Annotated in this window: 103 protein-coding genes, 1 tRNA gene and 1 pseudogene (2 of these 105 cut by a window edge); 33 read left to right on the top strand and 72 right to left on the bottom strand. The window is 42.4% G+C overall.

The window, feature by feature from the left end; translation table 11 throughout:
- The 8 genes from B6N13_RS13790 to B6N13_RS13825 all read right to left on the bottom strand — a co-directional run.
- Positions 1-125 carry the 5' portion of an MSMEG_0569 family flavin-dependent oxidoreductase gene (locus B6N13_RS13790; protein ID WP_169459669.1) on the bottom strand. 1162 nt of this gene lie to the left of the window's left edge, so 125 of the gene's 1287 nt are visible here — the first part of the coding sequence; the start codon lies at positions 123-125; its stop codon lies beyond the left edge, outside the window.
- Between the two features lie 11 nt (positions 126-136).
- Complete coding sequence (locus tag B6N13_RS13795; protein WP_100188210.1) at positions 137-424, bottom strand: MSMEG_0570 family nitrogen starvation response protein; 288 nt, start codon at positions 422-424, stop codon at positions 137-139.
- On the bottom strand, positions 415-1407 hold the full coding sequence (locus B6N13_RS13800) for a sll0787 family AIR synthase-like protein (protein WP_169459670.1): 993 nt from the start codon (positions 1405-1407) through the stop codon (positions 415-417). Before B6N13_RS13800 ends, B6N13_RS13795 begins: the two co-directional genes overlap by 10 nt.
- The gene (locus tag B6N13_RS13805; RefSeq protein WP_169459671.1) at positions 1388-2020 is read right to left on the bottom strand and encodes an MSMEG_0567/Sll0786 family nitrogen starvation N-acetyltransferase; all 633 of its coding nucleotides are present in this window, start codon (positions 2018-2020) and stop codon (positions 1388-1390) included. The genes B6N13_RS13800 and B6N13_RS13805 overlap by 20 nt, the downstream gene beginning before the upstream one ends.
- Positions 2007-3176 (bottom strand): MSMEG_0568 family radical SAM protein, encoded by a 1170-nt coding sequence (locus B6N13_RS13810; protein WP_169459672.1) that lies wholly within the window; start codon positions 3174-3176, stop codon positions 2007-2009. Before B6N13_RS13810 ends, B6N13_RS13805 begins: the two co-directional genes overlap by 14 nt.
- Positions 3133-4173 carry a Nit6803 family nitrilase gene (locus B6N13_RS13815; RefSeq protein WP_169459673.1) on the bottom strand — a complete coding sequence of 347 codons (1041 nt, stop codon included), beginning with the start codon at positions 4171-4173 and terminating at the stop codon, positions 3133-3135. The genes B6N13_RS13810 and B6N13_RS13815 overlap by 44 nt, the downstream gene beginning before the upstream one ends.
- Before the next feature lie 14 nt (positions 4174-4187).
- A complete protein-coding gene (locus B6N13_RS13820; protein WP_100188205.1) occupies positions 4188-4670 on the bottom strand; it encodes an MSMEG_0572/Sll0783 family nitrogen starvation response protein in 483 nt (160 codons plus the stop codon).
- A gap of 438 nt (positions 4671-5108) precedes the next feature.
- On the bottom strand, positions 5109-6032 hold the full coding sequence (locus tag B6N13_RS13825) for a carbon-nitrogen hydrolase family protein (RefSeq protein WP_169459674.1): 924 nt from the start codon (positions 6030-6032) through the stop codon (positions 5109-5111).
- 111 nt (positions 6033-6143) lie between these two features.
- Here B6N13_RS13825 and B6N13_RS13830 point away from each other — a divergent pair, with 111 nt between their 5' ends.
- Entirely contained in the window at positions 6144-7061 is a 918-nt protein-coding gene (locus tag B6N13_RS13830) for a LysR substrate-binding domain-containing protein (protein ID WP_169459675.1), read from the top strand.
- An 86-nt stretch (positions 7062-7147) separates the two neighbouring features.
- A complete protein-coding gene (locus B6N13_RS13835) occupies positions 7148-8548 on the top strand; it encodes a PLP-dependent aminotransferase family protein (RefSeq protein WP_169459676.1) in 1401 nt (466 codons plus the stop codon).
- Positions 8549-8609: 61 nt separating this feature from the next.
- On the opposite strand, the gene B6N13_RS13840 is transcribed toward B6N13_RS13835, so the two are convergent.
- The 3 genes from B6N13_RS13840 to B6N13_RS13850 all read right to left on the bottom strand — a co-directional run bounded on the left by B6N13_RS13840 (position 8610) and on the right by B6N13_RS13850 (position 11232).
- Complete coding sequence (locus B6N13_RS13840) at positions 8610-8735, bottom strand: DUF2474 family protein (protein WP_169459677.1); 126 nt, start codon at positions 8733-8735, stop codon at positions 8610-8612.
- A gap of 77 nt (positions 8736-8812) precedes the next feature.
- On the bottom strand, positions 8813-9820 hold the full coding sequence (gene cydB / locus B6N13_RS13845) for a cytochrome d ubiquinol oxidase subunit II (RefSeq protein WP_169459678.1): 1008 nt from the start codon (positions 9818-9820) through the stop codon (positions 8813-8815).
- 11 nt (positions 9821-9831) lie between these two features.
- Entirely contained in the window at positions 9832-11232 is a 1401-nt protein-coding gene (locus B6N13_RS13850; protein ID WP_169459679.1) for a cytochrome ubiquinol oxidase subunit I, read from the bottom strand.
- Between the two features lie 135 nt (positions 11233-11367).
- Here B6N13_RS13850 and B6N13_RS13855 point away from each other — a divergent pair, with 135 nt between their 5' ends.
- On the top strand, positions 11368-12777 hold the full coding sequence (locus B6N13_RS13855) for a PLP-dependent aminotransferase family protein (protein WP_169459680.1): 1410 nt from the start codon (positions 11368-11370) through the stop codon (positions 12775-12777).
- Between the two features lie 19 nt (positions 12778-12796).
- Here the strand turns inward: B6N13_RS13855 and B6N13_RS13860 are convergent, their stop codons facing one another.
- Entirely contained in the window at positions 12797-13294 is a 498-nt protein-coding gene (locus tag B6N13_RS13860; RefSeq protein WP_169459681.1) for a DUF934 domain-containing protein, read from the bottom strand.
- Between the two features lies 1 nt (position 13295).
- Entirely contained in the window at positions 13296-14954 is a 1659-nt protein-coding gene (locus tag B6N13_RS13865) for a nitrite/sulfite reductase (RefSeq protein ID WP_169459682.1), read from the bottom strand.
- Between the two features lie 686 nt (positions 14955-15640).
- On the opposite strand from B6N13_RS13865, the gene B6N13_RS13870 reads away from it, so the two are divergent.
- A complete protein-coding gene (locus B6N13_RS13870) occupies positions 15641-16555 on the top strand; it encodes a LysR substrate-binding domain-containing protein (protein ID WP_169459683.1) in 915 nt (304 codons plus the stop codon).
- 27 nt (positions 16556-16582) lie between these two features.
- Here B6N13_RS13870 and B6N13_RS23410 read toward each other — a convergent pair.
- From B6N13_RS23410 to B6N13_RS13900, 7 genes and pseudogenes are all read right to left on the bottom strand, one after another.
- Positions 16583-16819, bottom strand: a pseudogene (locus B6N13_RS23410) (electron transfer flavoprotein-ubiquinone oxidoreductase); the annotation flags it as partial.
- A gap of 42 nt (positions 16820-16861) precedes the next feature.
- Positions 16862-17791 (bottom strand): FAD-binding protein, encoded by a 930-nt coding sequence (locus B6N13_RS13875; protein WP_169459684.1) that lies wholly within the window; start codon positions 17789-17791, stop codon positions 16862-16864.
- Between the two features lie 10 nt (positions 17792-17801).
- Entirely contained in the window at positions 17802-18551 is a 750-nt protein-coding gene (locus B6N13_RS13880) for an electron transfer flavoprotein subunit beta/FixA family protein (RefSeq protein ID WP_169459685.1), read from the bottom strand.
- A gap of 31 nt (positions 18552-18582) precedes the next feature.
- Positions 18583-19974: an FAD-binding oxidoreductase gene (locus B6N13_RS13885; protein ID WP_169459686.1), complete on the bottom strand. Its 1392-nt coding sequence runs from the start codon at positions 19972-19974 to the stop codon at positions 18583-18585.
- Between the two features lie 132 nt (positions 19975-20106).
- Positions 20107-21579 carry a tripartite tricarboxylate transporter permease gene (locus B6N13_RS13890; protein ID WP_012070841.1) on the bottom strand — a complete coding sequence of 491 codons (1473 nt, stop codon included), beginning with the start codon at positions 21577-21579 and terminating at the stop codon, positions 20107-20109.
- 32 nt (positions 21580-21611) lie between these two features.
- Positions 21612-22103 carry a tripartite tricarboxylate transporter TctB family protein gene (locus tag B6N13_RS13895; RefSeq protein WP_169459687.1) on the bottom strand — a complete coding sequence of 164 codons (492 nt, stop codon included), beginning with the start codon at positions 22101-22103 and terminating at the stop codon, positions 21612-21614.
- 74 nt (positions 22104-22177) lie between these two features.
- A complete protein-coding gene (locus B6N13_RS13900; RefSeq protein ID WP_169459688.1) occupies positions 22178-23164 on the bottom strand; it encodes a tripartite tricarboxylate transporter substrate binding protein in 987 nt (328 codons plus the stop codon).
- Positions 23165-23607: 443 nt separating this feature from the next.
- On the opposite strand from B6N13_RS13900, the gene B6N13_RS13905 reads away from it, so the two are divergent.
- Complete coding sequence (locus B6N13_RS13905) at positions 23608-25014, top strand: VOC family protein (RefSeq protein WP_169459689.1); 1407 nt, start codon at positions 23608-23610, stop codon at positions 25012-25014.
- Between the two features lie 179 nt (positions 25015-25193).
- Here the strand turns inward: B6N13_RS13905 and B6N13_RS13910 are convergent, their stop codons facing one another.
- The 9 genes from B6N13_RS13910 to hpaE form a co-directional block, all read right to left on the bottom strand.
- Positions 25194-26486: an FAD-binding oxidoreductase gene (locus B6N13_RS13910; RefSeq protein ID WP_169459690.1), complete on the bottom strand. Its 1293-nt coding sequence runs from the start codon at positions 26484-26486 to the stop codon at positions 25194-25196.
- A gap of 59 nt (positions 26487-26545) precedes the next feature.
- The gene (locus B6N13_RS13915; protein ID WP_169459691.1) at positions 26546-26968 is read right to left on the bottom strand and encodes a RidA family protein; all 423 of its coding nucleotides are present in this window, start codon (positions 26966-26968) and stop codon (positions 26546-26548) included.
- 95 nt (positions 26969-27063) lie between these two features.
- A complete protein-coding gene (locus B6N13_RS13920) occupies positions 27064-28203 on the bottom strand; it encodes a tyramine oxidase subunit B (RefSeq protein ID WP_169459692.1) in 1140 nt (379 codons plus the stop codon).
- A 416-nt stretch (positions 28204-28619) separates the two neighbouring features.
- On the bottom strand, positions 28620-29549 hold the full coding sequence (gene hpaD / locus B6N13_RS13925) for a 3,4-dihydroxyphenylacetate 2,3-dioxygenase (protein WP_169459693.1): 930 nt from the start codon (positions 29547-29549) through the stop codon (positions 28620-28622).
- Between the two features lie 21 nt (positions 29550-29570).
- Positions 29571-30899, bottom strand: a complete 1329-nt coding sequence (locus B6N13_RS13930; protein WP_169459694.1) for a TRAP transporter large permease — start codon at positions 30897-30899, stop codon at positions 29571-29573.
- Positions 30896-31417, bottom strand: coding sequence for a TRAP transporter small permease (locus tag B6N13_RS13935; protein WP_169459695.1), 522 nt, complete (start codon positions 31415-31417; stop codon positions 30896-30898). The genes B6N13_RS13930 and B6N13_RS13935 overlap by 4 nt, the downstream gene beginning before the upstream one ends.
- Before the next feature lie 2 nt (positions 31418-31419).
- A complete protein-coding gene (locus tag B6N13_RS13940) occupies positions 31420-32442 on the bottom strand; it encodes a TRAP transporter substrate-binding protein (RefSeq protein WP_169459696.1) in 1023 nt (340 codons plus the stop codon).
- Between the two features lie 54 nt (positions 32443-32496).
- On the bottom strand, positions 32497-32877 hold the full coding sequence (locus B6N13_RS13945) for a 5-carboxymethyl-2-hydroxymuconate Delta-isomerase (RefSeq protein ID WP_169459697.1): 381 nt from the start codon (positions 32875-32877) through the stop codon (positions 32497-32499).
- A gap of 50 nt (positions 32878-32927) precedes the next feature.
- A complete protein-coding gene (hpaE, locus tag B6N13_RS13950) occupies positions 32928-34391 on the bottom strand; it encodes a 5-carboxymethyl-2-hydroxymuconate semialdehyde dehydrogenase (RefSeq protein WP_012070853.1) in 1464 nt (487 codons plus the stop codon).
- A 250-nt stretch (positions 34392-34641) separates the two neighbouring features.
- Between hpaE and B6N13_RS13955 the strand changes: the two genes are divergently transcribed.
- The 8 genes from B6N13_RS13955 (at position 34642) to B6N13_RS13990 (ending at position 41441) form a co-directional block, all read left to right on the top strand.
- Positions 34642-35403, top strand: a complete 762-nt coding sequence (locus B6N13_RS13955) for a helix-turn-helix transcriptional regulator (protein WP_169459698.1) — start codon at positions 34642-34644, stop codon at positions 35401-35403.
- Between the two features lie 75 nt (positions 35404-35478).
- The gene (locus B6N13_RS13960) at positions 35479-36216 is read left to right on the top strand and encodes a fumarylacetoacetate hydrolase family protein (protein ID WP_169459699.1); all 738 of its coding nucleotides are present in this window, start codon (positions 35479-35481) and stop codon (positions 36214-36216) included.
- A gap of 9 nt (positions 36217-36225) precedes the next feature.
- Positions 36226-36987 (top strand): fumarylacetoacetate hydrolase family protein, encoded by a 762-nt coding sequence (locus B6N13_RS13965; RefSeq protein WP_169459700.1) that lies wholly within the window; start codon positions 36226-36228, stop codon positions 36985-36987.
- 18 nt (positions 36988-37005) lie between these two features.
- Entirely contained in the window at positions 37006-37809 is an 804-nt protein-coding gene (hpaH, locus tag B6N13_RS13970; RefSeq protein ID WP_169459701.1) for a 2-oxo-hept-4-ene-1,7-dioate hydratase, read from the top strand.
- Between the two features lie 9 nt (positions 37810-37818).
- Positions 37819-38625, top strand: a complete 807-nt coding sequence (hpaI, locus tag B6N13_RS13975; RefSeq protein WP_012070858.1) for a 4-hydroxy-2-oxoheptanedioate aldolase — start codon at positions 37819-37821, stop codon at positions 38623-38625.
- 216 nt (positions 38626-38841) lie between these two features.
- Complete coding sequence (locus tag B6N13_RS13980) at positions 38842-39744, top strand: helix-turn-helix domain-containing protein (protein ID WP_169459702.1); 903 nt, start codon at positions 38842-38844, stop codon at positions 39742-39744.
- 63 nt (positions 39745-39807) lie between these two features.
- Positions 39808-40227, top strand: a complete 420-nt coding sequence (locus B6N13_RS13985; RefSeq protein ID WP_169459703.1) for a heme-binding protein — start codon at positions 39808-39810, stop codon at positions 40225-40227.
- A 26-nt stretch (positions 40228-40253) separates the two neighbouring features.
- Complete coding sequence (locus B6N13_RS13990; RefSeq protein WP_169459704.1) at positions 40254-41441, top strand: multidrug effflux MFS transporter; 1188 nt, start codon at positions 40254-40256, stop codon at positions 41439-41441.
- Between the two features lie 183 nt (positions 41442-41624).
- Here B6N13_RS13990 and B6N13_RS13995 read toward each other — a convergent pair whose 3' ends face one another.
- The 5 genes from B6N13_RS13995 to B6N13_RS14015 form a co-directional block, all read right to left on the bottom strand.
- A complete protein-coding gene (locus B6N13_RS13995; protein WP_169459705.1) occupies positions 41625-43109 on the bottom strand; it encodes a tripartite tricarboxylate transporter permease in 1485 nt (494 codons plus the stop codon).
- 9 nt (positions 43110-43118) lie between these two features.
- Positions 43119-43646, bottom strand: coding sequence for a hypothetical protein (locus B6N13_RS14000; RefSeq protein WP_169459706.1), 528 nt, complete (start codon positions 43644-43646; stop codon positions 43119-43121).
- A complete protein-coding gene (locus tag B6N13_RS14005) occupies positions 43636-44148 on the bottom strand; it encodes a universal stress protein (RefSeq protein WP_169459707.1) in 513 nt (170 codons plus the stop codon). Before B6N13_RS14005 ends, B6N13_RS14000 begins: the two co-directional genes overlap by 11 nt.
- Positions 44149-44210: 62 nt before the next feature.
- Entirely contained in the window at positions 44211-45569 is a 1359-nt protein-coding gene (locus tag B6N13_RS14010) for an aldehyde dehydrogenase family protein (protein ID WP_169459708.1), read from the bottom strand.
- Positions 45570-45620: 51 nt separating this feature from the next.
- Positions 45621-46577: a tripartite tricarboxylate transporter substrate binding protein gene (locus tag B6N13_RS14015; RefSeq protein ID WP_012070866.1), complete on the bottom strand. Its 957-nt coding sequence runs from the start codon at positions 46575-46577 to the stop codon at positions 45621-45623.
- A 261-nt stretch (positions 46578-46838) separates the two neighbouring features.
- Here B6N13_RS14015 and B6N13_RS14020 point away from each other — a divergent pair, with 261 nt between their 5' ends.
- The 4 genes from B6N13_RS14020 to hpaR all read left to right on the top strand — a co-directional run bounded on the left by B6N13_RS14020 (position 46839) and on the right by hpaR (position 50766).
- Complete coding sequence (locus B6N13_RS14020) at positions 46839-48008, top strand: p-hydroxyphenylacetate 3-hydroxylase oxygenase component (RefSeq protein ID WP_169459709.1); 1170 nt, start codon at positions 46839-46841, stop codon at positions 48006-48008.
- Between the two features lie 73 nt (positions 48009-48081).
- On the top strand, positions 48082-48996 hold the full coding sequence (locus B6N13_RS14025; protein WP_169459710.1) for a p-hydroxyphenylacetate 3-hydroxylase reductase component: 915 nt from the start codon (positions 48082-48084) through the stop codon (positions 48994-48996).
- A 114-nt stretch (positions 48997-49110) separates the two neighbouring features.
- On the top strand, positions 49111-50265 hold the full coding sequence (locus B6N13_RS14030) for an MFS transporter (RefSeq protein ID WP_169459711.1): 1155 nt from the start codon (positions 49111-49113) through the stop codon (positions 50263-50265).
- Positions 50266-50343: 78 nt separating this feature from the next.
- Complete coding sequence (hpaR, locus tag B6N13_RS14035) at positions 50344-50766, top strand: homoprotocatechuate degradation operon regulator HpaR (protein WP_169459712.1); 423 nt, start codon at positions 50344-50346, stop codon at positions 50764-50766.
- Between the two features lie 23 nt (positions 50767-50789).
- Here hpaR and B6N13_RS14040 read toward each other — a convergent pair whose 3' ends face one another.
- Both B6N13_RS14040 and B6N13_RS14045 read right to left on the bottom strand, forming a co-directional pair.
- Positions 50790-51428 carry a helix-turn-helix domain-containing protein gene (locus tag B6N13_RS14040; RefSeq protein ID WP_169459713.1) on the bottom strand — a complete coding sequence of 213 codons (639 nt, stop codon included), beginning with the start codon at positions 51426-51428 and terminating at the stop codon, positions 50790-50792.
- A gap of 21 nt (positions 51429-51449) precedes the next feature.
- Entirely contained in the window at positions 51450-51740 is a 291-nt protein-coding gene (locus B6N13_RS14045) for a hypothetical protein (RefSeq protein WP_169459714.1), read from the bottom strand.
- Positions 51741-51978: 238 nt separating this feature from the next.
- On the opposite strand from B6N13_RS14045, the gene B6N13_RS14050 reads away from it, so the two are divergent.
- Positions 51979-53568, top strand: coding sequence for a GMC family oxidoreductase N-terminal domain-containing protein (locus B6N13_RS14050; RefSeq protein ID WP_169459715.1), 1590 nt, complete (start codon positions 51979-51981; stop codon positions 53566-53568).
- A 79-nt stretch (positions 53569-53647) separates the two neighbouring features.
- On the opposite strand, the gene B6N13_RS14055 is transcribed toward B6N13_RS14050, so the two are convergent.
- Entirely contained in the window at positions 53648-54655 is a 1008-nt protein-coding gene (locus B6N13_RS14055) for an MsnO8 family LLM class oxidoreductase (RefSeq protein WP_169459716.1), read from the bottom strand.
- Positions 54656-54825: 170 nt separating this feature from the next.
- Here B6N13_RS14055 and B6N13_RS14060 point away from each other — a divergent pair, with 170 nt between their 5' ends.
- On the top strand, positions 54826-56754 hold the full coding sequence (locus B6N13_RS14060; RefSeq protein ID WP_169459717.1) for an FAD-dependent monooxygenase: 1929 nt from the start codon (positions 54826-54828) through the stop codon (positions 56752-56754).
- A 90-nt stretch (positions 56755-56844) separates the two neighbouring features.
- Positions 56845-57597 carry a helix-turn-helix transcriptional regulator gene (locus B6N13_RS14065; protein WP_072838342.1) on the top strand — a complete coding sequence of 251 codons (753 nt, stop codon included), beginning with the start codon at positions 56845-56847 and terminating at the stop codon, positions 57595-57597.
- Positions 57598-57772: 175 nt separating this feature from the next.
- Here the strand turns inward: B6N13_RS14065 and B6N13_RS14070 are convergent, their stop codons facing one another.
- From B6N13_RS14070 to B6N13_RS14080, 3 genes are all read right to left on the bottom strand, one after another.
- Positions 57773-59119 carry an aminotransferase class I/II-fold pyridoxal phosphate-dependent enzyme gene (locus B6N13_RS14070; RefSeq protein ID WP_169459718.1) on the bottom strand — a complete coding sequence of 449 codons (1347 nt, stop codon included), beginning with the start codon at positions 59117-59119 and terminating at the stop codon, positions 57773-57775.
- A gap of 361 nt (positions 59120-59480) precedes the next feature.
- The gene (locus B6N13_RS14075) at positions 59481-60404 is read right to left on the bottom strand and encodes a LysR family transcriptional regulator (protein ID WP_072838344.1); all 924 of its coding nucleotides are present in this window, start codon (positions 60402-60404) and stop codon (positions 59481-59483) included.
- A 327-nt stretch (positions 60405-60731) separates the two neighbouring features.
- A complete protein-coding gene (locus tag B6N13_RS14080) occupies positions 60732-60962 on the bottom strand; it encodes a hypothetical protein (RefSeq protein WP_169459719.1) in 231 nt (76 codons plus the stop codon).
- A 617-nt stretch (positions 60963-61579) separates the two neighbouring features.
- Here B6N13_RS14080 and B6N13_RS14085 point away from each other — a divergent pair.
- From B6N13_RS14085 to B6N13_RS14105, 5 genes are all read left to right on the top strand, one after another.
- Positions 61580-63022 carry an NAD-dependent succinate-semialdehyde dehydrogenase gene (locus B6N13_RS14085; protein ID WP_211172874.1) on the top strand — a complete coding sequence of 481 codons (1443 nt, stop codon included), beginning with the start codon at positions 61580-61582 and terminating at the stop codon, positions 63020-63022.
- 238 nt (positions 63023-63260) lie between these two features.
- Complete coding sequence (locus tag B6N13_RS14090; RefSeq protein WP_012070873.1) at positions 63261-64229, top strand: helix-turn-helix domain-containing protein; 969 nt, start codon at positions 63261-63263, stop codon at positions 64227-64229.
- A gap of 84 nt (positions 64230-64313) precedes the next feature.
- Complete coding sequence (locus tag B6N13_RS14095) at positions 64314-65255, top strand: transporter (protein WP_169459720.1); 942 nt, start codon at positions 64314-64316, stop codon at positions 65253-65255.
- A gap of 13 nt (positions 65256-65268) precedes the next feature.
- Positions 65269-66513 (top strand): MFS transporter, encoded by a 1245-nt coding sequence (locus B6N13_RS14100; protein ID WP_169459721.1) that lies wholly within the window; start codon positions 65269-65271, stop codon positions 66511-66513.
- 73 nt (positions 66514-66586) lie between these two features.
- A complete protein-coding gene (locus B6N13_RS14105; protein WP_169459722.1) occupies positions 66587-68023 on the top strand; it encodes an amidase family protein in 1437 nt (478 codons plus the stop codon).
- A 412-nt stretch (positions 68024-68435) separates the two neighbouring features.
- Here B6N13_RS14105 and B6N13_RS14110 read toward each other — a convergent pair whose 3' ends face one another.
- From B6N13_RS14110 to B6N13_RS14125, 4 genes are all read right to left on the bottom strand, one after another.
- On the bottom strand, positions 68436-69113 hold the full coding sequence (locus B6N13_RS14110; RefSeq protein ID WP_169459723.1) for an HAD family phosphatase: 678 nt from the start codon (positions 69111-69113) through the stop codon (positions 68436-68438).
- Positions 69106-70164: an ABC transporter ATP-binding protein gene (locus B6N13_RS14115; protein WP_169459724.1), complete on the bottom strand. Its 1059-nt coding sequence runs from the start codon at positions 70162-70164 to the stop codon at positions 69106-69108. The genes B6N13_RS14110 and B6N13_RS14115 overlap by 8 nt, the downstream gene beginning before the upstream one ends.
- A gap of 14 nt (positions 70165-70178) precedes the next feature.
- Entirely contained in the window at positions 70179-72368 is a 2190-nt protein-coding gene (locus B6N13_RS14120; protein ID WP_211172875.1) for an iron ABC transporter permease, read from the bottom strand.
- A 96-nt stretch (positions 72369-72464) separates the two neighbouring features.
- Positions 72465-73634, bottom strand: coding sequence for an extracellular solute-binding protein (locus B6N13_RS14125; RefSeq protein ID WP_169459725.1), 1170 nt, complete (start codon positions 73632-73634; stop codon positions 72465-72467).
- Between the two features lie 236 nt (positions 73635-73870).
- Here B6N13_RS14125 and B6N13_RS14130 point away from each other — a divergent pair, with 236 nt between their 5' ends.
- From B6N13_RS14130 to B6N13_RS14140, 3 genes are read left to right on the top strand one after another with little or no spacing between them, the layout of a single operon-like run.
- Positions 73871-74623, top strand: a complete 753-nt coding sequence (locus B6N13_RS14130; RefSeq protein ID WP_169459726.1) for a response regulator transcription factor — start codon at positions 73871-73873, stop codon at positions 74621-74623.
- Positions 74607-76541 (top strand): ATP-binding protein, encoded by a 1935-nt coding sequence (locus tag B6N13_RS14135; protein ID WP_169459727.1) that lies wholly within the window; start codon positions 74607-74609, stop codon positions 76539-76541. The genes B6N13_RS14130 and B6N13_RS14135 overlap by 17 nt, the downstream gene beginning before the upstream one ends.
- An 8-nt stretch (positions 76542-76549) precedes the next feature.
- Complete coding sequence (locus tag B6N13_RS14140; RefSeq protein WP_169459728.1) at positions 76550-77539, top strand: extracellular solute-binding protein; 990 nt, start codon at positions 76550-76552, stop codon at positions 77537-77539.
- Between the two features lie 293 nt (positions 77540-77832).
- Here B6N13_RS14140 and B6N13_RS14145 read toward each other — a convergent pair whose 3' ends face one another.
- The 5 genes from B6N13_RS14145 to atzF are packed head-to-tail and all read right to left on the bottom strand — an operon-like array spanning position 77833 to position 84878.
- A complete protein-coding gene (locus B6N13_RS14145) occupies positions 77833-79539 on the bottom strand; it encodes an ABC transporter ATP-binding protein (protein ID WP_169459729.1) in 1707 nt (568 codons plus the stop codon).
- Between the two features lie 2 nt (positions 79540-79541).
- Complete coding sequence (locus B6N13_RS14150; RefSeq protein ID WP_169459730.1) at positions 79542-80408, bottom strand: ABC transporter permease; 867 nt, start codon at positions 80406-80408, stop codon at positions 79542-79544.
- Positions 80401-81426 (bottom strand): ABC transporter permease, encoded by a 1026-nt coding sequence (locus B6N13_RS14155; protein WP_169459731.1) that lies wholly within the window; start codon positions 81424-81426, stop codon positions 80401-80403. The genes B6N13_RS14150 and B6N13_RS14155 overlap by 8 nt, the downstream gene beginning before the upstream one ends.
- Before the next feature lie 5 nt (positions 81427-81431).
- Positions 81432-83060, bottom strand: coding sequence for an ABC transporter substrate-binding protein (locus B6N13_RS14160; RefSeq protein ID WP_248280341.1), 1629 nt, complete (start codon positions 83058-83060; stop codon positions 81432-81434).
- Positions 83061-83090: 30 nt separating this feature from the next.
- Positions 83091-84878, bottom strand: a complete 1788-nt coding sequence (gene atzF / locus B6N13_RS14165; RefSeq protein ID WP_169459732.1) for an allophanate hydrolase — start codon at positions 84876-84878, stop codon at positions 83091-83093.
- Between the two features lie 125 nt (positions 84879-85003).
- Here atzF and B6N13_RS14170 point away from each other — a divergent pair, with 125 nt between their 5' ends.
- Positions 85004-85897, top strand: a complete 894-nt coding sequence (locus B6N13_RS14170) for a LysR family transcriptional regulator (RefSeq protein WP_169459733.1) — start codon at positions 85004-85006, stop codon at positions 85895-85897.
- 169 nt (positions 85898-86066) lie between these two features.
- Positions 86067-86414, top strand: coding sequence for a helix-turn-helix transcriptional regulator (locus B6N13_RS14175; protein ID WP_169459734.1), 348 nt, complete (start codon positions 86067-86069; stop codon positions 86412-86414).
- A 323-nt stretch (positions 86415-86737) separates the two neighbouring features.
- Here the strand turns inward: B6N13_RS14175 and B6N13_RS23585 are convergent, their stop codons facing one another.
- From B6N13_RS23585 to uvrB, 11 genes are all read right to left on the bottom strand, one after another.
- Positions 86738-86872, bottom strand: coding sequence for a hypothetical protein (locus tag B6N13_RS23585; RefSeq protein WP_282434083.1), 135 nt, complete (start codon positions 86870-86872; stop codon positions 86738-86740).
- Between the two features lie 61 nt (positions 86873-86933).
- Positions 86934-87818 (bottom strand): hypothetical protein, encoded by an 885-nt coding sequence (locus tag B6N13_RS14180; protein ID WP_169459735.1) that lies wholly within the window; start codon positions 87816-87818, stop codon positions 86934-86936.
- Complete coding sequence (locus B6N13_RS14185) at positions 87818-89275, bottom strand: DUF3696 domain-containing protein (RefSeq protein ID WP_169459736.1); 1458 nt, start codon at positions 89273-89275, stop codon at positions 87818-87820. Before B6N13_RS14185 ends, B6N13_RS14180 begins: the two co-directional genes overlap by 1 nt.
- 119 nt (positions 89276-89394) lie before the next feature.
- Positions 89395-90579 (bottom strand): restriction endonuclease subunit S, encoded by a 1185-nt coding sequence (locus tag B6N13_RS14190; protein ID WP_169459737.1) that lies wholly within the window; start codon positions 90577-90579, stop codon positions 89395-89397.
- Positions 90576-92174 (bottom strand): class I SAM-dependent DNA methyltransferase, encoded by a 1599-nt coding sequence (locus B6N13_RS14195; RefSeq protein WP_169459738.1) that lies wholly within the window; start codon positions 92172-92174, stop codon positions 90576-90578. The genes B6N13_RS14190 and B6N13_RS14195 overlap by 4 nt, the downstream gene beginning before the upstream one ends.
- Before the next feature lie 24 nt (positions 92175-92198).
- Complete coding sequence (locus tag B6N13_RS14200; RefSeq protein ID WP_169459739.1) at positions 92199-93251, bottom strand: PDDEXK nuclease domain-containing protein; 1053 nt, start codon at positions 93249-93251, stop codon at positions 92199-92201.
- Positions 93235-96618: a DEAD/DEAH box helicase family protein gene (locus B6N13_RS14205; RefSeq protein ID WP_169459740.1), complete on the bottom strand. Its 3384-nt coding sequence runs from the start codon at positions 96616-96618 to the stop codon at positions 93235-93237. Before B6N13_RS14205 ends, B6N13_RS14200 begins: the two co-directional genes overlap by 17 nt.
- A gap of 49 nt (positions 96619-96667) precedes the next feature.
- A complete protein-coding gene (locus tag B6N13_RS23415; RefSeq protein ID WP_169459741.1) occupies positions 96668-98149 on the bottom strand; it encodes a sigma-54 dependent transcriptional regulator in 1482 nt (493 codons plus the stop codon).
- 191 nt (positions 98150-98340) lie between these two features.
- Positions 98341-98417: transfer RNA gene (locus B6N13_RS14215), tRNA-Val, on the bottom strand.
- An 82-nt stretch (positions 98418-98499) separates the two neighbouring features.
- Positions 98500-98688, bottom strand: coding sequence for a hypothetical protein (locus B6N13_RS14220; protein ID WP_048814087.1), 189 nt, complete (start codon positions 98686-98688; stop codon positions 98500-98502).
- Positions 98689-98707: 19 nt separating this feature from the next.
- The gene (uvrB, locus tag B6N13_RS14225) at positions 98708-100735 is read right to left on the bottom strand and encodes an excinuclease ABC subunit UvrB (RefSeq protein ID WP_169459742.1); all 2028 of its coding nucleotides are present in this window, start codon (positions 100733-100735) and stop codon (positions 98708-98710) included.
- A gap of 211 nt (positions 100736-100946) precedes the next feature.
- On the opposite strand from uvrB, the gene sulP reads away from it, so the two are divergent.
- Positions 100947-102671: a sulfate permease gene (gene sulP / locus B6N13_RS14230; RefSeq protein ID WP_169459743.1), complete on the top strand. Its 1725-nt coding sequence runs from the start codon at positions 100947-100949 to the stop codon at positions 102669-102671.
- A gap of 29 nt (positions 102672-102700) precedes the next feature.
- Here sulP and B6N13_RS14235 read toward each other — a convergent pair whose 3' ends face one another.
- From B6N13_RS14235 to ihfB, 5 genes are all read right to left on the bottom strand, one after another.
- Entirely contained in the window at positions 102701-103015 is a 315-nt protein-coding gene (locus B6N13_RS14235; RefSeq protein ID WP_012070896.1) for a ComEA family DNA-binding protein, read from the bottom strand.
- A 149-nt stretch (positions 103016-103164) separates the two neighbouring features.
- Positions 103165-103872 carry an orotidine-5'-phosphate decarboxylase gene (pyrF, locus tag B6N13_RS14240; protein ID WP_169459744.1) on the bottom strand — a complete coding sequence of 236 codons (708 nt, stop codon included), beginning with the start codon at positions 103870-103872 and terminating at the stop codon, positions 103165-103167.
- 59 nt (positions 103873-103931) lie between these two features.
- Complete coding sequence (gene lapB, locus B6N13_RS14245) at positions 103932-105110, bottom strand: lipopolysaccharide assembly protein LapB (protein WP_012070898.1); 1179 nt, start codon at positions 105108-105110, stop codon at positions 103932-103934.
- A gap of 5 nt (positions 105111-105115) precedes the next feature.
- Entirely contained in the window at positions 105116-105439 is a 324-nt protein-coding gene (locus B6N13_RS14250; protein WP_012070899.1) for a LapA family protein, read from the bottom strand.
- A 74-nt stretch (positions 105440-105513) separates the two neighbouring features.
- The gene (ihfB, locus tag B6N13_RS14255; RefSeq protein WP_012070900.1) at positions 105514-105822 is read right to left on the bottom strand and encodes an integration host factor subunit beta; all 309 of its coding nucleotides are present in this window, start codon (positions 105820-105822) and stop codon (positions 105514-105516) included.
- Positions 105823-106030: 208 nt separating this feature from the next.
- On the opposite strand from ihfB, the gene ppa reads away from it, so the two are divergent.
- Positions 106031-106561, top strand: coding sequence for an inorganic diphosphatase (gene ppa, locus B6N13_RS14260; protein WP_012070901.1), 531 nt, complete (start codon positions 106031-106033; stop codon positions 106559-106561).
- Positions 106562-106635: 74 nt separating this feature from the next.
- Here ppa and trxB read toward each other — a convergent pair whose 3' ends face one another.
- Entirely contained in the window at positions 106636-107595 is a 960-nt protein-coding gene (gene trxB / locus B6N13_RS14265; RefSeq protein ID WP_012070902.1) for a thioredoxin-disulfide reductase, read from the bottom strand.
- Between the two features lie 175 nt (positions 107596-107770).
- A complete protein-coding gene (moeB, locus tag B6N13_RS14270) occupies positions 107771-108511 on the bottom strand; it encodes a molybdopterin-synthase adenylyltransferase MoeB (RefSeq protein WP_169459806.1) in 741 nt (246 codons plus the stop codon).
- 87 nt (positions 108512-108598) lie between these two features.
- Here moeB and B6N13_RS14275 point away from each other — a divergent pair, with 87 nt between their 5' ends.
- A complete protein-coding gene (locus B6N13_RS14275; RefSeq protein WP_169459745.1) occupies positions 108599-109897 on the top strand; it encodes an inosine/guanosine kinase in 1299 nt (432 codons plus the stop codon).
- 116 nt (positions 109898-110013) lie between these two features.
- Here the strand turns inward: B6N13_RS14275 and B6N13_RS14280 are convergent, their stop codons facing one another.
- From B6N13_RS14280 to recB, 5 genes are all read right to left on the bottom strand, one after another.
- Positions 110014-110523 carry a chemotaxis protein CheW gene (locus B6N13_RS14280; RefSeq protein WP_012070905.1) on the bottom strand — a complete coding sequence of 170 codons (510 nt, stop codon included), beginning with the start codon at positions 110521-110523 and terminating at the stop codon, positions 110014-110016.
- Positions 110524-110628: 105 nt separating this feature from the next.
- Positions 110629-111498 carry a Tim44-like domain-containing protein gene (locus tag B6N13_RS14285; protein WP_012070906.1) on the bottom strand — a complete coding sequence of 290 codons (870 nt, stop codon included), beginning with the start codon at positions 111496-111498 and terminating at the stop codon, positions 110629-110631.
- 11 nt (positions 111499-111509) lie between these two features.
- A complete protein-coding gene (locus B6N13_RS14290; protein WP_169459746.1) occupies positions 111510-112517 on the bottom strand; it encodes a tryptophan--tRNA ligase in 1008 nt (335 codons plus the stop codon).
- A 175-nt stretch (positions 112518-112692) separates the two neighbouring features.
- Entirely contained in the window at positions 112693-114612 is a 1920-nt protein-coding gene (recD, locus tag B6N13_RS14295; protein WP_169459747.1) for an exodeoxyribonuclease V subunit alpha, read from the bottom strand.
- Positions 114599-115343 carry the 3' end of an exodeoxyribonuclease V subunit beta gene (recB, locus tag B6N13_RS14300; protein ID WP_169459748.1) on the bottom strand. It continues 2978 nt past the right edge of the window, so only the last 745 of its 3723 coding nucleotides appear in the window; its start codon lies off the right edge, out of view — the gene reads right to left on this strand; its stop codon occupies positions 114599-114601. The genes recD and recB overlap by 14 nt, the downstream gene beginning before the upstream one ends.

The raw sequence follows: 115343 nt of genomic DNA on the forward strand, positions 1-115343 counted from the left end.
TTTTCAAAAATAAGATGGTCAATGTCTTGCTCTTGCAAGCAAGCACTCATGGACAAACCGGCTTGACCACCGCCGACAATTAATACGGAATAATGAGTTGGTTGGCTGTTTTGTGCAGTTGGCATAATGGTTTCCTCTAATCGATAAATCGTGTGACTTTCACAGATGCATTAGGTGTTGTTTCATAGCTGGCGCAGCGTGTCTTGATGACACCCAGCTGATCCATGGCGCTGGAACAGGCATAGCCGAAACGCTCACGAACACGATTGCTCGCCGCGTTAAGTGCCGTTTCACTGGTCGCCAAAAATTCGTTTAAGGGATACTCTTTTCCCGCACTAAAGTGCTCTTTAATGACACTGGATGGGGAATAACAGGCTTCGGTTTTACCATCAGGCCAAACCACTTCAAATTGCACTACAGGCATAACATCCTCTCTTCTTCGCGCGAGTCTTGCTTATCTTGTCGAAAGCCCAAAAAGGCCGCTTGTTCAAAGTCCCAAAAGGTGACGTTTTGACCTTCGTCTATCACCTCAATGGAAGGTCGTTCTGTCACATGCCCCATCGCGGCGGCATGAATGTCTCGGCTTTGAAAAAGCGCCACCACGTCATCCACCTTGTCGACGGGACAAGTCATCACAAAACCAAAACTTGGGAAAGCGCACAGCCAATCTGACCAACTCACTTGATCGGGTTTTGGGATCTGCTGCAAAAACACATCCGCACCTTTTTGTGAGCAATCCATAAACATGCCTAAGGTGCCCAACAGCCCTGCTTGGCTGATGTCTTTACAGCCTGTCAGCCAGCCTTTTTCAGCCAATAACGGCAGCAACTCTAGGTCGCCTCGCAACCGTTCAGCGGGGGCGTTCGTCGTGGCATTCCAATTAAGATACGGCGGACGAAACGCGCCTCGCTGATCCATGGCAACCACAATGGCGTCGCCAGTATTGGCATCGAAACTGGTTAACACTTCATTGGCATGACCCAAAATTGAAACAGCTAACTGTGTGGTCTTGCTGTTATGGCTGGTATGACCACCGACAACAGGCACGCCATAAGTCGAAGAAGCCGCTTTCATACCGGCAAAAATTTGCGCACTGACGTCGTCCTGTGCACTCCACAAAGCATTTACCACGGCTTTTGCTCGACCGCCCATGGCGGCAATATCACTGAGGTTGACCATGACGCCACACCAACCTGCAAACCAAGGATCCTGTGCGACAAAATCGGGCAGAAAACCTTCTATCGCAAACAAGTCATAGCCGTTGGCGTTTTTCAGCACCGCGGTATCATCGCCATTTGAAAAACCCGACTGATTACGTTTTTCAAATGAAGATATAACCGGCGCTAACGCCACTTTTGATGCCACTCCGGGGTAATGGCGAACGGTCTCAATGAGTTGTTGAAGCATAGGACACCTCCCCAACACCATGCGCGAAATCGGATTTGATCAGATTGGGTTCCAAACCCAACAAATATGGGCTGATTTCTGTGTCTTTCACCGGACGACCAGAAACCCAAAAGCCTAAAGATGGCTGGCTCAATGGTGGATAATGCTCAAGATCGGCCTGCATTTTGGCGTGCTTCATGCCATGAATATCTTGATACCCTGTCGTTGCCCAATGCAGCCGCTTAAACAGCACTTCGTTCTGCTCTTGCACCGTGGCTAAAAAGGTATGACAACCTAAGGTATTGGCGCTGGACACGGCGAGGCGAATCAAACTCGCGCCCAATACGCCTTGGCGACGAAAGGCCTTTTTCACCGCCAAACGAGAGCCCCACCATAAACCAGGCTCAGGTTGGTGAATTCGCACTGTGCCGACCACTTCTTCTGGCATCCCTAAGATGGACGTGGTGACAATTAATGACTGCGCGATCAGATCAATGTCGTCTCTATCATGTTCTTGGAACAAGCCTTGCTCTTCGCAGAACACTTCACGGCGAATGCGATTGGCTTGCTCAATTTCCCATGCATTCGTCGCCCATTTCACTTGGAATACACGACCTTGTTTAGACAGTGACATCGGCAGCTTCCTTTTCAAATCGAGACAGAGACGAGCAAGCACCACAGCGTGCGCAACCAGCTTTCACTTTGTCGGAAGTCATATGGAGATTCACCAATTCTTGCGCCAAAGGACGCAATACCGCCTCCATAAAAGACGCCGTTGGCGCAGGACGATCTTCTAACGGGGTACCAGAAATCGGCACAAAAGGCACCACGAAGGGATAAACGCCCATGGCAACCAGCTTGCGACAGGTGTCGATAATGATTTCTTCTGTGTCACCAAGGCCTACCAGAATATATGTGCTCACTTGGCCTCGCCCAAACACCGCTACGGCGTCTTCAAAGGCTTGAAAATACTCATCCAAAGACACTTCCGATTTGCCCGGTGTAATAGTTTTGCGTAATTCGGACGTAATCACTTCTAAATGCATGCCTAAGGAATCAATACCCGCGTCTTTCATGCGTTGATACCAAATAGGATCTTTCGGTGGCTCGCACTGACCTTGAATGGGCACATCAACTACAGCTTTGATGCCTTTGGCACTTTCACACATGACTTTCGCCCCGCGATCAGCACCAGCGGGAGTGCCTGTGGTCATGACAATATGCTTGATGCCGTCCAATTCCACCGCGGCTTTTGCCACTTCAGCTAATTGTTCCGGTGTTTTGTGAGCAATGGTGCGCCCTGCTCGCAACGATTGGCCAATGGAACAAAACTGACACGCTTTACGACGGCTTTCATAACGAATGCAGGTTTGTAATACCGTGGTAGCAAGCACATCGGTACTGTGCAAGGTGGCGATGTGTGAATAGGGAATGCCATCTGCGGTGGTTAATTTGTAAAATTCAGGGTCTTTGGCAAAAGTCACATCCGCCAGTGGAATGCTGTTCGATAACAATTGAGAGACTGGCTTATTTTGTGCCGTATCGTCTGTATTATGAATACCTTCATCTGACATCTCTTCATTCGAAAGCGTAAACGGCGATGCCCATGCGGTTTGGGTATAAATCGGCACCATTAACGTAGTGCCATCCACTGTGATCGCTTGATGATCGGATGGACCCGCGCCACCACGGCGGCTAACGTGCTCCTGATCCAACGAGGTCAGACGCAAGCCTTTGGTTTGTAACTCAGTTAGGAATTGAGATGCTTTCATTTTGAGTTGTGTCGTCATGTGACTCTCCTCCATTGAATGATTCAGGAAACACTGAGGTACGAAAAGTGTCTGGTTCAGACTCGGGTAAGCCTGCAACGTATTGGGATACTTGAGCATTCATTTGTAAGCTCAACAGTTCAGGACGTGCGTAATGTCCAACGGAATCCATCATACGTTTGCGCTTATCGATCAAACGGAAATCCAAATCCGCGTAGATAAAACCTTCGCCTTCAGTCATAGGTGGAACAAGGTGTTTACCCTCTGGCGAAATGATCGCGGTATTGCAGCCATCTCTTAGGGCTTTTTGCATGGCTGGATCGGGCGTGATGCTTTGAATTTGAGCCTCGGTGAGCCAGCCTGTGGAATTAATCACAAAGCAACCCGACTCTAAAGCATGATGACGGATGGTGACGTCCATTTGCTCGCCAAAAATAGGACCCACTAACGACCCCGGAAATTGCGCGCAATGAATTTGCTCGTGTTGTGCCATTAAGGAATAACGAGCCAATGGGTTGTAATGCTCCCAACAAGCTAAGGCACCAATTCGTCCAACCGCAGAATCAACCACTTTTAAGCCAGAGGCATCACCTTGACCCCAAATCATGCGTTCGTGATAAGTTGGGGTGATTTTGCGACGCTTCAAAATCAGCTCGCCGGTTTTATCGAACACCAATTGGGTGTTGTATAAGCTGCCGTTGTCACGCTCATTCACACCAACCACGACCACCATTTGACGCTCTTTGGCTTTGTGGCCAATAGCTTCTGTCGTGGCACTCGGCACAACAACCGCTTCTTGGTACAAACGAAGATGCTCAGGGCCTTGACTAACAGGTGGCAGCACAAACGAAAAATAAGGGTAATAAGGCATGAAGGTTTCAGGAAAAACGATGAGCTCTACACCGCTCTCAGCCGCTTCATCAATCATATTCAGTACTTTGCGCAGCGTACCGGCCAAACTCTCCAAATCCGGAGCAATCTGGACGGCCGCGGCGCGAACGATTGGGTAATCACTCATCGCCGCGGCTCCTATTACATTGTCCAGGTATCAATAATCAACGCATTATCACGACGATGTAGAAGTTTAAGATCCAATACATCCAATGGATTAATCGGTCTGATTCCTTCGATCAAAGAACGTTCGCCATGGCCATAAAGCGCTTGTAGGGCAAAACGACACGCGTAAACTTTCCCGCCTTCTGCCATGAATTTTTTCAACTGATTGTTGAAGTTCATGTGGCCTGGAAATGCTTCATCACCCAAAGTAGGAAAACCACGTTGTACCCCCAAATTCACCCCAGGGCCGTAAAGTAGAATACTGGTTTCGTAGCCTTTACGAAGAAGACGAGTGGCTTGCAGCATGTTCACAAAGCCAATGGAACCTTCAAAGGCAACCGTGTGAAAAGTCACTAAGGCTTTTTCTCCGGCTTCTGCTTTTACGTCTTCAAAGACTTTTTCTTCGTAATCAACTAGGAAATCACCATCTTTGTTCAGTGTGTGTGTTACTTCTGGCATGTTTTATCTCCGATCATGTTGTTGTGTAAGAAACCGATGTGTTCAATTTCAACTTAAGTATTGCAACAGGAGTGCCAATGATCGTATGAAAAAAAGCAATCAATATGCGATAAAGCAAAACATGATTGAAAAAATTCACGAGAAATTTTTTAAAAAATAGATAAAACAGGTTTTAACCTAGATCTAGCCTAACTTCTGCTTCGCACTATAAAGTTTCATTATGTTTAGACAATCACCAATTGAGTGCAAAAAAAGCCATAAACAACAATCAATTCATAAAAAAGCGAAGCACTCGTAGAGGCACTTATAGAGGCCTTTGCAAAAAAGATGGCTTTTAAAAGAAGTCATAAAGACTTGGAAAGGAGAATTAGAAAGACCTGAAAAGAAAAAGAGGCAGATTAACAGAACCTGCCTTTAAATAAGCCATTGTTGATTAGACTATTTCTGAAACACCACGCCAGACTTTGGGCGCTCATCTACCTTAAGTTCGAAAATATCGGGGCGTGAATAATGACCGGACACATCCAAGTCATAACGTGCCTTTGGAATATCCGCAAGATCAATCGACGCGCTAAGTAAACCTTCTCTATCTTGCAATGGTCCAGCAAGCACATTGCCCATAGGATCGACAATAATACTGCCTCCACGGATCAAACGGCGTTGATTATCCCAATGAGGAATATCAATACCAAGTACTTCTGGCGAAGGCTGAATCTGACACGCGCTCACCACAAAGCAGCGGCCTTCGTGACCAATATGACGCATGGTGCTTTGCCAAATATCTCGCTCATCCACCGTTGGCGCGCACCAAATATCCACGCCTTTGGCATACATGGCGGCACGTAATAACGGCATATGGTTTTCCCAACAGATAGCGCCGCCCAATCGCCCTGCTTGGCTTTCTACCACAGGTAAGGTCGAACCATCACCCAGCCCCCAAATAAGACGCTCCGTTCCGGTGGGCATGAGTTTACGATGTTTCGCTTCAAGGCCATTCTCTGGGGTAAAGTACAAAGACGTACAGTAGAGCGTGCTACCACTGCGTTCAATCACACCAATAACAATCGCCGCTTTGGTTCTTACTGATAACTCAGCCAAAGCATCGGTTTCCTCGCCCGGCACGGTCACGGCGCTATCGAAATAAGCGGCAAATGTCTCGCGGCCTTCATCGATTCGATAACCTAGGTAAGTACCAAAGGTTTCTCCTTTAGGATAACCACCCAACAAGGCTTCCGGCATCACCACCAGCTTGGATTGAGAGGCAATGATTTGCTCTTCAAAAGATAAAATATGTTCTAAAGTGCGAGCTTTGCCCTCAGGGTGAGAGCCAATTTGTAATGCACAGACGATAAACGCTGACATAAATACTACCTCGTTAACGATGTTTTCTTGATGAAAGTATTGGTCACAAAACCTCTATTCAGAGTAAAGTCTTTTGATAAACTCCAACATCCCAATCCATGACTAAGCATTATGAATGACATCAATATTTCATCGACTGACATGAACTTGTTAAAAGTATTTGAAGCCCTTTACATAGAAGGCAGCGCCAGTCGGGCAGCGCAGACTCTTGGCCTCACTCAATCAACGGTGAGTGCCTCTTTGCGTCGACTGAGAACACTTTATAACGATCGTTTGTTTGTAAGAGAAGGCAAGGGATTAGCTCCAACGACCACAGCACATCAGCTAAAACCACTGATTTTTGATGCTCTCGATAAAATTCGTGAAACCCTACAATTGGTCAATCACAACACCACCAACTATCAAAACCGTACCATAGTAATCGGCTTATCTGATGATTTTGAAATTGCGCTAGCCGGTAAATTGATTGAAAAATTAGCCTTAGATGCGCCGCATTTACGTCCTATTTTTCGCCAAGCCTATAGCGTCATTGTGCCGGACTTATTACAAGACAACGTTATTGATGTTGCCATCACTTCTGGCACAGGAAATAGTCGCTTTATTCGCCGCCAATTATTGGGAAAAAGCCATTACAGTTGCATTATTAACCGTCGTTACACCCAAAAACTTCCATTACTGACCTTAGAAGAATTCATTAGCTTTGATCATGTTTTGGTGTCGTCCGCGGGTTATGTAGGCATTGTCGATAATGCCCTAGCAAGAAATCATTTGAAACGCCATGTTATTGCTTCAACCACACATTTCGCTGCTTTGCCCTTTTTTTTGCAACAAGAAAATCGTATCGCAACTATTCCAGCCCACGCTGCAAACGCCCTAGCACAACTAGATGATCTTACAGTTCTGCCATGTCCTCTTGAGCTAGAAAGTTATCCCGTTGAAGCGGCTTGGCGAGCAAAAGACGACCAAAGTCCGCTCATTCAAACAGTTGTGGCTTCGATCAAAAATGTACTTGAAAGCACTTTGTCTTAACAAAGAAAGTAGTAACTACTTGCGACATTTATAAAATTGATTGCATAATAAAATCCAATCAATCTATCTACCTGAAAGAGCCAACTATGTCGACATCACTTCTGGCCACTTGGAAAAAAGAACTCGATAACAAAGGCAAATATCCTGCCTACAAACGTATTGCCGAACTGATTAACGAAAACATCGAATCAGGAAAACTGCAGCCGCAAGATAAGCTGCCGCCGATGCGTGATCTTGCGGAAGCCTTAGGAATTAATTACTCAACCGCTTCTCGTGCCTATAGCGAAGCGAAAAAGCGTGGACTCATCGATACTACAACAGGTGCAGGCAGTTTCATTAAAGGTAAAGTGCCCTCAGTAAAACCAAGTCTAGCACCCTATGAAATGACCATGAATTTGGTAATCGAACCATCGATTCCAACGCTATTAGAAGAGCTAAAAGACGGTGCGTTAAGTAGTATTGCCTCGGCAGACTTATTAAGCAGTATTCGTTACCAAGATTTTGGTGGTAGCCCAGAAACCAAACAATGCTTTTTAGGATTAATAAAACGACGCGTGATGAATGCCACCATAGATAGAGTGGTTTCTTGCCCCGGCATCCACAGTGGCTTAGTCGCTTTGGTCACTCAGTTATGCAGTAATCAGCAAATTATCTGTGTCGATAGCCTTACTTATCCGGGCATTAAAACCATTGCCGCTCAACTTGGCAAAACCCTTTTCTCTTTGGAAAGAGACAGTGACGGCCCATTGGTGAATGCCTTTGAAGACGCGTGTAAAACCCACGATGTCGCCGCGCTGTACATCAACCCAACCATGCAAAATCCAACCTCAGCCAGTATTTCAAAAAGTCGTCGAGAAGCGTTAGCAGACGTCGCATTGCGCTTTAGTATTCCAATAATCGAAGACGATGCCTATGGTTTAATCAGCCATGATTCGGCTCCCACCTTTGCGACGCTTGCACCAGAATTAACTTATTACATCAATGGCTTATCTAAGTGCTTTGGCCCCGGAATGCGCACCGGTTTTATATTGTGCCCAACGCATCGTAAAGCCGAATACACAGCCGGCGCATTACGCTCCTTGAATGTGATGGAAAACCCGATTATGCATGCCATTGTCTGTCGCTGGATAAACGAAGGGACGTTAGATCACATGATCCAAGCGATTAAAAGAGAAGCCAATGCGCGGCAAGCGATGATCAAAGAGACGTTAAAAACACACAGTGTGTCGATGGAAGAAAACGCCTTTCATTTTTGGATAAAACTGCCTAAACACCTAGGTTGGAATCCATCAGATTTGGCTACAAAGCTGCGTTCATTAGGGGTTAATGCGGTTTCTAGCGCGGCATTTGCCACGGACAATAATCCGCCACAAGCATTAAGAATTTGCTTTGGTGGTCCATCGTCAAGGCAACATTGCCAAGAGCAAATGACCATTTTATCTGAACTACTCAACCAGCCTGCACACTTAACCAGAGTCATGTATTAAAAAAGGGAGCGCTTTAGCGTTCCCCTTCTTCAATACAAAGGCATTTATTTAAATGAGGCTTTTATTTAGCTTCCATCCCAGCCAAGCTCATACCAAAGCGTATAATCGTCGCGACCACTAAAAGTGAACCAACGCCAAGCGCCCAAAAAATCAGTAACCATTTAAATTGATGAAGACTTTTTTTCATCGTATTTTCCTCCAAACTGACTTACTCACAGAACAGGCTGGCTCGCTGTAAACACCAGCCTTTTTGTTATCTGCTTTCTAGTGATAACCGTCGGTATCTACTACTTTTCCACGAAACACTCGATAAGACCAAAAGGTATAAATCAAGATGACAGGCACAATAAACACCACACCGACTAAGGTGAATTTGAGGCTAGACGTTGGTGCTGCGGCCTGATGAACCGTAATACTCGGTGGAATAATGTTTGGCCATAGACTGACACATAATCCCAAATACCCCAGAAACAGCATGCATAAAGCGCAAATGAAAGCGCGATATTCTTCTTTGGTATGCGCCGCCCCCATCAGCAAAAACGCAAAAGTCGCAGTGAAAATCGGCAAAGGCGCCAAATAGATAATATTCGACAAGTTAAACCATAAATCACGCACACTTTCGTTAATCATTGGCGTGTAAATGCTGATGATAAACATACAAGCCGCCAGTAACAGAGTTAATGGTTTAATAAGTGCACGCATTTTTTTCTGTAAACTGTGCTCTGTTTTAATGACCAACCAGGTTACACCGAGCAACCCATAAGCAAACAGCAAACTAAAACCGGTAAACAGGCTAAATGGACTCAACCAATCCAATCCACCGCCAGCGAACTCACCATTATCTACTTGAAAACCAAGGATCACAGCGCCCATTGCCACACCCTGAGCAAAGGTGGCCATTAAGGAACCAACAAAGAATAGCTTGTCCCACATTGGGCGATGAGACTCCGTGGCTTTAAAACGAAACTCAAAGGCAACACCGCGTAAAATCAAACCAAATAGCATCAGTAAAATCGGCCCGTACAAGGCAGACAAAATCACCGAATACGCCATAGGAAACGCAGCCAATAAGCCTGCGCCACCCAATACAAGCCAAGTTTCGTTGCCATCCCAAACGGGCGCAACCGAGTTCACCATAATATCTCGTTCATGTTTGTCTTTAATAAAAGGAAACAACAAGCCAATCCCTAAATCAAAGCCATCTAAGAACACATACATCATCAAGCCAAAGCCGATGACAAAGGCCCAAATAGTCGGTAAATCAAAATGCATGACACTGTCTCCTAAATTTCTACGCCATCAGCGGCGGATAGCGGACGGGCTGGGCGTTTATTTAAATGCTCATCGTCTTCAAGTGAATAATCATCTGCTGGGCCTTTGGTAATCAGCGCTAACATATAACGCACGCCTACACCAAAAACACAAATATACACCAACACAAAAATCAGCAACGACAAACTCATGGCAGTAACGCTGTTGGGAGAAGCGGCATCCACAGTGCGTTGCAAACCATAAACGACCCAAGGCTGACGGCCAACTTCCGTAACAAACCACCCTGTCAGCATAGCAATTAGGCCGCTTGGCCCCATAAGAACACAAAAACGCAAGAACCATTTTTTCTCGTAAATGTTGCCCTTTTTGCGAAGAGTCAATGCAGTTACTGCCAGCACAATCATCAACACACCAAGCCCCACCATGATACGGAAGCTAAAAAAGACCACTGGGACATAGGGACGATCTTCCGCTGCAACAGAAGTCAAAGGCGGAATATCTCCATCCAAAGAGTGGGTCAAAATCAAACTGGCAAGATTCGGAATTTCAATCGCAAAATCATTTCTTTCCTTTTCCATATTCGGCCAACCAAACAAGACCAGCGGAACGCCTTCACCTTTTTCAGTTTGATGCCAATGCCCTTCCATGGCTGCGACTTTAATGGGTTGGTGCTCTAAAGTATTTAAGCCATGTTGATCACCGACCATCACTTGCAAAGGTGCCGAAATAAGTAGCATCCACATTGCCATAGACAACATTTTTTTCGCTGCTTGCATGTGGCTTCCTTTAAGCAAATGCCAAGCACCTGAAGCACCGACCATCAATGCCGTTGCCAGAAATGCAGCCAAGCCCATATGTACTAAACGATATGGAAAAGAAGGATTAAAAATGATCTCGAACCAATCGACAGGCACCACGCGACCATCAACGATGTCGTAACCTTGGGGAGTTTGCATCCAACTGTTAGATGCCAAAATCCAAGTCATCGAGATTAAGGTCCCAATAGCGACCAAAATAGTTGAAGCAAAATGTAGCTTTTCGCCGACTTTTTTCCAGCCAAACAACATAACACCCAAAAAGCCAGCTTCAAGGAAGAAAGCTGTCATCACTTCATAACTCAGTAGTGGACCGGTAATCGCCCCTGCGAAGTTAGAAAATTGGCTCCAGTTGGTGCCAAATTGATACGCCATCACAATTCCGGAAACTACGCCCATAGCGAAGTTAACCGCGAATATTTTCATCCAAAATCGGCATAAGGTCATGTAAATAGGTTTTCTGGTGTACAACCACAAACCTTCTAATACCGCCAAATAACTGGCAAGACCAATCGTTATAGCGGGAAAAATAATATGGAACGAAACGGTGAACGCGAATTGTATTCGCGCCAAATCAATAGCGTTTAAATCAATCATTGTGCCCTGCCTACCCTCTACACTGTCAGAAAGCAAAAAATAATTACTTTGTTGAGTGTAAGACTTAAAAAAATACAGAACAGGCACAATAAATTAATTTAGAATAGGCACAGATTCATTATTAGGGGTGCAACCATGAGTCAGTTTAAATACCTAGAACTGGAACATTTGTTACGCAAAGACATAAAAGCCAATCATTTTTTACCAAGTGGAAAGCTTCCTTCTGTCCGAGAAATGTGCAAGAGTTTGGGCTTTTCTAAAGCCACGGTGTTACATGCCTTGCATCGACTCGAAGCTGAGGGACTGATCTTTTCTAAACCCAAATCAGGTTACTTTGTCAAAGCAGCTACACTAGGCGACCGCCTATCACCAAAGCGCATTGACCCACCTGCCGCTCCTAGAGATGTAACCGTTCCAGCCATCTTAAAAGACATCATGACGCGCAGTGCTGCCTTTGATATTTTACCAACAGCTGGCGCTACTAATGATACGAATCACCTCATTACATTGAACCGACACTTAAGCAAAGCACTGCGCTCCAGACCCACTCAAAAAGCTCTATACTACAGCGACTCAAGCGGCGATATACGTTTAAAAGACGCCATTGTGGCTCACTATCGCCATCGTAGTTTGAATCAAGATCCATCACAGGTTTGCATTACTGGTGGCTGCCAACACGCCTTATTCATTTCTCTCATGGCGACGTGTTCACCCGGTGATACTGTGGCAGTGGAATCGCCTGCATTTTATGGCGTACTGCAAATCATGGAACAACTCAAACTGAAAATCATCGAGGTCGCTGCTGACCCTGAAGAAGGTTTGAGCGTTGAAGATTTGACCGAGAAAATAACAGAGTGGCCAATTAAAGCCTGTATTGTGTCCCCAAATTACGCCACGCCCACGGGGGCATTTATGCCAGAAAAAGCCCGCCGAGCGCTCATCAATTTAGCGGTCGAAAAAGATTTTTGCATCATAGAGGACGATATTTATGGGGATTTGGCTTTTCCACCTTTTACTGCAGAACCATTGAAAAAATTCGATTCTAATGGACAAGTTATTCTGTGCAGCTCTTTCTCGAAAAGCCTATCACGAGATTTAAGGATTGGTTGGGTGTTTGGTGGCAAATGGCACGACAAGATTACTCAATTGAAGCTAGTTACCCAGCTATCCTCTAGCGAATCCACTCAGCAAGGGCTGGCGACATTTTTAGAAGAAGGTCATTATCGTCGCTACCTAGCTCAACAGGTCAATACGCTAAAGCAACAACAAAGGGAACTGATGATTTTATTAGATACCCATTGGCGTGACAAGATTCGCTATACCCACGCCCAAGGCGGCATTTCTATGTGGGTAGAATTAGACGGATCCATTAATACACAACGCAGTTATAACAAAGTATTAGAGCAAGGCGTGATCATGACACCCGGCTCACTTTTCTCGGCATCGGGTCAATATAAAAACTTTTTACGTTTAAGCTATATCCATCCGTTAACCGAACAAAGGCAAGCCGCTGTCAAAAAGCTGTTTAGCGTACTACTTGAATAAGCTGTTTAACACGTTAAACCTATCGACGAACCCTTTTATATAGCGGGTTCGGTTGCGATACGCTACCACTATAAGTGACTGACAAGCCTTTGATGCCTTTCGCCGCATCATGGGGGTCCTTACCTTCTTTAATTGCAAAACTGTCAAAACCGCATTGGCGCATTAGGCTCAACTGATCTCTTAGTACATCACCAAAGGCACGTAACTCCCCTTGATAATTTAACCGCTTACGCAGTAAATACGCCGTCGAGTAGCCACGTCCATCTTTGAAATCAGCAAAGAAAATACAGATAAACGATAACTTATCGATATCGCCTTTTAATTCCATTGGATCATCGTCTACATCAACCCAAACAGCCGTTGGCGTGTTGTCGCCTCGCTCAACTCGCGCTAACCAAGCCTTCATAGGTAAGATTTGATGGGACTCAAGTGAGTCACAATCCTTTTCTAAAATAGCCCAATCATCGGCTTTACTGATCGTCATATCATTAGACTGAATATGGATAATATTCTTCATACTAAGCTCCTACCGACTCATAAGCAGCCAACTTGAATGGTTCCAAACCTATGCGTAAAAAGGTTTCATGAAACGTTTCGCTGTCATCTCGATTCGCTAGATACGCATTGGTAATGTTTTTAACCACTCTTGGCAGCGCGTCTTCACTCACCGCAGGGCCAATCACTTTGCCGATTTGACTGTCTTTGCCTTGAGCTCCGCCAATGGTAATTTGGTAATAATCTTCGCCTGATTTATTCAGCCCTAGAATACCGATATTGCCAATATGGTGATGAGCACAAGCATTAATACAACCAGATAAGTTAATACTGATGTCACCGACTTCTAGCTGCTCTTCAATGCTGTAAGCCTCAGCTACTTTTTTGGCGACAGGAAATGAATGTGCTGTTGCCAAACTACAATAGCTTGCTCCGGGACAAACAATCATATCACTCACTAAGCCCACATTCGGTAAGGCCAAACCCACTTCGCATAAACTTGACCAGACATTGAAAAGGTACTTTTTCGGAATGTCAGGCAACACCACGTTTTGTTCGTGAGCAATGCGAATCACACCAAACCCATAAAGATCAGCAAGATCGGCTATACGCTGCATTTGCTCAGCATTTAAGTCACCCGGCGTGTTGGTAGGAAACTTGGTAGAAATCGCCACCGACGCATAACCACTGACTTTATGAGGTTTCACGCTGCGTGATACCCACGAAGCAAACTCGTCGTTACTTGCTATATGATTGCCATATCTAAGATCAGTATCATCTAAGGTTTTGTAGAGTGGCGACAAGAACTGAGAAGCCACGCGGCTTAATTCATCATCGGTAAGTGTAGAAAAGCCCTCACGAATTTGCAGCCATTCGGCTTCCACTTCTTCACGAAAAGCGTCTACACCTAATGAATTCACAAGAATTTTAATACGCGCTTTGTACTTATTGTCGCGTCGCCCATAGCGGTTAAAGACGCGAAGAACTGCTTCAATATATGACAATACTTCCGACCAATGTAGATCTTCTTTCACGGCTTTATTCAAGAAAGGCGTACGACCTAATCCACCGCCAACCATAACCTGAAAGCGCAATATTTCTTCTTCGTCACGATACAAATACAAACCGATATCGTGCATACGCACTGCCGCTCTGTCTTCTTTGCTAGAACTAACCGCAATTTTGAATTTACGAGGCAAGAACAAAAACTCAGGATTCACTGTTGCCCATTGACGAATAATCTCGGCAAAAATACGCGGATCATATTCTTCATCGGGAGCTACGCCCGCGTAAGCTTCGGTAGTAACATTACGCACACAATTGCCTGATGTTTGAATTGCATGCATATCAATAGATGCCAAATGCGCCAAAATATCTGGCGTATCTGCCAATTCAATCCAGTTGAACTGGATATTTTGACGAGTGGTAAAGTGCCCATAACCACGATCAAATTCATTGGCAATGACTGCCAAACCACGCATTTGATCACTGGATAACGCACCATAAGGAATAGCGACCCGCATCATATAAGCGTGTTTTTGCAAATACAGCCCATTTTGCAAACGCAACGGTAAAAATTCGTCTTCCGTTAATTCACCACTCATCCGACGCGCCACTTGATCGCGAAACTCTTCTACTCGCTCATTAACCAACGCCCTGTCATATTCATCATATCGATACATTTTTGTCATTCTCCCCTAAACCTGAAATATGCGGAGAAAATATCAATAAGACAGTGTCTCTAATAGGACAAGAAAAAATAAAAATGATAGGTACAGATAATAAAAAAACAGCCTTAACGGCGGTCAAAAAAACGTAATTACTATTTGCTTTCTTACATTGCAATTCGAAAATGAGTAAATACCACTCTTTTTTAGGCTTTAATATATGCTAAGAATCTATATTGCGACGTTGAAAGAAAAACAGATGCTTCCTGTCAGGTGTATGTACTTGATTCAAAAGAAACACCAAATTCTACCTGTAACAACAGCACTATTTTCGGAGCAATTAATTAATATTTTTTCTGAGTAAAAGAATTTATAGCTATGGAGAATACTAGGGTACGTTTAAACTTTATAAAAACAAAAGCATGATACGATGTCTCACAGAAACACTTTGAGTATTGGATAACTAAAACTAACGTTTCATGGCAAGCAATAAAGCCGTATCTGGGTGATGTTATGAACAAAGCCAAAGGTTTTTCGACCTGATACCTTTGCTCTCTATCCAATGCATGAAAAGTATAAGCTCCAACTGAGAGAACATTAACAAAGGCTTAGAAGTGTCTAGAAAAGTCCCGTTAAGTCACTACATTCGAACTTACCCAAAATTCGATACAAAATAGAATAGAGGTCTGTAGAGTAAATATATGACTAATAAATCAACAAATCCACGCCGACTTACTCCATCTATGCCTTGGCTATTAGCTTTTGAATCTGCAGCAAGAAATCTTAGCTTTACATTAGCAGCCAAAGAGCTTTCTCTCACACAAAGCGTTATAAGCAGACACATACAATCTTTGGAGGACTTACTGGAGGTTGAACTCTTTCACCGAAATGGTAAGCAGTTACAGTTGAACGAAGCTGGCGCGATGTACATGAGAGAAGTAAGCAGCGGACTTCAACGAATACGTAATGCATCACAAAATTTAAACACATATAAATCCGCGGCAACATCAATTAACCTTGCTTGCTTGCCAACTTTCGCCGCAAAATGGTTAATGCCGCGTTTGGCCGATTTCTATGTTAAACACCCCAACATTCTTGTACACATACATGCAAAAATCCGCCAATTTAATATGGAATTAGAGGGAATGGATTGCGCTATAAGTGGTGGTGGGCGAGCTTGGCCTGGAATGGCATCCTATCCTCTAGTCAAGGGCTATCTAGTTCCAGTAATTAGCCCAGCATTGCATGAAAGAGTGCCTTTCAACACGCCATCTGATGCCGGATTACATACGCTTTTACAAGTATCTACAAGGCCTGACGATTGGTTCCAATGGTTTTCTGTCCATGATCTTTCAACAACTAATATACGTCTTGGCCCTCAATTCGAAATGACTTCTCATGTACTCCAAGCCGCTATCGCTGGAATTGGAATTGCATTGGTGCCTTCTTGTCTCGTTGAAGATGAACTTACAAACGGATCATTAATTATGCCTTTCAGTCCGTCAAAAGTAGATACGCTAAAATATGACTACTCTCTACACATCACTCCTCATCAAGACCAATCTCCTACTGTTTCGGCTTTACGGGAGTGGCTTCTAGAACTGTCGACCCAATAATTAATCCCATCAGCTGTATGGCTCAAAAAAATTAAAAGCGCCTCCGAGAGCCAGCCCAAATTTAGATATCGATACTCCAAAATTGCGAGAGTAAAACAGCTCATCACAAGATCAACATGCCCTATCTCATGACTGTATGAGCACCTTTAATCTTACTGAAATTGAAAGTACCGACATTGCAACCGATCAATAAGCCACCAGGAAATATCATCTTTGGTAGAGAATTAAACCGACCTTAATTATAGCTCGAGCACCATAGGCCAAATTTGATTCTAAATCATGTGATTAGAAATTCTGATAGCAGTTTTAGAGCTTTGTTTCCAATTCAGGTAGAACCTCAAACAGATCACCTACCAAGCCATAATCAGCCACCTGGAAAATTGGCGCTTCGCCATCCTTATTAATAGCCACAATTACCTTAGATTCTTTCATCCCAGCTAAATGCTGAATCGCACCAGAAATCCCCACTGCAATATATAACTCTGGTGCCACAATTTTTCCGGTCTGACCAACTTGCAGATCATTGCTTACAAAACCTGCATCCACCGCTGCACGGGACGCACCGACCGCGGCTCCTAGTTTGTCAGCAACCTTTTCAAGCAAGCTAAAGTTCTCAGCAGAGCCCAGCCCCCTTCCACCGGAAATTACTGTACTTGCTGCGGTCAACTCTGGGCGGCCTGACTTAACCAACTCTTCACTAACGAAACGCGAGCCCCCTATATCGAAGACAACATCTACAACCTCAGTATTTGCATTTCCACCCTCCGCCTTAGCCTTCTCAAAAGCTGAAGCCCGAACGGTTATAACCTTGACCGTATCTAAAGATTGCACTGTTGCAATAGCATTACCCGCATAAATCGGGCGCTTAAATGTATCTGCTGATTCCACAGCAACAATCTCTGAGAGCTGACCAACATCAAGTAGGGCTGCAACGCGTGGCATCGTATCCTTAATAGTACTGCTCGCTGCTGCAATAATATGGTTATAGTCAGCCGCCAGCTCAACAATCAAGACACTTAGATTTTCAGCCAGCCCCTTCTCATAACAAGCATTATCAGCCAACAAAACCTTACTAATACCCATAACTTGTGCAGCTTCATCAGCAACACTCTGGCAACCGCTACCTGCGACCAGTATTGAAATATCACCGCCAAGCTGACTCGCGGCCGTCACAGCACTAAGAGTCGCTGGATTGAGTGTGCTATTATCATGTTCAGCAATCAGTAAAATACTCATTCCATTCTCCTTAAATAACTTTGGCTTCGTTTTTCAACTTGTCGATCAACGCATCTACACTGTCCAGCTTAATACCTGCTTGTCGCTGAGCTGGTGTTTCCACTTTTAATTGTGAAATATGCTGCTTGAACTCCACACCAAAATCAGCTGGAGTCTTCACTTCTAGAGGCTTTCGCTTAGCTTTCATAATGTCTGGTAATTTGGCATAACGTGGTTCATTCAGACGAAGGTCTGTCGTAACAATCGCTGGTAGTGTCAATGATAAGGTACGTAGACCACCATCAACTTCTCGAGTAACCAGAACATCGCCTCCTTCAACCGTTACTTTCGAGGCAAAAGTGCCCTGAGGACGACGAGTTAAAGCGGCAAGCATCTGGCCAACTTGATTATTATCGGAATCGATCGATTGCTTGCCTAGTATCACCAATTCTGGCGCCTCAACTTCCATTACTTTGGCAAGCAGCTTAGCGACATTTAATGGCTCAGGTTGGCTGTCAGTTTCGATATGAATAGCGCGATCCGCACCAAGCGCCATGGCAGTACGTAGCTGTTCCTGAACGGCATTAGGACCAATTGAAACCACCACTATTTCAGAAGCTATGCCAGCTTCTTTTAGACGTATTGCCTCTTCAACGGCAATTTCACAAAAGGGATTAAGAGCCATTTTTACATTGCTCAAATCTACGTCTGAATTATCAGACTTCACGCGCACTTTTACGTTGTAATCAATAACGCGCTTGACGCTAACAATTATTTTCATAAATAGGTCTCGATATTATTTATTAAGTGATTTAGTTTTTATTCGGCAAAACTTTTCCACGATTCAATAAACCTTTTGGGTCCATCGCTTCCTTTAGCCTCATCATCAGTGCTATTTCACCAGGGTTTCTAGATATGCTTAGGTGATCTTTTTTCTTTAATCCTATTCCATGTTCAGCTGAAATGGATCCACCTATTTCCTTCAGTGGCTTATAAACTAAACTCTCAATTTTAATACGCGTTTCTTCATTGGAATCCCCTGTCGAAATTGAGACATGCAAATTACCATCACCTAAATGCCCAAATACAACGACTTTGGCATCTGGCCAGATTTCTCTTACTGACGCCTCTAGTTCATTAACATAAGTATCCATGCTTATAATCGGTAAGCTAATATCAAAAACAAAGCGTGGAGCAATTAATTCAGAAAGCCCTTCGATATCCTCTCGAATAGCCCAAAGACGGTCACTTTGTGTATCGGAATTTGCAACCACGGCGTCGCTTAAAAGCTCTTTTTCAAAAGCCAATGTAATAGCCTGCTCAAATCGTTGTGCTGTCTCCGCTTGGTCATTCCCCAACCCCTCTATCAATACATAAAAAGGCGCATCCGTATCTAGAGGGGCATTATGACGACCACTTTCTTTCGTCAATAATGCATAATAACTGCGCCACATCACCTCAAATGCGCCGAGCTCTCCTCCCAATGTTTGTCTCATGTGCTGCAGTAATCCAACAAGACTTTCAAAGCTATCGCATGCAACTAGGGCCGTTTGTGACGCAGACTGCTGTGGTTGCAACTTGAGAACTGCACGGGTAACTATTCCAAGTGTTCCTTCACTTCCGATGAACATATGTTTTAAATCATAACCAGCATTATTCTTCAGCATATTGTTCATTGAACTGACCACTGAACCGTCAGCCAGTACTACTTCGAGGCCTAGCACTTGATCACGCATCATGCCGTAACGGATAACTCTTATACCACCTGCATTCGTCGCAATATTGCCACCGATAGTACAAGACCCTCGTGCCCCTAAATCCAAAGCAAATTGCATCCCGATTTGCTCCGCAGCCTCTTGAACGATTTGAAGTGGCACCCCAGCCTGAACGGTCAAAGTGCCGCCCACAGGATCGACCGATTCAATTTCAGTCATACGCTCAAGCGAGATAACTAACTCATTCGATGCTGCTACAGCACCGCGCACCAACCCAGTCAAACCACCATGTGTTACGACTGGCTGGTCCGCTTCGTAACACAAAGCCATTACTTGCGATAACTGTTCAGCATTAGCGGGTCTAACAAGCGCTAACGCCAAACACGGCTCTTTTGTAATCCAATCTGCAGGTCGAGCACGGACATCCTCACCACGAAGGATATTTTTTGCTCCCACCACTTTTTCTATGAAATCCAACAAAGTATCCATGCGAACCCTCAACCTTATAATAAGTTTGAATATAAAAATCTTTATAAACAGGCAGGGTTAACCCTTACCTTAAAAAGGAAATAAATAATTTTTTAATTTAGAATTAAGTCTTTAAATAAGAATAATGGCTTTCTATTTATTCCTATAAGCAAGCCATCGTTTAAAAGAAAAGAAAATTGACCCAAGTGTCAGCACGATAAAGAACCATGTAATCGGTCCTCTAAAGAAAATAGACATATCATAGTTACCAATTAACAATGATCTCCTAAGGTTATCTTCGAACATGGGGCCTAATATGAATCCAATTAAAAAAGGTGCAGAAGCAATCCCTGTTTTATTGAATATATAACCTAGAACACCAAAGCCCATCATTAACCAAATATCAAATGTATTGTTATTGACGGCATAGGCTCCATAGACACAAAACATCACGATGATTGGGAATAATATTTCCTTTGGAACATCTGCGATTTTTGAGAAATATTTTATAGCGCCAAGCCCAACTACTAATAAAAACAAGGAGCTGACCATGATTCCTATAAAGAGCGCGTAGATGAGTGATAGATTATCTTGGAACATTAAAGGACCCGGCGTCAGTCCATGAATCATGAATGCCCCCAGAATAATCGCCGTCACCACATCGCCAGGGATTCCAAGAGAAAGCAAAGGAATCATAGTCGCCCCTGCTACACCATTGTTTCCAGCTTCGGCTGCTGCAACGCCCTCTATTTCACCTTTACCAAAATTTTCTCTATTAGGAGATTTTCTTCTCGCCTCACTATAAGAAATAAAGGCGGCTGCGGTCGCACCACTACCTGGAATAGCGCCAATGATGACACCAATGAAACTGCCTCGAACAATCGTTTTAAAACATTTTTTGAATTCACTCCAAGATACCTCTGTACCATTTGCGCTAATAACGATTTTTGATGCAACTTTTCGTTGGTAAAAATCAATCACCTCAGGGATAGCGAAAAGGCCAATTAGCAAGGGAATAAACGAAATCCCATCCATCAAATTATAGTCGTCAAAAGTGAGTCTTTGAGATCCATAAACAGGGTCTAAACCTACTAAGGAAATCATAAGACCTAATGCAGCCGCTAAAAAGCCTTTGAGAACAGCCCCACCAGATAAAGACACAATAATGGTCAGGGAGAAGCAAATAAGCCAAAAAAATTCTGGAGCACCAAAATTTAAAGCGATTTTCGCAAGATACGCCGCAAAAAATATCAGTGAAATATTAGATATGATATCGGCTATCACTGAAGAATATAGGGACATTTTTAGCGCTTTCTTCGCCTCGCCATTTTTCGCCATAGGATAGCCATCCAGTAGCGTACAAGCTGATGCAGGTGTACCTGGTGTACGGATCAATATTGCGGTTATTGATCCACCGTACATACCTCCTTTATATATCCCAACTAATAGCAGTATCGCTGAGACAGGTTCCATAGAGAATGTAAAAGGCAAAGCTAACGCCACAGCCATGGTTGTTGTAAGTCCAGGGATAGCACCAATTACAACACCTAAAAAGACACCAATAGCAATTGCAATGAAGTTATCCCACACAAAAAAGAGCGATAATACTTCTGAAAAATTTTCCATAAAACAATCCTAAATATACTCAAAAATCTTATTTAATAAGGCATTACAGGTAATGGCACACCTAGAACTTTGGTAAACAATAAAGTGATAACTACAGGAATAATAAATGCGAGGCTATATACCCATTTTTTTTCAATTGGGTGAGCAACAAAGAGTATAAGAGTGGCAAGAATCCCACTAAATATGGCGCCAATTAACTCAAACAAAGACAAATAGACTACCAACGCCAGAGCCATTAACAAAAAACGTAAAACGGAACCTCGTTCAGAACCAACGTATTCCTTATTGTCTTTATAATTACGGAATAAACCTTGAATAATGAGCAAAATCGCTATTAGAAAAATCAACCACCCTATATAACGAGGTAGCCAGCTTGGAGACATCATAGGATTCTGAACCAGTGCAGGCTCAATCACATATTGAGGGATAAGATAAAACAATAACAGGCAAGCGAAGGCCAGCATCACACCGCCAACCAAGACTGTCGAAATATCAGCAGATGATTGCTTAAAACCTTTGAACATTTTAGGTACCTTATTAAGCTTACTAGTATTGAGAGAGGTAAGAAAAAACCTACCTCTCTCGCTCGGTAGCCACATTAGTTCTGACGAACACCAGCTTCTTCAGCAACCATTTTCCAACGCTCAACTTCTGAGGCAATAAACGACTTAAAGTCCTCACCAGAAACAGAGCTCTTCTCAGCGCCCATTTTGTCGATGAATTCAGTAAACTCTTTTCTTTCTTTCACACGTTGCAATGCTGCTTGTAATACCTCAACGCCTTCATCCGGGAAGCCATTTCCTGCAATTACGCCATTCCACACGGTTGTCACAAATCCACCCAAATCATAACCTTCAGTTTCTATAACCGTTGGCACATCAGGTAATGCCTTGAAACGAGTTTTTGAAGTGACGGCAAGAGCTTTCAACCCACCAGACTGAATATGAGGAAGAACGGTAGAAGCATTTTCAAATGAAACATCAACATCACCACTTAAAAGAGCAGGAAGTGCTGCACCACTGCCAGGGAATGGAACAGCAGTGAGTTTTGTTTTAGTCAGTGTTTTAAATAACTCCCCAGACATATGTATGGAGCTGCCAACGCCTGGATGACTGAAGGTCATAGGCTTAGATTTAGCCGCTGTAATAAATTCAGCAACGGTGTTGTATGGACTACTAGAAGGCACAACCATAATATTTGGAGCATCAAGCAGCTTTTCTATAAATTTAAAATCGTTTACAGCGTCATAAGGAAGGTTAGGATAGATGGAGGCTCCAATTACATGCCCAGGTGATGCCATCAAAATAGTGTGATCAGCATCGCGACCACCACGAGCAAGTCGCCCCGTCGCTACTGTTGAACCGGCACCAGGTCGGTTCTCTACTATAATGTTTACGTCTAGTTCTTTTTGCAGTAAATCCGCCACCTGACGCGACAGTACATCCGTATTGCCGCCCGCAGAATACGGCACTACTAAGTGGATGTCCTTGGTTGGCCAATCAGCATAAGCAGAACTTGCCCCCAATCCCATCACAACACTTGAAGTAACAAGGGAAATCGCGATAACTGCATTTTTAATCTTCATTTTTTGCCTCTTTTATTTTTATTTCGGCTTTGGGTTTTTATTTGTATGTTCAATACGCATACACATACTCTTAAAAAGAAAAGCACAAGACAACATCAAAATATGAACACCTTTCATTCATTTTATGAATGCATAATTTTTTATGCTTTACTCTCCTCTAAAAAAATACATTTAGAAAAATTAAAAAAAACCAACCAAAACAAAAACCTCATCAAAAAAGCCCCTTCCCAAACCTTAAACAACTTCAGGATCAATGCCCTTATCGTGCTAAAAAATTTTGAACTCCAAGCCTTCCATTCAAATTTGGAATGATGTTATGCATATAAATCGCTTTATGTTTTAAGCTAACCTAAACCAAACTGATTCGTGTTAAAGGTATAAATGAGCGTACTAGTCCGCAGATTAAAAAAATCCAATTAAATAATTCCAAAAGGTTTTTAACCATGCAGCCAAAGAATGAGAATTTTGTTAACCCATCTGAAATCCGCGCGCAGTTTTCTAAGCACATGTCTGATATGTATCGAGAAGAAGTACCTCTTTATGGTGACCTGCTCTCTTTGGTGGAGGACATCAATCAAGAAGTACTAGAAAAATCACCAAATACTAAAGCTCATTTAGAACGAACTGGCGAGTTGAAACGCCTATCCATGGAACGTCATGGAGCTATTCGTGTAGGCACACCATCTGAGCTTTCCACGATTCGTCGTCTTTTTGCCGTCATGGGAATGGAACCAGTTGGATACTACGATTTAACACCAGCGGGTGTACCAGTGCACTCCACAGCGTTTCGCGCAATACATGAGGAAGACTTACAAATCAGTCCTTTTCGAGTGTTCACATCGTTACTTAGACTAGAATTGATAGATAACGCAGAGACACAAAAATTCGCAGCAAACACGTTGGCTAAACGACAAATATTCACTCCGAGAGTATTAGAACTAATCGAACAGTGTGAACTCAACGGTGGACTGAGCCAAGTTGATTCTGAGACTTTCATTAATGAAGCGTTAGAAACGTTTCGCTGGCACAAGACTGCAACCGTCACAAGTGATGAATATATAAAACTGCATGATCAGCACAGATTAATTGCGGATGTGGTTGCCTTCAAGGGACCTCACATCAACCACCTGACTCCCCGCACACTAGATATCGACCAAGTTCAAACTCAAATGCCAACTCGAAACATTACGCCAAAAGCCGTTGTTGAAGGCCCACCACGTCGTAATTGTCCTATTTTACTACGTCAAACTAGCTTCAAAGCCTTACAAGAAAAAGTGGCGTTCAGCGATCAAGACAGTGAAGCAGGCAGTCACACTGCTCGTTTCGGTGAGATTGAACAACGCGGTGCGGCTTTAACTCCAAAGGGTAGAACGCTATATGATGAATTGCTGAATGCTAGTCGGTCTGAATTGAAAGAGTTTCCTAATGAGGAAAACGCACAACGCTACACAGAAATACTAGAAAAACACTTCTCTCAGTTCCCCGATAATCATAAGGAAATGCACGATCAGAACCTCGCCTACTTCCGCTATTTTGTAACGGATAAAGGCTATGAAGCATTAAACAATACGACTATTCCAACAAACTTAAAGGACTTAATTGATGCAGGCTACATCGAGTATGAACCGTTAGTATATGAAGACTTCTTACCAGTTAGTGCTGCCGGAATCTTCCAGTCAAATCTCGGAGATAACGCTCAAACAGACTACAAAATTTCATCCAATCAGACAGAATTTCAAAATTTTCTTGGAGCAGAAGTACTTAACGAGCTAGCTCTTTACGCTAATACGCAAAAGCGATCAATAATCAAATGTGGCGAAGCACTCAATATTGCACAGCTTAAAGCTTAATATCAAATAGTGAAGCCAACTCCAAACAAGCTGTTTGCAATGCGCTTGTGAACATTGCAAACAGTCTAACTGCATGTAAGTACACCGCTGAATAAGTACTATAATGCACTAAATTTATCAGGGAATTTTGCCCCCTTTCAATAGACTGTGTTTGTTATTTAACAAATCATTATTGAATATTATAGTCGTTCAAACCTATATGGAGTTGGATCAATAATAGGCCCCATGTTGGAGACTAGATCGGCCGCTAATTGCCCAGCTGCGGGGCCGGTGCCAAAGCCATGCCCAGAGAACCCAGTAGCCACGGTCAAACCAGGAATAGATTTAACATGATCTATTACTGGGTTAGAGTCAGGTGTCACATCAATGATTCCTGCCCATGCTTCCGCAATTTCAGCCTTCTCGAAAATTGGCCAAGCCTGTCTAAGATTGTTTAAAGCCTGTTGATTCAAATCGGGATTGTATTGCGGATCATTCGTTCTGACTTTTTCGAACGGTGTGTGGCTCTTTGCATTCCAACGACGTGCTAGTCCTAGGTCTTTAAAGAAGTAACTTCCCATCGAAATATTTAAAAAACTCCGTTGAGTACGAAGTTGATCCAAATATTTATGACCAATAAGTAAGTGGTCAAAAGTAATTGGAGCATCCAACTTGCCACGTTGCGTTATGATATAGCCGCCATCTTGATGTTTACGAAAAGAAAAATCTGGCCCACCAACCGCAATATTGGTTGGACCTTCCATGGGTTTCGTTCGCAAAACTGAACAAATTAACGGCAAGGTTGGAAAAGAAATGCCTAGATTTCCCAAAAAACGTCGTGACCAAGCACCGCCCGCTAATAAGACTTGCTCACAGCGAATTTCCCCTTTCTCGGTGACCACACCACTGATTTTTCCACCTTCCATAGACAGGGTTCGAACAGCACACTGCTGAACGATAATTGCCCCCTTTTTAATGGCACCATTGGCTATAGCTGTGGCAGCAATGGCAGGTTCGGCATTACCATCTGAAGGCGTATAAATACCACCCAGCCACTTTCCTTTTCCGCCAGGCACTAACTCATCAATTTCTTCAGGGGTTACTATTCTTGAATCCAAAGAAAGAGATTCTACAGACTTCAACCAGTCCTTATGCATAGCAAGCTGTGCTTCTGTTTTCGCTAGAAACATAATACCAGCTTGTTTATAACCGACATCGCATCCGACTCGATCTGGCATTTCAGCCCATAGTTTATCTGCCGCTTGCGCCAAAGGAACGTCATGTAAATGACGGTTAGTTTTGCGAATCCAACCTAAGTTTCGGGAAGATTGTTCACCAGCAATATGCCCTTTCTCCAGAAGCACGACAGAGATATTTCGTTCGGCTAAAGCAAGAGCGGCGGTCACCCCAACAATGCCACCACCTATGATGACAACGCTTGCTGATTGAGGAAGTTGATCTTGAGTCTCAACCTTTTCGAGTGTTTTTGTCATAACTTTTTCCTAAAGGCATAGGGAGATTACACTAGTATTTAACCTCCCCTGATGAGCGATTATTGGCTGATAAGGATTTCTTCAACATCAGCAGTAGAAGCGCCACGATAGGCTGTCACTTCAATCTCCACCTTGTAGACAGTTGAACCTAATGGCGGACATGTCGCTGTGGAGGCTGGATTCACCCCTTTAAATTTCTTACCAATATAGCCCATCACATCATGAATATGGGCTGGATCTTGAATAAAAACACGCGACATCACTACATCAGCCAAAGTAGCGTTCACTGAGGCCAATGCGCGTTCGATGTTATTAAAAACTTGTTCTGTTTGTTCTATCACATCATCTGGTATTTCTTGTGTTTCTGGATTACGACCTGCGGTATTGGAAACATAAATCCAATTATCTACGGCGACCAAACGTGAGTAACTTGCAATTTCTTCGAATTTTGAACCGGTTTTCACTTTTACAATTTTTGTCATGGGATTTACCTAATCTAAAATACATCTTGTTTTAAAATCAGGACATCTGGCAGCTAAGAATTGCTTACCACATGCCCTGAAAAATATCGTGGGACTTAACGCAATACCGGCACATCCCATAAGTTAAGTGATACCCCAATGCCTTTTTCAATTGCATTGCGATAGACCACTGTTGCCCAAGCCACATCTTCTACTGGCATACCACCAACAGATAAAATAATGATTTCTTCATCATTCTGACGTGCAGGAGAGTCGCCATAAACAATCTTGCCGAGGTCCTCCAATTCATCAAGCGTTAACTTGCCCTCTGCAATCATGTCCATACAGCGAACACCGACCAAAGGAATCACATGATGAGCCGGTTTTGGTACTTCTTCATACCAAGCTTCATACAAGCCTGTGTTATCTAGTACCTTACGTACGTCTGATTTTTCCATGCCTTCATCTAAACTACAGCTCGCTGGCATCGCCAAGAATGCACCAGGTTTCACCCATTCCCGCTTAACAATTGGGTATGTCGTTGGGTCGCCAACCTCGCCTGAATTACAGTAAGTCACAAGATCCGAATCACGTACTACGGCTTCAATGCTGTCGACAACCTCAATCGTTGTCACTTGTGGATAGGTCTCTTTAACCCAAAGAATAAAGCTGTCTAAGCTCTTCTGCCCACGACCTTTTAATTTTATCGTATCGACTTGAGGGCAAGCCGCAATGAAAGCCGCCACCGTGGTTTTCCCCATAACGCCAGGACCCAACAGACCAATGACTTTCGAATCTTTACGGGCCAGATAACGCGCTCCCACCCCAGGAATTGCCCCTGTTCGATAGGCGGAAAGCAAATTAGCAGACATACAAGCCAAAGGTGCTCCAGTATCGATATCATTCAAAATCATCATCAGTATGGAACGAGGCAAACCTTTTTCTCGGTTTTCAATATTAGACCCGTACCACTTCACGCCAGAGGTTTGGAAGTTCCCACCTAAATAAGCTGGCATCGCCATTAAACGACGATCTGCTGTCGGTTTAGGCATGGTTGGAAAAGGAGATTCATCAGGGAAGGTAATCATCGCACCGTGAGAGTCACTGTTAGGCCCAGCCATACGGTAGTCTCCCGTATACAAAAGCTTAAACATCTCTTCCATGGTGTCTACGCAACTTGGCATATCCGTTACACCAGCTTTGATCATGTCTGGTTCAGAAAGATAAATAAAATCGATTTTTGTATTCTCGGTCATGGTGCAGCCTATTTTAAAAATGTTTATTTTTATATTAATAATGACGTCTTCTAGGAGCTTATAACGCGAGCGGTTAAACCAAATTAATACGAACATGCATTCTTAAAAATAAGGTCTTAACGTATTTCAGCATTTATTATTGATCCGGCGCGCTCCCCTTATGAGTAACACTAAAGCTAACTTAGTCTTCTCAAAATCGAATAACTTAAACGCCTTCTCCTAAAAGAAGATAAAACGAAACATTTTTAATCGTATCGACAAAAAAACATGGTTTATATATCCCTTTAGGGACATTTGAGCTTGTTTTATAGAGAGTCAGAATGAGGAGCTGATGACGAATAAAGGAAGGTATTATTTACTCATAAATAATGGCTGCTCGACGGTTCGAAGCAGCCATTAGGAGCGGATTTTTGAAGTTACAAACGGCTTTTGCCGTACACAAAGCTACCATTTTCCACTGAAGCCTGAGGGCCAGGAACCGCATCACCGGTTTGAGGGGATACTGGGAAAATAGCATTAATTTGTCCCGTACCAGAGCTGCCAAAATACGGGGTAACCACTTCGACTTTTTGATCGTAATCAGACCAACCTAACGCACCAAGTAGCATGGCTGTATCATGCATAAAACCTTCACCATGACCTTTCGCTGCATATTCAGGAAGCATGTCGCAAAATGTTTTCCACTCTGCGTTTTGCCACATCTCAACCACGCTATGATCTAATGTTTCAAGGAATGGGCTCCAGACTTTTGTCGAGAAATTTGGCGCCTGACCATTTTGTGCAAAGCGATGGGATAAAGACCCACTCGCTAAAATAGCCACAGTACCATCGTAGTGCTTTTCAATTGCCTCACGAATGGCCCAACCTAAACGAGCTGAGTCATTCAGGTAATGAACCGTTAACAAGGCAGACACCGAAATACACTTAAAATGCTGATCAGGATTCATATAACGCATGGGAACTAATGCGCCGTATTCTGGCGCTAACGTAGTGGCATCGTGTGCCATGGTTTCCACACCCTGCTCATTGCACACCTGCGCAATAATTCGTCCCAACTCTGGGTTCCCATCAAGGCTGTATGGCATATTATTTATAAAATGCGGCAGCTCGTTACTGGTATACACGCCTTCCCAGTGTGGCGCACAGTTAATGTGGTAATTTGCGTTCACTAACCAATGAGTATCAAACACCACAATGGTATCGACACCCAGTTCGCGACAGCGTTTCGATATTTCCAGATGGCCATCTATCGCTGCCTGACGAAAACCTTTTTGAGGGCCATCCAGCTCAGAAAGATACATAGAAGGTACGTGTGTTATTTTTGCGGCTAGAGCAAGCTTACCCATACAAAATCTCCGAAATAATAGTTATCTATATAATAATTCTGGTAAGAAAAGAGCAACGGATGAAAAGAACACAATTAAAGCCAGCCGAACCATATCCGCACACCAAAATGGCGTAATGCCTTTAAAGATAGTTCCAGCTTTTACATCTTTCAGCACAGCACTCAAAACAAATACATTCATCCCCACTGGCGGCGTAATAAGACTAATTTCAGTCACCACAACCACCACGATACCAAACCAGACCAAATCAAAACCAAGGCTCTGTACCAAGGGGTAAAAAATAGGAACCGTCAAAAGAATCATAGATAGACTTTCAAACACCATTCCTAGCACAAGATAAATAGCGATAATGATTAAAATGACACCAAAGGCCGACAGATTAAAGCTTTGTACAAACGCCAATAACTCTGCGGGCAAACCAGCAATGGTAATAAAGTCAGAAAATATTAAGGCGCCAATTAATACCGAAAACAACATCGCCGTGGTTCTGCCCGTATCAATCAAGGCATGAAAAACGGCTTCTACTGTCAGTGATTTACGCATTAGGGCAATTAAGAAAGCACCACCAGCGCCGACCCCAGCCGCTTCTGAAGGTGTGAAAACACCAAGGTAAATGCCTCCCATCACAATCAGGAATAAAGCCAAAACACCCCAGACATTTTTAAGCGCCACCATGCGTTCTGCAAAATTCGTCCGCTCTGCGCTTGGCCCTTTTTCAGGATGACGCCAAACAACGTATCTGACCGCAACCAAATACAACAGAATGCCCAACAAACCAGGTAGAAAACCAGCGGCAAACAGCTCGCGGATACTGGTCTCAGTCAACAATCCATACATCAACAGAATAACACTAGGTGGAATCAAAATACCGAGTGTCGATCCCGCCGCGATAGAAGCACTGGCTAAACCATCACTGTAACCATATTTCCTCATCGGTGGCATGGCGACTTTCGCCATGGTCGCAGAGGTCGCCAAACTCGATCCACAAATCGCCGAGAAACCACCACAGGCCACAATCGTTGCCATAGCTAAGCAACCTTTTCGATGTCCCATAAAGGCATTGGAAGCTTTGTAGAGTTCTCCTGATAAATTGGCTTTGGTGACAAAGTTTCCCATCAAAATGAACAGAGGTATTACCGACAGACCGTACTCTTGCGAGGTATCGATAATGCGATTGGCTGCCAGAGACAAAGGCCCAGTCCAGCGGAAATCCAATACATTATCAAAACTCAAACCTTGCAGATAACCGAATCCAACAATACCAACCGTGCCCATAGCAAAGGCAATCGGCATTCTAAAAATCAAGATCAATACCAACAGAATGGCAAAACCAAAAGCAGAAACTATCATTCAGACACCTCCGCTCTTGCAAGCAAGCTATGGAAAGCCTTAAGCACAAGAATAATGCCAGTTACCAACATCATGATGGCAATAAACTGGATAAAATAAGCCACTGGGATGTGTAAAAACTCAGTCTCAACACCGCGGCGTAGCGATCTTGCCGCCTGAAACCAAATTCGCTCTGACAAAAAGAAAAAACCAGCTGCAATCCCTAAATTAATCACCAAACCACTTACTTTCATAAACATGGCGGGCAATACACGATCTAGAATATCGACCACCACATGAGCACTAGTCAAAGTCACGATAGGCAACTGACAAAACACCACAATACAAAGCGCCAGCTCAGTAAGTTCAGTAGTGCCATTGACCGAATTATTGAAAACATAGCGACCAATCACGTCAGAACAAGTCAATAACATCAAGGCCAATAACACCAATGACGACACCATTTCGAGAACAAAGGCTAGCCACTTAGCTAGCCCAAATTCTCCATGATGTTTATTAACCATCGCAGATAACCACATTGTTATTCTCCATGCTTATCTGCGTACTGATGGGCGGTGTCGCGAAGAAATGTCAGCGCTTTCTTGCCGTCATAGCCTTTGTCATCAGCGGCTTTAATCCAGCTGGCACTGGCATCAGACAAGGTCGCTTCAACCTCTTTAACAAGCGCATCGTCGGCAGACAAAGTGGTGACAGTGACGCCATTTTCACGTGCCGATTCTATCCCTGCTGCATCACTTTCATCCCACGCTTTACCCGCTAAAATAGATAGCACTTCACCAGAGGCGTCATTAATCGCTTTTTGATCATCCTTATCGAGGTCTTCAAAAACATCAGGGTTCATGAACATAGAGAAACTGCCCATGTAAAGGCCATCAGGGAAAATGGTCAAATACTTAGTGACTTCGGAAAGACGCAAGACTTTCTGCTCTACCGCGGGTAAAAACGCCCCATCAATAACGCCTTGTTGCATCATTTCATAGACTTTTGGGGCGGGAGCCCCCACGGTTGTCACGTGAAATTTCTCCGCAATAATGCTTTGTACACCGCCGCCAATGCGGATCTTTTTATCTTTAAGATCCGCAAGAGAATTAACCGGGAAATTAGAATGGATTTGGCCTGGGCCGTGGGTAAATAACGCCAGCAGTTTTAAGCCATCGAATTCGTGAGAGTCAGAAAAAAACTTTTCGTAAGTCGTCCACAAGGCATAAGACGCGGCTTCTGCATTCGTTCCCAGTCCTGGTTGTTCCACCACTTGTGGTAACTCAAAGCGACCTGGAGCATAACCATGGTAGCTATAGCTGGCATCAACAATGCCGTCTTCTACCAGATTCCACATGGTTTTCGGATGACCTAAACCATAAACGATCTCGACATTGATTCGTCCATCAGTGGCATCAGAAATGGCTTTACCCCACGCAGGGATAACAACTTGGTTCATAGGATTCGTTGGCGGCAGCCAACTTGCAACGCGGATTGTTTCTGCAAATGTCATACTAGACAAAGTGGTTGCTACAGCAATAGAAAAAATCTTTTTAAGACTCATCACGATTACCCTCTATTTATAATTATTTGAAATCGTTATTTACGCAATTACGCCCTACTTAAAGAGAGCGTGAATATTGTTCTTATTAAATTTAAGAACGGGATCCAGTTCCGTCAGTTCAAAAGAGATCTGGCAATAACTGTTATCCGTGATCGGTTTCATCCATTCGCAGAAAATAGCAAAGACCTTTTCCGCCACTTCTTGACGAATTTCCATACTACGTCCATGACCTATTTTTAAATTTAAATTAATCAGGGCGAAGTCCTCACGGCCATCCGCGACACGAAAATGGTCGCAACAAATTGCCCGACTACGCACACCACCAAGCGGAAAGTGCCCAGTAGACACTATGTATTCATGCAGGGCTTTAAACACTGGCTGAAAATCTAAACGACCTTCAAGGTTGGCAGAATATTCAAAAACAAAATGTGGCATAAGAATGCTCCGACAAGCGCGAGGGCATGATGCCCTCGCCAAGATTTAAACTAAACGCCCCATTTAGGGATATGATGAGAACCCATGCTGATACAGACATTCTTTGGTTCACAGAACACTTCGAAGCTGTAATCACCGCCTTCACGGCCAGTACCAGATGCTTTCATGCCACCGAATGGGGTACGAAGATCACGTACGTTTTGTGAGTTAACAAACATCATGCCGGCGTCTACTTTTTGCGCAATACGATGTACTTTGCTGACATCTTGAGTCCATAAGTAAGACGCCAAGCCATATTCGTTGTCATTAGCCATGGCAACCACATCGGCTTCATCTTCAAAAGGAATCAACACCGCCACAGGGCCAAAGATTTCTTCTCGGGCTATACGCATATCGTTGGTGACATCACGGAATACGGTTGGGCGAACAAAATGGCCGCCTTTTAGGTGATCTGGCAATTCATCAACCGGCTTATCAGGACCACCAGCAATTAAAGTTGCCCCTTCTTCAATACCAATACGAATGTAACCGGTCACTTTGTCGAAGTGCTGCTGGCTGATCAATGAGCCCACTTGCGTATTTAGATCGTTAGGATCGCCCACTCTGATTTTGCTAGCACGCTCAGCAAATTCCGTAGCAAATTTATCGTAAATGCCTTTTTGCACGAAGATACGAGAACCGGCAGTACAGCGTTCACCATTGATTGAAAAGATACCGAACACAGCCGCATCCATGGCACGCTCGTAGTCACAATCTTCAAAGATCATCACGGGAGATTTACCGCCCAGCTCCATAGAGAACTTTTTAAGACCTGCATTGGCAATAATGTGTTTACCTGTTGATGTACCACCCGTAAACGAAATGGCATCGACATCCTCATTGGTGATGATGGCGTTACCGGTAGTCGCACCAAAACCATGAACTATATTAAACACGCCTGGTGGTACGCCTGCTTCAATCGTTAAACGGCCTAAAAAGTCGGTCGTTAACGGAGACAGCTCAGACTGTTTCATCACCACGGTATTGCCCAAGGCTAATGCAGGAGCCGTTTTCCACGTACCTGTCATGAAAGGTACGTTCCATGGAGAAATTAACGCGCACACACCCGTTGGTTGATACAAGGTGTAGTTCAACATCTGGTCATCCACTGGGTAAGTATGACCATTCATTTGTCTTGATTTTTCAGCGAAGAAATAAAAGTTATTTGATGAACGAGGAATCAGCGCATTCAATGTTTGGTAAAGTGGCAGACCTGTATCGGCTGTTTCAAGACGGGCGATTTCTTCCACATTCTCAGCGATTAGGTCACCCAATTTTTCGATAATTTTAGAGCGTTTTGCTATCGGCATAGCTGCCCATGCTGGAAAAGCATCTTTCGCCGCTTGAACCGCTTCAGCCACCTGCTCATCGGATGCATGAGCCACTTCAGCTAATACTTCACCTGTAGCTGGATTAAAAGTCTGAAAAGTCTCTTTGCTCTCAACCCATTTGCCGTTTATCAAGTTCTTAATCATTTTTCTTCTCTCTCCCGATAAGGAATCGAACGAGAATGTCTCGACATCGATTTAGTTAACATGTTAAATAAATTAAACTTAACATGTGTAGTATGTCAAGCCTACTTACTGAATTTGAAATGCAATTAAATAAAAAAAGAGACTGGTACAAATGGAAAATTCTTTTGCATTATTTGACTTTTAGTCCAGATGTGGAATTATCCCCACCAGTGCCCTATCAAATAATTAACAATAAACGGGAGCGCATAATATGCTGAATACACGCCTTTATGACACCTTGCCTTCTCTTATCAAAGGCATTGGTGAACATCACTTCTATGACCAAGTTGCCTACTCAATCAAAGCGTTAGACCCAATCTCTAACATTAGAATTGTTAGTTATTCGAAGACCAATCACCCTGTTTTCTTAAGTGGAAACGAAATGTCAGAAATTGATGAGGTGTATTGCGAATCAGCGTACTTGCTTGATCCTGTCTATGACATGATCTGTGGCAATAGAGATCAAAAAGAACTCGTTACCTTAGACAGTCTCGTCAATGATGATTTTCGCAATTCCGCTTACTACGATACATTTTACCAACGATTAGATTGGTGTAATGAAACCAACATAGTTATCGGTACAAGTGATGACACCAAAATTTGCATCGTCTACTCAACCAAAGACAATGGCGCCTCTATTCAAGCAGTCAACCGTGAACTCATTCCGTGCATCAACTCAATCAAAGCCGCCATATTGACCCATGAGCGCATTGGAAATGCATTACAAGCCAATCAAGCCAATCAAGCCATTAATCTAGAAAACATAAACAGCCGTAGCTATATGCTTGAATATCAACACCTTACCAAGCGAGAAAAAGAAATCGTAAAGCTTATTCTGACCGGTTTGTCCTCTGCCGCTATCGCTGAAAAATGCTTTGTTTCGGAAGGAACCGTCAAGAATCATCGCAAAAATATCTACCGCAAACTCAATATCAAATCCCAAGCGGAACTATTCAGAAAATTCATTCAATAAAACAGTCGTGTATTGACAAGGAATGTTTTTTACGAAACTATAGTTAACATGTTAACTACATTTGGTAAGAAGAAAATGTTTCATTACAGACAAAAAGAATCAAATGAAGTGGTATCGAAAACTGCGAATGCCAGCTTTGAAATCAAGTTAGACGACACCATACTCCCGCCCACCTCTGGTAATGTGATTGGCGTCGCTTTGAACAACAAAGCCTTGGCGAAATCGTTAGAAAAAGCTTTTAACGAAAAGCCACACGTCCAACCGCCCAAAACCCCTGTATTACACATCAAAACCGATAATACACACATCGGCTATGGCAAGAATATCAAGCTACCAAGCGATAAAGGCGCGGTTTTTGCCGGTCCATCCTTGGGTATCGTTATTGGTAAAAAAGCCACTCGTGTTGATGCCAGCAACGCCTTAGATTTCGTGGCGGGCTTTACCGTTGTAAACGAAGTGAGCTTAGCGGAAACCTCCTTTTATCGCCCCGCTGTAAAAGCAAAATGCCGTGATACTTTTTGTCCGATTGGCCCATGGACAGTCGACAAAAGCGCAGTAAGTACGCCAAATAAGTTAAGCATCAAGACATTCATTAATGATGCGTTAGTGCACGAAACCAATACCGATCAGCTGATTTACTCAGTAGAAGAAATAATAAGCTACATCAGCAGTTTCATGACGCTAGAAGCTGGAGACATCATCATCGCAGGTACGCCGGAACGCACAGCCGATTTAGCCATTAACCCCGGAGACAGTGTCATGATCGATATCGAAGGCGTCGGCCGCCTAGTCAACCCAGTGGAACAAGAATAGGAAGCAGTCATGAAAAGCGCCCGTATACTTTTTAACAATGAAACACTCGCTGTCACAGTAAACGATCAAGACCAAGTTGTGACTCAACAAGGCAAGATTCTTGAAGAAGGTTCTTTCACTTGGTTACCACCCTGCGAAGGCAAAATATTTGTTTTAGCGATTAACTACGCTGACCACGCAGCCGAATTGTCTTTTAAAGCACCAGACGAGCCTTTGGTTTTTTTGAAGAACAAAAACTCTCTTATCGGTCACGATCAACAAACCTACCGTCCAGATAACGTGGATTACATGCACTATGAATGTGAATTGGTAGTCGTTATCGGCAAAGAAGCGAAAAACGTCTCAATAGAGGACGCGATGGACTATGTCGGTGGTTACACAGTAGGAAATGACTACGCCATCCGAGATTACCTAGAAAATTACTACCGACCTAATCTAAGAGTAAAAAGTCGCGATACTTGTACGCCAATTGGCCCTTATATTGTGGATGCCAAAGACATTAAAGATCCGCACAATCTGGTGCTTCGCACTTATATAAATGGCGAATTGAAGCAAGAAGGCAACACCGAGGATTTAGTGTTTAACATCCCACATTTGATCGCTTACTTGAGCGAGATTATGACATTAACCCCAGGGGATATGATCTTTACCGGAACCCCAGAAGGTTTAGCCGATGTGAAACCTGGCGATGTGGTAACCACAGAAGTCGAAGGTGTGGGCGTTCTGAAAAACACCATTATTTCTGAATCTGAATACCTAAAAACAATTTAAATAATTAAGGGTGACGACATGCTTTCAAAAGACATTATTACAGCTTGCGCCAACAGGCTGAATCAGGCAGAAAAAGAGCGCGTTCAAATTCGTCAAATTTCATTAGATTACCCAGATATCACTTTTGATGATGCCTATGCTATTCAACGAGAATGGGTACAAATGAAGCTCAATGAAGGCCGCAAAGTTATTGGTCATAAAATTGGTCTAACTTCGCGCGCAATGCAAATGAGTTCACAAATTGATGAACCAGATTACGGCACACTGCTTGATGACATGCTGTATTACGATGGCTGCGAAATTGAAACAGACAAGTTCATTGTGCCACGCATTGAAGTGGAATTAGCCTTCATTCTAAAGAAACCTCTGAAAGGCCCTAACTGCACCATCTTTGATGTTTATAACGCAACAGATTACGTCATTCCTGCGCTTGAACTTATTGATGCTCGCAGTCAATCTATCGACCCAGAAAGCAAACGCCCACGCAAAGTCTTCGATACCATTGCTGATAACGCCGCCAATGCTGCAATTATTTTAGGTGGCCGCCCGATCAAAATAGATGAAATGGATTTACGTTGGGCATCCGCCATTATGCAGCGAAACGGCATTATTGAAGAAACTGGTGTTGCCGCTGGCGTACTCAATCACCCTGCCAATGGCGTTGCATGGTTAGCCAATAAATTAGCGCCATTTGATGTTGAACTTGAACCTGGTCAGATCATTCTTGGTGGCTCTTTTACTCGCCCAATAGCAGCACGCAAAGGGGATACTTTCACCGTAGATTACGGTCCATTGGGTTCTGTATCTTGTCATTTTGCTTAGGAGATAGACATGGCCGCTCCTAAAAATACATTTAAAACTGCGCTACAAAACCGCCAACCTCAGATTGGTCTGTGGCTTGGTTTAGCAAATAACTACACCGCTGAACTGATTGCGAGCGCAGGATTTGATTGGTTATTAATCGACGGAGAACACGCACCAAATACTTTGCAGACCATGGTTGGGCAACTGCAAGCAATCGCGCCTTTTTCTAGCCACCCAATTGTTCGTCCAGCCTGGGCTGATCATGTCGCGCTTAAGCAAATACTTGATCTTGGTGTGCAAACCGTCCTAGCACCTATGGTAGATAATGCTGAGCAAGCGCTGGAGATAGTCAAAGCAACACGCTATCCACCAGCTGGTATTCGTGGTGTCGGCAGTGCACTAGCACGTGCCTCGCAGTTCAATAGAACACCTGAATACTTGACGACTGCGAACGATGAAATTTGTGTACTGGTTCAAATTGAGTCTCTTCGTGCTGTTGAAGAACTGGATAACATTCTTGCTGTAGATGGGGTTGACGGTGTCTTTATTGGACCTGCGGACCTTAGCGCATCACTTGGCTATATTGGTCAACCTAACCACCCTGAAGTGGTTAAAGTGATAGAGCAAAGTATTGCAAAAATTGTTGCAGCTGGAAAAGCACCAGGCATTTTGATGGCAGACAAAGTACAAGCGAAACATTACTTGTCACTCGGCGCATTATTTGTCGCAGTAGGCAGTGATACTGGCTTACTAATGAACAGTACTAAAGTTTTGGTGAATGAGTTCAAGCCTGAACAACATTCCCATGAAGAAACAACAGCGTCTGTCTATTGAATGCTGCTTGTGATCTAAACTATCGCATACCTGCCTGCTGGTTTAGAGATTTGATCTTTGATCACCCTTACTTTGCCCAGCATGATGTCTACTCACATGCTGGGCTTTTTTTATTATGACGTCGAACAAAATAATATTTCTATATCGTATTCTTAACAGCCAGTAAAAGATGTATTAAAAAATAATAAGCCACTGCCCACAATAGAAGCCGACTCGATGAAAAAAGAATGGATACCCAACATAACCATTGGACAAGACTATGATGTAGCCTATAGAGATGCGACGATCCATTTTGATGTACTCGGAAAAATGGCGGATTTCTTTGGCCGTGATATGCCAATGCATTTACATGCAGAATATTGCCAAATACATCTTATTTTATCTGGTAATACTTTGTTTAATATTGATCAAAATGTCTATGAAACACAAAGCTGTGCCGCTTTCTATACACCACCAGCCACGCCACATGCGTTTCTAACCGAGCCGACTGCACCTGGCTATGTCATTACTATTCACAACACCCACTTACAGAAAATCATGGCTGAGCTTAATGCCTACAGTCACCACAATTCGCTATTAATGCCATTTCACATTGATCAACAAAAAGACACCAAACCTGAGCAACAACACTGGGAACAGCTATTAAACCTTTTTGAGATGCTTAAGCTAGAATGGAGTCGGTCTTCCCTGTATCAGCACGACAGCATTGAAGCCATTGTGAAGTTAATTTTGATCAGCATGCTCAGACTTTCCGGTACTGAGCAGCCACAAAAACAACATAACCAATCCGAAATTCTCTGTTTTAGGGAATTTAGCACCCTGCTGGAACATCACTTTTTAACCGAAAAAAACATTCAATTTTATTGCGAAGCGCTTCAAATCAATGAAAGTAGACTGAATTATTTGTGCAATAAAATCACCAAGCTTAGCCCCAAAAAAATGATAAATGGCCGAATTCTTCTCGAAGCCAAACGCTTATTGTCCCATACCAATAAAAACCTAACTGAAATCGCTTATACCTTGGGCTATATCGACCCTTCATATTTCTCACGATTCTTCTTAAAAAAGACAGGAATGAGTCCTTCAGATTTTCGCAAACACTACCGTAACGAGGAATAACGTGATCTAGCTGTTTTTTTCATCAAAACATAGTTAACAAGTTAAATAAATACAGAGAACAATATGCTTAACATTATCAACAAAAAAGAGCTAACCACACGGGCCGCGCTGGGTTTATGTAGCACAGCAATCGACCATGCAAAACAGCTTGGCATCAACATCTGCATCACGGTCGTTACTACTTCAGGCCAGCAGCTTGCCAGTGCCTCAATGAATAATGCCCCCCTTATTTCCCAAGGTGTCGCCTATAAAAAAGCCCTTACCGCGGCTTCTTTCGGCATTCCCACTAAAGAATGGCAAAGCAAACTGGCTGACAGAAACAACACCTTATTTGCTTTACAAAGTGAGCCAAACTTTACCTTTTTGGGTGGCGGTTTACCGATTGAAATGGAAGGGGTTGTGGTGGGTGCTATTGGTATTTCTGGTGGTAGCGAACAACAAGATATTGATTGCGCAACCAAAGCCATCAACAGCCTGTCATAAAAACAGCCAATGAAAAAGGAGCCTCCATGTCTTCCGCTTTAAGCAAACTCACCATTCCACTGCTTGGCTTTCTGGTCGCATTTGGGCCGCTTTCTATCGATATGTATTTGCCAAGCCTACCCACCATAGCCAAGAGTTTACATAGCAGCGATCAGCTTATACAAACAACGATTACGGTATTTTTACTCGGCATGGCAATCGGTATGCTCATCTTTGGGCCTTTATCCGATATGATGGGCAGAAAGCGCTTGCTGCTGATCGGCATCGGCTTTTATTTTATAAGCAGTATTGGCTGTGCTCTCGCGTCAACGGGTGAGAGTCTGATTCTATTTAGATTCTTACAATCTCTAGGGGGAGCAGCCGCGGCGGTGCTTGCTAGAGCCTTAGTGCGTGATTTGTATGAACTCAAAAGAGCCGCCAATATTTTGTCACACATGCATGTCATCTCCATGATGGTCATGCTGATATCGCCAATCTTGGGTGCCTATATTGTCAGCTATTTTGAGTGGCGCTGGATCTTCTACTTTCTCGCTTTATTCTCTACGGTTGCCTTTATTGGCAGTGCCTTATTATTACCTAACACAGAAATATCCAGACCGACCGTTAAGCCCAGTTTCAGCCATTACGCTAAAAACTATATCGACTGCCTAGGTGCGCCTTTACTGGTTCAATACGTACTGGCCAATGCGTTTTCATTTGCCGGTATGTTTGCCTTTATTGCAACATCAGCCTTTGTCTATATCGAATACTTTCAGCTTTCAGAAACCTATTATGCGCTTCTATTTTCCGCCAATATTTTCGCCATTATTATCACTACCTTGCTCAACTCTTATTTGAGTAAACGCTATAACGTTGGTCTCGCATTAAATGTTGCGATTGGCATCTCTTTTACGGCGACCTTATTGATTTGGGGAATGGTTGGTTTGGGCAGCACATCCATGGTTCTATTTGTGATCACCACCATGATGTATATCAGCGTAACAGGAGCCATTGGCGCCAACAGCTTAGCGACATTATTTGAGCAATTACCAGAAAAAGCGGGGACGGTTTCGGGGTTATTGGTGGCCACTCAATTTGCGGTGGGAGGTTTCATCAGTTATCTAGCCAGCTTAATATTTGATGGCTCACCAAACAGTCTACTCATCATGATGGCCTGCTGCGGCACGCTTTGCACAATTTTCTACCTGAGTACTCGGATAAATAAAGTCATCTAGCTTTCATAGCAATAAATGCAATTTAGAGGGTATTTTTGCAGAGGCGCAAAATCTGCTTCAATCGCTATTATTTTCAGCAAATTCAAATAAAGAAAGATGTGGAGCGTGGTGGGAGCGTGAATAGAAGGGCCTCAAATAAGGCACTTCTATTCTGCCTAAACAAGCTATGTAGCTAGGTCTAAATCAAACAGCGCGACGTTTTTCTCTTATTTTACTGTAAGTAAACACTATAATAGATAGAACCGTCACCGTAAGCAGTGTTAAAGCTATAGGACGCTCAATAAAAATACTAAACTCCCCATTAGAAACTCCCAGTGTTTGGCGCATACGATTCAAAAATACCGGGCCCAACACCAAACCTAAAATGATAGGCACAGCAGGAATATTGTTTCGCTTCATGATATAGCCAATCACAGAAAAGCCGAGGGCAATGAAGGCATCGGTGAACTGATAATTCTGGCTATAAGCCCCTAAGAAACCGAGCACAAAGATCAATGCACCAATAAAGCGGCCACGAATCCGCGTGATATTGACAATGAATCTAGAAGCAAAAGTTAAATAGATGAAGATAAAAATATTCATCACAAACAGAGCCACATACAGACCCGAAATAAATTCTGGATGCTCCGTAAAGAGCCTTGGACCTGGCGTGTAGTTATGCACCATAAACACAGATAAAAGCATCGCCATTAAGGCATCAGCTGGAATACCAAAGGCCAGCAAAGGCACCAATACAGACGCGGTGACGGCATTGTTTGAGGTTTCTGAGGCAACAATACCGGCTTCTGCCCCTTTACCAAATTCATCTGGGTTCTTAGAAAATTTCTGCGCCAAGGTATAAGAGAAAAACTGTGAGCCAAACTCACCAACACCTGGTAGCAACCCCATGACTACCCCCAACAAGGCAGAACGAATAGCGGTTACCTTATTGCGCAATAGCACAGTAAAACCTTCAAAACGGCCAGATCCTTCCAACTTGGTTTTAAATGAATCGCCGCCTTTTGCAGAGATCAATATATAAGCTTGAGACATGGCAAAAAGACCAATAACAGCTGGCACTAAAGGCACGCCAGCTAACAGCCAAGATTGATCAAAGGTATAAACTTGCGTATTAAAAGAGCGATCAATACCGACCGAGCCCAAAAACATTCCTAAACCAATCATGGCCGCGGCTTCTAAAGCATATTTATTGTGAGCGAGCACCACAAACACCATCCCAAGTAAAGCCAGCATGGCAAACTCTGCACTGCCAAATAAGGTGGCGACTTGGGACAAAGTTGGCGCAAAAAATACCAGAGACAAGACACTAACCATGCCCCCAAAAAATGACGACGTGTAGGCAATCGATAGGGCTTTTTTACCTTCTCCCCTTTTCGCCATGGGGTAGCCATCATAGGTGGTAAGTACCGCCACCGGTGTACCGGGCGTATTCATTAATATGGCGGGAATAGCCCCACCGTACCAAGCGCCACCATAAACCCCTAACAATAAAGTCACACCAAACAATGGCTCCATGGTAAAGGTTAATGGCAGCAAAATGGCCATCACCCCAGCGGGTTCTAAGCCTGGAATCGAGCCAATAGTTACCCCAATAAGGGCACCGATAATAACGGCCCAAATAACACCGTTACCAAATACTTCATGGATACCTAATGCGATTAAATCCATACGAAATCTCTATAAATATTTGTTCATAAACCAGAGGGTTTGACCACTGAATAAGGTCTCATACAAAGCAACATCTGGAATCCAGATATTCACCCCGACTCTAAAAATGAGGATAATCAGCGCCACAGCGATGACTGTGTTCAGCACCCAAATTGGCGACATTAGCCGACTCAGCCAAACGATAGACAAGACAAAAAGCATCGTTGATAACGTAAAACCAACGACCGTAATCGCATTGACATAGACGAAGAAAAGAACGCCGGTTATAACCACCATGTAGTAGGAACTTAAGCTTTCAACAAAGCTCTCCAGCAAGGCTTTCTCTCCCTCTATCGGTCTAATCAACAACATGAGTTTGATAAAAGAAAATAAAGCCAAAATCCCTAAACCAAATAACGGCGCGACATAAGGTTCGGTGTACCAACCGTGATCGCGCTTAATCTCTATGGTATGACTTTGATAAGTAAAGATTAGATAGACACTAACAATGGTCATCACCAAGAAAAACAATTTGGATTTACGATGTTCATATTCCATTTTTGGCCTCCCCTTTTTTACTCATAACCGTATTAGAAATAGGCACAATCAAAACCGGAACACTCGAATTATGAATGACTTTCTGTGCGGTTGAACCAAGGAACATTCGAGACAAGGCGTTAACACGACGGTCTCCCATCACCACCATGCTCGCCTGCACATCTTTGATGGTGTCGACAATCTTTTTAGCGGGATCACCAAATCGAACCACAACTTCGATATCGTCTTTATTAAATTCAATATCGCTCAACTCTTCGCCAACGAAGTTATGAATTCGCTGCTTCATGTAAGTTCGTAACTCTTCTTTCAAAGATTCCAAATGCGCATCGTGCGCTTTCTTCAATTTGAACCCTACAAAAGAGTCATCGTTACCGCGGTGAAACTGTTCAGAAACATGCAGAAAAAAAATCTTGCCTTCAAAGCAAGCGGCTTGCTCTAACGCCGCACGCAAAACGTCGCGACTGCCTTGCTCTAGATCGGATGCATATAAAATATTTCGCATTTATGGACTCCAAAAATATAGCCACCTACTTCGAATAGATGGCTATATTTGAGTATCAGAACTTACTTCGCGCGGTTCACAACCTTACGAACTGTGTTCTCTAATAAACCTTCCATACCAAACTCGACGCCTAATCCAGAAGACTTATTACCACCAAACGGAACATGAGGGAGTACCTCGGCATGGTTATTCACCCACACGGTTCCTGAATCCAGTTGTTCAACAACCCAATCCAGTTCAGCACATGGTTCGCCCCACACTGAGCCACCTAGCGCAAAGTCTTCATGAATGGCTTTTGACATAACCTCGTGGAGATTATCGTAAGGAATCACTGGCAACACTGGACCGAATTGTTCATGACAAACAACGTCGATACTGTGCTGAGGATTTTTGATAATAGTCGGAGCGATAAAATAACCGTCCAAACCCGCTGGTAGCTCGGCCGCAATCACTTCCGCGCCAGACTCGCGGGCATCCGCAATCATAGCTTTCACTTTTTCATACTGATTAACGTTTTGCACTGGACCGAAAGTCACGCCGTCATTCAGGCCATTACCCACCACTTGCGCGGCGGCTATTTTCACTAGCGCATCACATAACGCATCGTATTTAGAACGATGGACATAGAGACGTTTCAAACAAGCGCAGGTTTGACCCATATTGATAAAAGATGTCATGAAAACCTTTTCTGCAATCTTCTCAATATTGGCATTTTCTAAAACGATACCGGCGTCATTACCCCCTAGCTCCAAGGTGACTTTTTTAAGATCACCAGCCACCAAAGAAGCAATACGCTTGCCTACAGCGGTTGATCCCGTAAAGACAATTTTTTTCACATCTGGGTGTGAAACCAAAGGCTCACCGACTTCTTTTTCACCAATCACCGCCTGCACCAAATTTGGCACGGTATGCTCGTTAATAATCTCCACTAAACGAAGTGTATTAACGGGCGTGAAAGAAGAGGGTTTAATCACCACGCTATTACCCGCACGAAGGGCTGGCATGATGTGCCAAATAGCGATCATTAAAGGCCAGTTCCAAGGTGTAATAGAAGCGACAACACCAACAGGTAAACGCTGTACTTCAACACGGCGCTCCGCGCTATCTTCCAGCACTTCAGGTTCCAGCTTTAGATCCGCATTGTAGTGCGTCCAAGCCACGGCTCCGCCCACTTCAAACTGAGCCAGAAACAGTGGTTTCCCTTGTTCCGATGTAATAATTTCGGCTAACTCAGGAGCGGCAGCCTCTATGGCATTGGCGACTTTATGCAAGGCCGCAGTACGCTCTTCGTGCGATTTTGCACTCCATTGTTTAAAAGCGGCTTTCGCCTTTTCAACGGCACTATTTACATCGTCTAGAGTGGAAGTCGATATCGACTTATAAGTCTGCTTTGTCGCGGGATTAATAATGTCTAAAGCCATGTTTTCACCATTCTTTTTTATTTTTCGCAATACAATAGGTTGAGTAGATAACTACTTAGTTTCAGCGGCTAATTTTTTGGCGTTTGCTAAATCAAGACTGATCAACTTTTGTGCATTTTTTTCGTTTGTCCAATACACACTAGCACCCGTATTTTCTTGCAGTTTCAACACATCAGGTGACTGCAAAGCCTTCTCTGAAATAGCGGCAATTTTGTCGATAATGGGTTGTGGCGTGCCTTTTTTCACAAACAAACCATTCCACAGGGTCTGAGAAATTCCCGTTTCTTCGTTTAGCGTTGGAACGTCAGGCAGAATGGACAAGCGTTGGAAGGTAAAAGAGGTTAAAACTTTCACGTCTTTTGAATCCAAACAAGGAAGGATCTGCTGAGTCGTTGTATTGATAACCTGTGCATCCCCGTTCGCTAAAACAGAACAATCCAATGCGTCAAACGCAGAGTCAGAGGCAAATTTAAAGCCTAATTTTTTCGCTGCTTGGAAAGTAATTGCGGTTGGCGTCGCTTCATAACCAAAGTGACCTAAAGACACATCATGAGTTTTAGCGTATTCCGCCAATTCAGGTAGAGTGTTATAGGGCGCATCGGATTTAACTGCCAACACAAATGGGTAATCTAGAAAAATACCAACCGGTACAAAAGCATCTTCAGCATAAGGCGCATTGCCGCCGACTACTTGGCTGGTTACCAGATCCACCACAAACGAACCAATAACACTGCCATCTGGACGAGATTGGGCAACCGTTGTTGCACCTAGCACACCGCCACCACCCGGTTTATTGACGACCGTCGCAGGCACACCGGTTTCTTTGGACATTTCTTCCGCGATAACACGCGTCAACACATCTTCCAAATCACCAGGCGGCCATGGAACGATAAATTTAACCGGACGATTTGGGTAATCGGCTGCAAAGCTCGCGGTGCTTGCCATTGAGGAGATAACGATAGTTGAAGCGGCTAGCGCTTTTAAAGCAAAAGAAAGTGGTTTTTTCATTTTGATTGTTCCTTTTTTTAATTATTGAAACCAAAACTACACTCTCCAACACACTCCTTCTATGTCCCTAAAGGGACATTTTTATCTCTATCACCTAGCAATTCAGCAGGTGCCTTAATGAAGCCTATCAACCTGCAAGCCCCCAATTTTTTTAACTTTCTAGAAAAGTCCTAAGTTTTGCCTGAAAAACACATTCATTAAAAATCAGCAAATACCAATACTGAAAAGACTTGATACAAAAAAAATAAGAGGTCAACACGAATGAAACGTCAAAATCCGTTATTAGAAGAGTTAAAAAAAGTCCTTCCTGAAATCGCTAACAACGCCGACAAAGCAGAAGAGCTTAGAAAAGTACCTAGCGAAAATATTGAGCTACTCAAAAAAATAGGCTTACACAAAGCCTTCCTACCTAAAGTCTATGGTGGATATGAAATCTCTTTACCTGAGTTCGGTGATTGTATTACGACACTCGCTGGAGCTTGCGCTAGTACGGCTTGGGCGTTTAGCTTACTTTGTACACACAGCCATCAAATTGCCTTGTTCCCAAAGCAGGCTCAGGAAGACGTTTGGAAAGAAGATCCAGACATGTTGGCCAGCAGTAGTATTGCCCCTTTCGGTAAATATCAGGAAACCGAGGGTGGTGTGATGTTTACAGGTGATATGCGCTGGAGCAGTGGCTGTGATCATGCCCAGTGGGCGCTTTGCGGTTTTCTAAGAGAAAATAAAGAAGGCACAAAAGACCACTGCTTTGCACTGATCCCTGCAACGGATTACACCATAGAGGACGACTGGCATGCTGCGGCAATGAAAGGCAGTGGCACAAAAACGCTGGTCATTCGTGACAAATTTGTACCAGAGCACAGAATCCAAAAAGCCAAAGATATGATGGAAGGAAAATCAGGCGGCTTTGGTTTATACCCAGACAGCAAAATCTTCTACGCGCCTTACCGCCCTTACTTTGCCTCTGGTTTTTCAGCAATCAGTTTAGGCATTGCAGAACGTATGCTAGAAGCCTTTAAAGAAGCCACTCAGGGTCGAATTCGTGCCTATACAGGTGCAAAAGTAGGAACTGCCACTCCTGCACTATTACGTATTGCCGAATCCACTCACCAAGTCATGGCGGCTCGAGCTTTCTTAGAAAAAACCTGGGATGAACACGCCGAATACGCTGAAGCCCATCAATATCCTGATCGAGCAAAACTGGCCGAGTGGCGCACCAACCAAGCTTATGTAGTAAAAATGTGTATTGACGCCGTTGACCGTTTATTCAGCAGCATGGGGGCAAGTCACTGGTATCTGGATAAAGAAGCACAGCGCTTATTCCGTGATAGTCACGTCACAGGCGCTCATGCCTACACGGATTACGATGTTTGTGCGCAAATCTTTGGACGCGAATTAATGGGATTAGAACCAGATCCATCTCTACTTTAATCTCACCTTAAAGGGGTCAGATCCCTTTAAAAACACTTTAAAAAATAAATACATAAGAATAAGAGAGAATATTATGAGCTTCGACCCTAAAGAATTCCGTCGCTGCCTAGGAAATTTTGCCACAGGCGTGACCGTCATTACCGCCAAGTCCTCTGATGGTACACAGGTGGGCGTAACCGCTAACAGCTTTAACTCCGTGTCTCTTGATCCACCACTGATACTTTGGAGCATTGTTAAAACATCCAGCAGTTATGCTGTATTTGAAAATTCGGACCATTTCGCTGTCAATATTTTAGCGGCAGATCAAATTGATCTATCCAATAACTTTGCCAAACCAAGTGACGATAAATTTGCCAATGTAGAAACACAGCCCGGTATTGGCGGTGCTCCACTGCTTCAAAATACGGCGGCCAATTTCCAGTGTGAAAAATACCAAGTTGTCGATGGGGGTGATCACTGGATCATGATTGGTAAAGTGGTTGCATTTGAAAGCCTAGGCCGCGCGCCATTACTTTATGTTCAGGGCAGCTATGCTGGCGCGATTCCTTTCACTGGTGCCAAAACACCCGCGAAAAACGTTGCCTCGGATAAAACATTAGCGCGTTTACACGACAGTGCTATATATCTAATCCATAAGGTTTTGCAAAAGGTTCAAGAGAACTATCTGCCAAAGCAGTCAGCAACTGGATTAAGCACAAGCGAAGCTCGAATGTTGCTTGTGTTGAGTGATACTACAGGAATCACCGTCGATGATTTAAGCAATTTGGTTACAATTCCGGCAGTGGATGTGGTTGATGGGGTTGAAAGTTTAAAAGGCTTTGGCTTGATTAACAGTGATCTCGCACTGACTGAAAAAGGTCACGATATAGCCGAAAGATTATGGGCTATTTCAGATAAGCAGCAAGCTGATATTTTTGCGGACTTTAAAGAGGATGAATTAGCCAATTTTAAAAAGCAGCTGCAACAATTACTGAAACAACTCAGTTAATTATCTACGATTAATCGACCTGTAAAAGCAAAGCATAAAAAAATCCCCTCGTGGGATTTTTTTATATATGTATAATAACTTCTTAATTAACAAGTTAAATTATTAGTTATACCAATGATCCCCTTTCCGTATTTCATTTTGATGGCGATGTGCAGTCCTATCGCCCTGAATGCCATTTTGCCGGCTTTACCGGATATCGCTAAACAACTAGGCATTGACTCATCAACGGTACAATTAAACTATTCTCTTTATTTAGCCGCGCTTGCCTTAGGCCAGTTTTCTGTAGGAGCCGTCATTGCCAGACTCGGAAACCGCTCTACCATTATATTAGGCATCTCTTTCTTTGTGCTTGGTGGATTAATCGCGTTGGCAACAGAGCAGTTATTTTTTATGCTGCTGGGTCGGGTACTGCAAGGTATTGGTGGCGCCTTTACCCTTTCAATGTCCAGAGCATTATTGGTCGCCAGTTCTGGCGGAAAGCGCGCGTCACAGCAAATGGGTTATCTGGTCATGGCCATCGCCTTATCACAAGGCATTGCTCCCTTAATTGGTGGCTCATTGAATACCCATATAGGTTGGCAAGCTATCTTTGCTCTTTCAGCCATTCAAGGGGCTATTTTACTGTTTTTTAGTCTAAAACTGATTCAACCAGCGGCGCAAAAACCACCTAAGTTACCATTAAAAATGTTGCTTAGTCATTATATGAGCCTCATTCGTCTGTCTTCTTTTAGACATTACGCCATGGCAAATACACTGATCGCTCTGTGTTTTTATCTGTTTATTAGTGCCTCTCCCTATCTAACCAAAGACCTGAGCGACAACAGGCTCGCTTATGGTTATTGGTTCATCTTGGTGTCTGGCGCCTTTATGCTGGGTGGATACCTAAGTACATTATTTAATAAGCGATTGGCGTTAGATAAATCCATCCAACTTGGAAATTACTTATGCATTCTTGGCGCCACGGCTTTATTGATACTGCAACTTAGCATGCCGATGAGTTTTGCCTCACTCTTTTTACCCATGTCTGTCATTACGCTGGGGCGCGGTATCAGCCAAGCAAGCTATCAAAGCGCTGCCATAGCAACGGCCGATAAATTATCAGGCATGGCCTCAGGATTACTCGGTTTTCTCCAATTAAGTTTTGGGGCAATTTTTTCTCAAGTTGTTCCCTTATTGATCGACCTGCATCCTCATGCCATTGGCTTTGCCATCTTGGGCTGTACCCTTTTAGCGACCATGGTCCATAGAAATATACGAACAATGAAATAACACACCTGTGCGCTAGCATTTATTTATGAAACGTATTTGATACTATCAAAATCATATTTTAGGAATTATCGAGATTACATGAAAAGATTAGAAGACTCCCTAACACTGCAATTGTTAAGAGCACGTGAATCATCCATGACTTTTTTTAGACCTGTACTGCAAAAGGCAGGTTTTACCGAACAACAATGGCGAGTCTTACGGGTTTTAAATGATCATGAAGAACTAGAGGCTAAACAACTGGCTCATCTATGCTGCATTCTTAGCCCAAGTTTGACGCGAATTATTACGCGCTTTGAAGAAGATGGCTTTATCATTCGCAAAAAATCACCAACGGATCAGCGTATCTCTTTGCTTTCTTTAACCCCTATGGCGATGAAAATTGTTAAAGAGTTCCGTCCAGAAGTGGATGCCGCTTACCAACGCATCATCGAAAAGCTAGGGGAAGACAAACTAAAAGAACTTAGCCGACTGTTGAGCGATATTATTGCTCTAGAAAGCTAAGCAATCCTGATAATAAGCAGTTCTCAGACAAGATTCTGCCTTTTTTGTTGTCTGGTTAAATGAGGAGACTCATTAAAATACTGCTTATAGGCTCGACTAAAATGTGAAGAGTGATTGAATCCCCACTTATAAGCGATGTCGGTGATACTCAAATTATCCAAATTCAATATATCTTCACGGCTTTTATGCAACCTTGATTGCCAAACATACCGGCTCATCGTCATACCATGAGCTGCGAACGCTCGAGATATTTGACGACAAGACACGGATAATTGTTTGCTTATCATTTCAGCATTCAAATCCGGTGAGGTTAAATGTTGTTCGATTAATGCTTTGCATTTGAAAAACAATAAATGTCGATTTTTCTGATTGAACTTCGCGCCATGTAATCCAGACAGTACTTGAATATGATGCATCACCTCTTCTGCTTTTAATTGAAAAGCATGATGGCTAACGGGGTTACTCTCTAATAATTTGAAAATTGCACTTGTTGACGAAGTACCACATTGCAAAGTGCGATCTACTTTAATAAGGCCATCGACAACCCCTAACTCCCGCTCCACAATAGATCGCGGCACATCCAAAACATACATTCCCATATTCTCGGGAAATCCATGTCCATAAGGTTTTGCAGTGTCATAAATGACCATATCTCCTGGCATATGACTCGCGCAATTTACACCTTAATATGAATAACCATTCCCCTTTGTCATTAGACAAACGAAGAAACCATCGCGGCTATCTTCATCAATATCAATACGGCTGCGTTGCACAGAGTGCCTATTCGCCTCAATATAATTCACATTAATGATATCACCGTGAGAATGTCGTAATTCCGCCTCCAGTGGTGAATCTGACGACACAGGACAATCAATATGAATCACATACTGGTTAACGGCTTTTTCCCAATAATGGTGTCGAGACATAAGATCTATATCTCGAGTAGATACTCGGACTTGTCCTGAAAATGACATAAATCCCTCAATGTAGTTTTTGTTTTTAAGGATGCATATCTAAAATGATGTCACTTGGATCATAACCCTAGCCAAATATTTAGTAAACATGTTAACTAAATTGACAGCTACGTGTCTTGGCAAAATGTCCTGCTGAGTCAAATCCCCCGTCTGATGAGATCAATTTTCTCTTTCAATAAAGCCCTATCCTCATCCATATCAACACCCAAACATAAGAATAAGAGCAAGAGGTTTACTCATGAAGTCCATTGATTTCATCGTCGTTGGCGGTGGCTCATCAGGTTGCACCGTAACACACAGGCTTGTAAAAGCAGGTTTTCAAGTAGTTTTGCTGGAAGATGGTCCAAAAGACGATTCTATATTCGTCCAAATGCCTGCCACTTTCATTCGTGTTATTGGGTCAAAGCGATCCGTGATATATGAAAGCGAACCCCAACCCGACGCTGGCGGCCGAAAAACCTATGTGCTACAAGGCCGCACACTCGGTGGAGGTAGCTCAATCAATGCCATGCTTTACATCCGTGGCCAGAAAGAAGATTACGATGAATGGGAGCGCAACGGCTGCGATGGCTGGGGTTGGGAAAATGTCCTAGCAAGCTTTAAACGCTCAGAAAACCATATGCGTCTAAGCGAGCCATTTCACGGCACGAATGGCCCTTTGCGTGTAAGCGACACTCGTTTTAGACACCCCCTCAGCCAAGCTTTTTTAAAAGCCGCACAACAAACGGGCATCCCTTATAACGATGATTTTAACGGTGAAAAACAAGATGGAATTGGCTTCTATCACACCACGACTTTTGATGGTCGTCGTGGTAGTACCGCTGCAACGTACCTCAACGAGGTAGAGAACGCGCCAAACCTAGAAATCCGCACAGGATGTTACGTTAACAAGATCATCTTTGATGCTAATAACAACGCGACAGGTATTGAGTTGCGTAATGAGTCCGGCAAAATAGAAATACTTTCGGTGAAGAAAGAAGTCATCCTAGCCGCTGGCGCGTTATCCACACCCAAAATATTAATGCTGTCGGGGGTTGGTCCAAAAGAGCAGTTATCTAAACACGGCATATCAACGCTTTACGACTCTCCAGAAGTGGGCGAAAACTATCAGGACCACCTAGAAGTCAGTATCTATGGTCGAGCGAAACATCCAATTAGCTTACTTGGCAGCGATAAAGGCCTCAAAGCACTGTCCTATGGTTTCCAGTGGACTTGTTTTAAAACAGGTTTATTGACTTCTAACGTTGTTGAGTCTGGTGGCTTTGTGGATACTAGCAACTGTGGCCGTCCTGATATTCAATTCCATGTACTGCCTACTTTGGTTGGTGACGTAGACCGCGAGCCCATTGAAGGTCACGGCATTTCCATCAACCCTTGTTTCTTACGTCCTAAATCCCGAGGTTTCGCCCGACTACGCAGTGCAAACCCAACAGATTCAATGATTTTCGAAAGTGGTGCGTTATCACATCGTGACGACGTTGATACGCTTATCCGTGGTGTTAAATTGGCCCGCAAGATTATACGGGCACCGGCCATGGCAGAACTGATCAGCGAAGAACTTCGTCCCTCCGCCAAAGAAGATATTTCAGATGCTGAAATCGAAGCCCACATTCGCAGCCATGCTAAAACCGTCTACCACCCTGTTGGCACTTGCCGCATGGGCTCTGATGAACAAGCTGTTGTCGACACTAAGCTCCGTGTTAATGGTGTCAAAGGAGTACGTATCTGCGATGCCTCTATTATGCCAACTATTATCTCGGGGAATACCAATGCTCCGACGATTATGATCGCAGAACGTTGCGCTGAATTTATCCTCAACGAAGAATAACGAACAAGAGCCATCATCATCAAAAACAGGCGGTTTTCACAGCCTGTTTTTATTTGTACGTCATGGTGAGTACTAGAGCTTATAAGTTGTTTGCCAACAAACGGTAACTGTCTAGACGATCGGCTTGACTATGGGTAACCGTTACTAAAGAGATTTCATCAACGTTGAATGACCTTGCAAGGTCATTCATTTCAACCCAACATTGTTCTGGTGTACCAATGGTATAGCTGGCTTCAATTCGATCAAACAAGGCTTGATGAGAGACAGGCATATCGCGATATCTATCACGAACTTGAGCTGGTGTTAAAAAGTCTTCCCGCTGACCTATTTGAGTGGCAAATTTACGATACACCGCCGTTCCCGCTCTGAGCTTGGCTTCCTCTCCTGTTTCTGCACAAATACAAGCAATAGCCAACATCCTTTGTAATGGACGTTCATGCCCAGCCTGTTGCCACGTTTTCTGATGCGCGTCAAAAATACGCGGATGACAATTTTCAGAATCAATAAATCGAGCCAAAGCCAAATGATAGCCCAGCTGTCCCGCCAACTCTGCACTGCCACCACTGGAACCAAGCATCCATAAATCGGGCACATCAACGACTTCTGGCATCACATGTATCGCGCCAAAAGGATGGTCTTCCTCAAAAGAGCCATGAATAAAACTTTCCAGCAATGCCGCTTGTTCTGCATAAAACTGACCACTCGACGCTTTATTTGGAAAGGCCAAAGCGGCGGATGTCATCGCCGAACCACCAGGTGCACGCCCAACCCCAAGGTCGATACGCCCGGGGAAAAGTGAGGCCAACATGGCAAAGCACTCAGCCACTTTTAACGGACTATAATTAGATAACATCACGCCGCCACTGCCGACTTTGATGCGTTTAGTAATACTGGCCAAATGAGCCACTAAGATCTCAGGACAAGGATTAGCAAAATGCACGCTATCATGATGTTCCGCAACCCAATAACGATGGTAATTCCATTCATCACAATACTTTGCTAACTCCACGGTTAATGAAGGAGCCGCTTTTTTATTATGGGAGCCATGTACTGGTGTTTGGTCCACAACGGACAATTTTATCTTCATAGATCGCTCTCATCATTAAAAAAATAATTAACATGTTAACTTATTTATTCTGATTGATGAAGTTTCACTAAGCCCCCATTTTTAGATGACATATCCCATTAGCTAATCCACGTACTCTTTACCTCATCAGTAAACGAACCAGCCAACTAATAAGAAAAAAGGATAATATGATGCAATATCACCTCAATGGTTTTAAGCCCGGTAACTATCAAGTTCCAGATTCCGTACGACTACCTGCTGCTCCACCAGCTATTGTTGACTTGCCCAAAAAAGTCGATGTGTTAATTGTGGGCTGTGGCCCTGCAGGACTAGCCTTAGCAAGGCAACTGTCGGAGTTTTCTGATATTACAACTTGCATCGTTGAACTTAAGTCCGGCCCCTTATTATTTGGTCAGGCAGATGGTATATCTTGTCGCACAATGGAAATCATGGAAGCATTTAATTGTAGCGAAATGCTTGTTAAGGAAACCTACCAGCTTAATAGAAATGCTTTCTGGGAGCCGGATGATAAGCAACCAGAGAACATAAAACGTACTCACAAAGTTCCTGACGCAAGAATTGGGCTCTCCGAATTTTCCCATGGGGTTGTAAATCAAGCTCGTCTGCAAGATTTATTACTTGAAGGCATGGAAAATTCAATCACGAAACTTGTTCCCCATTACAATCGTCGGCTACTTGAGCTGCATGTTGACCCTAATCTTACTCAAGATTTGAATGCCCACCCTATTACGGCAAAATTCGCACGCCACGACATGTCACAATCAAGCAATGTCGAGACTATCCAAGCGCGATATGTCGTAGGTTGTGATGGTGCTAGAAGTGCAGTCCGTAAAAATCTATCAATAATGCTAGAAGGTGACTCAGCCAACAAAGCATGGGGAGTCATGGATGTTTTATTAGTGACAGACTTTCCCGATATCAGAGTGAAGTGCTTTATCCAATCAAAAGAAAACGGCGCCGTAATGCTCGTTCCCCGTGAAGGTGGTTATCTAGTCAGACTATATGTAGAACTCGGCCTGCTGGAGAAAGATCAAAGAGCATCTCATCTTGACCTTACCATTGAAGATATTATTGAAAAAGCACAACTCATTATGACGCCTTATCAAATGGATGTTAAAGAGGTTGCTTGGTGGTCTATCTATGAGGTTGGTCAACGAGTAGCAGATCGCTTTGATGATACACCTGCTGATAATTCAGAAGGTTTGATTCCTCGTGCATTTGTTGCAGGTGACGCCTGCCATACACACAGTCCAAAAGGTGGATGGGGACTAAATACCTCACTACCAGATACTTTCAACTTGGGGTGGAAGCTAGCAGCTGTTTTATTGGGCAAAAGTCAGCCTAAATTGCTACAAACATACTCTTCGGAAAGACGAAAAGTGGCGCAACAACTCATTAATGCAGATAAACAAATGTCCAGTCTGGTGGCAACTCGACCTACTGCTAAGTCCGGTGCTATACAAGCCAAGACCAATACGGCTGATATTGAAGAATTCATTGCCAGACAAAACGGTTTTATTGCCGGAACCTCCATTCAATATGACGCTTCATTTATCTGTACAGGGCACACACATCAAGACTTGGCGACCGGATTTATCATAGGCCAACGCTTCCACTCAGCAACCGCCATTCGAGTTGCAGATGGTAGACGACAACATTTAGGACATCTGAATAAAGCAGATGGTCGCTGGCGTATTTTCATTTTTGGAAATCAACAAAATCCAATGGATACCACTTCAGATTCGTACAAGCTTATAGATTTTCTAGATCGCTCTGAATCTTCTCCTGTCCGAAAATACACCTCAAGCAGTAGCGACATTGACTCTGTCATTGATATCTATGCTGTCTTTCAGCAACAAGATTTATCCATAGAAAATATGCCTAATTTCTTATGGCCAGCAAAAGGAAAATACGGGCTAAGAGATTACGAAAAGGTGTTCCATACAGAAGAAGGTAACGATATATTTGAGCAACGTGGTATCAATCGCTCAAACGGCTGTATGGTTGTAGTACGTCCAGATCAGCATATTGCTAATATATTACCTCTCAATGCTTTTGATGAATTGAGTGATTTTTTTGATGGTTTCATGATTTCCTAAAATAAGAATAAATACTCTGAAGTGTCTCTTAAATGATGAATTAATAGAGACACTAACTTAAATCACAACATTGGGCAGTTTAAAGAGTATATGCATAACTCAAGAGATATCTGGCCGGATATATCCCAACAGATTGCTGGCTGCATAGACAAGCTTGGTAGCGGTGAATTTTACCCTAGATTTTTTCAGATGATGAAACACCTTGTTCACGTCGATCAATACATGGTGTTTGAGTTTTCCCCCAATGGCGATTATGCAACCTGCCGCCTAGCACACAATATAGAACACCCTGACCTGGGGGTAGAGCTGGCTTCACTGTATTTGGACGGTGCCTATTTAGATGACATTATGCTAAAAGAATTAAAAGAGTCACTTCTTTCCCAAATGGACGTGGCATCGTGTCGTCTACTCGAGAAAAGAAAGCTTCCTCCCGTTTATCGGCAGCGATTTTTTAATGTTCCTAACTTCGATACTAAGTTTTCATTTGTAGTGATGGACCGAAAAAGCCAACATATCTTTTACATCAACTTTTACAGCAAAATAGAACATAGCTTTGCAGAAGAACAACTTGACTCGCTGAAATCGATATCTTCCCTAATAGGTTCATTGTTGTTAAAACATTTTCGAGATGAACGCAAACAACGCGGAACGATTAAATCTCTACTGGCATCCGGCCTTTCTGAACGCGAATCTCAAATCTGCAATATGATACTTCAAGGCCATACAGCAAAATCAATCGGTAATCATCTTGAGTTGTCCGAATCAACAGTCATCACTTATAAAAAAAGAGCATTCAAAAAGCTAAGAATCAATCGCAAGTCTGAGTTAGTTCGGTTTATCTGATTAAGGACGAACAACCCTCCATTCCCGCAAAGTAGACACATCAATTGAATAGATTGCAACTGCATAGCCGCTGGCAGAGTAAAGCGCAAACTGAAAGACGCCTACCGATTGGCATACAGGTGGTTATACCCTCAAACATAACCTTCCTGCATGCCATTTAAACCTATTTTACGGGTTATAGTTCGTTCTGAACTTTATCTAGAATAGACCAAATTAAATCTAACCAATCCTCATGCTCAGGTTTCATCAAAGAGGAACGTAGACAAGTCGTATATTCACTATCAACTACCACGTCTGGATATGCTTTTTTTATCAAATAAGATGGAAAACTAAAGGTAGCCAAATACAAATGCTGTTCTTCTGCTGCATGAAATGTCGCTTCAGATAGCCTTGAGATTTCACTCGTACTCATCGCTTTTGGTGCCCACATCACAATATCCATATCTGGTACAAGTGGCGTAATGAAGCGATCATCCTGTGCTAAGCGAGAAAAAAGCGCTTCCGCCGCGCGACGACAGCTCGCTAAACCATTAGAAAATTCACCACCAACGTCCAACGGGAACATTTGCATAGTAGTCCACAATGCTACAGCCGAAGCTCCAGCACGAGAACATTCGAGACTGATTTCACCTAAATGAAGTTCGTCTGAACTAAAATAAGTATAAGGTGAATCGTGTTTATAAAAACGTCCCACCTCTGGGTCTTTGAATATGACACAACCACACCCATAAGGCTGTAAGCCATGTTTATGGGGATCAATGACGATGGAGTCAACGCGATGTGTTAACGCAAACGCATCACAAACGTTAGACGGCAAGGTATCGACCAACTTGTAATAACCGCCGTAAGCCGAATCGATATGTATTCTAAAGTCATACTTATCTTGCAATGCCAGTATTTCTGGTAGCGGATCAACCGAACCCACTGCCGTGGTACCTAGCGTCACTACAACAGTACCAATATCCCCCTGCTTTAGTTTTTCTTCTAGGGCCGCAACATCCATACGTGCGTTGTCATCTACCGCGACCGATTCGAAAGGAATTTGTAGCACACCACAAATACGGTTATGGGTGTAGTGCGCCTGTTGTGAAGCAACAATTTTCTTACCCGGATGCACCTGATTAGCAATCCATAAAGCCTCTAAATTCGCAAGTGTTCCACCACCTGTAAGGTGTCCTAAATGCTCTTGCCAACCGAACATTTTAGCAATTCCAGCAACCGCTTCTTTTTCCATGGCTGAACTGGCTTTACCTCCATCCAAAGCATGATTATTTGGATTGATCCACATGGCCATCATGTAAGCCATGCGCGCAACAGGATGAGGAGGCTTCAGCATTTGTCCTGCATAAAGTGGATGTGGATAAGGATAGTTATCCCACATTCTTTCTGCTGCTAATAACAAAACGTCTTCTGCACGTTGTTGATCGTATTCCGTCTGAAACTCAGGCAGATCTGTGTAGCCCTTGGCTAATTTATGCATCGCTTTTTCTAAAATTCCGATACTTTGCATTTCTATAGTCATGTTGTTTCCTATAATCTTGTTGCAATGCAGGTAGGCGTAGTCACTGTCATATCAAAAGGTCAGACACTCATACCTGATGAAGAAGAATAGTAAGAGTAAGACTGTGCAGGCCATCTGAGAAATGATTCATGCTCACAAGTTCTGTGCAGAAAATTCATATGCGCAGCCTTCTTAAAGTTTTTAGACATCAAGCTGTTGGTCAACCTTGCTATTGATAGTTTTTTTCATTCCAATAACTTGATTTCCGAGTTCAGGATTGCCGAGCTCAGATAAAGGCTTAGCGTAATGGAGAGGCAAGACCAATAATCCGCTCTGTATGAATGCAGATAGAATGACTGATTGAGAAATCAATAAGATAGAATTACGTTATGCCTCTAGGTGAGTAAATAGAACGACATATTTGATCAGCGATAATTTCCCGAAGCCATCTATGAGCGCTGTCATGTTGATGGATACTGTGCCAGAGCACGTAATAATTATGTTCAGGGATATTATCCATTGGCAAACTTACATGAGTTAAATCATAGATTTCACTTGCTTTTAACGCTATGTGCTTAGGTGCGACCAACAACATATCCGTACTCGCGATCACCTTAAAAGCGGACGTATAAAAAGGCACCTCAAACGCAATGCGCCTTTGTTTATGCAAGCGACTTAGCTCTATATCAAAGAAACTATCCTTATCGCCACCAATGGTAATACTAACAAACGGATACGCTAGCAGCTGCTCTAGACTGAGATCACTTTTTTGTAATAAAGGATGGTCTTTGTGCAGCAACAAAGCAGGTTCATCACGGCCTAAATGAATACCATAAAGATTATCTGGAACTTGATTAATCATGGTAGCGACAAAATCAATTGGTTTTGAACCCAAGCTATCTAACCAATCTGATTGCCAAGTTTTATAAATTAAATCTATTTGATTGGGTTGTTGGTGCAGAGAAGACAAAATATCAGGAAAAATAAAGTTGGCGACATAATCGGTACAGGCAAACGTAAAACGTCGCTGGCACAAAGAAGGGTCAAAAGCCTCCTGTTGACGCAAGTTATCAATCTGATTAAGCAAATCCTGCAATCTGGGCTTTAGCTGTTGGGCCATCGCCGTCAGTAAATAATCATTACCTTCTCTTACCAGAAGTTGGTCGCCAAAATACTCCCTCAACTGTGCCAACTGTCGGCTAATAGCAGATTGTGTCAAGTGCAAGATTTTTGCGGCACCTGTCACATTACGCTGCTCAAGCAGTACCGCTAAAGCTCGCAACAGGTTGAGGTTTAAGCGCTCCATAAAACTCTCTTTCTGAAAAAGAAATAAGGTTGAACAATATCACTTTGCCTGTAGCGAAACCACTGGATACCAAAACACATTAAAAACGCCTTTTACACTGATAGAAAGTACCCTGCGCTTCAATTCGGGTTAAACCCAATTTTAGCTTTTATTGTCTTCTTGTTGCTTCCTACTCTTAACTGAGGATCTAATTCCTAGCCAGTAAATTGAAAAAACTGACATAAGCAACAAGACAGCAGCAATCGGATGATTAATGAAATTCGTGATATCCCCATGAAGAATAGTCGCAGTTTGGCCTAAGGCAAGCTCAAACCGTGGACCAAGGAATCAAGCTGGCGCCCCCCACCGCGGAGTTCGCCGATTTACAATAACATTCCACCCAGTGTCTTCTTCCACTTGAGTCGCAATCGCACGGGCCAAGGTGTCGGTGCTACCGTCAGCACCAAAGCCAACTTCTAATGTGATTGAGCCATTCGGCTGCCAATCAGCTAAAGCGAATGCTGGCATCGTCATTACAGCAGCACACGTCGCCACTTTCAGGATATTGGTGAGCTTCATCTTTCTTACCTCTTTTAGGTTTTTATATGGATAGAAACAAGGCTTAACTGGTTTTGCTTAACATGCACTCGGTCATATTTCAGGCAGGGCTTCAGAGCATCTTGCTAGTCCGTAGATATCCATGAGCCGACGCCCTATATTGAGATCATTACAAACATTCACATTGGCGCTCGTTCGAATTTCGTTATTCACTTAGAACCTCCAAGGGATTATTTTTATAATGAAATATAAGGAAGAACCTAAAGAGTAAAACTCTGCTTACTCGCTGAGAAATGAGTCGTACTCATAAGCTCTGTGCGGGAAATTCATAAGCAACCAACAGCGGCATGAGTTAACCGCGACAAGCTTGAGCCAGACTAGAAGGAACGAATAAAATGGAAGACATAACTTAAAGGCGTATTCAAAGAACGATCTTTTTATCAAATAAAATTAGTTAACATGTTAACCTATTTACTTTGATCGATGAAGATTTGATAATAGCTAGGTATTAGTACAAGAATAACTTACTTTGAGACCGTTTCACGATATGGTGAACTAGGCTAAGACGAATGCCTTGGTGCTACATTGTTGTGTAACGATCTCACTTTATTTAATTACCCAATATATAGGTGATACTCATGTTAAAGGATATGTCCCTTCTTAAGTCTCGTTGTTTAATCAATGGTGAGTGGGTTGAAGCAAAAGCCAAAACCACCCACCCTGTTACCAACCCAGCGACGGGGAAAACCATTGTCGAGATTCCTCACCTTTCTCCTGAAGAAATCCCTGCGGTAATCGAAGCCTCTAAAATCGCCCAAAAGAAATGGGCCGCTTTACCTGCCAAAGAACGTTCGGCTATTTTGCGCCGTTGGTTTACCTTAATCATTGAAAACACCGATGACCTAGCGTTACTCATGACCACTGAACAAGGCAAACCGCTGGCGGAAGCCAAAGGTGAAATTGCTTATGCCGCATCTTTTATTGAATGGTTCGCAGAAGAAGCCAAACGCATTTATGGCGACACCATTCCCGCACCACGAGCAGACCAACGACTGACGGTTATTCGTCAACCTATTGGCGTGACCGCCGCCATTACACCGTGGAACTTTCCGGCGGCCATGATCACACGCAAAGCGGCTCCTGCGTTGGCTGCTGGTTGTTCGATGATTGTTCGCCCTGCCGATTTAACCCCACTTACCGCGTTAGCATTGGCAGAATTGGCACAACGTGCAGGTATCCCAGCGGGTGTATTCCAAGTAGTCACAGGCTCAGCAAGCAAAATTGGTAAGGTACTCACTGACAGCCATGTGGTTAGCAAACTGTCTTTTACCGGCTCGACCGAAGTTGGTCGCTTACTGATGGCTCAATGCGCAGACACCATCAAAAAAGTGTCCCTTGAATTAGGTGGCAACGCGCCCTTCATCGTTTTTGACGATGCCGACTTGGATAAAGCGGTTGAAGGCGCCATGGCCTCTAAATACCGTAATGCCGGTCAGACTTGTGTATGTGCAAACCGAATTCTGGTTCAGCGAGGTATTTACGATGCCTTTGCCGCCAAACTAACGGAAAAGGTCAAAGCCCTAAAAGTGGGTAATGGCACAGAAGCAGGCATAGACATTGGTCCAATGATCGAAGAAAAAGCCATTCTGAAAGTGGAAGAACACATCAAAGACGCTGTCAGCAAAGGCGCGACTTTGGTTCATGGTGGCAAGCGTTTAGGTGGTTTATTTATTGAGCCCGCTGTATTAACGGGTGTAACTGCAGATATGAATGTTGCTCAAGAAGAGACCTTTGGCCCCCTTGCTCCGCTTTTCCCATTTGATACAGAAGAAGAAGCCATTGCGATGGCCAACGACACTATCTTTGGCTTAGCCGCTTACTTCTTTACCCGTGACCATGCTCGCATGATTCGCGTATCTGAAGCGCTAGAGTACGGCATGGTTGGTCATAACACAGGTTTGATCTCCAATGAAGTCGCGCCTTTCGGTGGGGTTAAACAATCCGGTCTTGGTCGTGAAGGCTCTAAGTACGGCATCGAAGATTATCTAGAATTGAAGTACATCTGTAGCTCCATTGCTTAGCATTTAGACCTATACTCTAGATAAAGCTAAGCAAAATGACGGATAGTGGCCAGACACCTAGCCACTATCCACATTACCAACAAGACGAAAGGTTTGTACTACCAAAGGTGTAACGACGCTCCAACACATAAAATTGAGTATCCGTTTTTAGCAAAATACTTTAACCCGCTTTTTATAGGTACGTGCCTTGCATTAACCGATTAAGAAGTTCAAATAAAAATTATTCAGGGTAAAAAATATGCTCCAAAATAGTGCTTTTGAAATTCAACCTCAATCCCCTCTTTCTTTTAAAGAGACGATTGATATTGAAGAACATGCAGGAAACATGTCGGGATGGAAGGTTCGATATGACCAAATATCCGCAGGTCAATTTGCAGGAAGCATTACTGAACTCAACTTAACTGGCATGCAGTTAATTCGGGACAAGTCTAATCAGGCCATTATCAAAAGTGGTGAATCAATACCTGACACCATTATGTTTACTTTGCCTTTAGCCCCCGCCGCTGAGAACCTCTATTGCGAAGGTCATATTTTCACGCCTTCAAATTTACTGGTTTCTAACTGGCGAAATCTACCTGAACTTAAAACCCCAGCAAACCTAGACGTCATCTGCATTAACGCTTCGCAAGACCTTTTGCAAAATGCCCTTGATCGACAAAATATCATTCTTGATCTATCGGATAGCGCCCATTGTTATCAGCTCGATAAAATAGGCAATCAGGATGAACTACTGACCTTATTAAAAACGGTCATGACCCCAAATAACCTTCAACCTCTGTTAGAACATGAGGCGATTCGAAAAGGCATTCGAGACACTTTATTGCAAAACTTGCTTGAGCTGATTAATGAAGAAGAAGTCCAATATTTAACGTCTTTAGCGCGCAAGCGTATCGTCGATAAAGCAAGAGACTATGTATTAGCCAACATTAACGATAACCCTTCTATCGTTGATTTGTGTAATGCAGTGGGAGCAAGTCGTAGAAAGCTTCAATATTGTTTTCAGGAAACATTGGGCATCAACCCTGTCACTTACCTTAGAACCATTCGTCTAAATTCCGCACATCGGGAATTATTAATGCAAGATGGCACTAAACAAGTGCAGAACATAGCGGCAAAATGGGGATTTTTACACCTAAGCCGCTTTGCAAACGACTATAAGCAACTCTTTGGCGAGCTGCCCTCCGACACAATTAAAAGAAAACAATAGAATGTTTGCCAATTTCGGATAACACCTTTTTTGCCCCCTTATGTAATGTGAAAAGACAAAATAATTACATATAGGGAACAAAAAATGAAAACACTAAAAAGCAAAATACTACTAACTGCTGTGGGAAGCGCCACCTTATTAGGTTTCCCCGGCTGGGCATTAGCAACCGAAAACGGTGCTCCAACAACCGCAATGGGCGTATATGACTTTGGCGCAGGCTTCATGCCACCAGCAACAGATATTGGTGCCTTTGGTTTACGTACCGCCTACTACAGCTCTAATTCAAACAGAAATGCGACTGGCAATGATAATGGTACTGACTTTTCACTCGACGTACTAAGCCTTGGTTTAGCTTATGTGAAAATGACCAACCATGAAATTTTTGGCGCTAAATATGGCTTCAGTACGGTTGTACCGTTCTTTAGTATGGACGCATCACTAAAAATCCCCATTGCTTCAATTGATCGCAGCGCATCCGTTACAAGACAAGCCGATTTGCAGATCACGCCATTGATATTACAGTGGACCTTGTCTCCAAACTTGGCCATGAATGCCCAATTTCAAATTCAAGCACCTACAGGAGACTACGACAAGAACCGCCTTGTTTCCCCAGGTCTGAACCATTGGGCTTTCTCTCCGATTTATAATGTTAGCTATATTTCCAATACAGGTTTTGAAGTCTCTTCCAGCTTTGAGTTAGACATTAATACCAAAAACTCAGACACAGACTATAAAAACGGTATCGAATATCGTCATGAATTTGCCGTTGGGCAACACGTCAATGAGTGGACCCTAGGCTTAGGTGGCTATTACTACCGTCAGCTAACTGATGACAAAACTTATTCAGGCTATTCAGGCCAACCTATCACCGATGGCAATCGTGCGGAAACCTTAGCCGCAGGACCAGCATTAACCTACTTTAAACCGGGATTACCCATGGTTTCTTTCCATGCCTACAAAGAGTTTAGAACGTATAACCGATCTCAAGGTTACAACCTAGCTTTAAGAATTTCTCAATCATTCTAAAAGGTAATCTCCTATGTCGAATAATAATGCACTCTCTAGACAAGCATCAGGTAACAAGGAAGGTATCGTATTAGTACTTGGAAGTAGCTTAACTATCATGGGGTCCGTCATGGTGGCACCGATGATTCCTAAAATTGGCGCAGAATTTGGACCAATAACGCCAGATGCAGCAACGCTCGTGCCGCTAGCAATAGCTGGCCCCGCTTTGGCCATAGCTCTTTTTGCTCCCTTAGCTGGCTTATTGGCCGATAAAGCAGGACGTAAGAAATTACTTATTATTGCTACTTTTTTATATGCCCTGTTTGGCTTTGTTCCTGCTCTATTAGGTGATCTGCATAGTATTGTCATCTCCCGACTTCTTTTCGGTTGCGCTGAAGCCGCCATAATGACCTGCTGTACGACATTAATCGCCGACTATTGGCATGGCGATCAAAGGATGAAATTTATCAACCTTCAGGTCGTCGCCATTGGATTGATTGGTTCTATCTTCTTTGTCATTGGCGGAATGCTCGGTGAGTCTTCTTGGCGAATTCCATTCTACTTGTATTTACTGCCTTTATTGCTGATCCCTTTCATGGTCAAAGTGCTATGGGAACCAAGTAAAGAGTCAAAATCACCAGAAGCGGAAGTCGTTGCACAAGCGCCAGCCTCAGCAGAAAAAACCGCTATGTTTCCGCTTATCATCAGTTATCTAATGATCCTATTTGGTATGGTGCTGAACTTTGTGGTTCCTATTCAAACGCCAACTTTACTGGTTCAAATGGGAGTGACATCCACCACAGAAATTGGCATGTCCGCAGGACTAAGCTTACTGGCGACCTTAATAGGTTCCATTCTTTGGCCGGTATTACGTCGTTTATTCGGACTAAATCTTTGTAATGCCATACTGTTTACTTTGGTTGGTACCGGATTATGGCTATTGTCTAATGCAGCGACTTATCAGCAAGTGCTTTTTGCAGTCACGATTCAAGGCATTGGTGCCGGTCTCATGGTACCAAATATCATGGCGGCAACAATGAATATCCTTCCAGCAAAAGTACGTGGACGTGGCTTGGGTATTTTTACATCCAGCTTGTATCTTGGTCAGTTTGTCAGCCCAATTATCGTGAGCATTATTTTAACTACAGGCTCAGACCTTCGCGGCACTATTTATAACCTTGCTATTGCAGGCCTTGTTGTTGCTGTTCTTTGGGTGATATCCAGTCTTTTTCTTAGCAATAAAAGCACCAGCCCAGAATCGAAACACTCTTTATCCTAGAAACACTCTTTATCCTAGATAAAACCTTAACCGGGCAACGCAATGTTGCCCCTTTTAAAGTGGATATTTTTTTATGAAAGACATACATAACTTAGTCGACTCGCATGATGGAATAGATCTTGCCGAATTCGTTAAAAAAGGTGAGATCAAAAGCGAGGAATTACTAGAGTGCTGCATAGAACGCGCTGAAAAAGTGAATCCGGAAATCAATGCGATTGCGGAAACGCTTTATGACTCTGCACGCAAGGCAACACCACATGAAGGTTTATTTTCTGGCGTTCCAACCTTTGTAAAAGACTTATTTGCTCCTGTAGCAGAAGCCCGCATGACCAATGGTTCAAACGCACTGGGCGAAGCCCGCCCAGGAATGGACGATAATCTTGTCAGCCGTTTACGCAAAACAGGCTGTACCTTTATTGGTACCAGTACCTCACCTGAATTTGGCGCATCCTACACCACAGAATCCACTCGCTTTGGACCAACCCGTAATCCATGGAACACAAAACATAGTAGTGGTGGTTCTAGCGGTGGCTCTGCCGCATTGGTCGCTGCACGCGTTGTGCCCTTTGCTCATGCCAATGATGGAGGCGGTTCCATTCGAGTTCCTGCTTCATGTTGCGGTCTATTTGGTATGAAGCCAACTCGTGGCCGTATGCCAAGTGGCCCATTAACGGGTGAAGGTTGGGGAGGCTTCGGCACAGCTCATGCCATTTCTCTTTCGGTACGTGACAGCGCCGCTCTAATGGATCTCACTGCGGGAATGGATCTTGGGGCGCCCTATGCCTCACCTAGTCAATCCATGTCATTTCTTGATGCAACCAAAACACCAGTACGCCCATTGCGTATCGCACTGGTAGAAAGTATGGATCCTTGGCCTAGTTCACCAGAATCTTTAGCCGCAGTAAGGCATGCCGCAAAATTGTGTGAAAGCTTAGGACACGAGGTAACTCAAGCCGAATTACCTGTCGATTTATACCAGTTCTTTGACCAGTGCTTCGACATCATTGGCACCAACACAAGAAACTATGTTGAACTCTTAGGACAAATGCGCGGTAAAGACGTTTCTCTAGATGAATTGCAGGTTCATACCCGCATTATGCTCCGAGAAAAAGGCAACATTGGTGCGGTTCAATATGTAAGAGCCATTGAATCCATGCATGCACTAGGTCGCCGCTTTGCTAATCTGATGACGGAATATGATGTGATTCTGACGCCAACACTGGCCAAACCACCCGTCTTGATTGGTACTTTGGATGTGATCGATGAAAACAAGTCTGCCGATGACCTTATTCAGCATTACCACAGTTACTCCCCCTACACCTGTCTCTTCAATGCCACAGGGCAACCCGCCATGTCAGTGCCACTGTACTGGACAGAACAAGGTTTACCCATTGGCGCACATTTTTCTGGCCGCTTTGGTGACGAAGAAACCCTTTTCTCACTTGCTGCCCAACTCGAACTAGCACAACCTTGGTTCAATAACAGACCAAAAGTAAACGCTTGCCTATGACCTTTTTTTGATTTTAACTCACTGCCCTTTAAACCCCGAACGATTCATTCGGGGTCTTTTTTCCTCAAAAACCGTCCATGAGGCCGCAAGCAGCATAGAAGATCCCACAACTGATAACAGTTGCAGATACCTTAAAATCAAGGTCAAGGAAAGTTTTTTTGGTGTTCACAACCTTGCTGGTCAGCCCAATCATTACGTCGATAAAGCTATTAAAGATGGCTTCAAATAGTTGTTTCATCGGTAGGTCAGAAAAATATGGCGCTTCATACTTGAAACGCCATTATTCTGAAATGACTATTTAATATAATGTTTTAACATTACTAAATGTAGTGCATTAAAGGCGAGTTTGGGTTCATCCCATAGCTAAGCTTGAAAATCAGGCCAAAAACCTTAATGTATGAACATCCTGTTGTTACCAAATAATTTTTGCATGTAAATCCCGAAAACTACTGACAATAAAATCTGCCCCCGCTTTCAATAAATCATGCTCACTAAACTGTCCTATTAACCCCACCACATCACAACCTGCCGCTTTTGCCGAAACAATACCATTGGGCGAATCCTCAATAACCAAACATCGCTTATCAATAAGCTGATTTCTTTGAATAAGCGTAATATAGGGTTCGGGATTAGGTTTATGATTAATAACATCTTCTGATGATATGATCTCCCTTATAAAAGCCGACAAGGCATTGCGTAAGATAAAATCCTCAACATCGCCTCGAATAGAGGATGTAACAATATTTACTTCCTTGTTCTGCGCGCACTGTTTCATAAATTCAACACTACCATTTATTGGCATGATCAAAGATAAACTTTGTGTATAATTATCACGTTTTATTTTCAACAATTTTTCTGAAGATACATCATACTTTTTCGCGAAAAAATCAAAAAATACCTTTTCTGGACGACCTTGAAATGACATCAAAACGTCATCATCATAAGGTATATTAAAAGTATCTAGAGCGTATTTTTTGGTTGCTAAATGCATTATTTCTGAGTCGGCTATGACACCATCAAAATCAAATAAGACAGCGTCATACTTAGAAGCAATGATTTGATTATTGCGAGCATCATTTATTCTAGACAATGGACACTCCGCGATTATCAATTTCAATGAAGATACTAGATTGATTAGCGATAGGTTCATCAAAACTGTAATCGATCATAAATAAAGAATCCCCCCACGGAGTCATTACTTTATATTCGGTATGACTTCCTAAATACACCGAAGAAATAACCGTCACAGGCAAAGCATACGCTGAAGAGTGATCGCTTCTTAAAATTTTAAAAGCATTTGGCCTTATAAAAGCAACATTTTCTCCAGCACCTTTTGGCCCTTCATATTGGAAAAGCGGAAAAGCATTTACATTAAAAACTTTATCTTCACCTACTGAGTCTAGAGAACCTGACAACTTGTTCGCATCTCCGATAAACTGTGCAACAAATTCATTCTTAGGTTGTTTATAAAGAGCATCAGGTGAGCCAATCTGGCTAATTTCGCCATCACACATGACAATAATATCGTCCGAAATTGCCAACGCCTCTTCTTGGTCATGTGTTACATAAATAGACGTAACTCCAATTTTTTGCTGTAGATCGCGAATGTCTTGTCGGACTTGGCGTCGAAGTTTTGCATCTAAATTTGACAAAGGCTCATCAAACAAAAGCACGTCTGGTTCGATAACAATGGAACGAGCAATTGCAACTCGCTGTTGCTGACCGCCTGATAGTTCACTTGGGTATCGATCTTTGTACTGCTCAAGACCCACTGTAGACAGGGCTTTATGTGCTTTTTCAAGCATATTTTGTTTGTCTTCTCTACGGTTGCTGAGACCATAGCAAACATTTTGCATGACGGTCATGTGCGGGAATAATGCATAGGATTGAAACACCATACCGACATTCCGACCAGAAGCAGACACTTTCGTTACGTCTTGACCACTGATCAATATCTCACCGGAAGTGGGTAACTCAAGACCAGCAATCATTCTTAGAGTCGTTGTTTTACCGCAGCCTGATGGCCCTAATAAAGTGACAAGCTTTCCAGACTCAATAGTAAAATTGATAGACTTAACCACTTGAGTATCATTGAATGTTTTAACGACATTTTTAAAAGAAACTGATGTATTGTTTTTCATGACAAACCTGCTTTTTATTTTTGTGCTCTAAGGAAAACTTTTCTGTTACCGACCAGTAATTTCATCAAAGCAATGGCAATGCTCATAATGACAATCAAAGCCGTTGCATAGGCAATTGCCACTCCGAACTGATTCGCCTCAACAAGCCCAATAATATAAGCCGAGGAAAGATTGAATTCTGCACTGACTAAGAATATCACCGCACTAATACTCGTAATTGACCGTATAAAGCTGTAAATCATGGACGATATGATGGCTTGTTTCATTAATGGCATGATGACCTTTCGGAGTGTTTTAAATCCAGTTGCACCTAAGGTAATTGAGGCTTCATCGAGTCCTTTATCTAATTGTGATAACGATGCAATACCGGAGCGAACACCAACTGACATATTACGAAACACAAAGCACAAGACTATAATCAGCGCTGTATAGGTTAAATCGATCGGTGCTTGGTTAAACGCAATGACGTATGCGACACCAATAACAATGCCAGGAATAGCAAAACTCAACATGGTACCGAATTCAAAATAAGATTTTCCTGGAAAATCTACTCTCGATAATAGGTACCCTGTTAAAAGACCAATAAACGAAGTCAATGGCATGGCAATCAAAGCGAGTGCAATTGTCGTTATCAATGAGTCCCAAGCGACTCCGGTTGCGACAAAAGCGTTATTAACAAACTCAACTCTGAAAGCATCCACATAGTGTTTCAAAGAGAAAGAGTTATCAACGCCCCATGTTTCAACAAAGCCCCCTAACAAAATAATGGCATAAACAGTTAAGGTGAATAACACCCACGGAATGACCACACCAAGTGAGAAATACTTAACATGAATTGGTAGATCACAATAGCGACCGCCATCCCCCTTACCCGTCACCGTATTGTAATTGGTTTTTCCTACCCATCGTTTCTGGATAAAAAAGGTCGTCAATGTAAACATCAGCAAAACGATGGCTAATGTCGCTGCTTTACCGTCATCTGCCGAAGCTCCTGCCACCGCAAAAAAGATTTGCGCGGACAACACTTGATAATCACCACCGAGCACTAATGCATTACCAAGATCAGCCATACTTTCAATAAAACCGAGTAAAAAAGCGTTAGCAAGACCGGGACGCATGAGTGGTAGGGAAACCGTGAAAAACGTTTTGTAATTACTTGCTCCCAGAGTTTGAGAGGCTTCTTCCATAGAAGGACTAATGCCCTCGACCACACCAATCAACACTAAAAAAGCGATTGGAGTATAAGATAAGGTTTGTGCTATCCATATTCCCCAAAAGCCGTATATCCAGCCCCCCAATTCCACATTAAAGACTGATTCAATCCATTCAGTAATAATGCCGGAAGAGCCTAGTAGTAAAATTAGCGCCATACCCACAACAAAAGGAGGAGTGATCATTGGAAGAACACTAAAAAAGCCAAGGTATTTTTTACCGAAGAAATTGGTTCTTGTAACCACTAAGGCGAATGCCAACCCAAGAATAGTAGTACTCAAACCTGTCATAACAGCTAGGAATAGCGTTGACCATGCTGAACCACAGATTGAATTAGAGCTTGGTCTACAATCAAGGCTCCATAGATTAGCAATCGCGAATCTATCAATAAAAGCGTTTAGCGAAAAACCAACCTCATTAACATAAAACGCACGAATCAAGATATTCAATACAGGGAAAATGACAAAAACGGACACTAGAAAAATAATGATTATTAGGCAAGAAGTGGAAAAAACATCACCTTTCATAAAACCGCGATACGCTAGGCCATTCGCAATCAAAAGCAAATAACTCAGAATAAGCAAAAGGGTTCCACCACCAGTACCTACTTGATAAGCGTCTTCAGATAGAAAAGCATTAGCCCACTCAAAATTGACACCAAAATCTCCAACTAACAATGACTGAAAGATGACTGCAAAGACACCGACTAAACCATAATACAACTGGTAATAAGAAAGTCGTTTAAAACGCACTTCATTCGATTTAGAAGACAATAGATGTAATCCGTAAAACAAAAACGGACCGACAGCGAGTAACAACCAGCTTTTACTGAAAACAAAAATTTGAAAGATAAGTGGGGCATTATCTTCATTATAAAAAAAGTCTAATGAAAGCCATTCAAATGCCCAAAAATTCCCATAGAGTCGATACCAAGGAATCAACAAAATGCCAACAAGACCTATGATGAGAGTATTTCGATGAAAGTGTTTCAAACTAATTCCTCCGGAAGAAAAAAGCTTCCAGTATTGAGAGTACGATAGGTTCGATAATGGCTTCCAAGACACATGAAGTACCTTGGAAGCAATGTCTTATCTAGAGATAGGAAAGATTTCGTTGGTCCATTTCGAAATAATCGCATCTTTGTATTCTTTTGTTGAAAAACGATCATCCGATGCTATCAACTTTGCAGACTTAACTGCCTCAGATCCTTTAGGTGATGCCGCATTCTTATTAGATGGGAATTGTAATGAACCAACCGTCGCCAAAATTTCTTGTGTACTAGGTTCATACAGAAAGGTAGTAAATGCTTCTGCAGCGGCTCTGTTTGGCGCGCCACGAACAATACCAACTGGACCGACTTCGAATAAGGTACCTTCACAAGGAACCACTAGCTCGATTGGAAAACCTTGTTGGATCAAACCAACAATGTCATGACCGAAGCCAATGCCTATCAAAGTTTCTCCAGACGCCGCCATTTTCACGCCTTTAGATCCAGACTTAGTATATTGACTAACATTTTGGTGGATCTTTTTAACAGAATCCCACCCTTTATCTATATCACCATGGTAAGCCTGCAAAACACTCGCCGCGAACTTATAAGCCGTACCAGATGTATTCCAGTTAGCCACAACAACTTGACCTTTATATATATCTTTTTCTAAATCTGCCCAACACATAGGTTTTGGGAGATTCAATTTTTCCAACAACTCAGTGTTCACAGCCAAACCTAAAACACCCATATAAAGACCGCCTAAGCGATTATCACTTTTGAACGTAATATCTTGCGCCCAAGGCTGAATATTTTCATTCAATGGGTACTTATGCTGGGCAAACAAGTCGTCTTGTAATGCTGTTTTATACGGGTCATCTGTTCCATAAAAAGCGATATCCACTTTGGATTTGTAAACAGACTCTTTACAAGCTTCGAGTTCACTAGCTTGTTTAGATTTGCATCGTTGCTTAGCTGCGCGGGCAGATTTTTCTAACTCACCTTTTAGACGAGACATAATTTCACTGGTGCTGATACGAATGAACTTTGCCTGAAAATCGTTATTGCCATTCACTTCAGCAACCTTGCTATTAAAGGCGTCTATGACGGCTGCACAGGCAACTTCCTCAGCACCACAATAAGAAAGCATATCGCCAGAAATACCCTTTAAGTAAGAGTAATCAACGTCGCTAGCATAGACATTGGCAGCAAGAATTGAGCTAGTTAGACCAAGCACAGTCATGAAAGGGATTTGTTTTGTATTATGCATTTTGCGTTTCCATTTATTATTGTTAGGGTTCTATGATGAAGAAGGACTTTGACAGATCCAATCAAAAAAAAATTAGTTTTATTGCTGTCTTTTTTTACAAATATAACCAAATCAAATTTAACGCCGATTATTTGTAACTTTTGTAATTTTTGTAATAACCATATTTGGATATTAATTTTTAATGCGCCGTTTTGCTTTATGGATTAAACTTTTGCGGTGTTTCGAAAGGTTGAACTATGAAAAGAATTAAAATATTAGTCGTTGACGATGACACTGACATTCTTACATTTATGAAAAACTTTCTACAAGAAAATGAGTTTGAAGTATATTGTCAAAACCATGGCGAAAAAGTCGTTGAAAAGATAAGAGAGTTATCAATTGATTTTTTAATCATCGATTTGAAGCTCGCAGGCATGAATGGGGTTGAAATTGCGAAAGAGGTTGTGGCCCTTTTTGACATTCCTATCATCATGATTTCCGGCGTACATGATGATATTGAAAAAATCGTGGGACTTGAATCAGGTCTTGATGACTTCATTGACAAACCTTTTAACCCAAGACTTCTTTTGGCGAGAATTCGTTCTTGTTTAAGGCGATCTTCGGCGAAAGTGCATGAAAAAAGCAGTTTTCTAGAGACAAGAAGTATACCCTCAGATTTGACATTTGGTCCTTTTCTTATGGACTCAAATCGATGCATTTTGCTAAACGAACATAAAGAGCAAATTGAACTCACCAACACAGAATTTAGATTACTAGAGTTTTTTGTAAGGCACTCAAATGTTGTGGTATCTAGAGAAGACCTCTCCGAAGAGTTAGGCTTAGAATCCACATCCTATATGATGCGAAGTATCGATGTCCTGATATTAAGACTTAGACGTAAAATCGAGGCCAATCCATCAAAGCCTAAGTACCTACAAACAAGGCGTAATAGAGGCTATATATTTATTAATTCGCCAGATCAAGAAGAACAACATGCTGAATCAGTCTAAATCCAACACGATTAAGTATTATTTTTTATTATCATTTTTTATTATTTCGGTTTTTAGCGTGATATTTTTCACTATTCAAATGTTAAATTATGATAGGGAGCGAAAACTTTACATAGAGAAATCAACACACAATTCGCTACTATTTGCAGCCATGGAATTAATGCAAATTTCACAAAACCTAACAGGCCTCGATCAAAGGCGTTCTGCCAGTCTTTATGCTAAAGAATACGAAAAAGTAGAGTCTGAATATAATGACGTACTATCTATCCTCAATTCATTAAACGAAGAAGACTACCAAAAAGAAGTCAAAAACCTGCTTGTTGAATTCTCAGAATTTAACAGTGAAATAAAAGTAAGAAATGACTATTTATATAGACGAAACAACTTAAAAGTTATTCTGGAAAACAGTCTTGATCTCAGTACATCTGAAGAAAATTCGAATTTACTGAACATTATTAAACTTTCTTTAGAGTCAAAAAACATGCTCGCACTCGGCGAATATTATCGTGATTTATCGAGTGCTTTTAGCATGAGCAACATTCCTCATGCTGAACGAGAAAAAATCCAAGAAATTTCCTTCGGATCAATGAATGCTTTCGATACAATGGAAAAAATCATATCTGTAAATGTCATATTAAATCGTCATCTTAATGATCTAATATACAAAACCGATTTTCTTAGAGCCACAATTTCAAAAACCATTACACGAGATGATAAAATCCCAAAAAATGAATCCCATTACTATGGATACATTTTAATAGCCATAATATTAATTTTTATTACTTATCTATATACAGCAAATAAAAACCTATTCAGAAAACTGTATATCATTTCATCAAAAATAAAGTCAGATTTACCTATTAGCTATATAAGGATCCATCATAAACAAAACAGGACTAAAACATCAAAAGAAAAAAAATTTGATGAAACGCTTTTCAATATCAAACTATCAAAGATTATTCTAGATAAAAAGAAATCAAACTTTATTGTGGTAGATGATGAAAACTTTCCTTTTTGCTGCTCAACATCTATTTTCGATGAAAATTTTAAAAATCTAGAAAATGAAGCTCTCGATACTAAAATTCTGACAGCATCTATCTATGATAACCATTATTTTTTATCTAAAAAAACACCTCAAAACACCGCTATTTTCGATTGTGACATTGCCTTTTCTGTCGACATCCCTAACGAAAATAAAACTATATTATTTCTTAATTCTGAAAAAGATGAACGTTTACGACAAAATGACCGTCTCAACTCTCTAGCCAGTATTAGTGGCACAGTAGCACATGATATTAACAACATGATTACCGTTATTGTGAGCTCATTAAGTATTCTTCGAGAGTCAAAATATCTAACCTTACACTCCGACCGGAAAGTTATTGATAGCGCATTATTTTCAGCTGACAAAAGTATTGGATTGATCGATAGACTACTTACGTTCGCAAGATGTAAGCGCTTAGCTCCCGAAATAGTCGATGTTAATGCACTGTTAGAAGGGCTTTATGAAGTCATTTCATTCGCAACTAATGACAATGTCACTGTTGAATACGAATTAAGCAAGCAACCGCTTTTTACCTATATAGATCCTGGTCAATTAGAAACATCTATTATTAACCTATGTTTGAATTCAAGTAATGCCATTGGTGAGTCAGGGTTTATTAAGATAAAAACTGAGGTAAACTCAATAAATCAGCTAAGTATCATAGTGGAAGATAATGGACACGGCATACCAAAAAGTATTCAGGGTAAAGTCTTTGAGCCTTTTTTCACAGGACGTAAACAAGGAGAAGGACACGGCTTGGGGCTCAGTATGGTTTATGGCTTTGTCACACAAAGTGGCGGATCTATCACATTAGACAGTCAAGTTGGTAAAGGAACAACCATCTCCATTAGTTTTTCCTTAAAGAAAACATAGGCATATATATGAAATCAATAATCGTCTTTTTCGTCTTTCTTTTTTCCCCCTTAACTATAGCGGAAGCTAACCTCAAAATTTTCTGCAGTGCCAAAGCCAATAGCTGCCTGTGGCTAAAAGAACGTATGTATGAATTACACGGCATCAAATCTGAAATGATTGTAAAGAGCTCGGGGGAAGTACTTAATATTATCGAAACCGGTGCGGAAAACTTTGATATTTGGTGGGGAGGAACAGGAGACACTCATCTTAAAGCAGCAGAGAGTGGTTTTCTAGCACCCATTACTTTAAAGAGAAAACAGGACCAATTATTTTGGTCAAGACATCTACTAGACATTTCCAAAGGAAGAAGTGTTGGAGTATATGCGGGTATTTTAGGTATCATTGTAAATAAAAAAGTATTATCTGATTTAAAATTGGATGTACCACTATGTTGGTCTGATTTAGGAAAAACCACCTATAAAAATCAAATAGTTCTCGGAGACCCTAATACATCAGGTACCGCTTATACCTTTTTAAGCACCCTCTTTCAAATTTATAATGGCGAAAAAATACGTCAAATACTCCCAGAGATTAAACAAAACATACGAAAAACAACTAATAGCGGTTACCAAGCTATTTTGCCATTGATTGAAGGTGAAAACGCTATCTCTATTGCTTTCATTCATGATGTTATTTCTTTATTAGATAAATACGAAGACCTTGATGTCATTATCCCTTGTGAGGGAACAGGCTACGAAATAGGTGCTGCCAGTGTGATTAATAGCAGCAAAAACAAAGAAAAGGCGATTAACTTTATCGAATTGAGCATGCAGCCAAATATACAAAACCTTTTATCTTCTGATATTGGCTTACAAATATATTCAAATATTAATACCGTTAAATCAGGTGCGTATAATGATGAAAAATACTTTAACTTGATCAATTACGATTTTTTTACCTACTCCCGTCCAATGGTAAGAAAACGCACATTAGAATTCTGGAACCGCTTAGACTAAATTATAGAAAAATTAAATAAGTCTTTATAACGATAGCTAGTTTCACTTGATCACTACATATGTATCTCCACCTCGGACAGATATAATAACTTTTTCACATTTTAGCAAACTAGCTTAAACAACAGACTGTATGTGGTAGGCCCTATTGAGGGCCCACTTGATGAAAAATTGACATGTTCAGAATTTAATCTAGATTAACAAGTACATACTGAAAATAAGGCATCGACTATATTAGTTATGAACAATCACGATTAAATGTTAGCTGCACAGAACCTTATAGAAGAAGAGCGAGCTTAAAGAGCCGCTTCTATAGCTAATTTTTCCTTTATTATAGGTATGGACGACATTAGTTGTTTAGTATAACTATGTTCAGGCGAATGCATAACTTTAGAAGTTTCACCTTGCTCAACAATTACCCCCTCCTTCATAACTAATATACGCTGACTCAGCATTTTAACCACATGCAGATCATGACTAACAAACAGGTAACTCAGTCCCAATTCACGTCTTAATTTTTCCAATAACTGTAAAACTGTAGCCTGAACAGATACATCAAGAGCAGAAGTAGGTTCATCCAAAATCAAAAATTTTGGATTTAACGCTATCGCTCTCGCTATTCCTACTCTAGCCTTTTGTCCACCACTAAGTTGATGAGGCAAACGAGTCATGAACTCAATCGGTAGCCCAACCTGTAACATCAATGATTCTACTTTCTGACCTAAATAATTTTTATTAAAACTCTCTCCTAAACGCTTTAATGGTTCTGCGATTAAATCAAATACTGTATGACGAGGATTTAAGCTACCTGTTGGATCCTGAAAAACCATTTGTATATCTTTGCGATAAGGATGCTTAATAAAATCGTTACTTGAGATGTCCGAAATTACAACACCGTCAAATATTATCTTTCCTGCAGAGGCATCATCTAGTCTAGCCAACATTCTAGAAGTCGTTGACTTCCCACTTCCTGAGCCACCGACTAAGCCCACACATTCACCAGAATAAATAGAGAAAGAGCTCTCTTTTACAGCTATAAACTCTTCCCTTTTCTCTTTGCCTTTAACAAATGACAAAAAACTTCCCGTTTTTTTAATAAAGGTTTTTCTTAACCCTTCTACTACCAATAACGGCTTTTCACTAATTTCAGGCTCGCTAATATTTAAGTAACTTGGCTTTTCTAATGTAAGATCTTCAACTTTTCCTTCTTTAGATGGAGTAGCCAATAATAATTTTTTAGTATAAGGATGTTTGGACTTAGAAAAGAAGTCTAGTCTACTATTACTTTCTACTACCTTACCCTTTTCCATAACCACAAACTTGTCACAATATTCAGCGGCTATACCAAGATCATGAGTAATCAGGATAACAGCCAACCCTTCTTCTTTTGCCAAGCTCTTAATCAAGTCCATAATAGACTTTTGCGTGGTGACATCTAGACCTGTAGTGGGTTCGTCTGCAATGAGTAATCGCGAACGGCAAGCTAAAGCTAGCGCGATCATTACTCGTTGACACATCCCACCACTTAATTCAAATGGATAGGCATTTTTCACACGATCTAAGTCGTGAATTTCCACCTGTTTTAATAACTTATCGATTTCTTTTTCAATATTCGACCAAGAAGCGTAACCATGATTACGAATCATGTCTCGTAAATGTTGACCAACTTTTCGAATGGGGTTTAGTGTAGACATAGGGTTTTGAAAAATCATAGAAATTTCACGACCACGAATCTCTTTTAACTTGGCCTGAGTCGCTTTATGAATGGGCATACCATCGTAGATAATTTCTCCTAATGGCATAGAACCATTAGCATCTAGTAAGTTTAAAATACTATATGCTGTAACGGACTTTCCGCTCCCACTCTCTCCTACTAAAGCAATAATCTCTCCTTTTTGTAAGTCAAAGCTAACGTTTTCCACAGCTCGGACTGTTCCTTTTTTGGTTTCAAAGTCAATAGCTAGCTTATTTACAGAAAGCAATTTCTTTTCTTTCGTATACATAATCACTTCCTTTTTTGAGGATCGGCTAAATCTCGTAAAGTGTCGCCGACAAGGTTAAAGGTAAATACCGCTAGCATCAGTACTACGCCAGGAAATAAAACTAACCACCACTGACCAGATATAATGTAATCTGCCCCTTCGGCTACGAGTATCCCCCACTCTGCAACAGGTGGACGAACTCCCAAGCCAATAAAAGACAAACCTGCCGCGTTTAGAATTGCCCAACCCATATTAATTGAGATCTGCACGATCAAGTTGGGCAGACAGTTGGGCAGTATATGAAAGAGCAATGTTCGAAAATGACTATTACCGGATAATAGAGCCGCCTGAACATATTGCCTATCCCTCTGTAAACTGACCTCAGCACGAGAAATACGAATATAAAAAGGGATATTAATAATAGCAGTTGCATATATCACATTAATAAGCGAGTTCCCCATTACCGCCACTATCCCCATTGCCAGTACAAATAATGGAAAAGCCAACACGATATCAGCAAGGCGGCCAATTAAGCGTTCGTACCAACCACCATAGTACCCAGCCAGGGCTCCTAGAAATGTCCCAACAAAAAAGCTTATCGATACAGCAGCTAAAGCAATACCGAGATCAAGACGAGTCGCCACTATTACACGAGAAAAAACATCACGACCTAAGTGATCTGTACCAAAAAAATGCTGACTGCTTGGGCCTTGTAATGCGATTGTGGTGTTGCTTTCTAAAGGGTCATAAGGGACCCAATAAGATCCAGTTAAAGCAATAAAGACATAGACTCCAAATAAAATTAACGAGATGCTAGACAATAGGTTTTGGCCAACAAGGTATCGCAGTTGTTGGGCGATATTGTCCTGTTTGATAGTTTGACTATTCATTGCGGCCCATCCTCGGATCAAATAGGGTGTAGAGAATATCGATAATTAAATTTAGTGTGACGAAGAGCACAGCCATAATGAGTACAAAGCCTTGTATCGCAGCATAATCTGATGCCACTAACGCATCTATCGCAAAAGACCCGATACCCGGCCAAGAATAAACTTTTTCAACCAGCACGTTACCTCCCAGTAAAAAACCAAACACTAGGCCAATTACTGTGAGAAGAGGTAAGGAAGCATTCTGTAAGGCATATACATACACTCGCATTTTTGCACTGATACCATTAGCTTTAGCAGCTTTAACATATTCACTTTCTAAAGCAGTAATCATAGATGATCGGGTCATTCGAGCTATTGGGGCTAATGCACACAAAGCCAATGTAGACGCTGGTAGTAGTAGTTGAGCAAAAGCCGCTTTGAAGACTTCATAGTCTCCGATGATTAGGGCATCTATGGTGTAAAAGCCAGTTACATGAGGAGGTTCCAAATAGATGAAATCTAAGCGACCGATCGGCGATGGTGACCATCCCAGTAAGTAATAAAAGACAAACATTAAAAACAAGCCACTGAAGAAAATAGGCGTTGACGCCCCAGCAGTGACTAAAACTCGACATAAATGATCAATCCAAGTATTAGGTTTTAGGGCCGCTAGAATACCTAACGGTATGGCCGTTAATAAACCCATGAACAAACCAAGCAACGTTAGCTCTAATGAGGCAGGCAGACGTGCTTTAATTTCATAGGTAACACTTTGGCCCGTAGTTAAACTTTGGCCTAGCTCTCCATTTAGCAAGTTGTTGCAATAAGCTAAAAATTGATAAGGCAATGAGCGGTCTAAACCAAGCTTTTCCCTCACTTGTTGGATTGATGCTTCATCAGCCATTGCTCCAGCAAAATAGACTGCCGGGTCTCCCGGCAGTGCTCGAGTTAAGCAAAACGATATAACCAGCACACCAAAAAGTGTAGGAACAGCTAGCATTAAACGCTTTATGATGAGTTGGATTTTATCGTAAAGCATGCTGCTTACTCCTTAGAGAACGAGCGAATATCAAGCTGTCTGTGGAACCAGTTCACATAACCAGACACATTTTTCTGCATAACAACGTCTAAAGTTGGTTGCCATAGTGGAATCATAGGTACTTCATCGGTCGCGATGTCAATCATGCGTTTCACATTCGTGCTGTATTCAGGAGCATCTACTGACATTTTTAGAGTTACATCAACTAGCGATTTCATCTCATCATTATGGAAGTTCATAGAGTTAAACAAATGACCATCTAGGTAAGCCCAGAAGAAGTAGTAGTCTGGGTAATTTAACCAACCACCAAAGTTCTTCATGTGTAGTTCAAGACCTTTTTCGACCAGTGCTTTGGTTCGCCAGCTAGCACCAGGAATCTTATTAATTGGCGCATCAATACCAATTTTGCCAAGATTTTCTTGTATCAATAAAGCCGTTGGCTCCATCCATTGGGCAAAGTCTAAGTTCATCGATAAAGGCACACTAAAACCATTTTCGTAACCAGCTTCAGTTAACAAAGCTTTAGCCTTATCAATATTGGTTTTATATGGAAAAGGCTGAGGCCAAACTGCGGATTCAGCCTTACTGCTTTCACGGCCCCACATGGGTTTGCCTAAGCCATAAGCTGCTACGTCAAAGATTTGTTGATAAGGCAATGCATAAGCTATTGCTTGGCGAACTTTAGGGTTGCCGAAAGGCTCAAAGTTTAAATTCAGACCAATAGCATGCAACGTATTATCAATAGTCGAGCTTGAAACTTTTAGCTTAGGGTTAGACATCAACTCTTTCACGTCTTTAGATGGAAGATCTAATGCTACATCCGCATCTCCACGCTCGACTAACGCTCGTCTTGTTGAAGAGCTTGGTACATCACGAACAATGACTCGGCTCATGGCCGGCAGGTCACCATTTTTCCAACCATCAAAACGTTTATAAATTAGTTGCTGACCAGGCATCCAGCGTTCTAGCATATATGCGCCGCCACCAGCTGGAGTTTTGTGTAGATATTCAGTTGCCCATGGATCATCTTTGGTAATATGCTGCAAAGCTACTTTAGAGTTGATCACAATTGGAATGGGTACTGCTAAATCCGGCAGTGTTAACTTGTTCGCCTCCCCCATGATGACTTTAAAGGTGTGTTCATCAATCACTTCAAACTGCTCAGGAGAGGAAAGGCCCCCAGCTTTCATTTGTACTGTTGGAAAACCACCTAGGCTAACAGCACGGTCGAATGACCACTTTACATCTGCAGCGGTCACCAGAGTACCATCCCAGAAAGTAGCATCTTCTCGAAGATGGAATATATAAGCAGTTCCATCGTCGACACTTTCCCAATGAGTGGCCAATTCTGGAATGATTTGTGTCGAGTCTGATTTTAAATTACCTTCACCTTCACTTTTAATCCCAAAAGAGACAAGGCGATCATACATATTTACAGCTACTTGGTAGCTAGGCCTGTTGGTGCCCGCGCGATGAATATCTAAGCTATTAATACTAGTGCCCGACACAATCACCAAGGTTTCGTCACGACTGTTGGCATTTGCATTTGTCGTCAATCCACCCAATAGTGACATGGTAAATAGGCCGTAACCGGTCATTTGCTTTAATATGTTAACTTTACTTTTCTTTTCCATTGCAGCGTTCCCCAATTGGATGAAATACAGTTATTGGTTGTTAACACAGAAGTTACGCCAACCACCAAAATGACTGATGTCTTGCGCGTTTTCTATAGCGTAGGATTCACATAAGAAACCTTTAATTTCTTGGCCACTTTCAAGCTCAATTGTGCCAATTGATAATGGAGCTTTTACATCATTTAAGAAGTCAGCCATTTTATGTTTAGGTAAAGCCCATACCTCCAATTCGATGGCGTAACCCTGTTCGCTTTGCAGCATACCTGGCCGTGTCGGGGTCATCGATGACAAGTGAAATAAACGATATTTAGGCTTAGTTTTGGCGCTAAACAGGAACTTCGCACCACGATCTGTAAGCTGGTAATTAAGTGGAAGCGAATTCATATGGGCGCCAACAACCGCGATATTAATGCTCTCAGAAATATCAAGTGCCGCTTGATGTGGCTTAATTGTCTTTTTGACAGCCCATAATTTGGTGGTTTGCTCTGTTTGGTAAATTTGAGCCAGCTGATGAATATCAAGATCTTTGCCACTATTCGCGATCAAAGTAATACTGGAAGGCGCACCATCATCTTGGCTCAATCCCGGTACGGTAATCGCACACATATCAAGTAAATTGACAAAATTCGTGTACAAACCCAAGCGGCTATTGGCTGCTACAGGTTCTTTTTCTATCTGCTCAAGTGTTACAAAGCCAGGAATAGATGGGGTACAAATTACATCGATGTTTTTTAATAACTTTGTTATTTGTAAATCCAGCTCTTTTAATCGGTACTGAGCATTAAATAAATCAGTAGCGGAGAACTTAGTTGCTTGTGAAACGATAGCGTAAGTCACTGGGTGAAGGGAGCTTGGAGACTGATTAATAAATGGACTTAATGCGCTATAACGTTCCGCAACCCAAGGTCCTTCATAAAGCAATTTTGCGACTTCATAAAAAGGTGCAAAATCTATTTCAACAATCTCAGCACCAGCTTGTCTCCAGAAGTCGAGCGCTTTTTCGTACGATGACTCTTGAATTTCGTTGTCTAATTCTCTAGTTGCAACACTTGGAACCCCGATTACCATGCTTTTGATGTCGATTGGGCTTAGCTTGAATGCAAAGTCTTTCGAGTAAGCTTCTTGATCATCGTAAGCCACACAAGACTTGAATACTGTTTGAGCATCTTCAACAGTCAGAGCAAAAATTGAAATGGTATCTAGTGTTCGGCAAGCAGGTACAACTCCTCGGTTAGACAAACTCCCTAAAGAAGGCTTGAGGCCCACAATATTATTTAAAGCTGCTGGGACTCGGCCAGAACCCGCCGTATCGGTGCCAAGCGAAAATGCCACCTGACCATGAGAAACAGTAACCGCCGAACCTGAACTTGAGCCACCTGGAACATAGTTTGAGTTAACTGCATTTTTAGGTACAGGATGTGGAGTTCTTACACCCACTAAACCAGTAGCAAACTGATCAAGGTTAGTTTTACCAATAACAATCGCTCCAGCTTGTTTTAGTAAAGATACAACAAACGCATCTTCCTTTGGGTAATAGGTATAATCGGGACAAGCAGCTGTTGTTGGCATACCAGCTACATCTATGTTGTCTTTTACGGCAAAAGGAATCCCCCACAAAGGCTTGCTTTTAAGGTCAAACTCACCTATTTCAGCGATGGCATCATCTAATTTCTGCTGAGTTGCTAAATGAAGATAAATCCCTTCATCACCTGTTTTTTTAATTCTATTTAAAGACTCTTTGATCACATCATGCACACTTACACCTGCAGTATAAGCATCATGAATAGAATCTATCGTAAAAAGTAAATGACTCAACATACAAACATCCAGCTCAAAAATTTAATGTTAAATCTAGTTAATCAATACGCCGTGAAACTGTATAGTGCTAATATTGCAGACACGTGATGCAAAATATGCACACCTTGTTAATACTGGAAAACAACATGAAACAACTTATTGACTTTCGATATTTTCAAACTATTGCCAAAACAGGCTCAATACGAAAAGCTGCAGACAAGTTATCTATTACTTCAACAGCCCTAAACAGACGAATCATTTCTTTAGAGGAAGAGGTAGGAGAAAAGCTATTTGAACGTCATTCATCGGGTGTTACCTTGACATCCGCTGGAGAGCTTTTTCTTAGTCATATTCAGAAGCAATTAGCGGATTTTGAAAGGGTAAAAAGTCAGATTTCAGACTTGCAAGGGGTCAGGCGTGGCCATGTAAATCTTGCATGTAGCCAAGCCTTATTAACTTCTTTTTTTCCACAACAAATTGCAACTTTTCGAAAAAAGCACCCTGCTGTGACGTTCAGTGTTTTTCAGCGAGACAGGTTATCTGCAGAGGCATCTTTGCTCGATAATAGCGTTGATCTTGCTATGATTTTCGAGCCGATTTATATGCCTGAAATGAAAATATTAATGTCGAAAGAACAACAACTTTACGCCATTATGCAAAAGGATCACCCCTTAGCAAGTAAAGCTGAATTGAGACTAAGCGAATGCTCTGATTACCCTTTAGCCTTACCAAGAAAAGGCATAGGCGTAAGAGAGATAATAGATTTTAAAGCAAGTCGTAGTGGATTAGATGTTAAGCCTTGCGTCGAATCAGATAGCTTTGAATTTTTACGTAATCACGCTATGAATGAAGGCAGTGTCACCTTCCAAATTGAAATAGGTATACCGCAAATCCTAGATCAACTTAACTTAACAACCCGCCCTTTATCAAAATCAGATCTTTCAGTTGGATGCATGTACTTGATCCAAAAGAAAGACCGAATTCTACCTGTAGCAACCGCACTATTCTCAGAGCAATTAATTAACGCTCTATCAGAATAAAATAAGTGTTCGTAGTATCTTTAGGTAAGCTATTTAAATTATCAACGGCTATCTCTATACCACTTACACTAATCATTAAGCTCATAAAAAAGAAACACTTAAGTTGCCTTATATAAAAATAGCAACACATATGTTTCTATATATTTAAAAGCAACTTATTAGTTTCCTTATGATAAACCTACTACAACAAATCAAACATCGCCGTTTAGCACTGAAACTCAAGCAGAATGACATGCTAATGCGTATTGGCATTTCTAGGCAGCAATACCAGCGGCTTGAAGCAAAGGGCAACCCAAGACTCGATACGCTTGAACTGATTGCTAAGGGCCTAAATAGCGACGTCATGTTGATTCCAAAAGAAAAGCTGAATGCTGTTTTAGCGGCTCTTGAAAGTGATGGTAACAACACATATTTACCGCACAAACAGCCTGATCATTCTGATGAACAAAAAAAACTATCGGATGATCCATGGAAAGGATTACTAGAAGATGGAGACGAAAATGACAACGGAAATTAGTGTTCTTAAGTTGACGTTACATGGCCATCTAGTGAGGTATTTGGCAGGGGCAAGAAATGGATAACGCCAGAAGTCTTTGGCCAAACGCGCTGAAAGACCTACCTATAAATGAAGAGCACAAACAACACCTAAAAGCTCATTGGCAAAGACTTCATGAGGACTTTCGGGTTTAATATTGTATATGGAAGGCTGCGCAACAACATGAAAATGCAAGTCTGAAATTGTGGAACAGCCGAAGCTTTTTACATCAAATAGTCGCTAGCACTTATCCGCCCACCTTGTTACAAATTCCACATCGCCCGTACCCTAATGCCCTATTGATGTCACATTACGATAATGCGCCAATTGATCACAACATCAAGAGTACGATCGATCAGCGTTTGTAAATCCTTTTCCAACGCAAAATTACGCTGTTCAACGGCAGATAACTTATCGCCAGAAATATCGAAAATGGGCATGCTAGTCTTCCTTTACTTCTGTTCTATTTTTATCTGCGCCCGATTGTTCATCATTTTAGATTTAATGAGAAGCCCATTTATTAACAACCACAAAGTCACCATGGTCATCTCCTGCCTCATTAAAACTTTTTGATTTAGCCTCAAGCATACTAATCGGCATAGGTATAATATTTGTTAACTCTTCTCTTTGGGTGTGATCATGGGGCTCTAAAAAGCCACGGTCATAAATTAACCCTCCTTTTACAGTAAAGAGACCGCGATCATGCATAAATCCAGAACCATTATCATCTACACTGTAAAAGAATAATTTTCTCTCATTAATCATATTAACCATAAATGACTCAAAAGCTGGTTGCATAATCCTCCATGCAGAGAGCTTGCCTTCTTTTGCGTAGATATGAAACTCCACATCTGGCTTTTGACAAATTTCCATCATAGCTTTAAGAGTTTTCTTACAGCCATTATTCGAAATATCAAAGTAAGGGTCATAGAGAGTCACTTTTTCAGCATTAAGTAATAAAGCTCTCGCAGCCAGCGCCAGTGAATCCGCACAGCGAGGAAACATTGTGGAATAGCTCATATCGTTGTCGGCAATCGACTGGATACTATCTAAATAGATGTTATTTTCACGCATATTTCTATCAATTAATTTATGGAAAGAGCGTTCAGAGTGACTAACCCAAGCAGCTTCACTCCAGTCTTGATAAGCACCATAGTTACGTCCAAAATTTGATAACAAAATGTCTTTATTAGCCGTAATCTTCTCAACAAATTGCTTCCGCTCTATCTCATTGCCTGTCAAAGAGTCCAAACAAGATTTAATCCACTTTTTAGGAAAAAGTGAAATTAAAGCCCCTTTATGAAAACCAAATCTTGCCTCTAGTAAGTTTATATCGTGAATTGAACGAACCTGTTCTGGTGATACAGCAAATTCAAGATGCAACATTAAAATAGCTCTCCCACTCTCTCATCGAAGAAGCCATTCGGCCAACGTGTATCAAATTCACCTTCATCCGTGGTTTTTATTGGAATAAAGCGCGTTTTTCCTTCTATCTGTTCACAGAAAATAATTTGAACATCACTTTTAAAACAGTCATATGACTCATTATCACCTTCAGACGTGTCTCTACGCCGCTTTAATAACCGCAATAATAAATGTTCACTGTGGCTCTCTATTAAAAACATTTTATTAGGGTTACTTCGCGTTGCGTTTAGTAACATATCGCCTAAAGCTAACTGCCATTTGGGATGAATATGGAGCTCAGGTTGCTCGCAAGAGACAATAGAACCGCCTTCCATCGAGGTTGCCACAATAAACGGAAACACCTGCGATATACCGACCCCAATATCCGTTGGCAATAGGCGAACCCCACTAGCAGTCTCTGTAATAAAAACGCGTTTTTCCAATTGAGGAAATTCGCCAAATTGATCAACCGAAAATTGATAATTGGTGTTCAAGAAATCAGGGGCTTGAAATACCTTATTAACCCGAGACTGAAGAGCATCATTCCCATAAGCAAACGCATCCCAACCACCTGATCCATCAAACCAACGCTCTTTTCTGAAGCGTTTGTTTGTGACCGCTGAGCGGTTAGGGATGGTTCTAATTGGACCAATATGAAAAAGTCTTTCGAGTTTCTTGATGAGTATTTTTAGAGGAGCCAATGATGACTGAGACAACGCCGCTTCACAAAACATCTGAGCTGCCGCTGCGTTGTCTTGAAAAAGGTCTTTCCAATCTAAAGGTGCACTTGATAAATCTAGCCTTTGGTTAATCCTTGGAAGTGCATCTCTTTGATCTAAAGGGACCGACTCCCAAACTGCCGTTGAGAATAAATTCTCGGCTTTGAAAGACTCATCAACCTCCCAATGAGGCAATGGTTCGTAAAATGAAATGACTGGTTGCCGACGCCCTGCTTGCGAGTCAAATCGTATGTATGTTTGACCTTGGCTAAAACATTCATATCGACTTACAAAAACAACTTCACGTAGACGGTCCCATTTTAAATCAAGCTCAAACGTAATAGAGCTAACAGCCATGTCTGGAGAAATTTCTAGCGTGTTTTCAAGCCACCAGCGCTCAGAATCAGAAAGGTAGTCATCAAATACATCATCTTCATTCGTAAAATCTAACGTTGCTCCAAGTGTTATCGTTCCTGATGATTTTTTGCCATGAACTAAATTATGAAATCCACCAAAGTATAAGGATTCACCAGCGATGGAACTGTATTCGGCGTCTAGGTTCCGTTTTGCCAATACCTCATAAAGATAAAGCATCGCCTGTAAAAGAGTGCTTTTTCCGGTGCTGTTCGCACCAAAAAACAACGTGATTGGTGCAAGGGGAAGTGTTACTTTCTTATCAATCCCTTTGAATCCACCGACTATTAAAGAGGTAATATTCATACGCTTCCTTGTTTTTGTTTCTGAACTATTACTTATTTATAAAAAATAGTGTTTTTATCTACCTCCCTTGTATAAACAGGACCAAGGGAGAAATTAGCAGGGAGTGGGTCTGGCTCCGATTAAAGCCCCCCAGAGAAGGCTTTTTGGCTGAGTACAGCTATTTGATTTTTTATTTCATTGGATGAAGATAAACAGTGTTCATTCATAATTGATATATTATCGTAAATATTCTCATACTTTTTCTGGATATTTAAAGGTGGTATTGGGATCATTAAAGTTCTTATATCATTGAAATTCAGTCCAGCTTTTACAGCTGATTTATTTTTCATTTGAAACTGTTTAACACCTCCGTCCGAAGACAAATATGCAGATAAGAACCTAGAGTTTATTTTACTCTGATTGACTCGTAAGAGTGCTAAATGCTGATTAATATGACCTCCTGCAATTTCATCATTTACTACTGCTGAACGACCTAAGTCAGCGGTAATAGATAATAAAACATCTCCTATCTGAACACGTGTACGTGTAGACTCAGCACCATCAGGGGCGTTTACATAAGCCATATCCTCTAGAAGAAGTCGATTCTTTGATACATTTTGAATCCTTATAAATTTACTTCCTTGATCCGAGTAGTATTGTGCCCATCCACGCGACCCGCTAGTTAAAAACTCTAGACAATCTTCTAGTGGCCTTATATCCCACCCCTTGGGATTGGTCACCGGATCACCAAACATATCTAAGAATACGGAACGTAAAAAATCGTCGGCGAGTTGGATAGCTTGCTGGCGTTTGCGGCGCACACTGTCGGCTTTATCTAAAATCGCGGCGATTCGTTTTTGTTCTTCGAGTGGTGGTAACGGGATTTCAGTTTCCCTAGCACGACTAATTGTATAAGTACCGACGGTTGCACCACTTGAGTTTTGAATAAACCTTTGTACCGTAGGGCTAGCAATAGCATATTGAATATATGAAATATCAACATCAATTTTTTTACGAAGTTTTATAACGCTTGCATCTTTAAAATAGAACCTTTCACCTTTTTGCACTGCATAAGTCAAACCTAAGGTGCCGACGGCAGTGATTAATATATCTCCTTCTTCCGGTGCACCAAACTTCGCTTTGTATTCTTCATACATTGCTTCATCGATGAATAAATCATTATCAACTTTTCCTTCTCGTGAAAGCACAGCAATTTCTCTAGCTCGGTAAAAAGGAATACCTTCTTCCCTCCAATCTTTCTGATGAACGCGCTTACTTGAAGTAATTTCAAATATGTCCCCTAACTTCACCATCGGCCAACTCACAGCATTCCCTCCAGTTCTTTTAGGTCTGCCATGATGTCGTTTTCCAGCGCCATGAGTTTGCCAAGGATGACTTTCGGGTCTTCATAATGCTCTTCTTCGTAAACCACTTCTTTGTAGCGGTTGATGGAAAGATCGTATTTGTTGCTGGCGATGTCGGCGGCATCGACGACGAAGGCTTTTTGGGTTTTGTTGCCAAACTGCTGCTGTATTTGCTCTGGTGTGGCGTTGTCGAGGACAAGCTGGCGGTAGGCTTTCCATTTGGCGATGGCGTCTGGCAAATCGTTAGTGCCTTCGCCTTTTAGTGGCGTGCGTTTATCGTCAAGGGATAGGCCATCGGCTTGAAGATCGTAGAACCAAACCCGCTCGGTGGTGCCGCCTTTGGTAAAAAGTAGAATCGCGGTGCTAACACCGGCGTAGGGTTTAAACACGCCGCTGGGTAGGCTGATAATGCCTTCGAGCTGGTTGTTCTCAATTAACTCTTTACGTAGCTGCTGGTGAGCGTTAGAAGAACCGAATAACACGCCATCTGGCACGATCACGGCGGCACGGCCACCCAATTTGAGAGAGCGTAAAATATGCGCCACAAACAACAGCTCGGTCTTTTTGGTTTTCACCATGCTGAGTAATTCTGGGTTGGTGTTGGTTTCGTCTAAGCTGCCTTTAAAAGGCGGGTTAGCTAGGATCACGTCAAAGAAGTTTTCTTCCTGCTGCGGAAAGTTCTCACGAATGGATTTGTTAAGTGTGTCTTGGTATAACACATTAGAGCCGTTTACCCCGTGTAGCATCATGTTCATGCTGGACACACGCAACATGGTGGTATCGAAGTCAAAGCCCCAGAACATGTCGTCGCTGATGTGTTCGCGGTAGTTTTCCAGTAGGTCGCCAGGGTAGTGTTGATTGCCTTCTTCGTCCGCCCAAATATTTTCTGGGCTGGTGTGTTTACGATTCAGGTATTCCATGGTGCGCGCTAAGAATCCGGCCGTACCACATGACGGATCACAAATGGTGTCCCATGGTTGCGGATCGATAATTTCAATCATAGCGTCGATAATATGACGCGGTGTGCGAAACTGGCCGTTGATGCCGGCGGTAGTCAGCTTACTAAGCAAGTACTCGTAGATGTCGCCTTTCACGTCGCTTTGGTTCAGCGGTAAGGAATCCACCATTTCTAACGCAGCGACCAGCACAGATTCGTTTTTAATTTCAAGATCCGCGTCTTCCATGTAATCACTAATGTGGCCCATGGCTTTGACTGGGGTATCGTCACCTACTTGGTCTATGTCGGCCACTTGGCCCAGTTTGGAAAAGTAAGGATAGACTTCGTTTTTCAGGTGTTTATGCAGATCCTTCCCAGATAAGTTTTTGAAGTTTTTCCAACGCAGTAATTGACCTTCTTTGGTGTCCGGAAAAAGACGCACAAAGGCTTTGCCTGTACGGTTGGCTTTACGTTCTTCCGCTTCTTCCTGCATGTCGAGCATACGGGCAAACATCAGGTAACTGATCTGTTCAATCACGGTCAAAGGGTTAGTAATCCCCCCTGTCCAGAATTTTTCCCATAGTTTGTCGATGTCGTTACGGATTGGTCCGGTTAGCATAAGGTCTCTCTTGTATATCGTGTTTTAAACTGAAGTCGCTTGATACGCCGCGCGCTGCTCTTGAATGCGGAGTATGTGTTCACGCTCGCGCTCTAACTCTCGTTGGAGCTCTTCTTCAGTCGGTAAAGTGGTGGTGTATTTTGAGGCAAACAGTTGTTTGCTCTCGTTGAGTACAGAATATTTGGCAACCGTGTTATTGCGCTCGCTACACAAAATCAAACCAATGGTTGGGTTATCATCGTGGGCACGCTTTTGCTCTTCGTACATGCGAACGTACATATCCATTTGCCCCACATCTTGGTGGGTCAGCTTGTTCATTTTTAAGTCGATCAACAGAAAGCATTTTAAATGAAAGTTATAAAATACTAAGTCGATGTAGTAATCACCATCTTCGGTACGAATGCGCTGCTGACGCTCGACAAACGCAAAGCCTTTGCCTAACTCCAAGAGGAATTTTTGCAAGTTGTTAATGATGCCCTCTTCTAAGTCGCTTTCCTGATACGTTTTGTCCTGAAGGTTCAAAAAATCGAGAATATACGGATCACGCAGATAATCTTGCGGCGAGTCTCCTAGCGGCGCTGTTTTAGTAGCCGCTTCTTGCGTGAGTAATTGTTTATCTTTACTCGCTAACAAGCGCTCGTAATATAACACACCAATTTGCCGTTCTAGTGCTCGAACGCTCCAACTTTGTGAGACGGCCTCTTGGGCATACCATGTGCGGGCAGCACTATTTTCAACACGCGCCAGTATATTGTAATGTGACCAACTCAATTCGAGAGACAGTGTCTCTCGAATTGGAAAGGCAAAATACATGCGGCGCATATTGCGCAAATTGGTCGTGTCAAAACCTTTGCCAAACTCATGCGTTAGTCGTTTGGAAAGCTGTTGCAGCTGTTGTTTACCGTATTCAGCACGCACTTGTCCTTGTTGCTCTTGCTCGACGATCAAACGCCCTATTTCCCAATACGCCACCACCATTTGATGGTTAATGGTTTTTTTAACCTGCTGGCGTGCTTGATCGAGCACACTTTTAATTTGCGCAAACAGTGCGTCGTTTAGATTAGTTATTGGCCCCATATTGAACATCCTGTTTGATAAAGGGTTTAAGTACAGAAACTAGGTCTTCAACATCTGCTTCTTTAAATACACCATCGACACCATTTGGGCTGACACTTGTAAAAGGCGCTTCATATAGTTTGGCAATGTCGATAAAACCATAGTTGGTGATATAAGTTTTGAGTAGATCCATAAAGCGCACTTGTTGGGAAGTCAGATTCGGGTGACGATGCACAAAGTCGGTGAAGTGCTCACTGACTTTCTCTGGCTCTAGCCCAACCAATTCTTGCAAGGTGATATGCAGTTGATCGGCAGTACGACCATAAAATTCGTTCAGGGCATCCAAACTCACTGTAGGGTGCGTGGTTAAGATGGTTGAGGTTAGATTTTTTAGGTCGTCTTCCGAAACAGCCTCATGGGCTTTGATTTTTTGCAGTATCGGGTTCGTCGCAACTAAGTTGTCTAGCAGCTCTTTGGCTCGTCGGCGATAAACGCTCACTTCATCTCTGTTATAAAGTTTATGCTCACGCACGTTGGTGACTACTTTGCCATCTTGTGTACGAGTTTTTAGTGGGTCATAACCGCCACTGGTATCACTCTGACGGAATTTCATAATGCTGCGTAGTTGAGTTCGAGCGTTTTCTAGCTTAGTTATACTAGGGGCTTGCCAGAATTCAGCACTGTTTACTTCGTCGATGATGGCTTGCTTTTGGCGAACCGCTTGAATGTTAACCGCTAAGGTTGATATTTGCTCGATTAAGGTGTCTCGTCCATCTTCAAAACTTGACGACTGTTCAATAAAGCTGGTTTCCACGACAGCCATTAAACGATCCAATTGTGTTGCATGCTTATCTTTCAGTGGACGAACCGCCATCAGTGGTGCCACCGTTTCAGATAACAAATGCTGTGTTGTTGCATTCAGCTTTTGCAAGCTACCGGTTTGCAGAAGCGTGTCTACTTGCCGCAACTCTTTTCGAACAGCCACACTGTCTTTTGGTAAGTCCGCTATATCCGCTTTAATGAGCTCAATCGCAGTATCAAAGCCTTCTCGGTGACTATATTTAAGAGCCTGAATTGCTAGATTTACACGAGCCTCGAAGCAGGTTTGCAGTAACGGCTTGCCGCCCACATCTTGAGGTTCTTTATATTCTTGCTCGAAGAATTCAAAATTACCGTAGTGATCGAAAATCAAAAACTCTGTTTTATCTTTGCCTTTACCAAACAAGTTTTTACATAAGCGCGTTCCACGGCCAATCATCTGCCAGAATTTGACCGACGATTTAACCGTTTTCGCAAAGACGAGGTTCACCACTTCTGGCACGTCGATGCCTGTGTCCAACATATCCACCGAGATCGCGATACGGAATTCGTTGTCGCCTTTTTTAAATTCTTTGATCAAGCTCTCTACATGGGACACTTTGTTATGAATGACTTTACAAACTTTGTTGCCATATTGTGGGTAGAGCTTGCAGAAGAGTTTTTCTAAATGCTCTGCATGTTTTTGGTTATTCGCAAAGACAATCGTTTTACCAACTAGGGAGTTGGTTTCATCCTTGATGCCATAATTCATCAAGTTTTCAAGAATCTCTTGGTCGGTTTTTTCACTAAAAATTTTACGCCCGATGTCTTTACCTTGGTACGAAACATTTTGTGCTTCGTCAAAGCCAAGATCGTCTTCTAACTGGCGTTTTTGATCGTCGGTTAGGTCGTTGTAATGAATACCATCACGAAGAAATTCTGTGGTGACGTCTTTGACTTTGAAATCCACTAAATAAGGTGGCTCATGTTCGATGGCTTCTTTTAAGCCAAATTGATACGTCGGGTCTGTGGTTTCACAGCCAAACATGTCAAAGGTATTACGGCTGATGAATTTGACTGGTGTAGCAGTCAACCCCACCTGTAGTGCATCAAAATAATCAAAAATGTCACGATAGCGGTTGTAGATACTGCGGTGACTTTCATCGGCAATGATCAGGTCAAAGAAGCCCACATCAAGCTGAGCAAAGCGGTTCATCATGCCGGGATAAGTGGACACGTAAATACGTGCATTTTCGTCAATCTTATTGGTTTCACCAATTTCACAACGGGGTTCGCTGGGTAAATTGTTTTTAAAGGCTTCACTCGCTTGGGTACGCAGCTCTTTGCGGTCACAAAGAAACAACACGCGTTTTGCCCAACCAGCGTTTAGCATAAGATCTGCAAGCGCAATGGAAACACGGGTTTTACCTGTGCCCGTTGCTTGGATAATCAAGGCTTTACGACGCTGTTCTTGGAAAGTATGGGCAACCGATTTGATGGCGTTGATTTGATACAGACGATCGGCAATATTTAAATTGGGGTTATTTTGTTCTATTTGGTTATCACGGTACTGGCGTTGGTAAATGAGATAATCCAGACTGTCTTTACTGTAAAAACCATAAACAATTCGCGGTGCATTGTATTGTGCGTCGTCCCAAATAAAAGTCTCGTAGCCATTAGTGTAGAAAATCACTGGGCGCTGGCCAAACTGCTTTTCAAGCGAGTCAGCATAGAGCCGAGCTTGTTCTCGCCCCGCTTGATCTGAGCTATTGCTAGAACGTTTCGCTTCGACGACGGCGAGAGGTTTGCCATCGCTGCCCCACAACACATAATCTACATAGCCCTTACCTGATGGGTTGTTCGGAAAAGCGACTTCTACTTCAATACCCACATTTTCAGGATCAGAAACATTCCAGCCAGCTTGCACCAGCATAGAATCAATTAAAAGCTCGCGAGTTTTCGCTTCGTTCCATTGCAAACTGTCAGCAACGGCTTGACTTTCTTGCTGGCGTTTAAGTTGATCTGGATAAGCAGGTGCATCTAGATACTTAAGGTTTTTTGTACGCTCTTTTTCGATCTGCTCAAGCAGCTCGTCATTGAGCTTTTTCTGCTTATCTAATTCTTCTTTGTATTTATTGATGGATCCAGACAGGGCAATGGCATCAGCACGATTGTCTTTTATGTCAATAAACGCAGGGATACTTGCCTTTTTCTTCATGTAGTATTTTATGGCAAGGTAACAGGCGAGCTGATGCGCAATCCCCAATGCCATGAGAGCCGTTCGTAAATCTCCTTCCCCACCATGTGCCGTTTCATTGCCTTGGGTACGTAGATAATTCAACTGATGAACAAGTGGTTTTGTCACACAGTTTTGGAACACAGTGTCACGTACCATGGTGTTCAAGGTTGATTCGGGTAAACGAGGCAGGCGCTCTTCTTTATAAATGGCCTTGGTCAGCTCCTCCGCAAAAGCGCGAAGACGTGTCAGTGCGCTGCCCGGATCAATAAACAACACGGCTTCAGCCAAACCCGCAAGGTTTGCTAATGCCTCGTTTTCAGGACGAAGAAACTCAAAATTTTGTGATTTCATAAATAATATTGTTTTCATACTCGTGCTATAGCGAAAGCTGTGCCAACTTCTATTTCACGTCGTATTTATCCATCCAGTTGGTTAGTGTTTGGTAGTTTTTAAGTCCTAATAACTCAGCCGCTTTGGACTTGCTGCCATTGGAATGCGCCAATGCTTTCGGAATGTAATGCCGTACCAAATCAGAAATAATATTTTGAATATCAATACCTTGTGAAATATCCTTATCTAACAAGCTGGTATTATTCTGAGGTCTATCAAACAAGGCTTGTTTGATGTCATCAGCCGATATTGCGTCTTCGCTACTCCATAGAGAAGCTCGTAATAAAGTCGATCGTAACTCACGTATGTTACCCGGCCATGATTGCGACAGGATAATATTTTTTGCATTTATAGAAATTTTTTTATCTGCCAGAGCAACATCTTGTTTTGCCATATCCATTAATAATGCATCGGCTAGTAAACTTATATCGCCTTGCCTTTCCCGTAATGGAGGCAAAGACAACACTCCCACAGCAACACGATAAAAAAGGTCTTCTCGAAAATGTCTGTCATGGATCGCTTGCATCAAGTTTCTGTGAGTGGCCGTAATAACACGAATATTCACGCTTTCCTCTTTGACTGCTCCTACTGGCGTAATAACACCTTCTTGTAGAACTCGCAGCAACCTAACCTGCACACTGGGTTCAAGCTCACCAAACTCGTCTAAAAAAAGAGTTCCGCCATTTGCTTGCTGGAAATACCCTTGTCGATCAGCTGATGCGCCCGTAAAAGCGCCTTTTTTGTGACCAAACAACATGGAGTCCACCAGCTCAGAAGGAAACGCACCACAGTTCACTGCAACAAACGGCTGACCTGCACGTGGGCTAGCATTGTGAATGGCTCTGGCAAACAGCTCTTTCCCCGTTCCTGTTTCGCCTTGAATCAATACAGGCACTTCACGCTTAGCCAGAATTTCAGCTTGATGCTTTAAGCGCTCCATCACAGGGTTTTGGGTAATAATGTTTTCAAACGCCGCACTGGAACTGACACCATCATTAGTAAGTTCTGTGAGTTGTGTAGAGGTTAATTTGGTGGCTGACGGAGTGTATTCAGCAGAAATCTCAAAAGGTATTTTTACCTCTTGTGCACCTTGCTCTTTGCTGGATTGATAAAAGCGAGCAGAGTACTTCGTCTTCCCCAGCAAAATCCAAATGGCTTGCATAGCAGGCGTACCAGGACTCAATAAAATAGAGATATCAACATTTGCTTTTTTAAAAGTACTAAGGTGCTTATCAGCAGCATGAAATATGGATTCGAAATCCACAGGAGAAACTAATGTTTCTTGATAACTCTCTATTGCATCAACCGTTTGGCGTTTCAGCCACTCGATATAGGGAGTACTCCTAGCTTTTGGGTATGAGCAAAGAAGAATAACTCGATCAAAGGAAAAGTTTGCCAGCGTAGACGATATAGGTGCATCTAATGGCATATCAGAGATAGCAGCCCTTAAATCTGTATCACCAATCCATGAAAAAAGTACTTTTTCCGCCACAAATACATCCCTAATAAAAACAACTGTTTACAGACTGTAAAGACTACTACAGTTTTTTACTAGGCACATCTCCAGAACAATAAAGTTAAGACAACTAATTTCACTAATATATAAAGTGGCATAGGGCAAAAATCAGATACAAAAAAGCCCCGACGCTGTGAATGATCACTAACTGTCGAGGCTTTATAATTTGGTAGGACTAAGCAGATTCGAACTGCTGACCTCTACCATGTCAAGGTAGCGCTCTAACCAACTGAGCTATAGTCCTAAAAAGTGTTGGCTATTATACGCAGAGGTTTGCTTTTGACAAGCCCTCATTGGTATTTTTTGAAGCCTTTGTTTTAAAACTATTATTCACTAACAGGAACAAGCAGTTCGTGGCCAATCACTTCGTCAATTAAGCCATAAGGCACTTTATATTTTTTGTCTTTGAATCGAACCAGTGCGTAGTCATAACACATTTCGATCACTGTACAATTTACAATAACGCCGTTATCAATAACGCGAACAATGTTGTAGTTCCTTAGCGTGATGGCCATTTAAGACTCCTCTGTTATTTTATGATTCACCGACATCTTTTAATTTTCGTTGAAGCTGGCGAATCTGATCTCGATAACCCGCCGCTAATTCGAATTTCAATTCTTCCGAGGCTAGCATCATTTCTTTTTGCAGTTGAATCATGGCTTTACGAACTTGAGCCACGTCTTCCATACTTTCCACTTGGTAATCTTTTGCAGTCTCGGCCACTTTCTTAGTTTTGTTACTGCGCTTGCCAGCACCGGGGTTATACGCCCCTTCCATGATGTCTTCAACGGATTTAGTGATACCAACTGGCGTAATACCATGCTCTTCATTGTACGCTTTTTGTTTTTCGCGGCGACGATCCGTTTCACTGATCGCCCTCTCCATGGATCCTGTAATACGATCAGCGTACAAAATCGCTTTACCATTCACGTTACGAGCAGCACGACCGATGGTTTGAATAAGTGATTTTTCCGAGCGTAAGAAGCCTTCTTTGTCAGCATCAAGAATTGCGACAAGGCTAACTTCTGGAATATCCAAGCCTTCTCGCAGCAAGTTAATACCAACTAACACATCAAACTCACCAAGACGCAGATCACGAATGATTTCTACACGTTCGACAGTATCGATGTCCGAGTGCAAATAACGCACACGGACACCATGATCACTTAAATAATCACTTAAATCTTCCGCCATGCGTTTAGTTAAAGTAGTCACTAATACGCGCTCACCAATCGGTGTACGTAGATTAATTTCGGATAGCAAATCGTCCACCTGAGTCGCCACAGGTCGCACTTCTAAAATAGGGTCTATCAAGCCAGTCGGCCGAACGATTTGCTCAACAACCCAGTCCTGATGCTCTTCTTCGTATTTACCCGGTGTCGCAGACACAAAGATTGTCTGTGGTTTAATCTGTTCCCATTCTTCAAATCGCATAGGTCGATTATCTAGGGCAGAAGGCAAACGGAAGCCATATTCGACTAGGTTTTCTTTACGAGATCTATCGCCTTTGTACATGGCGCCGATTTGTGACACGGTAACGTGAGATTCGTCGATAACGAGCAAAGCATTGGCTGGCAGGTAATCGAATAAAGTTGGTGGTGGTGAGCCCTCTTCACGGCCTGACAAATAACGCGAGTAGTTTTCGATGCCGTTGCAGTAGCCTAACTCCTGCATCATTTCTAAATCATATCGAGTTCGTTGATCAAGACGCTGCATCTCAACAAGCTTATTCATCGATTTAAGCTGCTCAAGACGTTGATCTAATTCCACTTTAATACGTTCAATTGCCGCTTGTACAGTTTCCTTTGGCGTCACATAGTGGGTTTTCGGGTAAATCGTCACCCGAGGAACTTTACGAATGGTTTTGTTCGTCAACGGGTCGATCATCGACAAGGTTTCGACTTCATCATCAAATAGCTCGATACGAATCGCGGTGTCTTCGGAGTCCGCTGGAAACACTTCAATAACATCGCCACGCACACGGAAATTACCGCGCTCTAATACCAAATCGTTGCGGCTATATTGCAGCTCTGCCAAACGACGCAACACATCACGCTGATCAATACGATCCCCACGATCAAGATGTAACATCATTTTTAAGTAAGATTGCGGGTCGCCCAGACCATAGATCGCCGAAACCGTAGCAACAATAATAACGTCTTCACGCTCTAGCAAGGCTTTAGTCGCTGACAGTCGCATTTGCTCTATGTGCTCGTTAACTGATGCGTCTTTCTCAATAAAGGTATCTGACGCAGCCACATAAGCTTCGGGTTGGTAATAATCGTAGTAAGAAACAAAATATTCGACAGCGTTGTGGGGAAAGAATTCTTTGAATTCGCCATAAAGCTGTGCCGCCAAGGTTTTATTATGCGCCATGACGATGGTTGGGCGCTTAACTTGCGAGATAACATTGGCAATAGTATAAGTTTTACCTGAGCCAGTTACCCCAAGCAGGGTTTGATGAGCCAAGCCCGCTTCAACACCACGAACAAGTTTCTCTATGGCCTTTGGCTGATCGCCTGCGGGTGAATAAGATGAAACAACCTGAAACTCTTGCGACACGGATATTTTCCCTTAGCTTTACAATCGACTTAATAGATTACCAAATTTTGCTAGAGTCGTCTGGTATTTCAATCACTCATAACCGTTTGATTCCAGCAATATCCGCCTCAAAGAAGAAAACGATCAAGATTAGACTTTACCAATTTAGCCACCATATATAACATAAAGAAATATTCTTATAACCCAACAAAGATATTGTTAAGCGAGTTAAATGACTAAATTGGAGAAGTACTTTCCTGCTGCGGCTTGGTTAAAAGGCTATTCGCGAGAAGATATGCAAACAGATGCGATGGCCAGTTTAATAGCCACCATACTGTTGATTCCACAAAGTATGGGTTACGCATTACTGGCAGGGCTGCCAGCCGTAGTAGGTCTTTACGCTGGCATTGTACCAGCTATTTTATACTCCTTCTTTGGCACTAGCCGAACCTTAGCGGTGGGCCCAGTTGCCGTGACATCCATGATGACAGCCACCATTGCCATGCCGTTTGCTTTACCTGGCAGTGAGAATTATGCCGCTATCGCCATGATGCTGGCGTTTTTATCTGGGGTGTTTCTGATATTAATGAGCCTGTTTAAAATGGGCTTTTTGTCTAATTTGCTTAGTCACCCTGTCATTTCTGGCTTTATAAGTGCTTCCGCCATTTTAATTGCAGTGGGTCAATTTAAACACTTAATTGGTGTACAAGCCCATGGCAACAACCTCATAGAACTCACGCAAAGTATGATGCAGCACATTAATGACATTAACTTCCCAACAGTCATTTTAAGTGCTATTTCCATCGCATTTTTAATACTATTCAAACGCTATTTGACTACTCTTTTAAATAAACTTGGCCTAAAGAAAAATAGCGCCAACATGCTGGGAAAAGCGGGCCCGGTTATCGTTGTCGTCGTGTCCACAAGCTGCGTTGGATTATTTTCACTAGATTCATTGGGAATAAAGATCGTTGGTGATATTAGCACCAGCTTGCCGACCATCCCCTTTGATAAATTCACCTTAGATATGATGCTTGATTTAATTCCTGGTGCCATTCTAATCAGCATTGTAGGCTTTGTTGGATCGGTTTCAGTTGCGCAATCCTTTGCCGCAAAACGTAAGCAAAATATTAACCCTAATCAAGAACTCATTGGATTAGGGTTAGCTAATTTAAGTGCGGCATTCAGTGCATCTTTCCCTGTTACCGGTGGCTTTTCACGATCCGTGGTAAATGTCAGCGCCGGAGCGAAAACCCCAATGACAGGCATACTCACTGGGCTGTTGATGCTGGTGACATTACTCTTTTTCACACCACTCTTTTATTATCTGCCAACCGCAGTGTTAGCAAGTAGCATCATCATTTCGATTTTGCAGCTTATTGATTATAAAGATTTCTTGAGGTTATACCGCTTTTCAAAACAAGAAGCATTCGGTCTGTTAGCCACCTTCTTTGTCGTACTCTTAGTTGGTATGGAAACGGGGATAATAGTGGGGGTTTCTTTATCTCTACTGTTTTTCCTTTGGCATACAAGCCATCCTCATATTGCAGTAGTGGGTCGTCTTCCGGGGACAGAGCACTTCCGTAACGTAAAACGTTTTGAGGTCGAGACTGACCCAGAGATCATCACAATACGAATTGATGAAAATCTATTCTTTGCCAATGCCAGAGTACTAGAAGATTACATACTAACCTTGGTTTCCATACATACAGACATCAAGCATATGATTTTGATGTGCAATGCTGTCAATATGATTGATGCCAGCGCACTAGATAGTTTAGAAACCATTGATGATAGATTGAAATCCGCTGGCGTCATGCTGCATTTTTCAGAAATTAAAGGTCCAGTAATGGATAAGCTGGCAGGATCAAGCCTAATAGAAAACCTGAGTGGACAAGTCTTTTTGACCCAGCACCAAGCGATAAAAGCCTTAACACTAAAACAAGCGGATGCATAATCCGCTTGTTTTAAGTTGTCTAGATAAGGCTAATTTTTCGAACTTTCGTCGGTTGTAGCGACTCGAAGTAAATCCCTGTTGCGAGTCAAAAGTGCATCGCCAATACCTTTAACTTGAGCTAATTGATCAACGGAATCAAAGCCGCCATTAGCATCTCGATAAGCAATAATTGCCTCCGCTTTTTTAATCCCAACACCAGACATCACCGCAGCAAACTGAGCAGCAGTTGCAGTATTTATATCCAACGGAGTTGCAGCGAAAACTGAAACAGGCATAAACGCCAAGGAGATAACCAGAAGTGAGCGAGAAGCAAAAACACACAAAATACGTTTGAAATTAGTCATAGAAAAATCCTTTTCAAATTCTGTTAAAAAAACAAAAGGTGGCATCTTGCCAATAAAAAACCACTTACTGCGCCAACAAAAGCTGAAACAAGTAAGTGGTTTTAGAGTAAAAGGTTTTTAACCAGACTTCAAGGCTCAAGGCGAGCAATTTATGCCATTAAGCCCAAATCAGCATTTGCCTGAGTTAATACTGCAATAGGATCATTTGCCTGTGTAATAGGACGCCCCATCACAAGATAATGACTACCTGCAGCCATTGCTTCAACTGGTGTCATGATGCGTTTCTGATCGCCTTGATCAGAACCAGCAGGACGAATACCTGGAGTTACTAAAACAAAGTCTTTACCTAGATCTGCTGACAACATACTGGATTCTTGTGCAGAGCAAACCACACCATCCATTCCTGATGATTTTGCCAATGCGGCAAGGCGTTTCACATGCTGCTCAGGGGTTGCATCTATACCAATTTCTATAAGGTCACTTTGATCCATACTGGTCAGTACCGTCACGGCGATCAGCAAAGTTTTATTATCAGGTAGTTTTTGTAACGCATTAGCAGAGGCCTCCATCATTCGGCGTCCACCTGAAGCATGTACGTTTACCATCCAAACACCAGCCTTAGCCGCCACACAAACAGCATTGGCAACCGTATTTGGAATATCATGAAATTTAAGATCTAGAAAAATCTCGAATCCTAATTTATGCAGTTCATCCAAAATCACAGGACCCGCTGTTGTGAATAGCTCCTTGCCGACTTTAACTCGACATTGTTCAGGGTCAAGTCGTTTCGCCATCTCAATAGATTGCGCCATGGTTGGATAATCTAGGGCAACCACTATAGGGGATTGGCAGCTCATTCAGTTGTCCTCTTTCTTTCAGTTTCTATCATTTATAAGTGTCACAATGCAAAGTGGTTTTATTCGCCTTCCAATCCATGAATCGGCTTCACCATGCCCCAATTTTTACAACTTGGACACTGCCAATGCAGTTGATGACCTGGAAAACCGCACTGGCGGCATTGATATTTGTGTTTTGCTTGAACCAGCTGATCAATCAGCTCAAAGAGAACCACCAAATGTTGCTGGTTGTACCCTTGAGAATCTGCAAGCTGCAAGCTAATTAGCTCTTTAAAGCCTTTAATTGTTGGGTGCTGCCTTAACTGCTCAACCAAAAACATTTCAGCATAATCTTTATCTGTTTCCATATAATGCTGAACAAGCGCCATAATCAACGCTGTAGAAGGTTTTTTCTGGTTCTGTTCTTGTAAGAATTTAATATATCCCCCACTACCCCATACTTTTTGATAACACTCTTTTAACTTGGGAATAATGATTGAAATGAATTCTGGATCTTGCTCCGCAGCATGCTTTAGCTCTTTAATCGCATCACGATAACGGCCCTGGCTATTTAATACATCAGCAGCACCAATACTTGCTCGAACACAACTAGAATCTACATCTAAGGCATCTTTATAATGTTGGAAGGCCTGCTTCCACTGCTCTTTCTTTTGAAGCTCTTGCGCCATTTCACAATGAAAATGCGCTAAGCGTTTAATCTCTTTCTTGGTTGGCGTTTCTTTTATCAACTCAGAGCCAATTTGAATAGCCTTATCCCAGCTTTGCTCAAATTCATAAAGGTCCACGAGCAAGGTAAGTATCTTAGGTTGAAACTCACTTTTTCGTGATGTGGACGCCATATTTAATAACAAGCGACCCGCTCTATCCAACAAACCTGCCGACATAAAATCACTGGCCAACTCTAACTGCACCATACGCATTTCACGCTGAGATATTTCGGGGCGAGCAAGTAAATTTTGATGGATGTTAATTGCTTTTTGTATTTCACCTTTTTTACGAAATAAATTGCCTAGTGTTAGATGAATATCAAAAGTATCGGAATTAACTTCTAAGGAATCAACAAAAGCATCAATAGCCTCTGAATGTTGATCGTTAAGTAAATGATTAAGGCCTCGAAAATAGTCCGTCGGAATATTTTTTTTAACCTGTTTATTTTTCTTGGTCGGATTTTTACGCCCCATTGCCCAGCCAACGAAGAGCGCGACAAAAAGAACCAAAAACAACCCAATTTCGGTCAACTCAATTACTCCTTCCCAACAGAAAGCTCTTTAGCAATAGAGGCTTTACGCAAGGCATCCACTTCATCTCGTGCTTTTTCGTATTTACGAGTCAACACCCTAATCTGGCGTTCACTACGCAAATACGTAACAGAGCTGACTAAAAGAGCCACACAAGCTCCTACGGTAAAAGATAGAATGATATAAAGGGCGACGCTTAATTCGGGACCTTGCCAAAATACAAGATCAAGAGGAATAAGTTGCGGATTACGGATGGCAAAAAACACACCCACGGCGAGAAAGAAAACAATGAGTACTGTATAAGTAACTCTTTTCAGCCATTTAAGCATAAAACAACCTACCAAAAATAGAATGGCGTTATTATGCCGTGATAGCTCATAGATTTCGAGGCATAAGACGTAAATTAGTTAAGTTCGTTGATCTCACTGTTTTCAGGTAAGTTGACTAACTCTCGCAACTCCTTACCTGGTTTAAAATGAGGTACATATTTCGCACTCAACTCAACAGACTCCCCAGTTTTAGGGTTTCGGCCTATTCTAGGTGCTCGATAATGTAGAGAAAAACTCCCAAAGCCTCGTATCTCAATGCGCTCACCATTTGCCAAAGAATCAGACATATGTTCAAGCATTGCTTTGATTGCTTGCTCAACATCTTTCACTGGTAAATGGGATTGCTGATCGATTAGCAGCTCTATCAGCTCAGATTTTGTCATTACTGTCCTCGCGACTATAATTTGATCACTGTGTAAGACTAGCTAAATTCAGAAAGAAAGCAATAAGTTAACGCATTTAAAGGCTATTTTTACTCATTTAATTCGATCTGAATAGCGAATATTACGAAAGGATGCGTTGCACAACTAGCATAGAAGCGGTCTAGCTTTTATAATATCGCCCATATTTAATACATTGGAAGAAATAATAATGAGCTATAGTCAAATCCCTGCGGGCAAAGATGCACCGAACGACATCAACGTTATCATCGAAATCCCAGCACAAGCGAACCCAGTAAAATACGAAGTTGATAAAGACATGGACGCGCTTGTTGTTGACCGTTTCATGACTGCGCCTATGTTTTACCCTGCAAACTACGGTTACGTGAATAACACTTTAGCTGATGACGGTGACCCAGTTGATGTATTGGTAATCACACCTTACCCAGTAGTACCAGGCTCTGTTATTCGCTGCCGTCCTGTTGGCGTACTAAACATGTCTGACGAAGCGGGTATGGACGCTAAATTGGTTGCCGTTCCTCACGAGAAACTAAGCAAAGAATACGGTCATATCCAAGATGTGCAAGACATCCCACAATTGCTACGTGATCAAATCGAGCACTTCTTCGAAAACTACAAAACTCTTGAAAAAGGTAAGTGGGTAAAAGTAGAAGGCTGGGCGAACGCAGAAGAAGCGAAAAAAGCCATCGTTGAAGGCATCGAAGCTTACAACGCTCAATAATTCGTAATCCGCGAATTACTCCTACATAAAAAAACCGATCCTAGGATCGGTTTTTTTTGATCTTGCACTAACGATTAAGCATCAGCAATACCATCTAAATAACGTTCAGCATCAAGTGCCGCCATACAACCTGTACCCGCAGAGGTAATGGCTTGACGATAAATATGGTCAGACACATCACCAGCAGCAAAAACGCCTTCAACACTTGTTTGAGTCGCATTACCGTGTGTACCAGATTGCACTTTCAAGTAACCATCTTTCATATCAAGCTGGCCTTGGAAAATATCGGTATTTGGTTTATGACCGATCGCAACGAACAAGCCAGCAACAGCAATTTCTTTTTTCTCGCCTGTTTGGGTATTTTTAATACGAACGCCCGTAACACCCGCATCATCACCTAGCACTTCGTCTAGTTCAGAATACCATTCGATTTTCACATTGCCGTTTTCTGCTTTTTCCATCAATTTGTCCGCAAGAATTTTCTCAGAACGGAACTTGTCACGACGGTGAATAACGGTAACAGTTTTTGCAATGTTAGAAAGATAAAGCGCTTCTTCCACAGCTGTATTACCACCACCGATTACAGCAACATCTTGGTTTCGGTAGAAGAAGCCATCACAAGTCGCGCAAGCAGACACGCCTTGACCCATGAACTTCGTTTCGCTCTCTAGACCCAAGTATTGAGCACTCGCACCAGTAGAAATAATCAACGCATCACAAGTGTAAACACCGCTATCGCCTTCCAAACGGAATGGGCGATTTTTTAGATCAACTTTATTGACGTGGTCAAAAATGATTTCTGTCTCAAAACGCTCCGCATGCTTGCGCATACGTTCCATTAGTTCTGGACCTTGTACGCCCTGATCATCACCCGGCCAGTTATCAACCTCAGTCGTAGTAGTCAACTGACCACCCATTTGCATACCTGTAATCATTACAGGATTAAGGTTCGCACGAGCCGCATAAACAGCTGCGGTGTAACCCGCGGGGCCAGAACCTAAAATCATTAATTTAGCGTGTTTAACATCGCTCATGTTATTGCTCCTGTAAATGCATGTTTGCCTGACACAAAAATGGTCGGCTAAAAAGACTGTGGTAAATTCTAACGAAAATCTAACGAAATTCTTAGAGAAAAATATTAATTACTAAAATAGGGGCTATCTATCAGTTTTCAAGCATTGGGCTGGTTTTAACCATCACAACAACTTCCTACGAACAAGCCAAGCACTCTGGATCTTGAGTTAAACGCATCTCACGCCATCCGCCCTCAAAACCATCAAACAGCCTTAATACACCATGTTTGACCTTACCGCAGCCACTTGCCAGCTTTAAAGCTTCAAGAGCCTGATAGACACCTAATAAGCCAACAACCGGGGCAATAATTCCGCTCTCATTACAACTTAATTGCTGATCCGACAAAGACGGGTATAAGCATTCATAACAAGGTGTTGAGTGCTGATGATATAAAAAGCTCACCAACTGCCCTTCCCAACGAATCGCAGCAGCACTGACCAATGGTTTTTTTAAGGATAGACAAGCTCGGTTGATAGCTTGTCTAGCGTTAAAGTTATCGGTGCAGTCCAACACCACATCCGCTTGCTCTACGGCGTTTAATAAAGAATCACCGGATAATTTTTGTGCGATGGTCTCTACTTTGACAGTTGGGTTTTTAAGAGCAATTTGCTTCGCCGCGGCATCAACCTTGTTTAAACCGAGCTGACTTTCATCATAAAGTACTTGGCGAGGCAAATTACTGCTTTCTAATTGATCGCCATCAGCCAAGGTCAAATGCCCCACACCAGACGTAGCTAAGTAAGTGGCCGCAATATTCCCAAGCCCTCCTAAACCAATGATCAAGACTTTCGCTTGAGCAAGGTTGAGTTGCCCTTGGATATCAAAATTGGGTAATAATAACTGACGACTATATCGATCTAACTCTGATTCGTTCATTTTCACCTTACTTTCTTACTACTCATCCTGCCCGACCGGTCAATTCTTTGCTAAACTCGCTTAATTATTTTACCCACGAGCATCAATATGAAGTTTCCCGGCAGACGCAAACTTAAACATTACTTTCCCGTATCACAACCGAAGCCCGTTTTGCCAACATCGGAAGTTCGACCCGATAAAGACACCTATATTGTTGGTTTGGATGAAACCATAGTCGACGTAGTCGCAAATGTCTCTGACCAATTTTTAGAGACCTTTAACATCCAAAAAGGCTTATCCAACCTTGTCGATGCTGAAACTGCTTCTGCTATTTATAATGAATTAACCGCACAAAACAGTATCTCGGATCATTTTGCCGGCGGTACTATTGGCAACACTATTCATAACTATTCGGTATTAGCCGATGATAAATCTGTACTACTTGGTGTTATGTCAGCCAACATCACTTTAGGGTCACCAGCTTACCATTATATTTGTCATACCAGCAGCAAAGTCGATATGAATCACTTACAAGGCGTACCTGGTGATATTGGCCGAGGTATTACCTTGATCACACCGGATGGAGAACGCACTTTTGCTATCGCTCCCGGTGACATGGATGAACTAGATGTCGATCATATACCCGAACATATCATTGCAGGAAGTGCAGCATTGGTCACTTGCGCCTATCCATTACGCCACCAAGGCAAACCTATTAAACAAGCTATGTTAAAAGCCTTGGAATACGCTCACCTGCATCATGTTCCAACCGTATTAACACTCGGCACAAAACACCTAGTAGAAGAAAACCGTGACGAACTGCTCACGCTAATTAAAAATTACGTTAATGTATTGGCGATGAACGAATTAGAAGCCGAAGCGTTAACTGGCTTTTCAGATCCGCTACAAGCGGCTAGTGCGATTCTTGAGCATGTGGATATTGTGCTTTTGACCGCAGGACCTGACGGCATGTATTTATGCGGACACACAGACGATGAACTTAAACGTGAAACCACCAACCCAATAAAATCTGGCAGTTTGGCAGATTTTAACCGCTGGGAATTTAGTCGCCCTATGTTGCGCGAAGCCTGCAAACAACCGGTAAAGGTTTTTTCTCATATAGATCCATATATGGGTGGCCCAGATAAAATCCGCAACACCAATGGCGCTGGAGATGGCGCGCTATCAGCTTTACTGCATGATATTTCTGCCAATCATTTTCATAAAGAAGTTATTCCAAATTCCAGCAAACATTTGGCGCCATTTTTAGCCTATTCATCCTTCGCGCAGATCTGTAAGTATTCAAACCGCGTGAGTTATGAAATACTCGCCCAAAACGCGTCTCGCTTATCCAGAGGACTACCTGAGCGAGAAGACAGTTTAGAAGAAGCTTATTGGGAAAGATAAGCTTCAAGACCACTTATTTCAAAACATAATTTTTAGGCATAAAAAAACCATGCGCTTCGGCATGGTTTTTATCTATGCTCAATAAACAAAGAGCTGCTCAAAAAAAATCTGTTAGCTTAATTCATCGCTTCGATGCCAAGCGCATCATTGCGTTCAAACATGCGGTTAAGCTCAAGTAAAATAACTAATTCTTCTTCTTTCTGATAAACACCTTGAATGAACTTCAATGCTTCATCATTACCAACGCTAGGACTTTGCTCAATCTCACCTTGATATAAATAGAATACTTCTTGGACAGCATCAACAAGCAAACCAACCTGCTCGCCATCATGTTCGATAATAATGATTCGAGTATCATCAGTAATAGTGCACTCTGGCAAACTAAAACGTACTCGAGTATCCACTACCGTCACAACATTACCACGTAAATTAACAATGCCTAATACATAAGAAGGCGCACCTGGAACCGGGGCGATTTCACTATAACGTAGCACTTCTTTAATCTGCATGACGTTAATCCCATAGGTTTCGTCAATCAGCTTAAAAGTTAGATACTGTAACAACTCACCTTTTTTCGATTCAGACAAGGCTTTCCCATTTTCTTTAATAGGCGCTAATTCAGACATGGCTCACATCCATATTCAGTTTAATAAAAGTAATGTAGAACTCATCACAAGCTTTGTCTAGTTTAAACAAGTAATGATGAGTCTACGAGCAAAGTTAAGTAACAATTAGTTGTCTTGTTGTATCCCAACTATTGTCCAATTTCCATTTGCATCAGACATATTTTTTTCCAAATGCCAAATTTCATTGGTATCGGAAGTCTGATCACCTTCTTTAATCCAGCCTGAAAACTGCAAAGAAATAGATGCAGTAGAGCCAATATATTCACCACGAACAAGCTCAGCCATCAAAGAGATAACTTCGGTACGCGGTTTATTATCACCATGGGTCGCACGCTCAGCAACCAAAAGGTTGTAAAGCTCTGGACTAACATAATCCAGAATTTCATCAAAATTATTATCATCCCACGCTTTTTGTAGGGTGATGTAATGATTTTTTGCTTCAGCAACAAACGCCTGTTCATTAAATCCAGGTGGAAGTTTAATCTCTGGTTGTGCACCAAAACCGCTTATTCCAGACATTGGAGAAGGCTGAACATTATCGCGCGTTGAGTTTGGCATTTCGCGGAACATACCATTAGCACCACTTGCTTGAGCCTGAGCGGCAGCAGCACGGCGTTTTGGCGCGATAAAGAACTTGTAAACCAAGAAACCAATCAAGGCAAATAACATAATATCGCCAAAAGAAATGCCATCAAAAGCACCACTTCCTAGCAAGGCTGCAAAAAGACCACCAGCCAACAAACCACCTAACAGACCGCCGCCTAAGCCACCCAAAAATCCAGGTTTTTTAGCGCCCGCTGCTGCGTTCGTCGTACTACTTGTGTTAGCTGCAGTGCTTTTAGGTTTAGAAACAGAATAGCTTTTACCAAAGCTTTTACCGCCACCAAACTTTTTAGCTTGGACATCCGCACTGTATCCACCTGCACCGATTGCCAAAACAAATGCCATAAACATGGCAAATACTGTTGTTTTCACAAAACTCTCCTTTATTTAAAGTTAACCAGACCTACAGCATTGCGTAAATCTGAAATCCTTCCACGTGCACGAGCGCGGGCTTTCTCTGCTCCTGCTTGCAAAATCTCTTCTACATGAGCAGGGTTAGCCATCAACTCTTTGTATTTTTCACGCGGCTCAGATAGTTGACCATTGATCAATGCAAAAAGTTCCTTCTTAGCTTCACCCCATGCAATACCATCCGCAAAATTCTGACGCATTTGCGCTGTTTGCTCAGACGTTGCAAACGCTTTATAGATATCAAACACAGTAGAATCTTCAGGGTCTTTCGCTTCACCAGGTTCTAACAAGTTTGTTTTGATTTTATTAATACCTTTTTGCAGTTGCTTTTCAGTATCAAATAAAGGAATCGTATTGTTGTAGCTCTTACTCATCTTGCGGCCATCTAGACCTTTCAAGATAGAACCTTCTTCGCCTACTACCGCTTCAGGCAAAACAAAATGTTCACCAAACAAATGATTAAAACGCCCCGCAATATCTCGAGCCATTTCAATATGCTGGATTTGGTCACGACCTACTGGCACTTTATGTGCGTTGAAGGTCAAAATATCAGCCGCCATTAATACTGGGTAGCAAAACAAGCCCATGGTAGTACCAAAGTCAGGATCTTGACCATTGGCAAGGTTTTCATCCACCGCTGCTTTATAGGCATGCGCACGGTTCATCAAACCTTTTGCAGTAACGCAAGTTAATAGCCAATTCAATTCAGCGATTTCAGGAATATCAGACTGACGATAAAAAGTTGCTTTGTCGGTATCTAGGCCACACGCTAGCCAGGTCGCCGCGATTTCCAAACGAGACTGTTTCACGCGCTCAGGATCCTGACACTTGATCAACGCATGATAGTCCGCAAGAAAGAAGAAAGATTCCGTATTATCTTGACGGCTTGCTTCGATCGCTGGACGAATAGCTCCCACATAGTTTCCTAAATGCGGAGTGCCTGTGGTGGTAACACCAGTTAAAACAATTTCTTTTGCCATTGTGGTACTCTTTCCTTACTTTACACAGAGTTAAATTGTCATTGCTTGAAAATGTAAATGCCGCTTACCCTACCATAAAAAAACGACAGCAAGAATCACCCATTACGATTATTTAGCCCTATGTTTTACAAGCCTTTCTAACCGTTAATGAATAATGGAGCCGATTCATTGAATATCAATGCCACAGCTCACTAATTAGGCCAGAATCACGTTGAATACGTGAACTGGTAGCTGAACGAATCAAACCGCTCGATCCCCACAAGATAAACATCTTCTTCGCCCGGGTAATGCCAGTATAAAGCAACTCCTTGGTTAAAACTGGCGAAGGTGTCATAGGCAATAACAAGGCAACCTGATCAAATTCAGAACCTTGGGATTTATGTACCGTCATCGCAAAGACCACTTCGAATTCACTTAAACGACTCGGCAGCAAACCAGTAAAAGAACCATCAGGCTGCATAAACCACACACGAAGACGCTGAAACTCGTCAGGCATACAAAGACCTATATCTCCGTTAAACAAGCCTAGTGCTGCATCGTTTCGAGTTAACATCACGGCTTTTCCCGGATACCAAACATGGGGATCTTTTACTCGCCCACGTTGATAAAAATAGTGTTCCAGCTGAGCATTCACCTTCTCGACACCAAACTCACCTTGGCGAACAGCAGTCAATATCTGATAACGTGAGAACACACTGTACAGCTTGGCAATGTCTAGATTCTGACGCACCGCTTCCCAGTACTCGTCATAACCTTTAGCTAATGTCGCAATATCGGCCTTGGTTTGCCCTTCTTCTGGCGTTCGCCATTCAACATCTGCGTAATTAGACTGCAAGCAACGCAATACTGCTTGGCTGTTACCTGCATTCATAGCTTTTGCCAAGTGTCCGATGCCACTATTAGCGTCAAAGCGATAACTGGTGCGTAGCAAAGTAAGCGCTCGGCTAATAGCTGGAGCGGATAGATTCTCAAATGGGGCCAAGTGTTCTCCCGTCAGCTGACTCAGACGCTCTGCCCACCCCGGCTGAAAATACACCTCTTCAATTCCGTAGGATAAATCTCCCAGCACACTGCCCGCTTCTACGGATGCCAACTGATCTTTATCGCCCAGTAAAATTAGTCGGCCATTCGGCGGCATCGCATCAATCAATTTCGCCATCATCGGTAAATCCACCATGGACACTTCATCCACCAGCAACACATCCAGATGCAAAGGATTGTCTTTATTGTGCTTAAAACGGCTACGTCCAAATTCGCTGCCTAATAAGCGATGTAAGGTGCTGGCTTGTTCCGGAATGGCGAACTTAACGTCGTCACTTAATGGCAAATCTGCTTTGGCTTTTGAAATAGATTCAGTTAAACGAGCAGCTGCTTTCCCAGTAGGAGCCGCCAGCTCAATACGCAACAACTTACCTTCAGCAAGTGACTGAGCCACCAGTAACGCCAATAGACGAGTGACAGTTGTTGTCTTTCCAGTTCCTGGGCCACCGCTGATCACAGAAAAAGGCAAACTAGCGGCATTGGCTACAGCGACTTTTTGCCAATCTACCTCTTCAGACTGAGTAGGGAAAAGTTGCATCAATAATCCAGCATCCACAGCAAAAGGCGCAACAGAAAACTGACCTTTGAGATAATTCAGCACCTGTTGTTCATATTGGAAATAACGATACAAATACAAACGCGTACCAGCGAGTACCATTGGACTCTCATTCACCTTGCCCGCTGACGAAACCAATCGGCTGCCTTGCAAAACAGCGCACCAATCAGCCGCATTCTTTACCTTACAGCTTGCAAGAACCGCTCGTAATTCTTCTAATTCAATGCCTTCAGGCGGTCTATTCCAAATGCTCTCAAGATCAATACAAATATGACCGCCACCAAGATAAGCACTGCATAAAGCGCCCGCTATGTGAACGGCTAAATGATCCTCTTTGGCATGATGCGCCAATTGCTCAATCCATTGGCAATCAATGGCACGTAGAACCCCTCTGGCTTGCCAATCTGACAAACTGAATGACGTTGCAGTAGGAAAGTTTTCTTCAAGCGTTTTTTCATTAAGAAAGTCGAGCAAACCTAGTTGGTTAGAAAAGTCCATATTGCACGGCTCCTTCATTTGATGAGTCATTCTGCGCTTTATCTAAGCTGTCGCCGCTAAACAAGGCATCCAGTGCATTTACATGCTCAAGTGTTAAACGACTTTGGAAAATACCCGTTTGCTGTTCTGGCTGCATACCACGGAGGAATAAATACACCACGCCGCCAACATGTTTGTTGTAATCATAATTTGGCAAACGCTGCTTCAATAAGCGATGCAAAGCCAAGGTATAAAGCTGATATTGCAAATCGTATCTGTGCTCAGCAATAGCATGAACCAGCTTCTCTGGCTCATAATCGGCAAAGTCGTCACCCAGGTAGTTCGACTTATAATCCAACACGTAATAGCGACCTTGGTACTCAAACAACAAATCGATAAAACCTTTTAACATGCCTTTTAACGGGCGATCCTGAATCATCGGCGCGACTTTAGATACATCATCATGCTCACGAGAAATACGGTCCAGTTGCAAGGCGTTCATACCCGTCACAGGAATAAAAAACTCCATTTCTTTACGACAAGCCGATGGCACCAAACTCCCCAGACTCATTCCCGCCATTAACTCGGTGTTAACGATATCAGGCAACCATTCGCTCAATACATCTTGCCATTCATCAAAACCCTGGCGTTCGTAGAAATTAGCCATCAGCTTATGGTGACTGGTTTTTAATAAATCTTTAAAGCTCGGATTAGCAGACACATCATGCAATGCTTTGCCTTCCAGCGTGTCA

This window comes from Marinomonas sp. UCMA 3892 (genome assembly GCF_012726345.1).
Classification (GTDB): Bacteria; Pseudomonadota; Gammaproteobacteria; order Pseudomonadales; family Marinomonadaceae; genus Marinomonas.

Excerpts from the sequence above, each read along its gene's own strand:
- B6N13_RS14080 (WP_169459719.1), bottom strand. The coding sequence starts at position 60,962 with ATGAAGCTCACCAATATCCTGAAAGTGGCGACGTGTGCTGCTGTAATG.
- B6N13_RS13965 (WP_169459700.1), top strand. The coding sequence starts at position 36,226 with ATGAAAAGCGCCCGTATACTTTTTAACAATGAAACACTCGCTGTCACA.
- B6N13_RS14000 (WP_169459706.1), bottom strand. The coding sequence starts at position 43,646 with ATGGAATATGAACATCGTAAATCCAAATTGTTTTTCTTGGTGATGACC.
- B6N13_RS14125 (WP_169459725.1), bottom strand. The coding sequence starts at position 73,634 with ATGCATAATACAAAACAAATCCCTTTCATGACTGTGCTTGGTCTAACT.
- B6N13_RS14275 (WP_169459745.1), top strand. The coding sequence starts at position 108,599 with ATGAAGTTTCCCGGCAGACGCAAACTTAAACATTACTTTCCCGTATCA.
- B6N13_RS13855 (WP_169459680.1), top strand. The coding sequence starts at position 11,368 with ATGAGTCAGTTTAAATACCTAGAACTGGAACATTTGTTACGCAAAGAC.
- B6N13_RS14010 (WP_169459708.1), bottom strand. The coding sequence starts at position 45,569 with ATGGCTTTAGACATTATTAATCCCGCGACAAAGCAGACTTATAAGTCG.
- B6N13_RS13810 (WP_169459672.1), bottom strand. The coding sequence starts at position 3,176 with ATGACGACACAACTCAAAATGAAAGCATCTCAATTCCTAACTGAGTTA.
- B6N13_RS13850 (WP_169459679.1), bottom strand. The coding sequence starts at position 11,232 with ATGATTGATTTAAACGCTATTGATTTGGCGCGAATACAATTCGCGTTC.
- hpaI (WP_012070858.1), top strand. The coding sequence starts at position 37,819 with ATGGCCGCTCCTAAAAATACATTTAAAACTGCGCTACAAAACCGCCAA.
- B6N13_RS13830 (WP_169459675.1), top strand. The coding sequence starts at position 6,144 with ATGAATGACATCAATATTTCATCGACTGACATGAACTTGTTAAAAGTA.
- B6N13_RS14025 (WP_169459710.1), top strand. The coding sequence starts at position 48,082 with ATGAGCTTCGACCCTAAAGAATTCCGTCGCTGCCTAGGAAATTTTGCC.
- B6N13_RS14060 (WP_169459717.1), top strand. The coding sequence starts at position 54,826 with ATGCAATATCACCTCAATGGTTTTAAGCCCGGTAACTATCAAGTTCCA.
- B6N13_RS14050 (WP_169459715.1), top strand. The coding sequence starts at position 51,979 with ATGAAGTCCATTGATTTCATCGTCGTTGGCGGTGGCTCATCAGGTTGC.
- B6N13_RS13920 (WP_169459692.1), bottom strand. The coding sequence starts at position 28,203 with ATGACCGAGAATACAAAAATCGATTTTATTTATCTTTCTGAACCAGAC.
- B6N13_RS14280 (WP_012070905.1), bottom strand. The coding sequence starts at position 110,523 with ATGTCTGAATTAGCGCCTATTAAAGAAAATGGGAAAGCCTTGTCTGAA.
- hpaE (WP_012070853.1), bottom strand. The coding sequence starts at position 34,391 with ATGATTAAGAACTTGATAAACGGCAAATGGGTTGAGAGCAAAGAGACT.
- B6N13_RS14090 (WP_012070873.1), top strand. The coding sequence starts at position 63,261 with ATGCTCCAAAATAGTGCTTTTGAAATTCAACCTCAATCCCCTCTTTCT.
- B6N13_RS13865 (WP_169459682.1), bottom strand. The coding sequence starts at position 14,954 with ATGTATCGATATGATGAATATGACAGGGCGTTGGTTAATGAGCGAGTA.
- B6N13_RS14055 (WP_169459716.1), bottom strand. The coding sequence starts at position 54,655 with ATGAAGATAAAATTGTCCGTTGTGGACCAAACACCAGTACATGGCTCC.
- B6N13_RS14045 (WP_169459714.1), bottom strand. The coding sequence starts at position 51,740 with ATGTCATTTTCAGGACAAGTCCGAGTATCTACTCGAGATATAGATCTT.
- B6N13_RS14100 (WP_169459721.1), top strand. The coding sequence starts at position 65,269 with ATGTCGAATAATAATGCACTCTCTAGACAAGCATCAGGTAACAAGGAA.
- B6N13_RS13955 (WP_169459698.1), top strand. The coding sequence starts at position 34,642 with ATGCTGAATACACGCCTTTATGACACCTTGCCTTCTCTTATCAAAGGC.
- B6N13_RS14020 (WP_169459709.1), top strand. The coding sequence starts at position 46,839 with ATGAAACGTCAAAATCCGTTATTAGAAGAGTTAAAAAAAGTCCTTCCT.
- B6N13_RS14175 (WP_169459734.1), top strand. The coding sequence starts at position 86,067 with ATGATAAACCTACTACAACAAATCAAACATCGCCGTTTAGCACTGAAA.
- atzF (WP_169459732.1), bottom strand. The coding sequence starts at position 84,878 with ATGTTGAGTCATTTACTTTTTACGATAGATTCTATTCATGATGCTTAT.
- ppa (WP_012070901.1), top strand. The coding sequence starts at position 106,031 with ATGAGCTATAGTCAAATCCCTGCGGGCAAAGATGCACCGAACGACATC.
- B6N13_RS13840 (WP_169459677.1), bottom strand. The coding sequence starts at position 8,735 with ATGAAAAAAAGTCTTCATCAATTTAAATGGTTACTGATTTTTTGGGCG.
- B6N13_RS14015 (WP_012070866.1), bottom strand. The coding sequence starts at position 46,577 with ATGAAAAAACCACTTTCTTTTGCTTTAAAAGCGCTAGCCGCTTCAACT.
- B6N13_RS13800 (WP_169459670.1), bottom strand. The coding sequence starts at position 1,407 with ATGCTTCAACAACTCATTGAGACCGTTCGCCATTACCCCGGAGTGGCA.
- ihfB (WP_012070900.1), bottom strand. The coding sequence starts at position 105,822 with ATGACAAAATCTGAGCTGATAGAGCTGCTAATCGATCAGCAATCCCAT.
- B6N13_RS14140 (WP_169459728.1), top strand. The coding sequence starts at position 76,550 with ATGAAATCAATAATCGTCTTTTTCGTCTTTCTTTTTTCCCCCTTAACT.
- B6N13_RS14200 (WP_169459739.1), bottom strand. The coding sequence starts at position 93,251 with ATGGGGCCAATAACTAATCTAAACGACGCACTGTTTGCGCAAATTAAA.
- trxB (WP_012070902.1), bottom strand. The coding sequence starts at position 107,595 with ATGAGCGATGTTAAACACGCTAAATTAATGATTTTAGGTTCTGGCCCC.
- B6N13_RS14095 (WP_169459720.1), top strand. The coding sequence starts at position 64,314 with ATGAAAACACTAAAAAGCAAAATACTACTAACTGCTGTGGGAAGCGCC.
- B6N13_RS13820 (WP_100188205.1), bottom strand. The coding sequence starts at position 4,670 with ATGCCAGAAGTAACACACACACTGAACAAAGATGGTGATTTCCTAGTT.
- B6N13_RS14135 (WP_169459727.1), top strand. The coding sequence starts at position 74,607 with ATGCTGAATCAGTCTAAATCCAACACGATTAAGTATTATTTTTTATTA.
- B6N13_RS13875 (WP_169459684.1), bottom strand. The coding sequence starts at position 17,791 with ATGAGTATTTTACTGATTGCTGAACATGATAATAGCACACTCAATCCA.
- B6N13_RS13815 (WP_169459673.1), bottom strand. The coding sequence starts at position 4,173 with ATGAGTGATTACCCAATCGTTCGCGCCGCGGCCGTCCAGATTGCTCCG.
- B6N13_RS14205 (WP_169459740.1), bottom strand. The coding sequence starts at position 96,618 with ATGAAATCACAAAATTTTGAGTTTCTTCGTCCTGAAAACGAGGCATTA.
- B6N13_RS23585 (WP_282434083.1), bottom strand. The coding sequence starts at position 86,872 with ATGCCCATTTTCGATATTTCTGGCGATAAGTTATCTGCCGTTGAACAG.
- recD (WP_169459747.1), bottom strand. The coding sequence starts at position 114,612 with ATGGACTTTTCTAACCAACTAGGTTTGCTCGACTTTCTTAATGAAAAA.
- B6N13_RS13880 (WP_169459685.1), bottom strand. The coding sequence starts at position 18,551 with ATGAAAATAATTGTTAGCGTCAAGCGCGTTATTGATTACAACGTAAAA.
- B6N13_RS14070 (WP_169459718.1), bottom strand. The coding sequence starts at position 59,119 with ATGACTATAGAAATGCAAAGTATCGGAATTTTAGAAAAAGCGATGCAT.
- B6N13_RS13905 (WP_169459689.1), top strand. The coding sequence starts at position 23,608 with ATGCAGCCAAAGAATGAGAATTTTGTTAACCCATCTGAAATCCGCGCG.
- pyrF (WP_169459744.1), bottom strand. The coding sequence starts at position 103,872 with ATGAGCTGCCAATCCCCTATAGTGGTTGCCCTAGATTATCCAACCATG.
- B6N13_RS13960 (WP_169459699.1), top strand. The coding sequence starts at position 35,479 with ATGTTTCATTACAGACAAAAAGAATCAAATGAAGTGGTATCGAAAACT.
- B6N13_RS14180 (WP_169459735.1), bottom strand. The coding sequence starts at position 87,818 with ATGTTGCATCTTGAATTTGCTGTATCACCAGAACAGGTTCGTTCAATT.
- B6N13_RS14155 (WP_169459731.1), bottom strand. The coding sequence starts at position 81,426 with ATGCTTTACGATAAAATCCAACTCATCATAAAGCGTTTAATGCTAGCT.
- B6N13_RS13805 (WP_169459671.1), bottom strand. The coding sequence starts at position 2,020 with ATGTCACTGTCTAAACAAGGTCGTGTATTCCAAGTGAAATGGGCGACG.
- B6N13_RS14250 (WP_012070899.1), bottom strand. The coding sequence starts at position 105,439 with ATGCTTAAATGGCTGAAAAGAGTTACTTATACAGTACTCATTGTTTTC.
- B6N13_RS13860 (WP_169459681.1), bottom strand. The coding sequence starts at position 13,294 with ATGAAGAATATTATCCATATTCAGTCTAATGATATGACGATCAGTAAA.
- B6N13_RS14130 (WP_169459726.1), top strand. The coding sequence starts at position 73,871 with ATGAAAAGAATTAAAATATTAGTCGTTGACGATGACACTGACATTCTT.
- hpaR (WP_169459712.1), top strand. The coding sequence starts at position 50,344 with ATGAAAAGATTAGAAGACTCCCTAACACTGCAATTGTTAAGAGCACGT.
- B6N13_RS14195 (WP_169459738.1), bottom strand. The coding sequence starts at position 92,174 with ATGCTAACCGGACCAATCCGTAACGACATCGACAAACTATGGGAAAAA.
- B6N13_RS14005 (WP_169459707.1), bottom strand. The coding sequence starts at position 44,148 with ATGCGAAATATTTTATATGCATCCGATCTAGAGCAAGGCAGTCGCGAC.
- B6N13_RS13915 (WP_169459691.1), bottom strand. The coding sequence starts at position 26,968 with ATGACAAAAATTGTAAAAGTGAAAACCGGTTCAAAATTCGAAGAAATT.
- moeB (WP_169459806.1), bottom strand. The coding sequence starts at position 108,511 with ATGAACGAATCAGAGTTAGATCGATATAGTCGTCAGTTATTATTACCC.
- B6N13_RS13895 (WP_169459687.1), bottom strand. The coding sequence starts at position 22,103 with ATGTTCAAAGGTTTTAAGCAATCATCTGCTGATATTTCGACAGTCTTG.
- B6N13_RS14185 (WP_169459736.1), bottom strand. The coding sequence starts at position 89,275 with ATGAATATTACCTCTTTAATAGTCGGTGGATTCAAAGGGATTGATAAG.
- B6N13_RS13930 (WP_169459694.1), bottom strand. The coding sequence starts at position 30,899 with ATGATAGTTTCTGCTTTTGGTTTTGCCATTCTGTTGGTATTGATCTTG.
- B6N13_RS13985 (WP_169459703.1), top strand. The coding sequence starts at position 39,808 with ATGCTTAACATTATCAACAAAAAAGAGCTAACCACACGGGCCGCGCTG.
- B6N13_RS14160 (WP_248280341.1), bottom strand. The coding sequence starts at position 83,060 with ATGGAAAAGAAAAGTAAAGTTAACATATTAAAGCAAATGACCGGTTAC.
- B6N13_RS13870 (WP_169459683.1), top strand. The coding sequence starts at position 15,641 with ATGACTAATAAATCAACAAATCCACGCCGACTTACTCCATCTATGCCT.
- B6N13_RS13890 (WP_012070841.1), bottom strand. The coding sequence starts at position 21,579 with ATGGAAAATTTTTCAGAAGTATTATCGCTCTTTTTTGTGTGGGATAAC.
- B6N13_RS13935 (WP_169459695.1), bottom strand. The coding sequence starts at position 31,417 with ATGTGGTTATCTGCGATGGTTAATAAACATCATGGAGAATTTGGGCTA.
- B6N13_RS14030 (WP_169459711.1), top strand. The coding sequence starts at position 49,111 with ATGATCCCCTTTCCGTATTTCATTTTGATGGCGATGTGCAGTCCTATC.
- B6N13_RS14170 (WP_169459733.1), top strand. The coding sequence starts at position 85,004 with ATGAAACAACTTATTGACTTTCGATATTTTCAAACTATTGCCAAAACA.
- hpaH (WP_169459701.1), top strand. The coding sequence starts at position 37,006 with ATGCTTTCAAAAGACATTATTACAGCTTGCGCCAACAGGCTGAATCAG.
- B6N13_RS13945 (WP_169459697.1), bottom strand. The coding sequence starts at position 32,877 with ATGCCACATTTTGTTTTTGAATATTCTGCCAACCTTGAAGGTCGTTTA.
- B6N13_RS13885 (WP_169459686.1), bottom strand. The coding sequence starts at position 19,974 with ATGGATACTTTGTTGGATTTCATAGAAAAAGTGGTGGGAGCAAAAAAT.
- B6N13_RS14105 (WP_169459722.1), top strand. The coding sequence starts at position 66,587 with ATGAAAGACATACATAACTTAGTCGACTCGCATGATGGAATAGATCTT.
- B6N13_RS13990 (WP_169459704.1), top strand. The coding sequence starts at position 40,254 with ATGTCTTCCGCTTTAAGCAAACTCACCATTCCACTGCTTGGCTTTCTG.
- B6N13_RS13835 (WP_169459676.1), top strand. The coding sequence starts at position 7,148 with ATGTCGACATCACTTCTGGCCACTTGGAAAAAAGAACTCGATAACAAA.
- B6N13_RS14145 (WP_169459729.1), bottom strand. The coding sequence starts at position 79,539 with ATGTATACGAAAGAAAAGAAATTGCTTTCTGTAAATAAGCTAGCTATT.
- B6N13_RS14040 (WP_169459713.1), bottom strand. The coding sequence starts at position 51,428 with ATGCCAGGAGATATGGTCATTTATGACACTGCAAAACCTTATGGACAT.
- B6N13_RS13980 (WP_169459702.1), top strand. The coding sequence starts at position 38,842 with ATGAAAAAAGAATGGATACCCAACATAACCATTGGACAAGACTATGAT.
- cydB (WP_169459678.1), bottom strand. The coding sequence starts at position 9,820 with ATGCATTTTGATTTACCGACTATTTGGGCCTTTGTCATCGGCTTTGGC.
- sulP (WP_169459743.1), top strand. The coding sequence starts at position 100,947 with ATGACTAAATTGGAGAAGTACTTTCCTGCTGCGGCTTGGTTAAAAGGC.
- hpaD (WP_169459693.1), bottom strand. The coding sequence starts at position 29,549 with ATGGGTAAGCTTGCTCTAGCCGCAAAAATAACACACGTACCTTCTATG.
- B6N13_RS14065 (WP_072838342.1), top strand. The coding sequence starts at position 56,845 with ATGCATAACTCAAGAGATATCTGGCCGGATATATCCCAACAGATTGCT.
- B6N13_RS14235 (WP_012070896.1), bottom strand. The coding sequence starts at position 103,015 with ATGACTAATTTCAAACGTATTTTGTGTGTTTTTGCTTCTCGCTCACTT.
- B6N13_RS13825 (WP_169459674.1), bottom strand. The coding sequence starts at position 6,032 with ATGTCAGCGTTTATCGTCTGTGCATTACAAATTGGCTCTCACCCTGAG.
- B6N13_RS13995 (WP_169459705.1), bottom strand. The coding sequence starts at position 43,109 with ATGGATTTAATCGCATTAGGTATCCATGAAGTATTTGGTAACGGTGTT.
- B6N13_RS14115 (WP_169459724.1), bottom strand. The coding sequence starts at position 70,164 with ATGAAAAACAATACATCAGTTTCTTTTAAAAATGTCGTTAAAACATTC.
- B6N13_RS14150 (WP_169459730.1), bottom strand. The coding sequence starts at position 80,408 with ATGAATAGTCAAACTATCAAACAGGACAATATCGCCCAACAACTGCGA.
- B6N13_RS14290 (WP_169459746.1), bottom strand. The coding sequence starts at position 112,517 with ATGGCAAAAGAAATTGTTTTAACTGGTGTTACCACCACAGGCACTCCG.
- B6N13_RS14075 (WP_072838344.1), bottom strand. The coding sequence starts at position 60,404 with ATGGAGCGCTTAAACCTCAACCTGTTGCGAGCTTTAGCGGTACTGCTT.
- B6N13_RS13910 (WP_169459690.1), bottom strand. The coding sequence starts at position 26,486 with ATGACAAAAACACTCGAAAAGGTTGAGACTCAAGATCAACTTCCTCAA.
- B6N13_RS13940 (WP_169459696.1), bottom strand. The coding sequence starts at position 32,442 with ATGAGTCTTAAAAAGATTTTTTCTATTGCTGTAGCAACCACTTTGTCT.
- B6N13_RS13900 (WP_169459688.1), bottom strand. The coding sequence starts at position 23,164 with ATGAAGATTAAAAATGCAGTTATCGCGATTTCCCTTGTTACTTCAAGT.
- B6N13_RS14085 (WP_211172874.1), top strand. The coding sequence starts at position 61,580 with ATGTTAAAGGATATGTCCCTTCTTAAGTCTCGTTGTTTAATCAATGGT.
- B6N13_RS14220 (WP_048814087.1), bottom strand. The coding sequence starts at position 98,688 with ATGGCCATCACGCTAAGGAACTACAACATTGTTCGCGTTATTGATAAC.
- B6N13_RS13795 (WP_100188210.1), bottom strand. The coding sequence starts at position 424 with ATGCCTGTAGTGCAATTTGAAGTGGTTTGGCCTGATGGTAAAACCGAA.